Origin of the sequence: Pinirhizobacter soli (genome assembly GCF_015905305.1) — a bacterium.
GTDB lineage: Bacteria > Pseudomonadota > Gammaproteobacteria > Xanthomonadales > Rhodanobacteraceae > Pinirhizobacter > Pinirhizobacter soli.
This window is the reverse complement of sequence record NZ_JADZLQ010000001.1, coordinates 1,500,564-1,614,532: the sequence shown is the minus strand read 5'-3', so window position 1 is coordinate 1,614,532 and position 113,969 is coordinate 1,500,564. Positions and strand designations below refer to the sequence as shown.

Genomic DNA, 113,969 nt, shown 5'->3' with positions numbered 1-113,969 from the left:
GGTTGGCCGGCAGGACCAGGTTGTAATCGTTGGCCTTGCCGCCGGTAAGCGAGAAACCATTGAGCGATACCGCCTGGTTATTGCCGACATTGGCCGAGGCGAAGCTGCCGGTGCCTTGTGTCAGCGTGACGTTGCCGATGTCGCCGGCGATGATGCCGAACAGGTTCTGGTTGCCGGTATCAAGGCCCGCCAGCACGGTTCCGTCATAGACCTTGCTGTCGGCCAGGATACCCGACAGCACCACGTTGGCCTTGTTGATCAAGCCGTTGCCCGTGGCGGCGGTCGGCAAGATGTAGTTGGACAGCAGCGTGCCGATGCCGGCGATGAAGTTGGTGTCCTTGAAACCGGCGTTGACGGTCTCCGCGCCTGCCTCGGCGCTGGCATAGCCGACCGTGTTGGGCTGGTTGACGGTAATCGTCTGCCCGCCGACCAGGCCGCTGATCAGGTAGTTGCCGCTGCCCAGCGTGGCGGTGTTGGTGCCGTCGTAGGTTTTGGTGGGCGTGCCGATGATGCTGGCGGTGAGTTGGGCCGGCGTGATCTGGCCAAGGGCTGCAGTGACCGGTGCGGTGCCCAGCGTATAGCCGAACACGGGAATCGCACCGCTGCTGTCGGTGATGACGAAGTTGCCGATCGCGCCGGGCGAGGTGACCGAAATGCCGTTGGCCACGTTGACCGAAGCGTAGGTGCCGCCCGTGGCCGAGGCGATCTTGTCGCCGTTCAGCAGGCCGCCGGCAACGAAGTTGCCACCTGCAAAACTCGCAGCGTTGGTGTTGTCGTAGACCTTGCTCACCGTGCCGCTGAGGCCGGTGATCTGCAGCGAGGCGGCGGTGCTGTAGACCAGGCCGTTGCCGGTGCCCAGCAGGCTGCCGCCGAGGCTGGTGCCGTACTGGATGAAGTTGGGAGTGATGCCGCCGAGCACGTTGCCGGATGGATTGGCGGTGTACAGTTTCCACTTCGCGCCCAACGCGTTGACGCCGGCGTTGTTGGTGAACCTGTTGGCGTTGAGCGTGGCGCCGGTGCCGGCCGACAGGCCGCCGGTATTGCCGATGGTCAGCGTGCCGCCGGTGGCATTCATCGCCACGCCGCCGGTGCCATTGATGATGGCATTGACGTTGATATCGTGGAACGCGTCCAGCTCAAGCGTGGCGGCGGCATTGTTCCAGCTGATCGCCGCGTTGACATTGATGTCGCCATTGCCGGCCGACTGCGTGCCGACGCCGCTGGCGCCGCCTGAGGTGGTTTGCTCCACGACATTGGTGCCGCCGTTGAGCGTGGTGGAAATCGTGGTGGCCGCGGCGACGTCGATGGTGAGGTCCGTCGGGTCGACGAGCCAGGTACCGGCCTTGCCCGCCGGTGCCGCCGCCGTGATCTTCGCGTCCGTCGCCAGCTTGAAGTTGGCCGCCGAGGTTTCGATCTTGCCGCCGTTGCCGCCGTTCGGGGCGCTCGCATCGAGCGTGCCGCCGACATTCACGGTACCGGCTTCCATGCCGCCGAGCAGGGTGATCACCCCGTCGTGATCGACGACGCTGCGCGCCTGCACGGTGCCTGTGTTGTTGACGGCGCTTGCCAGCAGCGAATCGCGCGCGCCGGCGGTCATCAGCACCTGGCCCCCGTCGGCCACGATCAGCTGGCGGTTTTCAGCCAGGTTGTTCAGCGTGCTTTTGTCCACCTCGAGGTGCAGCAGGTGGTTGTCGCTGAAGGTCAGGGTGACGGCGCTTCCACCGCCGAGCGCCACCGTACCCAGCTGGGCGCGGATAGTGCCCTGGTTGGATACCTGGTTGCCGATCAGCGCCACATAGCCGCCGCTGGCGGCGTTGATGCTGCCCTGGTTGACCACCTTGCCCTTGCCGTCGCCAGCAAGGCGTACGGTGCCGGAGCCGGCCGTGCCCTGGTCGATGTCCAGGGTGGAGGCGACGATGCCGCCGACATTCACCTGCGAGCCCTGGCCGAACAGCACGCCGTTCGGGTTGATCAGCCACACCTGGCCGTTGGCATTGAGGTGGCCGAAGATTTCGCTGGCCGTGTTGCCCAGCACACGGTTGACCGCCACGGAACTCGCGCCCGGCTGCACGAAGTTGACTGTCTGGTCAACGCCGATATCGAAGCTCTGCCAGTTCAGCGACAACGACTGGCTGTTCTGCCGGATGGTCGTGGTATTGGTCGATTGCTGGATCTGTCCCGAACCGCCGACGATCTGGCCGCCAGTCGGCGCGTTGCCCGCATGCGCCAGGCCCGTCATGCCAAGGGATGCCGACAGCAGCGAAAGCATCATCACCCGCTGGCCAATGACATGCCGGCGCGTCATGCCGCCGCGGTTGCTATGGGCCAGCTCCGATGCGGGAACCCACTGTGAAAGAGCGCGGTTCCAGCACAAGCGATAGATGTGGTTCATGGCTCAACCTGTCCGTAAATTTTAAAAGTCGACTTCGGCGCACACGGGCGCACCGCTCGTTCCGTTCGACATGAGCAGATGGGTTGCTTCGGAGGGCTGAACAGCGCGCGTGCGTCGCGGGCAAAAACACCGTGTACCTACTCGTTTCTCCAGACCGCACTCAAGCCCACGCATTGCGCGTATGCATGCCTGTCCGGTGATCGCCTGTTCCTATGCGCGGATGCGCATCCCCTTCAAAGCCCCCTGTCAACAGCCCTGCCGCTGTGATTCAGTACTAGTGATGCGTTTACCTCGTTACGTGAGGCACATCGAGGTCACTAGAAATGATAGCTGGATATCACCCCTGAAATCGTTTTCATAAAAAAAAATTCATTCAGGGCGTGATGCAAATCACTGACAATGTTCAGGCAATTTGCTTGCCAACAGGGTGCGAGGCAGCCGTTCACGCCGATAAAAACGACGTAACCTACTGATTGACGAATCACTACGTCGTGGTTCGTGGAAAAAAAGGAAGCATCGAACGCGCAAGGTGTCAAAATATTGACGCATCGCCTTCGTCTGCCTTCGCTTGCACGGCCAAATAAAGTTGACGGTAGGCGTCGACGAGCTGGTCGAGCGTAAATGCGCGATTGCGTCCGCTCGGATTGGGCAGTAGCCAAATGGCGGAGCCCTCGAGGGTGGCCGTTTGCAAGCCCCAGGGCACATCCCGCTGACCCGATAGCGCGGTGTAGGCCGCCTTGCCGAGGAAAGCGACGAAACGCGGCGAATAGTGCCCAATCTTTTGCTTGAAGCGGGCAGCGGCGGATGTGAAATCCTCGATCGTTAGCTCGTCTGCCCGGGCGGTGGAGCGTTCAACGACTGTCGTCAGGCCGCAATGGTAGGCAAGGATCTGCCGGTCGTTTTCAGGCCGGATTTCATCCGGGGTGAAGCCTGCCAGATGAATCACGCGCCAGAAGCGATTGCTTCGTCCGGCAAAATGATGCCCCGTGGCTGCTGCCAGCATCCCGGGGTTGATGCCGCAGAACAGCACCGCAAGACGCGGGGCAATGATGTCCGGCAGCGAGTGGGTCATCCGCAGATCACGCTTACCGCCTTTTGTGCGAGCTTCCGCAGGTCCTTCCGGGGTGCGCCCGCCCGGGCACGCATGGCGATGGTGTGCAAGGTGGCCGAGGAGAGCAATGCCAGGGCCGCAGGATCGGCGTCCTTCTTCAGTTCGCCGGCGTCGCGCGCCATTCGCAGGCGCGCTTCGAAATCCGCATCCAGGGTACGGAAGCCATCCATGACGGCGCGCTGGATATCAGCATCGTCGATGGCCTCGGTGATGGCCGTGCCTACGACGAAGCATCCACGTGTACTGCCGTGGCCCGAAAAATAGATCGCAAGCGACGCGTCGTAGACGCGCATGAGGGTGTCCTTCAAGGCGCCGCCGCCTTCCAGTGCCTTGCGCATGGCCGAGAACTGGAGGTCCCAATAGCTGGCCAGCGCCTTGAGATAGATCGTGTGCTTGTCGCCGAATGCCGCTCGCAGGCTGGGCCGGTTCATGCCCGTGGCTGCCGTGATGTCGTCAAGCGAAGTCCCGGCATAACCGGTCTTCCAGAAGGCGTCGGCCGCCTGCCGCAGGGCGACTTCCGGCTCGTAGGCGCGCGGGCGCCCGCGCGGCTTTTTTGCTGCCATGTCTGGTTTTGGGCCGTCCCGCATAAATAGTGACCTTTCGTTTTAACCAGAATATTATTCGGATCGGTACAAAATCAAGCGCGGCGAAGAGCTGCCTTCAAACAAGCATCGTCCTTTCGCCCGGAGTACATTTGAAGGGCTGGCTCTGGCAAGACGGAGTACATCAGATGCACACCTCCCGCGCGCTCAGCGACACCACCATTCCGCTTGTTGGAGGAAAGGAAGGTCTTCCGGCGGTCGGCTTCGGGACATTGATTCCCGACCCTGCCGTGGCCAAAAGCGCCATCAAGGTAGCCTTGGAGACCGGGTATCGGCATATCGACGCGGCCGAGGCCTACCGCAACGAAGACGTGGTCGGGGCCGCGATGCAGGAGTCCATTGCCGAAGGCACCGTATGGCGTGACGATCTGTTCGTGACCACGAAACTGTGGAACAACAATCATCGTCCGGAGCGGGTCAAGCCAGCCCTGGAAGCGAGCCTCCGCCGGCTGCAGCTTGATCACGTCGATGGCTATCTGATCCACACACCCTATGCCTTCCAGCCTGGCGACGAGCAGTACCCGACGGGCGAAGACGGAAAACCGATCTACGATCCGGGAGTCACGTTGCTGGAAACGTGGCGGGCGATGGAAAGCCTCGTCGATGAGGGTAAATGCAGGTACATCGGCCTTTCCGATGTCCGCCTGGACAAGGTGAAGGAAATCTTCGCGGCGGCTCGCATCAAGCCCGCCGTGGTGCAGGTGGAATGCCACCCCTACCTGCCCGAGTGGGATCTGGTGGACTACTGCGCCCAGCACGACATCGTATTTCTCGCATTCGCGCCCCTGGGCCATGGCATGCGACCGAGCGTACTGAACGACCCGGTGATCACGGACATCGCCAAGCGCGTGGGTAAAACGCCGGCGCAGGTGGCACTGGCCTGGGCCTTGCAGCGAGGCACGGCATTCCTGACCACATCGACCAACCCGTCGCGCATCAGGGAAAATTTCGATATATCCAATCTCCCCGCAGACGCCTTATGGGAGATACGGCACGCCATCTCCACGAGGGTCCGGTTCAACGACGTGGTGGAGACTGGCCTGCCCGGATTCATCCCGCGCGAGTAGCGTCAGGACGCTTGCGGTTTTCTCCCCAGCCCGCCAATGCAAAGGTACTTGGTGTCGAGATAGTCCTCGATGCCCTGATAGGAACCTTCGCGGCCAAGACCTGATTGCTTCACGCCGCCAAACGGCGCGACTTCGGTAGTGATCAATCCTTCGTTGATGCCGACCATGCCGTATTCGAGCGCGGATGACACGCGGAAGATTCGACCCAGGTCCTGCGTGTAGAAATAGCTGGCAAGGCCGAATTCGGTGTTGTTGGCGATCTGGATGGCCTCGGATTCGTCCTTGAATCGAAAAAGCGGCGCAAGCGGTCCGAATGTCTCCTCGCTCGCCACCGCCATATCCGGGGTCACGTCGGTCAACACCGTGGGTTCGAAGAACGTGCCACCCAATGCATGGCGCTTCCCGCCAGCAATCACCTTCGCGCCCTTGGACGATGCATCACGCAGGTGTTCCTCGACCTTGCTGATGGCGGCGGCATCGATCAGCGGGCCGTTGTCGACGTCCGCCTCGAAACCATCACCCACCTTCAGCTCGCCGACCACTTCGGCCAGCCGCCTGGCGAACGCATCGTAGATGCCGTCCTGTACCAGGAATCGATTGGTGCAGACACAGGTCTGGCCGGAGTTACGGTATTTGGAAGCCACGGCGCCGTGCACCGCGCTTTCCAGGTCCGCATCGTCGAAGACGATGAAGGGCGCGTTGCCGCCCAGTTCCATCGATACTTTCTTGACGGTGCGGGCAGCCTGGGCGAGCAGGAGCTTGCCGACGGCCGTGGAGCCGGTAAAGGTGATCTTCTTGATCTTCGCGTTGCCGGTGAGCTCGCCGCCGATGGCAACGGCATCGCCGGTGATGATATTGACCACGCCGGCAGGGATGCCCGCCTCTTCGCACAGCACGCCCCAGGCAAGCGCCGATAAAGGCGTTTGCGGTGCAGGCTTGATGACCATGGTGCATCCGGCAGCCAGCGCCGGCCCCAGCTTGCGGGCGATCATCGACGAGGGGAAGTTCCACGGCGTGATCGCTGCCACTACGCCCACCGGTTCCCTGGTTACCAGGATCTGATGATCCTTCCACGGCGAGGGAATGATGTCGCCATACGTCCGGCGTCCTTCTTCGGCGAACCACAGGACGTAGGCCGCCGACATGCTGACTTCGCCACGGGCTTCGCGCAGCGACTTGCCCTGTTCGCGGGTGAGAATGCGCGCCAGGTCTTCGGTGTTTTCGGTGATCAGGGAGGCCAGGCGGCGCAAGAGCACGGCGCGTTCGCTCGCCGTTATGCCGCGCCAGGCAGGAAAGGCTTCATGCGCGGCATCGATGGCGGCACGCGCTTCTGTGGCACCGGCGTTGGGTACCTTGCCGATGACTTCGCCCGTGGAGGGATCGGTCACTTCCGTGCCTGTCGGGCCTGCCGCTATCCAGCGACCGCCGATGTAGTTGGCCTGTGCAAGAAGGGCCGGGTTTTGCAGGGAAAGTCGTGAGTTCATGATTCGATGTCACCCGGGAGGTTGCCCAATTCCTCGATGAACACGCGCGTGTTTTCGCGATAGTCCACCGGTACCGTGATCAGGTGCACGCCGCCGGCGTCGAGCGCTGCCTGAAGCGTCGGCAAAAATGCTTCGGTCGACTTGATGCGGTGGCCTTGCGCACCATAAGCCTTGGCATAGAGCTCGAAGTCGGGATTGGAAAAATCCATGCCGAAGTCCGGGAAGCCATCCACGGCCTGCTTCCAGCGGATCATGCCGTAGGCACTGTCCTCGATGATAAGCACCACCAGGTCAAGGCCCAGCCGCACGGCTGTCTCCAGCTCCTGGCTGTTCATCATGAAGCCGCCGTCTCCGCAGACCGCCATCACGCGTCGATGCGGATAAAGCACCTTTGCCGCGATGGCCGAAGGAAGGCCCGCGCCCATGGTGGCCAGCGCATTGTCCAGCAGCAGGGTATTGGCCACGTGCGTGCGGTATCCCCGCGCGAACCAGATCTTGTACATGCCGTTGTCCAGGCAGACGATGCCGTCGTCGGGCATCGCCTTGCGGACATCACGCACGATGCGCTGTGGCAACACCGGGAACGCAGGGTTTTCACCCCCTTCATTGAGGTGCTCCAGGATGCTCTTGCGCAGATCGAGCATCTTGGGATCGACCTTCACCTGCCCTGCAAGACGGTCGGCCAGCGCGGTGACATTGGCACCGATGTCACCAATGAGTTCGGCGTCGGGGTAGAACACCTGCTCTACTTGGGCGGGCTGGTAGCCGATGTGGATGACCTTGGGGCCACCGGTGATGCCGCCCATCAGGAACGGCGGTTTCTCCACCGTATCGTGGCCGATTGCGATCACCAGGTCCGCGCGCTTGATCGCAGCATGGATGTAGTCGCGCTCGGAAAGTGCAGCGGTACCCAGGTACAGGTTCGATCCGCCGGTGACGGCGCCCTTGCCCATCTGCGTGTTGAAGAACGGCACCTGCAACCGACGCACGAAATCCGAGAGCGGTTCCACGAGCCGTGGTCGGTTGCCAGCAGCTCCCACCATGATGATGGGGCAGGTGGCCTTCGCGATCATCTCGGCCGCGCGTTCCAGCGCCAGCGGTCCTGCCACGGGGTTGTCGACGGGGTGTACGGGTACCAGTGGCGCGTCGGCTTCTTCCACCGCGATGTCTTCAGGCAGTTCCAGATGCACGGGCCCCGGTCGTTCCTCGGTGGCGATGCGAAATGCATCACGCACCAGGGTAGGGATCGACGCCGCCGAGACAATCTGGCGCGTCATCTTCGTCAACGGGCGCATCGCCGCCACGACATCGACGATCTGGAACCGGGCTTGCCGCGCGCTCTTGATCGCCTTTTGCCCGGTGATGATCAGCATCGGCATGGCGCCCAGGTGCGCATAGGCGGCGCCGGTGGTGAAGTTCAGCGCACCGGGCCCAAGAGTGGACAGGCACACGCCTGGATGTCCAGTAAGCCGGCCTTCGGTGGCGGCCATGAACGCCGCGGCCTGTTCATGGCGGGTGAGCACCAGCTCGATCTTCGACGAGCGCAACGACTCGACGAAGTCCAGGTTCTCTTCACCGGGAATGCCGTAGATCCGCTTGACGCCCTCGTTCTCGAGCGCCGCAACCAGTAAGTCTGAGCCTTTTGCCATGGCGGCTACCTTCAATGGACGTGATCGGTTCGCTGCACTCAGTAGTGCAGGTTCAACTCGGGAACCGTGGGCTTGTTGGCCTCGTACAGATGCTGGAATTCCTCTTCGGACAGCTCATCCGGGGCGTACACCGCGATGCAATCCCAAACGCGGTCGGTGGGCCTGGGTTGCCGGGGGCCGCCGCGAAGGGAAAAGGTGACGCCTTCGCGGTCGAGGAATTCCGGCGCTTCTTCCACGCGCTCGATCGCCACGACATGGGGTGCGACGAGGAAAACGGCTGAGATCATGGCTGACTCCTTATCCGGCGCATCGGGCCCACCGGAACCGTGGACACTACTCTTCGGTGGTGTCCGTGACTGCCCTGGCGAGACAGATATTTTGTACCGGTCCGTACAATATTCTCGGAGAAGAAAGGTGTCAAGATTTTTATTCGATTTTGAACAAAAATACGGCACTCGTTGTCTCAGGACCGATCCACGTCCATCACCGCCTTGGCAAACGCCTCCGGCGCCTCCTGAGGCAGGTTGTGGCCGATGCCGCCGGTGATCAGTCGATGCTCGTACCTGCCGGTGAAACGCTTGGCGTAGCTGGCGGGTTCCGGATGCGGTGCGCCGTTGGCGTCGCCTTCCATGGTGATGGTCGGCACGCCGATGGAGGGAAGGGCGGCCAGCTTTTTTTCCAGCTCGTCGAACTTCGGCTCGCCCTTGGCCAGGCCCAGCCGCCACCGATAGTTGTGGATCGACACGGCCACGTGGTCGGGGTTGTCCAGGGAGGCCGCGGAGCGGTTGAAGGTGGCGTCGTCAAACGTCCACTTGGGCGATGCCAGCTGCCAGATCAGCCGGGCGAAGTCGTGCGTGTACTTCGCGTAGCCCGCTTCGCCGCGATCGGTGGCAAAGTAGAACTGGTACCACCACTGCAGCTCGGCCTTCGGTGGCAGCGGTGCCTTGTTGAGTTCCTGGCTGCCGATCAGGTAGCCGCTTACCGAAACCAGTGCCTTGCATCGCTCCGGCCAGAGCGCGGCCATGATGTCGGCGGTGCGGGCGCCCCAGTCGTAGCCGGCGATCACGGCTTTTTTGATTTTCAGGGCATCCAGCAGGGCCAGTCCATCGGTGGCAAGCGCTGCCTGCTGGCCGTTGCGTAGCGTGTCCGGTGAAAGAAAGCGGGTCTGGCCGTAGCCTCGCAGCGAAGGAACGATCACCCGATACCCGGCTTTCGCCAGGATGGGAGCGACGTCGACGTAGCTGTGGATGTCGTAGGGCCAGCCGTGCAGCAGCAGTACCGGCGTGCCGTCCATGGGGCCTTCTTCGGCGTAGGACACGTCAAGGACGCCCGCCTGGACATGTTTCAGTCTGTCAAAAGATGTGTGGGCGCCGGCCAACTTTTTTTCCGGGCCGGCTGACGCATTGCCCGGTTGCCCCCGGGCGATGGATGTCCAGCCGAGGTTTGCCGCCGCCATCCCCAGGGCTGCCGCCCCGAGGACCGTTCGCCGCTGGTGATCGACGTGATCGGGCATGACTGTTCTCCGTAAGGCCCTGCCGCACAGGGAACAGTACACCTTCGGATCGGCCGGAAAATCTGAGGATGGCCCGGCGTTTAGATCGATGCATGAATCCGGGGTGAAATGACCGTGTCCCGGCCATTCGCAAAAGCAGTCGGTCGGTGAAGGGGCGGTGTAATCCTGGCCGAATTTCGGTCGATTCCATGATTAATCGATGTTGCATCGCAGCAATGCATAAGTTGCCAGATTCGAAAGAATTTGCTTAACAAATCAATACATTTGCCGCGTTGCAACGCCAAAAATGATCGGTAATTTGGCCGTCCAGACATCCACCGACTCAGCCATGCAGCACTCTGGACACGAGCTTGTAACTTGTGTAAACCTCTGCTGAGCACGATTTAGATCGAAATAAATCGGCTAATCTTTTTTCTTGGCAGCCGCACGGGGCGAAGGGACGACCGCGTGCAAGGGCTTGCCGTTCTGGGGCGCTCACGATGATGGGGATGGCACAGGCATGAACACAAAGATCCACACGCGCAGGAAAGTACTTGCGCTGGCACTGCTCGCGGGCATGGGAGCCACGTCCGGGGTATTCGCTCAGTCCACCGTAGGCACGATCTACGGTTCAGTACCCGTCGGCGGCACCGAATCGGTACTGCTGGAAAGCAACAGCGGCGTGCGCCGCGAGATCTCCGTCGATGCCAAGGGGCGCTACACCGCCTCGCAGCTCCCGGTGGGCTCCTATACGGTGACCCTGCGCCGCGATGGCGCAACGGTTGACTCGCGCAAGAACGTCCAGCTCACGGTGGGCGGTTCGGCGGAAGTGTCCTTCAACGCCCCGGCTGCGGCCTCGGCGGAGAACGCCCAGAACCTCGGTGCCGTGACGGTAAGCGCCGCATCGCTTCCGGCGATCGACGTCACCACGGTCGACTCGCGCACGGTGATCACTTCCGAGCAGCTGGCCAAGCTGCCGCTGGGTCGCAATGCTGAGGCGATCGCCAAGCTCGCGCCGGGTGTCGCCACCAACACGGGTAACTTCACCGGTCCGACCGGCAAGCAGTTGGTTTCCTTTGGTGGTTCGTCCGCCACGGAAAACGCTTACTACATCAACGGATTCAACACCACCGATCCGCTGTTCGGCGCGGGTGGCCTCACACTGCCGTACGGCGCCATCGACCAGCAGGAAGTCTATACGGGCGGCTACAGCGCCCAGTACGGCCGTTCGGACGGCGGCGTGATCAACCAGGTGGGCAAGCGCGGTACCAATGAATGGCATTTCGGTGCCCAGGTGCTTTGGGAGCCTGAGTTCGCCCGCTCGAATGCGAGCAACGTCTATTACAACAATGGTTGGCCGGGCCTCTACGCGCCCAACCCGGCAGCGGAACCTCCGTCAGGCACCATATATATTCCGCGCGCGGAGAACAATTCCTGGGTCGAGACGGTCAGCGCCTACGCAGGCGGCCCCTTGATCAAGGACAAGCTGTATCTGTTCATCGCCGGTGAGTACGAGCGGGACCAGACGCGCCAGGTCAATTCGCTCGGGTCGACCAATCCCGCGCAGACCCAGCAGTACAACAACCCGCGCTGGTACGCCAAGGTCGACTGGAACATCACCGACAGCAACATCATTGAACTGACCGGTGCCTCCGACAAGCGCGAGGGTTCGGGCACGTACTATGCCTACGATTACACGGCGCGTCAGCGCGGTGCGGCCACGGGACCGGTCGACACCACCAAGACCGGCGGCAACCTCGGCATCATCAAGTACACCGGCTATATCACCGACGACCTGACCATCGATGCCTTGTATGGCAAGTACAAGACACACGATTACGATGTCCCGGGCGCCTACAACGAAAACCTCACCTATATCGGTAATTCCCAGAATCAAAACCCGGCGCTCAACGGAGGCGTCCCGCGCCTGAACAACCAGCTCCTGAACCTCGCCAATCCCGGGCGCGGCAACGAGATGAACAACCTGCGCGTCAACGTCACCTACCACTGGGGCGATCACACGATCGTCGCGGGTATCGATAACCAGAACTCGCGCGCAAACGACATCGGTACCGTCGATACGGGGCCGGGGTACACGTGGAACTACGGCGTCCAGTCCGACCCGTCGGCACCGCCCGCTGGCAATCTGCCCCCGCTCAACAGCTTCCCCAATGGCCAGTCGGGCTACTACGTCTCGCGCAATGTCGCCAATAACGCGGTGAGCGTTCGCTCAACGCAGCGCGCGCAGTACCTGGAAGACAGCTGGCAGGTCAGCGACCGCTGGCTGGTCAAGGCGGGTATCCGTAACGACCAGTTCACCATCTTCAATCCCTCGGGCGATGCGTTCATCACCGAAACCAAGCCGCAGTGGTCGCCACGCCTGGGCTTCAGCTGGGATGTGAACGGCGATTCGAGCTTCAAGGTGTTCGGCAACGCCGGCCGCTATTACCTGTCCCTGCCGCTCAACCCGGCAACGGGCGCTGCGGCCGGCTATGTCGCCACCCAGACCTACTTCACCTATAGCGGCATCGACCCCACCGGCGTGCCCACAGGCCTTACCCAGATCGGCCCGCCCCAGTCGGCCAACAACAGCTTTGGCCAGCAGCCCGATCCGCGCACGGTCACGGGCAAGGGCATTGGCGCTGAGAACCAGGATGAATACATCCTGGGCTTCACCAAAGAGCTGAGCGACAAGTACGTCTGGGGCCTGAAGGGCACCTACCGCAAGCTCAACAACGCCATCGACGACTTCTGCGACGTGAACCTTGTAACCACCAAGGCAACTGCGCAGGGTATCGACGTCGGCTCGACCAACAGCTGCTACCTGATCAACCCGGGTCGCGCCAATACGTTCGTGCTGATCGACACTGCAGGCAATCCGCAGCAGGTGACTCTCAATAACAGGGAGATGGGATTCCAGGCCCTCAAGCGCCGCTACTACGGCCTGGACGCCTTCATGGAGCATCCGTTCGACGGCACCTGGTACGGCAAGGTCAGCTATACCTTCTCGCGCAGCTACGGTAATACCGAGGGCCAGGTGCGTTCGGACCTCCTGCAGCTGGGTGGCTCGGCATCGGAAGACTGGGACAACGGCACGATCATGCAGTATGCCAACGGTCGCCAGAACAACGATCACACACACGTGCTGAAGTTCTACGGCTTCTACCAGATCGCGCCCGAATGGCAGGTGTCGGCGAACCTGGTGGTGCAGACTGGCCAGCCGAAGAACTGCCTGGGTGCCTATGGTCCGAACTACACCGACCCCGTGGGCTACGGCAATGCCTACCACTGGTGTGATGGCCAGCCGTCGCCCCCCGGTAGCCATGGCAGCTTGCCGACCATCCACCCGCTGGATCTGGGCGTGACCTATCGTCCGGCGTGGGGTGACAACAAGCTCGCCTTTGCAGCCAACGTGTTCAACGTGTTCAACGAGCAGAAGCCGATCTTCGAGAATCCCAACAAGACGGCCGGCGGCAACCAAACGCCGAACTACCTCTACGGCACCTGGACCTACAGCGAACAAGCACGCTACGCGCGCTTCAGCGTTAGCTACGACTTCTGATCCCCTCCAGATAAGTCTAGCGGCCGAAGGGCCTGCCTCCCCTGGCAGGCCCTTCTTTTTTGCCCGGAAGAAATATCCCGGAAGAATTCTTGCGGCAGCCTGTCGATTTCCGCTAGCGTCCTTCGACGCAAGGAAGAAGACGGCGCATAACGCGCCTTCACGGAGAGCGACATGCGTTTCATGATCCTTGTAAAGGCCACCGCGGAAACCGAGGCGGGGGTGCTGCCCAGCCATGAGCTGCTCGAGGCGATGGGCAAGTTCAACGATGAAATGATCAAGGCCGGGGTGATGCTGGCCGGCGATGGCCTGCACCCGAGTTCCCGCGGTGCGCGGGTGCGGTTCAACGGTTCCAGGCGTCAGGTGATCGACGGGCCCTTCGCCGAGACCAAGGAACTGCTGGCCGGCTTCTGGCTGATCCAGGCGCGCTCGCTCGACGAAGCCATCGAGTGGGTGAAGCGCGCGCCGATGGACGGGGGCACCGAGCTCGAGATCCGCCAGATATTCGAGATGGAGGACTTCGCCGAGGTGCTGACCGACGACCTGCGCAACCAGGAAGAGCGCCAGCGCGCCGAACTGATCTCCCGCCACTGATCGCCCCGACCTACATTCATCTCAAGGAAAAGACAATGAAGCTCAGTCCTTACGTGTTCTACAGCGGCACCTGCGAAGAGGCGATCAACCACTACCAGCGCATCCTGGGCGGCGACATCGTGATGATGTCGCGCTACGGTGATGGTCCCGGGGGCGAAGAACTGGCGCCGGAAGCGAAGAACCTGGTGATGCATGGGCGGCTGGTATTCGAAGGCCAGACCCTGATGGCTTCCGACGCGCATCCGTCGATGCCGAACAATGGCAGCCACGGCTTTTCGCTCGCGCTCAACTTCACCGACCTTGAGAAGGCCGAGCGGGTCTTCAATGGATTGGCCGAGGGGGGCAGCGTTACCATGCCCCTTCAAAAAACCTTCTGGGCCGAGCGGTTCGGTATGCTGACCGACCGCTATGGCATCGAATGGATGATCAACGCCGGCGAGTCGATCTAACCCATGAAGATCGTTCTATTCCGGCGTGGCGACGCCGATTCCGAAGCCGGGGTGAAACCATGGCCTGAGCTGGTGCAGGCCATGGGTGACTACTTCAGTTCGCTTGAGGCGGAGGGAAGGGTCTATGCAGGCGAGGGCCTGAAGCCCAGCAGCCAGGCGGTGCGCGTTACTTTCAAGGACGGCAAGGCGGTAGTCACCGACGGGCCTTTTGCCGAGGCACGCGAAGTGATCGCAGGCATCAGCCTGATCGATGTGCCCGACATGGAAGCCGCCGCCGAATGGCTCAAACAGTGGCCCACCGAAGACGCCCACGGCAACGCCGAGATCGAGATACGTGACCTGGGCTGTCCGGGTGGCCTGCCTGGTTTCGGCGATCCGGCCACGGCTGGGGAAGGGCGCCGCTACGCGGTGTTGCTGCTTTCCACCGACGCCGCCGAGGCCGACTTCATACCGCCAAACGAGGTGCTGGCGAAAATGGCCGACGCCAACCGCCGTGGCCAGGAAGCCGGGCACCTGATCGCGGGTGAGGGCCTGAAGTCCAGCCGCAGCGGCAAGCGCGTGAAGTTCACCGGCGGCAAGCCGCAGGTGATCGACGGGCCGTTCGCCGAGGTGAAGGAGCTGGTGGCCGGTTTCTGGATCGTCCGTGCGGCATCCATCGCCGGTGCGATCACCTGGGCCGAAAGCTATCCATTCCCGGGCAAGGAATGGGCCACCGTGGAAATCCGCCAGCTTTACGAGCAGGAAGAACTTTTTGGCCCGTGATGTCCACGCGACGATCGATGCTGTGTGGCGCATGGAAGCGCCACGCATCATCGCCGCCCTGGTCCGCGTGTTGCGCGATGTCGGCACCGCCGAGGAACTGGCCCAGGATGCACTGGTAGCGGCGCTGGAACAGTGGCCGCGTGATGGCGTGCCGGATAAACCCGGTGCCTGGCTGATGACCACTGCCCGGAACCGCGCCATCGACCGCATCCGCCACCGCGTGCTGGCGGAGAAAAAACACCAGACCATCATCCACGACCTCGACGACGCCTACGACCTGCAAGAGGCGCGCATGTTCGCCGCGCTCGACGACGACATCGGCGACGACCTGCTGCGGCTGGTCTTTACCGCCTGCCATCCGGTGCTCTCGCCCGAAGCCCAGGTCGCGCTGACCTTGCGCCTGCTTGGCGGCCTTTCCACCGATGAGATTGCCCGGGCCTTCCTGGTGCCCGAGGCCACCATCGCCCAGCGCATCGTGCGCGCCAAGCGCGCGCTGGCCGATCCCGCGGTCGTTTATGAAGTACCCCGCGGCGAAGCCTTGCAGGCGCGGCTGGCCGCGGTACTGCGCGTGGTGTACCTGGTATTCAACGAGGGCTATGCCGCCACCGCCGGTGGTGACTGGATGCGGCCGGCACTGTGCGACGAAGCCTTGCGACTGGGCCGCGTGCTGGCCGGCCTGATGCCGCTGGAAAGCGAAGTCCACGGCCTGGTCGCCCTGATGGAATTGCAGGCATCGCGCGCATCGGCGCGCACGGCGGCCGACGGCACGCCGATTTTGCTGCTCGACCAGGATCGCTCGCGCTGGGACCGCCTGTTGATCCAGCGTGGCCTTGCTGCCCTGGCCACCGCCGAGCGCCTGGGTGGCGCTGCCGGACCCTACGCCCTGCAGGCCGCACTCGCTGCCTGCCATGCCCGCGCCGTGCGTCCGGAAGACACCGACTGGAACCGCATCCACGCGCTCTACCAGGTGCTGCTGCGGCAGACGCCTTCACCGGTGATCGAATTGAACCGCGCCGTGGCGCTGTCGATGGCGCAAGGGCCGGCGGCAGCGCTGGAGATCGTCGACCGTCTGAAGGACGACCCTGCGCTGAGCGGTTACCACTTGCTCCCCAGTGTCCGAGGTGACCTGCTGTCGAAGCTGGGTCGCCACGAGGAGGCCGCCGCCGAGTTCCATCGCGCCGCGGCGATGACTCGCAACGATCGAGAGCGGAACCTGTTGAACGAGCGCGCCGCGGCTTCGGAAAAATTGGTGCATTCCTAGCCAAGGTCACTCGTTCTTCGATGGTGGCGCTTTGAGCCAACGGACCGGACGAATGAACCACCCAGGCATTCTCTGCCTGTCGACCCCAGTCACGTCATGGTGTTCATGACCGGTTAGCCAGCCGTGGATCACTTCCACGTCAACTTTGTTGGCGTGTACCGTGAGACGTGACGGCCTGGAAGGCTAGTACCCCGAGTTGCTAGTCGGCAGCGCGGACTTCGTTTGCTGCTGCTGTTGCTGCTGTTGCTGCGAGGTGTTCTGACGCATCTGCTGCTGTTGCAGCTGCAGATCCTGCGCGGTTTGAGATTTCTGCTGCTGCTGGCGGAGGATCTGCTGGTTCTCCAGCTGGGCGCGCTGCTGCATCTGCTGTTGCTGGGCGATGGACGCTGCCTGCGGGTTCACTGTGCGCACCACCGCCGGGGCCGGGTGCGGAGCGGTTGCCGGCGCCGATTTCGCCGTGGTCTGGGCGAGGGCGCCGAAACTTAGGCCAACCAACGCCAGGCCGGCAGCGAGGGGAATGATCTTGATCATGGGGTTTCTCCTTCTTCGATGGGCCTAGATTCGCGCTTCGATGGCGCTCAAAGAGTGAAATTCCCGCTAAGCGGGAACTTGCGTTCAGTCACATGCACAACCTCCACGCGCCACGGGGCAGGCTGCAAGTTCCTACAGCCGAAGCGAGTGCAGCGCCATGGCCCGTCCCATCTGGAGTGGCACCCTGTCTTTCGGCCTTTTGAACGTGCCGATCCGCCTGATGTCCGGCGAGCGGCATAACGACCTGCATTTCCGTCTCCTGGACCAGCGCGACAACAAGCCCGTGCGCTACGAGCGGGTGAACGCCGAATCCGGTGAGGAAGTGCCCTGGAAGGACATCGTCAAGGCGTTCGAGTACCGCAAGGGAAGCTACGTGGTGCTTGAGGAATCCGATATCCGCGGCGCCGCCAGCGAGGCCCATGAAGTGGTGGAAATCGATACCTTCATCGACGCTGGCGAGATCGGGCCCTCGTACTTCGAGAAGCCCTACATCCTGGTGCCGGCGAAGAAGGCCGAGAAGGGCTACGTGCTGCTGCGCGAGACGCTGAAGAAAACCAACCGGGTGGGCATCGCCCGCGTGGTGATCCGCACCCGGGAATACCTGGCCGCCGTGATGGCCCAGGACAATGCCCTGGTGATGAACCTGCTGCGCTATCCGGCCGACATCATCGATCCGGAGGACTACGGTCTGCCCGAAAAGGACACGAAGGCCTACCGCATCACCCCCAAGGAAATGGAGATGGCCAAGTCGCTGATCGAATCGATGGCGGGCACATGGAAACCATCCGACTATCGCGACGAGTTCCGCGAAAAACTGCGCAAGGTGATCGAAAAGCGCCTGGCGAAAAAGGGCGTCACCGCGGACATCGAGGAAGAACACGAGGCGCCGGAGGACGCCACCACCAACGTGGTGGACTTCATGGCGCTGCTCAAGCAAAGCATCGCCGGCAAAAAGCGCACGCCGGCGGCGAAGCGTGCTGGCGCGAAAGCGTCGAAGCCCGCTGCCAAGACTGCGAAGTCCGCGGGCAAGAAAGCCACGGCGAAAAAAGTGATGGGGAAGGTGGCAGCGAAGAAGACTGCCAAGAAGGCGCCCGCGAAGCGGGCCAGGGCCTGACGTGGAGAAATGGGGTCAGAGTAAATACTCTGACCCCATTGCGCGAAGCGAAGCGGAGCGCTACTTCCAGCCGCGGCGCATCGCCGCGATCACTTCGTAGGCCGCGCCCATGGTGTGGTAGTCGGTCTTGCCGGCGGGGCTCTTCTCGTCGTCGTACTTGCGGTTGTCGCGGGTAAGGATACGGAACCACGCGCCGTATTCGTGATCCACCAGATGCTCCCACGAGTACGCCCAGATCTTGTCGTACCAGGCGCTGTAGGAAGGATCGCCGCTGCGTTCGGACAACAGCGCCGCAGCCGCGAGCGATTCGGCCTGCACCCAGAAATATTTGTCGTCGTCACACACCGAGCCATCGGGTGCGAAGCCGTAGGCGATGCCACCGAATTCATCGTCCCAGGCGTGCTTCAAGGCCTCGTCGAACAGATGGCGTGCCGTCGGCAGCAACCACGCCGGGGCCTTGCCTTCGCCGCCCAGGAAGCGATCCAGGATCATCAGCAGCTTCGCCCACTCGGTCTGGTGGCCGGGCTGGAAACCCCAGGGACGGAACAGGTGCTTGGGGTTGTCCTTGTTGTAATCCCAGTCGACATTCCAGTGGATGTCGTAGTGCTCCCACACCAGGCCTTGGGCCTTCGCCGCCTGGCGGCGCGTCATGTTATCGGCCAAGAGCAGCGCGCGGTCGAGGTAGCGGCGGTCCTGGCTGGCCTCGTAGGCGGCAAGCATCGCCTCGCACATGTGCATGTTGGCGTTCTGGCCGCGGTAACTGGAGAAGTTCCAGTTCGCATCGGCTTCGTCGCGGTACAGGCCCGGGCCTGCCTCGAAGAAGTGTTTCTCCAGGAGGTCCCAGGTTTCGTCCATCCACGGCAGTGCTTCGAGCACGCCGGCCTTGACCGCCGTGGAATACGCCAGCAGCACGAAGGCCACGCCGTAGCAGTGGTTGGTGGTGTCTTCGGCCTTGCCATCGCGCAGAGTCCAGGCGTAACCGCCGGTGTGCGGGTTACGGTGCACGTCGCGCAAGTAGGCCAGGCCATGGCGCGCGGCCTCGATGTACTGCGGATCGTCGAACTCGATGGACGCCATCGCGTTGTTGAAGACGAAGCGCGTGCTGCTTACCAGGTGGCGGTGACTGCGGTCGTAAACCGTGCCGTCATCTTTGTAGTAGTGGTAGAAGCCCCCGGTGGGATCGAGCGAACGCGGATCGTAGAATGCCATCGTGGTGGCGATGTGCTCGCGCAACACGCTTTCGTCGTGGAAGTCGGGCAGGGTGGTCATGCGTTGTTCTCCAGGAAGGCATCGACTTCGCCGGCGTCGGGGATCGCGGTGAAGGAGCCCTTGCGGGTCACGGTGATGGCGCCGCACGCGGCCGCGTAACGCAGCAGCCCGTGCAGGCGGGGAATATCGGCCACCAGCGAGGGCAGGGTGGCGGCGGTGATGCCTTCAACGCTGAGTTTCGACAGCAGGCCACCGACGAAGGCATCGCCCGCGGCAGTGGTATCCACCGCGCGCACGGCGAAACCGGCGAACACGCCTTGCTGGCGCTTGGTGAACCACCGCATGGGTGCATCGCCGTCGGTCACCACCACCAGTTGCGCGGTGCCGGTCCAGATGCGTGCCAGCACGGATTCTTCGCTATCTTCCTGGCACAGGAAGGTGAGTTCCTCGGCGCTCAGTTTCACCACATCGGCCACCAGCAGGGCATCCCACATGCGTGGTCGCGGGTCGAAACCACGCGGCCACAGCGCCGGCCGCAGGTTCATGTCGAAGCTGACCAGTGCGCCCTCGTCGCGCGCGCGGCGCATGCCGGCCACGGTGGTGGCGGCTATCGCACCCTCGGTCATCGAATTGGAGCACACGTGGAACACGGCGACGTCCGTGAAGCCGTCGGCGTGGAAGTGCTCAGGCCGGAACAAAAGGTCCGCCGAGGGCGGCCTGTAGAAGCTGAAACTGCGCTCGCCGTTATCGGTCAGCGCCACGAAGGCCAGCGCGGTGTGCGCCTCGTCGGTGCGTACCACGCTACGGGTGTCCACGCCCGCATCGTGCAGGCTCTTGAGCAGGAAGTCGCCGAACATGTCCTTGCCCAGCATGCCGGCGAAACGTGCAGGCTGGCCCAGCCGCGCAACGGCCACGGCGACGTTCGCCGGCGCGCCGCCGGCAAAGGGAATATATGCGTCCGGCGCGCCGGGCGTGGCTTGCGGCTGAGGGTGGAAATCGATCAGCGCTTCGCCGAAACAGAGGATTGCAGGCATGGGGAACCGTGGGAAACCAAAAGGAAAAGCGGTGCGTCAGGTCGAAGGCAGGTTGCGTACCTTCGAGCCGGACACGCCATAGAACACGATGTACGCGTAGCAGATCAGCGGCAAGAAGAAGGCGTGCTGCAAACCGATGTGGTCGGCAATCACGCCCTGCAGCCAGGGAATCAGCGCGCCGCCCACGATCGCCATGATCAGAAGACTCGAAGCCTTGCTGGTCAGCGGGCCAAGGCGCTCGATGCCAAGGGCGAAGATGGTGGGGAACATGATCGAGTTGAACAGGCCGATGGCAACGATGCTGTACACGGCCACGGTGCCCGAGGTGCTCATGGTGGTGACCACCAGCAGCATGTTGACGGCGGCGAAGGCAGCCAGGAGCTTGCGCGGCGACAGGATGGCCAGGAGCGACGAACCGATGAACCGGCCTATCATCGCGCCCAGCCAATAGAACGACACGAAATGGCTGGCGCGCTGCTCGCTCATGTTGCCGATGTCCGGCAGCGACAGGTAGTTGACCATGAAACTGCCGATCGACACTTCGCCGCCGACGTAGAAGAAGATCGCCAGCACACCGAAGAACACATGCGGCGTGCGCAAGGCATCCATCAGGGTGTGGTTCGAGGTATCGGCCTGCTCGGTGGTTTCCTTCAGCGCCGGCAGGTTGAACAGGTAGACGAACACCGCCAGCAGTACCAGGACCACGGCAAGGCCGATGTACGGACCCTGCACGGCATGGGCTTCCTGCGTGCGGTAAGCCAGTTGCTCGGCCGCCGGCATGGCGTTGATGTCAGCCGCCGTGCGCACCTGGTTGGAAAGAATCAAAAAGCCGCCGAACAGCGGGGCCAGCGCCGTGCCGAACGAGTTAAGCGCCTGGGCCAGGGTGAGGCGGCTGGAACTGGTTTTTTCAGGACCCAGCAGCGCCACGTACGGGTTGGCAGCCACTTGCAGCACGGTAATGCCGGTGGCCAGCACGAACAACGCGCCCAGGAATGCCGGATACGAATGCGCCGCCGCAGCCGGCCAGAAGATCGCTGCGCCGATGCCGGCGATCACCAGCCCCGCGACGATGCCGAGCTTGTAGCCCAGGTGCGCCACCAGGCGGCCTGCCGGAAGCGACATGACGAAGTACGCGCCGAAGAAGGTGAACTGGATCAGCAGCGCCTGCGCGTAGCTCAGTTCGAACACGGCCTTCAGGTGCGGGATCAGGATGTCATTCAGGCAGGTAAGAAAACCCCACATGAAGAAAATGGTCGTCATCACCCCGAGCGCGAGGGGAAAATAGGTATACCGGCGGTCATCACCCGATGGGGTGGCGGAGCCTGGGCGCGGGGTTGAGGCAAAGGCCATTGTGTACTCCTTGGCTTGTTGTTCTTAGGGCGATGCGGGACGGCAGGATGAATCGCGTACCACCAGGCGCACGGGCGCGGTGGTATGGGTGGCTTCCATGTCAGGGTGGCCTATGCGGGCCAGCACGAGCTCGGCCGCCTGGCGGCCCCGGTCGCGTGGATCCACCGCAATGGTGGTAAGGGGTGGGACGCTCACGCTCGATTCGGCGATGTCGTCGAAGCCGACGATGGCGAAGTCCTCGCCCGGCCGCCGGCCGCGGGAGGTAAGCCCAAGCATCAGGCCAAGGGCCACCGCGTCGTTGTAGCAAACCGCCGCCGTGGGTGCGGGGTCGCGGTTGAACAGCGCGCCGGCCTGGCGTGCTGCTTCAAGGCGTGTGGGAGCGCTTTCCACCAGCCAGCCCGGTGCCACGGCAAGGCTGGCGGCCTTCATGGCGTCCAGGTAGCCCTGGCGGCGCTGGCGGCAGGAGCTGGAATCGCGGTGACCGCCAAAGAAGGCAATGCGCTTGTGGCCCAGTGCAATCAGGTGCTCGGTGGCAAGGTGCGTGCCGCGCTCGTTGTCCAGCACCAGGGTGTCCCAGGGTGCATCGTCCGCCGAGGCCTCGCCCAGCGAACGGTTGAATACCAGGAGCGGGGTGTGTCGTCCGACGGCGGCGATCACGCGCGCATCGTCGCTGCCTTCGGCCGGCGACAGGATGATGCCCGCCGGACCGTGCTCGATCAGCGAGGACAGCACCGCCTGCTGGCGCTCGGGCGATTCACCGGTGTTGCCCAGCAGGGTGACGTAGCCGGCGGACCCCAAGGCTTCGTCCACGCCGGCTGCAAATTCGGCGAAAAAGGGATTGCCCAGGTCGTTGATCACCAGAGCGACGGAGCTTGACGTGCGGCGGCGCAGGTTCGCCGCGGCGCGGTTGTACACGTAGCCCTGGCGCTTGAGTTCCGCCTCTACCTTGGCCCGGGTACGCTTGTTGACCAGTGGGCTGCCGCGCAGCACAAGCGATACCGTGGCGCGCGATACGTCGCAGCCGGCGGCGATGTCGGCAAGGGTCACCTTGCGCCGTGTTGGCGGCTTGCTATGCATGGGCATCGCGGACGGTCCTTTTCGCAGCGGTGTCGGGCATGCCTAGGGTCCCCTGGCGGAAGTGAACAGTCGGGCGGCCAAAAAAATCGCGGCAGCCGTGGCTGGATCATACTTGTAACGATCTAAACAAGGCCATCATCGCCTGTGAAGGACGCTAATTGCATCACGCGGCGCAGCATGCACGAAAGTTCCGAAAGTGATAGTTTTTTCAAGTTTAGAACGATCCAAGCCGGTTTTTCCCCTGCCACCCCGCCTTCTGGCGGCCCCGGAGCCCGCATGACCGCACGATCCCCGATTCCCCTCGTTGCCTCCCTGGCCATGGCCTTGGGGCTGGCCTCGCCCCTGGTCCATGCCGCCGATCCCGCCAGCCATTCAGCCTGGGCAGCGGTCGACCCGATGATCGGTACCGGGGGCGATGGGCATACCTTTCCCGGTGCCACCGTACCCTTCGGCATGGTCCAGCTAAGCCCGGATACGGCCATGCCGGACTTCAAGCATTCCTACAAATATGCCGCCGGTTACCAGTTTGCCGATACTAGCCTGCTGGGTTTTTCGCATACGCACTTCTCCGGCAGCGGCCACTCGGACCTGGGCGACTTCCTGGTGATGCCGATCGCCGGCGAGGTGAAGCTTGATCCAGGCACGCCCGATAAGCCGGGTTCCGGCTATCGCTCGCGTTTCTCGCACGATACCGAGAAGGCCGAGGCAGGTTACTACGCGGTCACGCTCAGCGACTACGGCGTACGTGCGGAGCTCACCGCCAACCAGCGCGTAGGGTTCCACCGCTACACCTTCCCCAAGGGCAAGCCGGCGCATGTGCTGCTTGACCTTCGCCCGAGCATCTACGACTACGACGGCAAGGTGCTGTGGGCGTCCTTGCGTGTGCGGCCCGATGGCACCGTCACCGGTGGCCGCACCACCCGCGGCTGGGCACCGGGGCGCCAGCTGTTCTTCGCCATGCGCTTCTCGCAGCCGATGGCCTCGCGCGAGCTGTACAACAAGGAGTCGGACTACCCCTACAAGGGCTTCGCCGGTCCCGGCGAGAAGGGCTACAACACCGATGCCGAAACCGGCCGCGGCCTGTTGGGCGTCTTCGACTTCGGCGACCTGAAAGCGCCGCTCACGGTCAAGGTGGCGATCTCCTCGGTAAGCGAGGACAACGCGGTAGCCAACCTCGATGCCGACGGCAAGAACATCGACTTCGACGCCGCCCGCGCCGCCGCTCGGCAATCCTGGGAAAAGGCCCTGTCCACCGTGGACGTGACCGCGCCTGCCGCCGCCCGGCGCATGTTCTATACCGCGCTCTACCACGCGATGATCGCGCCGAGCCTGGCCCAGGACGTCAACGGCGAGTACCGCGGCCCGGACAACCAGGTGCACAAGGCCGACAAGTTCACCTTCTACTCCACGTGGTCGCTGTGGGATGTCTATCGCGCGCAGCAGCCGCTGATGACGCTGCTTGAACCCGACCGCAGCAACGATTTCGTCAGCTCCCTGATCGCAGCCCAGCAGTCCAGCCCCTTCGGTATCCTGCCCGTGTGGGCGTACCAGGGTCTGGAAACCTGGTGCATGATCGGCTACCACGCGGTGCCGGTGATCGCCGATGCCTACGTCAAGGGCATCCGCGGCTACGACGCCGATGCTGCCCTGAAGGCGATGGTGGCCAGCGCTACCTATGGCCCCTACGGCGGCCTGGACGGCTATATGAAGAACGGCTACGTGGCCATCGACAAGAGCCCGGAGGCTGCCTCCAAGACCGTCGAATACGCCTTCGACGACTGGACACTCGCCCAGGCCGCCAAGGCCATGGGCAAGGACGATGTCGCCGCGACCTTCTACAAGCGCGCGGCCAATTGGCGTAACACCTACGACGAGAAAACCGGCTTCGCCCGTGCGCGCAAGGCCGACGGCAGCTTCCGGGAGCCGTTCGACCCGGCGTCCGCAGGCTATGGCAGCGATTACACCGAAGGCAACGCGTTCCAGTATTCCTGGTACGTGCCGCAGGACGTGGCGGGCCTGATCACCCTGCTGGGTGGCGATGCAAAGTTTATAGATCGCCTTGACCAGGTATTCGAAGCGAAGGTGGATCCGAAATCCTTCGCCCATGTCGAGGACATCACCGGCCTGATCGGCTGGTACGCCCACGGCAACGAGCCCAGCCATCACCTGGCCTACCTGTACGACTTCGCAGGCGCCCCCTGGAAGACGCAAGGCAGGCTGAAGCAGATCATGGACACCCAGTACAAGCCCACGCCCGAAGGCCTGGTGGGCAACGACGACCTGGGCCAGATGTCGGCCTGGTATGTGTTCACCTCGCTGGGCTTCTACCCGGTGGCCCCGGCCAGCAACCAGTACGCGATCGGCCGGCCGTTCGTGCCCAAGGCCACGGTGAACCTACCTTCGGGCAAGCACTTCACCGTGACTGCCGAGCACCTGGACGACGCCCACCCGTACGTGGCAAGTGTCACCCTGGACGGCAAGCCGCTGGAGCGTACCTGGATCAGCCACGGGGAAATTCTTGCAGGTGGGGAACTGCATTTCGTGATGTCGGCCACCCCGCAGAAGGCGTGGGGCAGTTCCACGTCCTCCCGGCCGCAGGCGATGAGTCCATACGGCGGTGCCCCCTAAAGGGGTGCCATCACGCCCGGTTCACGGGCCGATCGGCATTTAGAGCAACCAAAAACGCGCGCCCCGATGCCCCGGCACCGGGGCGTCGGCGTGTAACAATGCAAGAATAAGCAAGCTTCGGCGCGACATCGACGATAAGAAAGCGGGGGGAAATGAAAGAACGTACGGTCTTGCGCTGGCGACTAGCGGGACTTCTGATCGCCGTGCTGATCATTGTCGCGCTGCCGTATGTCGTCACCCGCGACAGTGCCGCAGATGCCGTGCGGGCTCGCGACTGGGTCACGCATACGGCCGAGGTGCGCGCGCGCGCGTTCGGCCTGGAAGCCACGCTCCGCGACAGCGAGGCGGCGATCTACGCCATGCTGGCAGGCGCCAGCAGTCCGACGCTCGACGAGCGCGCCCAAAGCGCCCATAGCGAGGCCGTCGAACTGGTGCGCGAGCTGCGGACGCTTACCAGCGACAACAACAATCAGCAGGTGCGCGTGGGCTCGCTCGAATCCACCACCATCGGCCGCATCACGCTGATGGACCAGGCCCTGGCGCGCATGGCCGCCGGCGACAAGGCTGGCGCCTATGCCTCGATGACCGACGCCGGCCGGCTGTTTGCCTTCCGCAACACCCTGAACGCGATCATTGCCGACGAAGACAAGCTGCTCGCCCAACGCCGGATCGAGGCACAACGCCTGGACCGCAACAACCAGCTGATCCTCTTCGGTACCTCGGCGGCGCAGATCATCCTGCTGGTGACCCTGGTGGTGCTGTCCGAGCGGCAGATCGCCCAGCGCCTGCAGGCTGAAGCCGTGGCGCGGTCCGCGGTACAACGGTCCGGGCTGATCGTCCAGGCCGTGCGCGAGCCCATCGCCATGCTGGACGCCAAACTCAATACCCTGCTGGTGAACGAGGCTTTCGGCGAGCTTTACGGGGTGGAAGACCTCTCCGCGTCGGCATCGCTCTCTTCGCTGGGCAATGGCGCATGGAGTGCCCCGGCATTGCTCCAGCGCTTGTCCGACGTGCTGGCCCGCGACCGCGAGTTATGGGATTTCGAAATGAACCAGCGCACCGTCGACGGCGTCGACCGCACGGTGGTGATCAACGCCCGCCGGCTGGAGGAGCCGGGCACCACGCATCCGGCGGTGCTGGTGACGGTCAGCGACATCACCGCGCGCGCCCTGGTGGAGCAGCGCGTGAATGAACTGAACCGGCAGCTCGAGGGCAAAGTGGAACAGGTGTCCGACGTCAACCGTGAACTGGAAGCCTTCAGTTATTCGGTGTCGCACGACCTGCGCGCACCCTTGCGCCATATCGCCGGCTTCTCCGGCAAGCTGGAGACCCACCTGGCCGAGCTCGCCGACGAACGCGCGCGGCACTATATCGATGTCATCGGTACTTCGGCCCGGCGCATGGCGCAGCTGATCGACGACCTCCTGGTATTCTCGCGCCTGGGGCGCGGCGCGCTTCGGCTGCAGGCAGTGGACACGCAATCGCTGGTCGAGCAGGCCCGGGCGCTGGTTGAAACCGAGGCGGCCGACCGCAAGGTCGAGTGGGTCATCGAGTCGCTGCCGATCGTGGTGGGCGACGAGAACATGCTGCGCACGGTATGGCAGAACCTGCTCGGCAATGCGATCAAGTACACCGCGCACCGTGAGCACGCGCGCATCGAGGTGAAGAGCGAGCGCGGCCGTTCGGGTGACTGGGAATTTTCCGTGACCGACAATGGCGCTGGGTTCGACATGCAATATGCTGCGAAATTGTTCGGCGTATTCCAGCGGTTGCACCGTGCATCGGAGTTTCCCGGCAACGGTATCGGGCTTGCCAACGTTCGGCGCATCATCGCGCGGCACGGCGGGCGTACCTGGGCCGAGGGCGAAGTCGACCACGGCGCCTCTTTCCATTTTTCCCTGCCCGACAGCGACTTGGGCAAGACTTCCAGCACAGGTGAGGCAGCATGAACCAGCGTGATCTTCGTACCATCCTCCTCGTCGAGGACAGCGCAGCGGATGCCGAGATGGCCATCGACGCGCTGCGGGAGGCGAAGCTTGCCAACCCCATCGTCCACGTCGAGGACGGGGTGGAATGCATGGATTTCCTGCATTCACGCGGTCGTTTTGCCAACCGCCCGCCGGAGGTGCCGGCGGTGGTGCTGCTGGACATCAAGATGCCGCGGATGGACGGCCTGGAAGCCCTCACCCAGATGCGCGCGGACAACGCCTTCAAGCGCATCCCGGTGGTGATACTGTCCTCCTCGCGGGAGGAAAGCGACCTTGCGCGCAGCTGGGACCTGGGCGTCAATGCCTATGTCCTGAAGCCTGTGGACGTGCAGCAGTTCTTTACCGCCGTGCAGACCCTTGGCCACTTCTGGGCGGTGCTGAACCAACGCCCGGAAGGCGAATAGGCCAGGGGCGTCGATGGACTGGAGGGGCGATCCAATGGCACCGCTGCGCGAAGCCGCCCACGGCACCGTGCGCATCCTGCAAGTGGAGGACAATGCGCTCGACGCCGAGCTCATCCTGGGTGAGCTCGAGGCCGACGGCATGGCCTACGAAGCGCGTCTGGTGGAAGACGAAGGCAGCTTCATCGCTGCACTGGACGAATTCCATCCGGACATCGTGCTGTCGGACTTAAGCCTGCCCGGCTTCAGTGGCCAGCGCGCGCTGGAGATCCTTCGCGCGCGCAGTTCGGACATACCTTTCATCTTCATCTCCGCCACCCTGGGCGAGGAAATGGCCATCGAGGCGCTGCGCAACGGCGCCACCGATTACATTCTTAAACAGCACCAGGCACGCCTGGCCAGTGCCGTGCGCCGTGCGCTGCGCGAAGCCGACGAGCAGCGCGCCCGCGCCCGCGCGGAAATGGAGCTGATCCGCGCGCAGCGCTTCGAGAGCCTGGCGCTTTTGGCCGGGGGCTTGAGCCACGACCTGCGCAATCTTCTGCAACCGCTGCTTCTGGCCGGCGACACGCTGGAAGACTACGCAGACGATCCGCGGCTTGCCCGCCTGGGTGCGCTGGTGCGCGATTGCGGCCGGCGCGGCCTGGAAATGGTGTCCTCGATGCTTTCCTTCGCGCGTGGTGCGCGGCGCGCCGAGCAGGTGCGCTTAGGCGCGCTGCTCGATGCGCTGGGCCTGCTGCTGCAAGGCAGCGTGCCGCGCGGCATCGACATGAGCGTGGAGGTCTTCGATGCGGACGTCACCTTCGAGGGCAACCACACCGAGTTGCAGCAGTGCCTGCTGAACCTTTGCCTGAACGCCATGCAGGCCATGCCCGATGGCGGCACGCTGAAGGTGGAGACGGCCGGTGAAATGCTCGATGCCGATTTCCTTGAGGCGGGAGAATCCGTGGCCGCCGGCCGTTACCTGCGCCTGTCGGTGATCGACAACGGCCAGGGCATGTCGCCGGAGGTGCTGCGCCGGCTGTTCGAGCCGTTCTTCACCACCAAGGAAACCGGCACCGGCCTGGGCCTGCTTTCGTGCAAGCGCATCGTGGCAAGCCACGGCGGCCTGATGCGCGTGCACAGCGTGGCCGGCGAAGGCACCGCCTTCCATCTGTACCTGCCGCTCACCGAGCATGAGGACATCGAGGACGCTGCGCACGAGGAAACCCTGCAGGGTGAAGCCGAGCGCGTGCTGGTGGTGGTGGAGGAAGCCATGCAGCTGTCGCTGCTTACCGACACGCTCAATGCCTACGGTTACCAGGCTGGCGCAAGCCAAAGCGGCACGGCCGCGCTGCAATGGATCGAGGCCCACGGCATCCCGGACCTCGTCGTGCTCGATGCCGACATGAACCTCTTCACCGGCGTGCGCACCCTGGCTGCCCTGCTCGAGCACGGCTACGACGGCGCGGTGTTGCTGCTGTCGCGGCCAGGCTCGCCGCCCGACCTTGAAGGCCTGCCGCCGCTCGATCGCCTTTACGTGCTGGAAAAGCCGATCGAGGTGAGGGCGTTGCTGCGGGTGGTGCGCGGGGCCCTCACCAAAGCCTGACTCAAATCCTCGGCATCAGTCGATGCCGAGCTTCTTGAGCTTGTAGCGCAGGGCGCGGAAGGTGATGCCGAGCTTCTTCGCCGCGGCTGTCTTGTTGTAGCGGGATTCTTCCAGCGCCTTGACGATGGCATCGCGCTCGATGTTCGAGATGTAATCTTCCAGCCCGCCGGGATTCTGCGCGGCGGCCACGGGCGCAGCTTCGGCCACGGGCGCCGGTGCAGTGCCGTTGGGCGTGGTACGCGGGAGCCGCTGCGGCAGCATCAGGTCGGCCGCCTCGATGGTCTCGCCATCGCTCATGGCCATGGCGCGCTCAAGGATGTTCTCAAGCTCGCGCACGTTGCCGGGGAATTCGTATTCCTCCAGCGCCGCGAGAGCCGCCGGCTGCAGGCGCCCGACCGTGCCGCCACTTTCGGTCGCCAGCTGGGCCAGGATGAACTGAGCCAGGGCCGGCACGTCGCCGCGACGCTCGCGGAGCGGCGGTACGCGTAGCTCAATCACGTTGATGCGGTAGAACAGATCCTGGCGGAACTGGCCCTCGTCCACGAGCGCGGCCAGGTTCTTGTGCGTGGCCGAGAGCAAACGCACATCGACGGGAATTTCATCGCGGCCGCCGATCGGGCGGACGGCTTTTTCCTGGATGGCGCGCAGCAGCTTCACCTGCATATGCAAGGGCAGCTCCGCCACTTCGTCCAGGAACAGCGTGCCGCCCTGGGCGGCCTGGAACAGGCCTTCCTTGTCGGCGTGGGCACCGGTGAAGCTGCCTTTTCGGTGGCCGAAGAATTCACTTTCCATCAGTTCGGACGGAATCGCACCGCAATTGACCGGCACGAATGGACCGCTGGCACGGGGACCCAGATCGTGGATCAGGCGGGCTACCAGCTCCTTGCCCACGCCCGACTCGCCACCGATGTACACCGGCGCCTGGTTGCGGGCGAGCTTGGCGATGGTGGCGCGCACCTGCTGCATGGCGGGCGAGGCACCGATCAGCCGGTTCGACGGATCGCCCGCGGCGGCGCTGGCGCTGGCGCCTGCCTTGCGCTCTTCGGACAGCTTCAGCGCCGTGCGCACCAGGCGCCGCAGCAGCTGGATGTCGACCGGTTTGGAGACGAAGTCGAAGGCGCCGGCCTTGAGGGCGTTGACCGCAGCGTCCACGTTGCCGTAGGCGGTGATCATGGCCACCGGCGTTTCCGGGAAACGCTCGGCGATCAGCTCGATCAATTCCTGGCCGCTGCCGTCGGGCAGGCGCATGTCGGTGAAGCAGAGGTCGTAGCGGCGCCCGTCAAGGGCGGCGCGGGCTTCGCCGACGCTGCCCACGGAGTCCACCTCGAGCTCCATGCGCCCCAGGGTGATCGTCAACAGTTCGCGGATGTCCCGTTCGTCGTCGACGACCAGTACGGTCTGTTTGCTCATGAGTACGTCAGCATGCCGGTAGTGTTCCCCCCGGGCAAAGATACCCGTGCCGGGCGATAACGCAAGGCTCCGCTCACGTCCGGGCGGCCGCCGCGGCCGGTACCGGGTGCCGCGCGGGCGGGGTCAGGGTGATGCGGAAACAGCTGCCGCCGCCGGCCACGCGCACGTATTCCAGCGCCGCCTGGTTCGCTTCGCTCATCTGCCGGGCCAGGTACAGGCCCAGTCCCGTGCCGTATTCGTGCGTGGTAAAAAAAGGTTCGAAGATTTGCGCGGCCACCTTCGGCGGGATGCCCGGCCCCCGGTCGATCACCTCGATGATGGGCAACCCGTGTTCGGCGTTGCGCGCCACCAGCATCACCCGCGCCGGCTCGTTGGGCATGCGGCCATAGCGCAGGGCGTTCTGCACCAGGTTCCAGATCACCTGCTGCAGGTGCTGCGGGTCGGCCACGGCGGTGACGGCGTCGGCGGAGGTGACCGCACGCAGCACGTCGTTGCCCAGGTCGTTGCCCTGGCGATATTCCACCACGAAATTCTGCGCCCACTGTCCCAGGTCCAGGGTCTCCGGCCGCGAGCGCTCGCGGCGGGACAGCTGCAGGATGTTCTCGATGATCTCGTTCAACCGCACGCAGTGGTTGTTGATGATCTCCACCATGCGCAGGTCCGTGTCGTTCAAATCCGTCGACTCGGCCAACAGCTGCGCCGAATAGCGGATGGCTGCCAGCGGGTTGCGGATCTCGTGCGCGATGGAGGCGGACAACCTGCCCAGCGAGGAGAGCGTGAGCTCCTCGGCGCGGCGGGAAAGCAGCGAGGTATCGTCCAGGAAGATCAGCACGTGCGAATCGTCGTGCGGGGCCAGCCGGGTGAAGCGCGGTATGACCTCCGGCACGCCGTCGGCCAGCGCGGTGGCCGATTCATCGAGCTTGCCCGAGGTGCGCCAGTGGTACAGGCGCCGCGACAGTTCCGGCGCCACCGTGCCCAGGTCGCGTTGTTCGGCCGTGGGATTGCCCATCAGCATCCAGGCCGACTCGTTCAGCTGGTGGATGCGGTTGGCCTCGTCCACCACCAGCACGCCGGTCTTCATGCGGCGGATGATCAGCTCGTTTACCTGGGAAAGGTTGGCCAGGTCCAGGCCGCGCTGTTCGGCCAGGGCTTCGGAGGCCCGCATTTGCCGGCCAAGCACGTAACACAGGGAGGCCGTGGCGAAGTAAGCCAGGCCGAACAGGCCCGATTCGAGCAGCTCCCGGTCCGATTCCACCGTCGTCGATAGCGCCACGAAGGTCTGGCCCAGCATGCCGATGGTGGCCATGGCGGCGAAGAACATCGACAACCGCAGGGGCAGCATCAGGGCGCTGACGGCGATATTGACCACCAGCATCATGGCAATGCCGATGCGTACGTCGTGCATGGCGGCCACCTGCACCACGGCCGCCAGGATGTCCACGGTGACGGCCAGCGCCACGTTCAGGGTCAGCCGGTGCATCCAGGCCCGTGTCCGCCACAGGGCGAACAGGGCGAATGTCAGGAAGGCCAGAGCAACGAAGCGGCTGAGCGTGGGTTGGGGCAGGGCCGGCCAGTCCATCGATCCCGGGCGGAACGCCAGCCCGGTGTAGACCAGAGCCTGGGCTACGCGGAAAACATGGGCAAACCACAGCTCGTGGCGGGTGCTGTCCGGGCGATGGCTCGGCCCGGCCGCGGGGTGGGCTGCAGTGCTGGACACAGGCGTTAGGCTTCCGGCGGCATGCCCCCCCAATGGGGCGCGGCCAGTATAGGCATGAAGCGGCGAAAAACGGCGCCCGGAGCCCCCGGCCCTTTCCATTGGGGGCCCATTGAAGGAAAATACCTGGCCGTATGGCGTGGATCGCGTTCGATTCGTCGTTGCGGGCCATCGTTTGGCATGTGGGCGGCTCCTTTGCCGTCCTACGCTCCCCCCGTCTTGGCGCCGGGCCAGCCCCCCAGGGCCCGTCGCACCTGCACGCTTCCTTATTGTTCGCTCGAGGTATCGAATGAATTTCCACGAGTACCAGGCCAAAGAACTCTTTGCCAAGTACGGTATCGCCGTGCCCCCGGGCAAGGTCGCCAACTCCACTGACGCCGCCGTCGACGCCGCCAAGCACCTTGGTGGGTCACAGTGGATGGTCAAGGCCCAGATCCATGCCGGTGGCCGCGGCAAGGCCGGTGGCGTCAAGTTCTGCAAGAGTCTCGATGACGTCCGCGCCGCCGCCAAGGGCATGCTGGGCACCAACATGGAAACCTACCAGTCCGCCGGCCGCGCGCTGCCGGTGAACCTGGTGCTGGTGACCGATGCCACGGACATCGCCAGGGAACTGTACCTGTCGATCCTCACCGACCGCGATTCGAAGTCCATCAGCTTCATCGCCTCCAAGCATGGCGGCGTGGACATCGAACAGGTGGCCAAGGACACCCCGGAAGACATCCACACCATCGTGGTCGACTTCGTCGAAGGCCTGCAGCCCTACCAGTGCCGCCAGCTCGGCTTCGCGATGGATCTGAACGCCAAGCAGGTGGGCCAGCTCACCAAGATCATGCTGGGCCTGTACAAGCTGTTCAACGAGAAAGACCTCGCCCTGGTGGAACTTAACCCGCTGGCGATCCTGGCCGACGGCAACCTCGCCGCCCTCGACGGCAAGGTCAATTCCGACGACAACGCCGAGTTCCGCCATGCGGACCTGGCCGCCATGCGCGACCTCACGCAGGAAGACGCCGCCGAAGCCGCGGCCATCACGCACAACCTCAACTACGTCACCATGGACGGCACCATCGGCTGCATGGTCAATGGTGCGGGCCTGGCGATGGCCACCATGGACGTGATCCAGCTGGCCGGCGGTGAGCCTGCCAACTTCCTGGACGTCGGCGGCGGCGCCACCAAAGAGCGCGTCACCGAGGCTTTCAAACTCATCCTCTCCTCCGACAAGGTGAAGGCGATCCTGGTGAACATCTTCGGCGGCATCGTCCGCTGCGACCTGATCGCCGAGGGCATCATCGCGGCGGTGAAGGAAGTGGGCCTGAAGATTCCGGTCGTGGTGCGCCTGCAGGGCACCAACGTGGAGAAGGGGCGCGAGCTCCTGGCCAACTCCGGCCTGGCGATCACGCCGGCCGACGATCTCAACGACGCGGCGCAGAAAGCCGTGGCTGCGGCCAAGGGCTAAAGGAACACTATCTATGAGCGTCCTGATCAACAAGAACACCAAGGTCCTCGTGCAGGGCTTCACCGGCCAGCAGGGCACCTTCCACGCCGAGCAGGCGATCGACTACGGCACCAAGGTGGTCGGCGGCGTCACGCCGGGCAAAGGCGGTTCCGAGCACATCGGCCTGCCGGTTTTCAATTCGGTGAAGGAAGCGGTCGATGACACCGGCGCCGACGCCTCGGTGATCTTCGTGCCGCCGCCGTTTGCGGCCGATTCCATCCTCGAAGCCATCGAAGCAGGCATCAAGGTCATCGTCACCATCACCGAAGGCATCCCGGTGCTGGACATGCTGCGCGTGAAGAACGTGCTCAAGTCGCACCCCGATACCGTGCTGATCGGCCCGAACTGCCCCGGCGTGATCACCCCGGGCGAGTGCAAGATCGGCATCATGCCCGGCCACATCCACAAGCCCGGCAAGGTGGGCATCGTGTCCCGTTCAGGCACGCTTACCTATGAAGCTGTGTTCCAGACCACCAACGAAGGCCTGGGCCAGAGCACCTGCATCGGCATCGGTGGCGACCCGATCAACGGCCTGAGCTTCATCGACTGCCTGAAGCTGTTCCAGGACGACCCGCAGACCGAAGGCATCATCATGGTCGGCGAGATCGGCGGTTCCGCCGAGGAAGACGCCGCCGAGTTCATCGGCCAGTATGTGAAGAAGCCGGTGGTGTCCTTCATTGCCGGCGCCTCGGCCCCTCCGGGCAAGCGCATGGGCCATGCCGGCGCCATCATCTCCGGCGGCAAGGGCACGGCGGCGGCGAAGTTCGCCGCGCTGGAAAAGGCCGGCGTCACCACGGTGAAGTCGCCTGCGGACCTGGGCAAGACGCTTGCCGGGCTGATGAAGTAACAACAATTGTCGCTGCACGAAAAAAGGGCCGCATCGCGGCCCTTTTTTTTGTGCAGCTACGCCGCCAATGCGAGCCTGGCAGCATGTTGGCCGGCATGCGAGCGCATGTCGGCCCAGAGTGCCTCGATGTGATGCCATTGGGTGCCAAGCACGCCGATCGATACGCGCGCCATCCACGCGCCGTCCACCTGCGCGGCCGTCAGGTACGCCTTGCCCGATTCGTTGAGCGCCTGCACCCATGCGCGCGTGTGTTCATCGAGGTCGGCGCCGCTGACGCCCGGCGGCTCATGGCGGACGCAAACGGTTTGCAGCGTGATGTTATTCAACACACGCCATTCCGGTTCGGCCTCGACCAGCTGTGCCAGTCGACGTGCGTTGGCCAGGTCGCGGCGTATACGCCTGCTAAGGCCATCCACGCCTTGCTCACGGATCAGGAACCAGAGTTTCAAAGCGCGGAAGCGCCGGCCCGTCGGTATGCTCCAGTCTCTCAGCTGCGTCACTTGTCCATCCGTCGGCGTGCGCAAGTAGCTTGGATTGGTGCCCATGACCTTGATCAGGTGCTGGTGATCGCGCACGAACATCAACGAACTGTCGAACGCTGCGCCCAGCCACTTGTTGGGGCTGACCACGATGGAATCGGCGCGCTCGATGCCTTCCCATCCGGGCCTGTACTCAGGCAGGAGCATCGCGGCGCCTCCCATGGCGGCGTCAACGTGGAGCCATACGCCCCATTCCTGCGCGACCTCGGCCACGGCGTCGATATCGTCCATGGCGGTATCGGCCGTCGCACCCGTGGTTGCGACGATGGCGGCGGGGCGCGCGCCGCGCGCGATGTCCTCTTCGATCATGGCGCGGAGGATCTTTGTATCGAGGCTTCCGCCAGGCTGTGTCGGCACGATGCGGATGTGTTCCACGCCGAAGCCGGCGATCATGGCGGTCTTGTTCACCGAGCTATGGGCCCGGGCAGAGGTATAAACCACCCCGGGTTCTGCCGGCTGCCGGCCACCGCCCAGGGGATATGTGCGGCCGTAATATCGCTCGCGTGCGCAAACGATGGCGATGAGCGTCGAGGCTGAAGCCGATTCCTGGATCGCGCCACGCCATGCAGGCCCAAGTCCCAGCATCTGGCGCATCCAGTCCACGCAAGTCTCTTCAAGCTCCGTCAGGGCAGGGCTTGCCTCCCACGATATGCCGACCATGCCCAGGCCCGTACTCAGCAGATCTCCCAGCACGGATGACAGCTCTACGTTGGAGGGGAAGAAGCCGAAGAAGGAAGGGTGCTGCCAATGCATGACACCTGGCAAAAGAATTGAGTCGAAGTCGGCCATGATGTCGCAGACAGATTCCGCCTGCCGCGGTGGCGCCTTGGGCAGGGCGGCGCGGATGCTGCCGGGCTTGATGCTGCGGGACACCGCACGTTCTTCGATGGTTTCGCGGTACGTCGCGATCCAGTCGATGAGGGCGTGGCCATGTTCACGAAATTCATTCGGGGTCAAAGTTCGATGCTCCGGTGGGTCATTGCTGACGGGCAATGCCATCTTCCGGTTGTGCATCAATCACGGCTGTCGGCTGGACGGCAACGGGCCCCGGCGACACCACTAGCCTTGCCGTGTGTGGTGGATCACAAGCTTGTAGGTGCCGGCAAGAAATATCGGTATCAGGCGCCGGCAAGGCGTCAGTGCACTCGCAGGGATTATCATGGGGGTCTTACCCACGGAGTGCCCCCATGAACGCGTTACGCATCGCCCTGGCCCAGCATGATTTTCCCGTGGGTGCCGTCGAGCCGAATGCGCAGCGGGTGCGGGATCTCACGGCCTCCGCCGTCGCAGCCGGCGCACAGCTGGTTGCCTTCCCCGAGCTCACCCTTTCCGGCTACCCGCCCGAAGACCTGCTGCTTCGTCCCAGCTTCCTGGAAGCCTGCGACAAGGCGCTCGATGCTCTCGCGCGTGAAAGCGCCGACGTCACCACCATCGTCGGGCATCCGCTGTTGATGGGCGAGGTGTTCAACGCTGCCAGCGTGCTGCGCCAGGGAGCGATCGAGACCACCTACCGCAAGCAGGCGCTACCGAACTACACCGTGTTCGACGAGAAGCGCTATTTCCGCTCGGGCAGCGCGCCATGCGTGATCGAAGTGGAAGGAGTGCGGGTGGGTCTGTTGATCTGCGAAGACATCTGGGAGCCCGAGCCCGCGGCGCACGTGGCGACGGCGGGAGCCGAGATAATCGTGGTGATCAACGCCTCGCCGTACGATATCCATCAGGCCGCCACCCGCGAGGCGCTGCTGGCCCAGCGCGCGAAGGACAACGATCTTCCCATTGCCTACGTCAACCAGATCGGCGGCCAGGACGACCTGCTGTTCGACGGTGCCTCCCTGCTGGTCAACCGCGACGGCAGTATCGCTGCGCGCGCACCGTCGTTCGTCGAGGCATTGCTGATGGTCGACTTCGACCGGGCAACGCGCACACTCAAGGCCGTTCACTGGCCTGCCTACGAAGCCCCTCCCGAGGAGGCCATCGTGTACGCGGGCCTGGTACGCGGCATCCGCGATTACATCGGCAAGAACCGCTTTCCGGGCGTGTTGCTCGGCCTTTCTGGTGGCATCGATTCGGCGCTCACCCTCGCCCTGGCGGTGGATGCGCTCGGCGCCGACAAGGTGACGGCGGTGATGATGCCCACCCGCTATACCTCCGACCTGTCCCTGCGCGAGGCCAAGGCCCAGGCCGACCACCTGGGCGTCGAATACCACGTGCTTCCCATTGGCGGGGTCTTCGACAGTTTCATCGGCACGCTCGATCCTGTCTTCGCCGGCCGCGCGCCCGACACCACCGAGGAAAACCTGCAGTCGCGCACGCGCGGCGTGTTGCTGATGGCGATGTCCAACAAGACCGGCAAGCTGTTGTTGTCCACGGGCAACAAAAGCGAAATGGCCGTGGGCTATGCCACGCTGTACGGCGATATGTGCGGCGCCTATGCACCTTTAAAGGATGTCTACAAAACCCTGGTGTTCCGCCTTTCCCGCTGGCGTACGGCGATCGACGGCGCGATCCCGATGGCTGTGATCGAGCGCCCACCGTCGGCGGAATTGCGCGAAGACCAGAAAGACGAAGACTCCCTGCCGCCGTACGACGATCTCGATGCCATCCTGGAACTGTTCATCGAGGGCGAGAAATCCGCCGACGACATCGCGGCCATCGGCTTCGACCGCGATGTGGTGGCAAGGGTGATCCGCCTGGTGTACGTCAACGAGTTCAAGCGCCGGCAGGCCGCGCCAGGTCCGCGCGTGACGGAGAAAGCCTTCGGCCGCGAGCGGCGTTATCCGATCACGTCCGGCTGGCGTTGAGCTTGTCGGTACGCTGCAAAGCATAAAAAAAGGCCCGGTGATCGCTCACCGGGCCTTTTTCCTGATGCGGGATATCAGTGGTGGCCGGAGAACGGAATCGTGCGGCGCCACACCGACGGGTGATGCGGCCAGTTTGGATCCGTCAGGTACGGGTGGTTCGGGTAGTTCAGCGCCAGCACCTTTTTTGTCTGGTCGGCGAGATCCGGCTGCTCGAGCGCAATGTAGCTGCGGGTAAGGATGGCCAGGGCATCGCCCGTCTGCGGGGACTGCTGGTAGTGCTCGATCACGTACTGTGAGCGATTGGCCGAGGCCACGTATGCCTTGTTGCGCAGGTAGAACTCCGCCACGTTGATCTCGAACTGGGCCAGCTCGTTGCGCAGGAAGATCATGCGCTGGCGGGCGTCAGCCGTGTAGTCGGAGTTCGGATAGCGGCGGGAGAGCTCGCTGAAGTCGTCGAAGGCCTGCAGGTTGAAGCCCTGGTCGCGGCGCGTCTGGGCGCCGTCGCGCTGGACGAAGCGCTCGATCAGGCCACCGGTGCGGTCGAAATTGATCAGGCCGCGCAGGTAGTAGGCATAGTCGGCGTGGTTATGCGTGGGGTAGGTCTTCAGGAACCGGTTGATCGTGGAATACGCATCGTCCGGCTTGTTGTCCTTGTATTGTGAATAGGCCAGGTCCAGCTGGGCCTGCTCGTTGTATTCCCCCGAAGGGAACCGGGCAATCAGGCGCTGATAGGCCTTTTCCGCGGCCGAATAGTCGGAATTCTCCATCGAATCGTGAGCGGTGGAGTACAGCTTTTCCACCGGCATCGTGTCGATGGTGTCGCCCTTGTGGCGGAACATCGAGCAGCCGCCCGCCAGGAGGGCGAGGCAGAGCATAATAAGCAGCTTGGTTGCACGCATTTAAAGGGTTCGGATGCTGGATCGAATGAACATGATAGCCGAAACCGGCCAAAAGCCGGGGAGCGGCCGATGAGTACCATACGGCATGAGGCCCGGGTGCCGATGGCAGCCGCGGGACGCCGTTTCGACCAGACTTTGGCCGAGATGTTCCCGCAGTATTCCCGCTCCCGGCTGACCGCCTGGGTCAAGGCGGGCTCCGTCCTGCTGGACGGCCGGGCCGCGGCGCCCCGGCAGCTGCTGGTGGGTGGCGAGGCGGTGCTGATCGAGGCTGAGGTGGCGGTGGAAACCCACGCCGAGCCCGAGGCGATGGACCTGGATATCCGCCACGAGGACGATCACCTGCTGGTGCTGAACAAGCCGGCGGGCCTGGTGGTCCATCCTGGCGCCGGCAATCCGGCCGGTACCCTCTTGAATGCCCTGTTGCACCACGCGCCAGCGCTGAACGAACTGGCCCGGGCTGGCATCGTGCACCGGCTCGACAAGGAAACCTCGGGCCTGATGGTGGTGGCCAAAACGGTGCCTGCACAGACCGGGCTGGTCGCCATGCTGTCCCGGCACGAGGTGGTCCGCCAGTACGAGGCAGTGGTACTGGGCACCATGGTGGCCGGCGGCACGGTGGATGAACCCATCGGGCGTCATCACCACGACCGCCTGCGCCAGGCCGTGCGCGACGAGGAAGACGGCAAGCACGCCGTCACCCACTACCGCCTGCGGGAGCGCTTCCGCGCCCACACGGTGCTGCAGTGCAATCTTGAAACCGGCCGCACCCATCAGATCCGCGTGCACATGGCGCATATCGGCCATCCGCTGGTAGGCGATCCCCTCTACGGCACGGGCCTGCGCCTGCCCAAGGGGGCCACACAAGAACTCATCGCAGCCCTGCGCGGCTTCCGCCGCCAGGCCCTGCATGCCGAGCGGTTGGCCTTCGTCCATCCGGTGACCGGCGAAGACCTCGCTTTCGAGGCCGCGCGCCCGGCGGATATGGAAGACCTCCAAACGATGCTGCGCGAGGACACAAAGCGGGTCGGTTTTGACGACTGAAGGGTTCCTCCGGCCGGACTGGCCGCTGCCACCGGGCATCCACGCAGCGGTAAGCACGCGGCAGGTGCCCGGCCTGTCGCGGGCGCCCTACGACGCCTTCAACGTGGGCATCCGTTGCGGCGACGCCGTGGCCGACGCCGAGGCCAACCGTGGCTCGCTGCGCTGGCGCCTGGGCCTGCCTGCCGAGCCCCTGTGGCTGCGGCAGGTGCATGGCGTGCACGTCGCACGGCCAGCACCCAGCCGGGGTCAGAGTCATGACTCTGATCCCCAGCCCCTGGCGCCCGAGCCCGAGGCCGATGCGGCCGTCGCCGAGCGCGGTGTGCTTGCCATTCAGACCGCCGACTGCCTGCCGGTACTGTTCTGCCTGCCCGATGGCAGCCGGATTGGCGCCGCGCACGCCGGATGGCGGGGCCTGGCTGCCGGCGTACTGGAGGCTACGGTCCTTGCCATGGGCGGTGCGCCGCTGGCGTGGATGGGCCCGTGCATCGGTGGGAAGTCGTACGAAGTGGGCGAGGAGGTGCGTGCGGCCTTCGTCGATGGCGACGCACGCGCTGCTGGCGCATTCACGGCGACGCGTCCTGGGCATTGGCAGTGCGACCTTTACGCCCTGGCACGTCTTCGGCTGACCGATGCCGGGGTGGCGAGCATCCACGGCGGGGGCTTCGACACGTTCGCCGACCGCCGGTTTTATTCCTATCGCCGGGACGCGGGCGCCAGCGGTCGCTTCGTCTCGCTGGTCTGGCGCTAGGGCGCCGACCCTCTTTCAGGAAATCGTTTCGGCGGGCGCCGTCGTCGCCAGATCGCTGGCGTTGCGCGCCGGATGCATCAACGCCTCCAGGAAGGCGTTGCGCCAGCGCGTGATGTCGTTGTTTTCGAGTACTTCCATCGATGCGTCCCAGCGCTGGCGGCGTTCCTTGAGGGACATGTCCAGGGCGCGCTTGAGCGCCTCGGCCACGTCGTCCAGGTCGTTGGGATTCACCAGCAGCGCCGCGCCCAGTTCCTGCGCCGCGCCGGCGAACCGCGAGAGCACCAGCACGCCGGGGTCCTTCGGGTCCTGGCAGGCGATGTATTCCTTCGCGACCAGGTTCATGCCGTCGCGCAAGGGCGTGACCAGGCCCACCCGCGCAACGCGGAAATAGCCGGCCAGCATCTTCTGTGGGTAGGACTTGTTCACGTAGCGGATCGGTACCCAATCGGGCTCGGCAAACTGGCCATTGATGTGGCCGGCGCTGCGCTCCAGGTCACGGCGGATCTGCCGGTACTCAGGCACTTCCGAGCGCGAGGGCGGGGCGATCTGCAGGAAAGAGACGCGCCGGCGCATCTCCTCGTTGTCGCGGAGCAGTCGGGCGAACGCCTCGAAGCGTTGCGGCAGGCCCTTGGAATAATCCAGACGGTCCACGCCGATGATCAGCTCGCGGCCGTCCAGGCTGTGGCGCAGGCGTGCGACATCGCCGGTGTCTTCGGTGCGATGGGCCAGTTCCACCACTTCGGCGGTATCAATGCTGATGGGAAACACACCGGCGCGGAACAGGCGGCCATTGGCCGCGCGGATCCGGCCGCCGGTGCGCATGGCCGCGCCCAGTTCGTGCAGGAAGTAATCTTCCAGCGCACGCAGGTCACGGTGCGTGTGCAGGCCCACCAGGTCGTACGACGCGAGCGATTCGAACAGTTCGCGGTGGCGCGGCAGGGTGATCATCAGGCCCGCCGCCGGCAGCGGCGTATGCAGGAAGAAGCCGATGCGGTTGCGCACGCCTCGGTCGCGCAGCAACTGTGCCAGCGGGATCAGGTGATAATCCTGCACCCAGATGGTGTCGTTGGGCTGGATCAGTCGGGCCACGTTATCGGCGAACACCGCATTGACGCGGAAATAGCCTTCCATATGGTCGCGGCGGTAGTCGACCAGGTCGCCGCGATAGTGGAACAACGGCCACAGGGCGCGGTTGGCGAAGCCGGCGTAGTACTCATCGTGGTCTTTGCGGGAAAGGTCGATGGTGGCGTAGCTGATGTTGCGTTCGGTGACCTCGTGCAGTTCCGTGCCGCTTTCCTTGCCGATGTTGCCGCTCCAGCCGAACCACAGGCCGCCGCGTTCCTGCAGGGCGGCGTTCATCGCCGAGGCCAGGCCGCCGGTCTGCGTCTGCTTGGGCAGGGCCACCCGGTTGGAGATGACCACCAGCCGGCTCATGCAGCCAGCTCCTTAAGCCATGCATGTACCGAGGCGACGTTGGCCAGCGTGCTGGTGGCCTGGCTGGGCTCACGGTCGCCCACGCGTATGGAGAACCCGCCATGGGCGTTGGCCGCCAGGAAGCCGTGTTCGTCGGTTAGATCATCGCCGACGTATACAGGCAGGCGGCCCTTGAACGGAGGTGTCTGCAGCAGGGCCGACACGGCCATGCCCTTGTCCATGCCGCGCGGCTTGAACTCCACCACATGGTTGCCCGGCTGCAGTTCGTAACCAGGCAGTTCTTCGGCCAGTGCGGTGGCGGCGAGCTTCAGCGCGTCGCCTTGTTGCGGCGCCTCGCGATAGTGCAGGGCCACCGCCACGCCCTTGTCCTCGACACGGATACCGGGCAACTGCATGGCGAGCGCCGCGGCGTTACGTCGTAATTCCTCGACCTGGGAGGGATTCACCTGCAATCGTTCGACGGCGCCCTGGCTGTTCCGCTGCTCGAACCCGTGCAGTCCCGCTGCGGCCCACGTGGCACGCCCGAACAGGCGGTCAAGGTCGGCGATGCTGCGTCCGCTGATCAGGGCCAGGGCGCCGCCAAGGCGTTCGTGCAGGATATCGAGTGAGCGTGCCAAAGCCTGCGGCACCCGCACGGCGGCAGGGTCGTCGACGAAGTCGAGCAAGGTGCCGTCGACGTCGAGGAAGAGGGCCCAGGGGTGGCCGCGGTCGGGTTTGGGCGGGGGCGGCAATCCAGCGCGGCGGGCGTTCACCTTGCATCGATCTCCATCTGCGGATAACGGAAGTGTGAAGCCGGCGATGTGAACGGCGCGCGGAGGGGGCACGATGTAGGCACGAATGCTGCTTGAAGCGGCGGCCGCCGGGCCTCATTTGTGGACCATCGACGGCGGCGCCTCACATTCGAGGCAGCGCTCGTGCAAACCATTAAGAATGGGGTTCTAACCGTTATGCGCATGGACAAACTTACCTCGCGCTTCCAGCAGGCGCTGGCCGACGCCCAGTCGCTGGCCGTTGGCCGCGACCACAACATGCTGGAGCCTGCGCACGTATTGGCGGCGTTGATCGACCAGCAGGGAGGGTCCACCGGGCCCCTGCTGACCCAGGCCCACGTGAATGTGCCGGCCCTGCGCGAGCGGATCGGCGAGATCCTGAATCGTCTGCCGAAGGTGAGCGGTCAGGAAGGATCCTTGAGCATCGGCAACGAGCTCACGCGCCTTTTGAACCTTACCGACAAGCTGGCCCAACAGCGCGGCGACCAGTTCATCGCCAGTGAACTGTTCGTGCTGGCGGCCCTGGAGGACCGTGGTGAACTCGGCGCGGCCCTGAAGGCGGCCGGCGCCACCAAAGTCCTGCTCGAGGCTGCGATCGACAAGCTCCGAGGCGGTGAGAAAGTGCAGTCAGAGAACGCCGAGGAGCAGCGCCAGGCGCTTGAGAAATACACCATCGATCTCACCGAGCGTGCTGAAAACGGCAAGCTCGACCCCGTCATCGGCCGCGACGAGGAGATCCGCCGCACCATCCAGGTGCTGCAGCGGCGCACCAAGAACAACCCGGTACTGATCGGCGAGCCCGGCGTGGGCAAGACAGCCATTGTCGAAGGGCTGGCCCAGCGCATCGTCAATGACGAGGTGCCCGAAGGGCTGCGCGACCGCCGCGTACTGTCGCTGGACATGGGGGCACTGATCGCCGGCGCGAAGTTCCGCGGCGAGTTCGAGGAGCGCCTGAAGGCCGTGTTGAACGACCTGGCCAAGCAGGAAGGCCGGGTGATCCTGTTCATCGACGAATTGCACACCATGGTCGGCGCCGGCAAGGCCGATGGCGCCATGGATGCGGGCAATATGTTGAAGCCCGCGCTGGCGCGTGGCGAGCTGCACTGCATCGGCGCCACCACACTCGACGAATACCGCAAATATGTCGAGAAGGACGCAGCACTGGAGCGCCGCTTCCAGAAGGTGTTCGTCGGCGAGCCCACGGTGGAAGACACCATCGCCATCCTGCGCGGCCTGAAGGAGCGCTACGCCGTTCATCACGGCGTGGAGATCACCGACCCTGCCATCGTCGCCGCGGCGACACTCTCCCATCGTTACATCGCCGACCGCCAGTTGCCCGACAAGGCGATCGACCTGATGGACGAAGCGGCATCGCGCATCCGCATGGAGATCGATTCCAAGCCCGAGGAACTGGACCGCCTGGAACGCCGCTTGATCCAGCTGAAGATCCAGCGCGAAATGCTGCGCAAGGAAAAGGATGAAGAGTCCCGCCAGCGCCTGGCGGACCTTGAAGCCGACATCGATACCCTGGAGCGGGAATTTTCCGACCTCAACGAGATATGGAAGTCGGAGAAGGCGGCGCTGCAGGGCGCCACTCGCATCAAGGAACAGATCGAAGAAGCCCGGCTGGAACTGGAAGCGGCGCAGCGCCGGCAGGATTACGCCCGCATGAGCGAGATCCAGTATGGCCGGCTGCCCGAGCTTGAAAAACAGCTGGAGGCCGCGCAGCAGGCAGAGCAGCAGAACTTCAAGCTGGTGCAGGATCGAGTGACCGCCGAGGAAATCGCCGAGGTGGTCAGTCGCTGGACGGGTATTCCCGTATCCAAGATGCTCGAGGGCGAGCGCGAGAAACTCCTGGCGATGGAAACCGTGCTGCACGAGCGCGTGGTGGGCCAGGACGAAGCCGTGCGCGCAGTGGCCGATGCCATCCGCCGCGCGCGCGCCGGGTTGTCCGATCCTAACCGGCCCTATGGTTCATTCCTGTTCCTGGGTCCCACGGGGGTGGGCAAGACGGAACTGTGCAAGGCGCTGGCCAATTTCCTCTTCGACGCGCCCGACGCCATGGTGCGCATCGACATGAGCGAGTTCATGGAAAAACACTCCGTGAGCCGCCTGGTCGGTGCGCCCCCCGGTTACGTCGGCTACGAAGAGGGAGGCTACCTCACCGAGGCCGTGCGCCGCCGGCCCTATAGCGTGATCCTGCTCGACGAGGTGGAAAAAGCCCATCCGGATGTCTTCAACATCCTGTTGCAGGTGCTCGACGATGGCCGCCTTACGGACGGCCAGGGCCGCACGGTGGACTTCCGCAACACGGTGATCGTGATGACCTCGAACCTGGGCTCGAACCTGATCCAGGAACAGGCCGGTGACAGCGAGGCCGACTACATGCAGATGAAGGCCTCGGTGCTGGCCGTGGTGCAGGCGCACTTCCGTCCGGAGTTCATCAACCGCCTGGACGAGCTGGTGGTATTCCGGCCGCTGGGCAAGGCGCAGATCCGCGCCATCGCCCGCATCCAGCTCGACTACCTGGGCAAGCGCCTGGCCGATCGCCAGCTGAAGATCGACATTTCCGATGCAGCCCTCGACATCCTGGCCAACATCGGCTTCGACCCGGTCTACGGCGCCCGGCCGCTCAAGCGCGCCGTGCAGCAGCAACTGGAAAACCCGCTGGCGCAGCAGTTGCTGTCGGGCGTGTACACCAGCGGCGACACCATCACCGTCGGCGCCGAGGGCGGACATCTGGTGTTTGGCAAGGGCGGGGCGTCCTGACAGGACACCCCGCTATAATCAGCGGTCGCGACCAGGTAACCAAGCCCCATGCCCATCTACGAATTCCAGTGCCAGGCCTGCGGCCACCGCTTCGAGCGCCTGCAGAAGCTCTCCGACGCCGACCCCACCGTTTGCCCCACATGCGGCGAGCCGCGGGTGGGAAGAATGCTCAGCGCCCCGGGTTTCCGCCTGGCCGGCAGCGGCTGGTATGAGACCGACTTCAAGAAGGACGGCGACAAGAAGCGAAATCTGGCCGGCGACGGCAAGGTCGACGCGCCCAAAGCCGATACCCCCAAGGTGGATGCCCCCAAGGTGAACGCCCCCAAGGCAGACGTGCCAAAGCCTGCCGCGGCACCCTCCAGCGCCGATTGACCCGCTGGCGGCTGAATCGACCTGGCGCCTCCCGACGCCCGCGTATTCCTTCGTTCATACGGAAAGTGCAAGATCTTGCTCCATGGCGCAGCCGCGCCGGCATGGAAGGAGTTGGGACGATGAAAGCGCGTGCATGGGGCCTCGCGGCCACGTTGGGCTTGGTGGTGGGACTTTCGTTCGTGGCGGTGCCGGCACAGGCGCAACGCTGGGGCAACGGCCAGGTGGTGACCTGCGGCAGCGTCGACGGCAAATACACCCGCTGCAGCGTGCCCTGGCGCGATGCCCAACTGGTGAAACAGGATTCCGATACCCGCTGCGACAGGGGCCGCAACTGGGGCTTCGAACGCGGGGCCATCTGGGTCGACCGCGGTTGCCGTGGCCAGTTTGCCGAGGCCGGCGGCCGGCCGGGCGGTCCGGGTGGTCCGGGTGGTCCGGGGTGGGGTGGTGGTCATCCGCCTGGCGGGCGCGACCAGGTCGTGGTCTGCGGCAGCGAGAACAATCGCTACAAGGTCTGCCCGATCGATCTTCGTGGTGCACGGGTCGCCATCGTCAACAACGATTCGGACACCCGCTGCATCGAAGGTCGCAACTGGGGCACCAACCGCGACGGCATCTGGGTCAATGGCGGCTGCCGGGGACGTTTCGCTGTCCAGCGCCGCTGGTAATCGCGGCCGGCTCCGGGCCGCATGCTAGAATTCGGGGTCTTTTCCACCCGAATAATGGCCGTCGGCGGCCCGGAGCCAGCAGCGCATGCGAACGCACTTTTGTGGTCTCATCGACGAGACCCTCGTAGGCCAGGAAGTCACCCTGTGTGGCTGGGTCAACACGCTTCGCCTGCAAAGCCACGTGGCCTTCGTCGACCTTCGCGACCACGAGGGCATTGCCCAGGTCGTGATCGACCGCGACAACGAAGCCGCTTTCAAGGTGGCCGGCGAGATCGGCTACGAATATTGCATCCGCGTCACCGGCACGGTGCGCAAGCGCATCGCCGCCAACGACAAGCTGCGCACCGGTACGGTCGAACTGGTGGCCGCCACCGTCGAGGTACTCAATGCGGCGAAGGATCTTCCCTTCGCGCTGCACGAGAACCCCAACGAGGACATGCGCATGACCTACCGCTACCTCGACCTTCGCCGGCCCGAGATGCAGAAGATCATGCGCACGCGTATCGCCCTGGTGCGTTCGCTGCGCCGTTATCTCGACGACGCAGGCTTCCAGGACATCGAAACGCCGATCCTTACCAAAGCCACGCCCGAGGGCGCGCGCGACTACCTGGTGCCCAGCCGCGTGCATCCGGGCCAGTTCTACGCGCTGCCGCAGTCGCCACAGTTGTTCAAGCAGATCCTGATGATGGCGGGCTTCGATCGCTACTACCAGATCGCCCGCTGCTTCCGCGATGAAGACCTCCGCGCCGACCGCCAGCCGGAATTCACCCAGCTCGACCTTGAATTCGCCTTCGTCGAAGAACGCGACGTGCAGGATTTCGTCGAGGAGCTGATCCGCCACGTGTTCAAGGATGTGATCGACGTCCAGCTTGATGCGTCCTTCCCGCGCATGACCTGGGCCGAGGCCATGCAGCGCTTCGGCTCGGACAAGCCGGATTTGCGCAACCCGCTGGAACTCATCGACGTCGCCAGCGCCGTGAAACATGTGGAATTCCAGGTGTTCGCGGGTCCCGCCAACGATCCGGAAGGCCGCGTGGCTGCGCTGCGCGTGCCCGGCGGCGCCACCCTGTCCCGCAAGGACATCGACCAGCTCACCGAGCACGCCGCCAAGTACGGTGCCAAGGGGCTGGCGTGGCTGCGCGTGGAAGACAAATCCAAGGGGCGCGAAGGCATCGCCTCGCCCGTGGCCAAGTTCCTCGACGATGCGGCCCTGGCCTCGCTATTCGACCTCACCGGCGCCGATACCGGCGACATGCTGCTCTTCGGCGCAGGTTCCTGGAAGACGGTCACCGACTTCATGGGCCAGGTGCGCCTGAAGGTCGGCCGTGATCGTGGCTTCGTGGCCGAAGGCTGGAAGCCGCTTTGGGTCACCGATTTCCCGATGTTCGAATACGATGCCGAGGAACAGCGCTTCGTGGCGCTGCATCATCCGTTCACCGCGCCAAAGGTCGACGACATCGGCGATCTTCGCGCCAATGCCGCCACGGCGGTCAGCCGCGGCTACGACATGGTGCTCAACGGCAACGAGATCGGCGGCGGTTCGATCCGTATCCATCGCCCGGACATGCAAAGCGCCGTGTTCGGCCTGCTGGGCATCGGTGAGGAAGAAGCCGAGGCCAAGTTCGGCTTCCTGCTCAAGGCACTGAAGTTCGGCGCGCCGCCCCATGGTGGCCTGGCCTTCGGCATCGACCGCATCGCCGCTCTGATGGGCGGCACCGAATCGATCCGCGACGTCATCGCCTTCCCCAAGACCACCAGCGCCCAGGACCTCATGACAGACGCGCCGTCGGCGGTGGCCCTGGCCCAGCTGAAGGAACTGCACGTGCGCGTGGCTGACGCACTGGGCAAGGGATAACGGCCGGTGGCGACCGAGCACGTCATCCTGCTGCATGGTCTGTGGATGCGTGCCTTCGCCATGGGTTTGTTGCGCCGCCGGCTGATCGAGCAGGGTTTCGAAGTCCACCGCTTCGAGTACATGAGCGTGGCCGGCACGCCCGAGCGTGCGATCGTCCGCCTGCAGCGGAAGATGCGCGAGCTGGCGCCGGGGCGGGTACACCTGGTTGGGCACAGCCTGGGCGGCATGCTGGCGCTGCTGGCCTGCGTGGATGACGACCTGCCCGACGGTCGGATTGTCTGCCTTGGCTCGCCGCTGGCCGGCAGCGCCGCTGCGCGTGGCCTGATCGGCCACTGGGGCGGTGACCGCCTGCTGGGCAATGCCCGGGAGCTCCTCGAGCACGGCTTCGAAAGCTGGGATGGCCCGCGCGAGGTCGGCATGGTGGCCGGCTACCTGCCCGTGGGCCTGGGTTCGGTGGTGGGGGCGCTCGCCGACGAACATGACGGCTCCGTATCGGTGGCCGAAACACGCCTGCCGGGCCTGGCCGACCACTGCATGGTGGAAACCACCCATACGGGCCTGCTGATGTCCGCCGAGGTGGCACAGCAGGCGGCCTGTTTCCTGCGTGACGGCCGGTTTGCGGCCGCAAGCGCCGCGGCAGGGTAGGCGCGGGGCGCCAGACGCGGTTTTTGGAGTAAAATCCCCGGCTTCGCCACCTTGCAGCACGCAGGAACATCCCATGGGTAGAGGCCCGTCCATCGAAGGTCGCAAGAACGCCGAAGACGCCAAGCGCGCCAAGGTGTTCACCAAGCTGATCCGCGAAATCACCGTCGCGGCGCGCTCGGGCGTGGTTGACCCTGCCGGTAACCCGCGCCTGCGTTCGGCCGTGGACAAGGCCCTGTCGGCCAACATGACCAAGGACACCATCGAGCGCGCGATCAAGCGGGGCTCGGGTGCCGACGGCGGCGCCGACATGCAGGAAGTTCGCTACGAGGGCTACGGCCCGGGTGGCGTGGCCATCATCATCGACTGCGTCACCGACAACACCACGCGCGCTGTGGCCGATGTACGCCACGCGCTCACCAAGCACGGCGGCAACCTGGGCACCAACGGCTCGGTCTCGTTCCAGTTCGCCCGTACCGGCGAAATCGTCTTCGCCACGGGCGGCGATGCCGCTCAGGAAGAAAAAATCCTTGAGGCGGCGCTTGAAGCCGGCGCGGACGACGTGGTGAACGAAGGCGGCATGAGCACCGTGCTGTGCGCCGGCGAGCACTACCACGCGGTCGAGGAAGCGCTTAAAAGCGCTGGCCTGAAGGCGGAAAGCTCCGATCTGGTCATGCGTCCAGCCAACCGCGTGGCGGTGCCTGCGGAGGTGGAAGACACCTTGCGCGATCTCATCGAGTGGCTCGAAGAACTCGACGATGTCCACGAGATTTATCACAACGCCGCGCTCACCGCGCCGGTCGAAGGCTGAAGCGTCGCGGGTGGCCCATCCACCCGCAGCGACCACCCACACCATGACGCGCATCATCGGCATCGACCCGGGCAGCCAACGCACGGGCGTGGGGATTATCGACGTCGCCGACGACGGCAGCCTCCGCCATGTGTTCCACGGCGCACTGGCCGTGGCCGGCGAGGCCACCTTCCCGCTGCGGCTGAAACGAATTTTCGACGAATTGCAGGTTATCGTTGGCACGCACCTGCCCACCGAGGCCTCGATCGAGCGTGTCTTCATGGCCCGCAATCCCGATTCGGCACTTAAACTGGGCCAGGCGCGCGGCGCTGCCATTTGCGCGCTGGTCAACCAGGGGATCGTGGTGCACGAATATGCGGCCAGTGAAGTGAAGCAGGCAGTCGTCGGCGGTGGACGCGCCGACAAAACGCAGGTGCAACACATGATCGGCATCCTGTTGTCGATCAAGGGGCCCATCCAGGCCGATGCCGCAGACGCCCTGGCGATCGCCGTGACCCACGCCCATACCCGCTCGAGCACCGAACGCTTGGGCATTCCCCGCACCGCATGGAGGCGGCGCCGATGATCGGACGTTTACGCGGCATCCTGGTGACCAAACAGCCGCCCAGCCTGTTGATCGACGTCGGTGGCGTGGGCTACGAGGTGGACGCCCCGATGTCCACCATCTACGAGCTTCCGGCCACGGGCAAGGAAGTCACCCTCCTTACCCACCATGCGGTGAAGGAAGACTCCGTCGCGCTGTATGGCTTCATGCACGAACACGAGCGCGCGCTGTTCCGGAACCTGCTCAAGGTGTCCGGGATCGGCGCCAAGATCGCCCTGGCGGTGCTCTCGGGCGTATCCACCGACCAGTTCTCACGCCTGGTGCTTGCCGGCGACGTGGTGGCGCTGACCAAGATCCCCGGCATCGGCAAGAAGACCGCCGAACGCATCGTGGTGGAACTGCGCGACCGCGTGGATGCCAACGGCGTGGCTATGCCAGCCAACGGCTCGATGCCGTCGGGTGCGCCACTGGACGCCGCCGGCGAAGCCACCGTCGCGCTGCTGCAACTAGGCTACAAGCCAGTGGAAGTGTCGCGCCTGGTACAGAAAACCGCAGCCGACGGCGATGACGCCGAGGCCATCATCCGCAAGGCGCTGCGCGCCGCGCTGGGGAATTGATCGTGCAAACCAATGAAACCCGACGCCATTCGCTGGCCGCACTCGCGGCCGGCGCCGTTGGCGTCGTCTTCGGCGATATCGGCACCAGCCCGCTATACGCCATGAAGGAAACCCTCGGCACGCACGGCATGCAGCCGGAAGCGGACGCCGTGCTGGGTGTGCTGTCGCTGATCTTCTGGGCGCTGATCATGGTGGTGTCACTGAAGTACGTGACCTTCGTGATGCGCGCGGACAACAAGGGCGAGGGCGGCATCATGGCGCTGATGGCGCTGGCTCAGCGCAGCATGGTGGGCAGCCCGCGGGCGCGCTGGGTGCTGGCGGCCATCGGCATTTTCGGTGCGTCGCTGTTTTACGGCGACGGCGTGATCACCCCGGCCATGTCGGTACTCTCGGCGGTGGAAGGCCTGGAGATCGCAGCGCCCGGCCTTGATGCCTACATCATTCCGATTTGCGTGGTGATCATCCTGGTGCTATTCGGCATCCAGCGCCATGGCACGCACCTGGTGGGCCGGGCTTTTGCGCCGGTGATGATTATCTGGTTTATCGTGCTGGCGGTGCTGGGTGGGCGGCAGATCATGGCCCACCCCCAGGTGCTGTATGCGCTGAACCCGATGTATGCGGTGGAGTTCTTCCAAACGCATGGCCGCGGCGCGTTCATTGCCCTTGGCGGCGTGGTGCTGGCGCTCACCGGCGCCGAGGCGCTGTACGCGGACATGGGTCATTTCGGCAAGCGTTCGATTCGCCTGTCGTGGTTCTTCTTCGTGCTGCCGGCGCTCCTGATCAACTACTTCGGCCAGGGCGCCTTGTTGCTGCACGACCAGACGGCGATTGAGAATCCGTTCTACCGGCTGGTGCCGGAAAGCCTGCTGTATCCGATGGTGGTGTTGTCCTCGATGGCGGCGCTGATCGCCTCGCAGGCGGTGATTTCCGGGGCGTTCTCGATGACCCGCGAAGCCATGCAGCTGGGTTATTCCCCACGCATGGCGGTCAAGCACACCTCGCACCAGATGTCCGGGCAGATATTCCTGCCGTGGATCAACCGGCTGTTGCTGGTACTGGTACTGCTGGCGGTGGTAGGTTTCCGCTCATCGAACAACCTGGGTGCGGCTTACGGCATTGCGGTGACCGGTACCATGACCATGACCACCATGCTGGCCCTGGTGGTGGCGCGCAAGCGCTGGAACTGGAGCTGGCCGGCGGTGATCGCCACGGGCGTTATTTTCCTCATCGTCGACTTCGCCTTCTTCGGCGCCAACGCACTGAAGATCGCCCACGGCGGCTGGTTCCCGCTGGTGCTGGGCGTGGTGATCTTCACCATGATGACCACCTGGCGCCGCGGCCGCGACCTCGTCGTACGCGAGATCAAGCAGTCAGGCCTGGCCCTGGCTCCCTTCATCGAGAATATTGGCGAGCACCCGCCGCTGCGCGTGCCGGGCACGGCGGTATTCCTTACCGCCAACCAGAACTCCGTGCCGCACGCCATGTTGCATAACCTCAAGCACAACAAGGTGCTGCATGAGCGCAATGTGATGCTCACCGTCGATGTGCTGGAAACCCCGGTCGCCGATAACGACGAGCGCCTGGACATCATCGACATGGGCGGCGGCTTCTACGGCCTGCAGGTGCGCTTCGGATTCGCCGAGGACCCCAACATCCCGCTTGCCCTGCAGCGGTGCTCGGCCAAGGGCTTAGGCTTCGACCTGATGGACACCACGTTCTTCCTGTCCCGCGAAACCATCGTCGCCGACGTTCGCCGGCCGGGCATGGCCCTGTGGCGCGACAAGCTGTTTGCCTTCATGGCGCGCAACGCGCTGCCGGCGACGGCGTTCTTCCAGATTCCGGGCAACCGGTTGATCGAGCTCGGTGCGCAGGTGGAGATCTAGCGAGCCGCCAAGCGAACGCTTGCAGTTTCAAGCCCAGAGCAGGGCAGGACAGTTTGCGCGATTTGAGCCGAAGTCTAAAATTCCCGGCGTGTTGCATGGCATAGGATGCCGAACCACCCCATAAGGACATGCCCGTGGACCGAATCGAAGCCTTTCTTCGCCAGCATGACGACGCGCGCCACTGGTTGGGGCCGGTGGCGAAGATTTTTGCCGTGCTGCAAGCCTGGATCGCGATCAGCCTGGTAGTGGATCGGAACCCGTACTTCAATGCTTCCGGTGTCGGCATCGGGACGATGCTAGCCGGCGCATGGGTCATGCTGCTGCTGTGCGTGGCGCAGTCACGCGGGCCACGCCTGCGCGGGTTGGCGGCATTGGCCATTGCGCTAGGCTACGCCACGACCCTGGCGGGATTGTTCCTCCCGGTCGCCTGGAAGCAGGATTTTGGCGGATTCCCGGCCATCGGCGATGGGCAATCCATCATCAAGCACGCGGCGATCGCTGCGTTGGCGGCCTGGATCGGACTGGAAGCGCTGGGACGTGAACGAGCCGCGCGCCTGGCGCTGGCCGCGGCGCGATACGGCGTGATCATGGTGCTCCTGTGGATTGGCGGCGCGAAATTCACCAGCTATGAAGCCGAGGGCATCGACAGGCTGCTGCTCGACAGCCCGGTACTCGGCTGGATGCGGCAGGTATGGGACGTACGCGGCGTGTCCGACATCATCGGCGTGGTGGAAATCCTCACCGGCCTGGTATTGCTGGGCTGGCCGCATCGCCGCCGCTCCGGTGGATCCGCCCTGATGATGTGCGGGGCCACTTTCCTCACCACGCTCACGTTCTTGTTCTCCCTGCCGGGATGGTCCGTGCATGTCGGCGCGCCATGGCTGGGCAGCAGCGGGGTCTTTTTCATCGAGGACCAGTTTCTGCTGCTGGTTTGCGTGCTTTGCGTCTTCCTCGAGCGGGGCGGGGTGGGGCGCTTGGCCGCACGCTGATACTGGCGGAAAAGTTCCCAATATGAGCCGATATTGAAAGTCTTCGCTGGAGGGCGTGACTAGGATGGCAGGGTTCCCTGGTTTGCTGGGGGCAACCGAATTGCCATTGGATAGGAAACAACCATGAAGTTGGGAAACTTGCCACAGAATGTCGCCCTCCAATTGAATCAGTTTCACCATCAGCGCCAAATAGAAACTTTTGAGGGCAAACTGGGTCTGCAAAAAACTACCAGCCAAGGTTTTTTTGGCAATCTTTTCTCGGTGTCCCAGCATGCAGCGGCCAGTATGGCTAGCGCCGCCGTCAAGCATCCAGCTTCGACGCTTGTCTATGGCCTCCTGGCAAGCTCATTTCCCGGGGCCACTGCCAAAGCTCTTTCCCCAAACACGATGCCCATCGCAAGGGCGATTGATAATTGTCTGGATGCGCATCGTCACGACGGCTTCTCCATTGCATATTCGGAAGTCAGGTGCTTGGCAGATGTAGCAAACGAGATTTGCTCGGATAGGGAGCTTGGTAGTTCAAGCAGGCATAGTTTCGATTTATATCAGCCCGACCCATCCGACGCCAGAAAGAATATATGTTTAAGCCTGCTGGATAGAGGGGTTGGACGCAATGCAATTATTTCTTCCGCGTCAAAGACGACCGACGATATCATTAGAGATGTCATAAACGATGTCGTAGGCCATCCGGAATACAAGGAAGACATTGACTACTTTGATGCCCAAAATATTATCGAAGACTATGGACTTATTGGTATGGTGGACGACCGTTTCTTGGACACGCGAGATCTCGCGGACTGGATTTACCAGCGTCAATTTGAGTTGGAGCGCAAGGACGATGCGGGCAAGAGCCACGTCCACCCGCCAACAATCGATGAATTCATCCGCGCCGCGGACAACAGATACAAGGAAAGCGGCGATATAAAGGACTACGATACCTATATGGACGTACTCAGGGGCATCCGTGAGTTGAATCTGCATCAATACGTAAATAATTATTACGGCCACCTCATAGAATCTATCGCGAAGCGACTGCACCTTTAAAGTGCCCGGCGGACCGCATCGACGTCGCCCAGGCGGATTCGCCCGCTGATGTGAGGGGCCACCTTCCTCACGCTCTCTTGTTCTCCCTGCCAGGATGGTCTGTGCAGGTCGGCGTGCCGTGGCTGGGCAGAGCGGGGTCTTTCTCATCGAAGACCAGTTCCTGCTGCCGATTCGCATGCATTGCGTCTTTCTGGAGCGGGGCAGCCCCTGATGGCCGGGGGTAAACCCCGTTAATGCCATAATGTGGCAATGACCGACCGCATCGTCACCGCCGTTGCCGCCATGGACGACGAGGCCCTCGAGGCTTCGATCCGCCCGAAGCGACTGTCCGAGTATCTCGGGCAGCAGGCGGTGCGCGAGCAAATGGCCATCTATATCGAGGCGGCGCGGCGGCGGGGCGGCGCGCTTGACCACACACTGATCTTCGGACCGCCCGGCCTGGGCAAGACCACCCTCTCCCACGTGATTGCCCACGAGCTGGGGGTGAAGCTGCGCACCACTTCAGGCCCGGTGCTGGAGCGGGCAGGGGATCTGGCAGCCCTGCTGACCAACCTCGAGCCCAACGACGTCCTGTTCGTGGATGAAATCCATCGGCTTTCCCCCGTGGTGGAGGAAGTGCTTTATCCGGCGATGGAAGATTTCCAGATCGACATCATGATCGGCGAGGGGCCTGCAGCCCGGTCGATCAAGCTCGACCTGCCGCCCTTCACCCTGATCGGCGCCACCACCCGCGCGGGCCTGCTCACCGGCCCCCTGCGCGACCGTTTCGGCATCATCCAACGCCTGCAGTTCTACGATGTGGACGAGCTCACCGCGATCGTCCGCCGTGCCGCGCGCATCCTCAACATCGAGTGCGCGTTGGAAGGGGCGGTCGAGATCGCCCGTCGTTCACGCGGCACGCCGCGCATCGCCAACCGGCTGCTGCGCCGTGTGCGCGACTTCGCCGAAGTGCGTGGCGACGGCACCATCACCCACCTGGCCGCCCGTGCGGCCATGGACATGCTGAAGGTGGACCAGGAAGGCTTCGACGACCTCGACCGACGCCTGCTTCACATCATCATCAATAACTTCGAGGGTGGTCCGGTGGGCGTGGAGTCGCTGGCGGCTGCGCTTTCTGAAGACCGCGGCACGCTCGAGGACGTGGTTGAGCCGTATCTGATCCAGCAGGGCTTCCTGATCCGAAGCGCCCGGGGCCGCATGGCCAGCGCCAAGGCTTGGCGGCACCTGGGCCTGTCGCCGCCGCCACGGCAGCCGCAGGCGCCGGACCTTTTCGGCAGCGACGAGGCATGAACGCCGAGTTTTCCTGGCCGGTCCGCATCTACTGGGAAGATACGGACGCTGGTGGCGTGGTCTACCACGCCAGCTACGTGCGCTTCCTGGAACGGGGCCGTACCGAGTTCCTCCGCTCAGGCGGCATGGACCAGGTGCGCCTGAGCCAGAACACGGGTTTGGCCTTCGTGGTGAGGGAAATGACCCTGGATTTCCTCCGCCCGGCCCGACTGGATGATGAACTGCTGGTCACGGTGACGGTCAAACAGCGTCGTTCAGCAAGTATTCTTTTCGCCCAGGAGATTCACCGGATCGACGGGACGCCGCTATTGCGCGCCACGGTCCGGGTCGCCTGCGTGGAGCTTGCCTCCATGCGGCCGGTAGCGATTCCCCCCGATCTATTCCCCCATTCCCTTGTCGTTGCACCCGCTGGAGAGCCCTGATCCGATGAACGGTGGACTGAACGTATTCAAGCTGGTTACCGATGCCAGCATTCCCGTCCAGCTGGTGATGCTGCTCTTGCTGGTGTTCTCGTTCCTGTCCTGGGTGATCATCATCCGCAAGTACTCGCAGATGAAAATCGCCCACGACAACGCCGAAAGCTTCGAGGAGCGCTTCTGGTCGGGCGCCGATCTTGCGGGCCTCTATCGCGAGGTCAGCGCGCGCGGCGACCACGCCCACGGCCTGGACAACGTCTTCGAAGCCGGTTTCCGCGAGTTCGCCCGCCAGCGCAAGAGCCGCGGCAGTGATCCGGCCCGCGTGGTCGAGGGCGCCGAGCGCGCCATGCGCGTGGCCGGCACCCGCGAGATCGGCAAGTTGGAACAAAACCTCGAATTTCTCGCCAACGTTGGTTCCATCAGCCCATACGTGGGTCTGTTCGGCACCGTGTGGGGCATCATGGGCGCCTTCCAGGGCTTGGGCGAAATGAAGGACGTCACCATTTCGGTGGTGGCCCCGCATATCTCCGAGGCGCTGATCGCCACGGCCATGGGCCTGTTCGCCGCCATCCCGGCGGTGTGGGCCTATAACCGCTACGCCAACAAGGTCGAGCGGATCGCCTCGCGCTACGAGGTCTTCCAGGAAGAGTTCTCCTCGGTGCTGCAGAGGCAGATCCAGTCTTCCGACGACCTGGCCTGAGCCGGCGGGAGCCGATAACCCTATGCGCCACGCAACCAAGCGGGTCAAACGGAAGCTGAAGTCCGAGATCAACGTCGTGCCTTATATCGACGTCATGCTCGTGCTGCTGATCATCTTCATGGTCACCACCCCGATGATGAACCTCGGGGTGGACATCCAGCTGCCGCAGACCGAAGCGAAATCGCTCAAAGACAAGAAAGACCCTGTCGTCATTTCGGTCGACGAGGCGGGTCAGCTGTATCTCACCTTCGAAGGCACCAAGCGCCAGCCCACGGACATCGACGGCCTGCGCACCAAGATCACCGCGTTCCACGACGCCAACCCGGAACTGCAGGTATTGATCGCCGGTGACGAGCGCGTGCCGTACGGCAAGTTCTACGAGATCCTGCCGATCCTGCAGACCGCGGGTGTCTCCAACATTGGACTGATGAGCCAGCCGCAGTCGGGCGGGAAGAATGGAAAACCCTAAGGGCACGCCCAAGGCGGTCGTCCTTGCCGCCATCCTGCACCTTGGCATCGTCGCCTTCCTGTTCCTGGCGATCCTGCCGTGCTCGGACTACGCCGGCTTCTTCGACAAGCTGGGGTTGCCTGCGTCCTGGAACCCGATCACCTGCGAACGGCCGATCGAGCTGCCGGGCCAGATCATCAATGCCACCCTGATCGGCCCTACCGGATCGCCGCCGCCGAAGGTTGCCAAGACAAAACCTGTCAAGGATGCAACCCCGCCGCCTCCCACGCCGCCACCGCCGACACCGCCACCCCCGGTCAAGCCGCCCGATCGCGATCTCCCGCCACCGCCCAAGCAGCCGGACCTGAAAGACCAGGAAAAGGTGGTCGAGGACGCATTGCAGAAGGCCGACGACGCGAAAAAGCTTCAGGAAGAGAAGCAGAAGCAGCAGCAGGCCGAGCTCGACGCGCAGGCCGCCAAGGCCAAGAAACAGAAGGAAATCGACGAGCTCTTCAACAAGCTGGACGCGGCGCAGGCCGCGACCAAGAAGGCCGACGCGTCCAAGAAACAGGCCCAGGACAAAGCCCAGGAGCTCAAGAACGCCTCCAATGACGCCCTGCCGGACCTGCCCAACGCCGACCAGAAGCAGACCGGCACCAATGGCGCCGATACGGGCCTCGTGGGCCGTTACCAGGCCGCCATCCAGAATTCGGTGACCCAGCACTGGATCCAGCCCGATACCGTCCAGTCCGGGACAAGCTGCAAGGTGCATGTCACCCAGATTCCGGGCGGCGATGTCCTCAGCGTCAGCGTGGATTCCAGTTGTCCGTACGATGCTGCCGGTCGCCAGTCGGTCGAAAACGCCGTCCTGGCCGCCAAGCCCTTGCCCTACCAGGGCTTCGAGTCCGTCTTCCAGCGTGACATAACCATCACCTTCAGGCCGCAATGATCCCGCCCATGCGAAAACTGACCCATCTCCTTGCCTTCGCCCTTGCCGCCGCGGCCGCCTTCGTGGCCGGCCCCGTGGCCGCCCAGTCGCTCAACGTCGATATTACCCAGGGCTTGAAGTCCGCCACGCCGATCGCCGTGGTGCCCTTTGCCCAGGCCGAAGGCACCCCGCTGCCCACTGACGTCGCCGACGTCATGCGGGCCGACTTCAACCGTTCGGGCAAATTCCGCGCCCTGGACAAGAAGGACATCGTCGAGATGCCTTCGAAGGGGGCGGACATCCAGTTCGCCACCTGGCGCCTGCTCAAGCAGAACTACATCACCGTCGGCCGCATCGTCGATGCCGGTGGCGGCATGCTGCGGGTGGAATACGAGTTGTGGGACGTCAACCGCCAGCAGAGCATGCTGTCCCAGGCGTTTACCGCCCCGGCAGGCGACCTGCGCGGCGTGGCCCACCAGATCGCCGACCAGATCTATGAAAAGATCACCGGCGTCCGTGGCGCCTTCTGGACCCGCATCGCCTATGTCACGGCGGTGGGCCTGAACCGCAACGCCAACTACTCCCTGATCGTGGCCGATTCCGATGGCTACAACCCCCAGGTCGTGGCCCGTTCGAAGGAATCCCTGCTGTCGCCGGCATGGTCGCCGGACGGCCGCAAGATCGCCTATGTGTCGTTCGAAAGCGGCAATTCGGCCGTCTATGTGCAGGATATCGGCACTGGTTCCCGTACCCTGCTGGCCTCGCACCCCCGCGGCATCAACAGCGCTCCGGCGTGGTCCCCGGACGGCAGCAAGCTGGCGGTATCCCTGTCCTATGTAGGGAACCCGGAGATCTTCGTCATCGACGTCGCCTCCCGCCAGGAACGCCGGATCACCAACAACGTATCGATCGATACGGAACCGGTGTTTACCCCGGATGGCCAGTCGATCATCTTCACCTCCGACCGCTCCGGTAAGCCGCAGCTGTACCAGACCTCGGTGGGCGGGGGGGATGCCCAGCGCATCACCTTCAGTGGCGGTTTCAACGCCAGCGCCTCGGTCAGCTACGACGGCAAGCAAATTGCCATGGTGCAGGGCAACGGGAACGTGTATCGTATCGCCATCATGGACCGTAGTCTTGGCGGCCAGGTGCGCTACGTTTCGCCGGGTAACGTCGACGATTCGCCCAGCTTTGCGCCGAACGCCGGGATGCTTCTTTATGCTGCATCGCAGGGAACCCGCGGTGTGCTGTATGCGGTATCGGCCGATGGCCTGGTGCGCCAGCGCCTGGTTCTGTCGGACGGCGATGTCCGCGAACCGTCTTGGGGACCCTACCGGCAGCGTTAAGCCCCAGGCGCGCACGGCGCGACGGGGAAATACGGCAGGCGCGGAATTCCGCGCCTTTGCCATGAGAGAATTTGGCGGTTGGCTTTAGAAGGTCATCTGCGAAAGCGTGGGCACGGGTGCGGGACAGCGCCCAGCCGGCGCCAGCTTTAAAAACAACAGCCGGACCACCGGCGAGCCTGTCCCAAAAAGAAAACCGACTGTCGGATCCCAAACTGTTGAAGGAACGTCCCATGAATAAGACCGTTCGCGTCACCCTCGCCGCCCTGTTCTGCGTTGGCGCGGTGGCCGCTTGCTCGAAGAAGGCTGTCAAGACCCCGCCTCCGCCGCCGCCGGAGCCGATGGCCCAGACCCAGGCCCCGACCAACGACGGCGCCTACACGCCCGAGTCGCTCGACACCGTCGACTGCCTGCGTCAGCGCACTGTGTACTTTGACTTCGACAGCAACGAAGTGAAGCCGGAATACCAGGCTTTCCTCGCCTGCCACGCCAAGTACCTGCGTGATCGTCCGTCGGCTCAGATCCGTCTGACCGGCAACACCGACGAGCGCGGCACCCGCGAGTACAACCTGGGCCTCGGCGAGCGCCGTGGCAATGCTGTCCAGGGCGTGCTGGCTGGCCAGTCGGGCCAGGTCACCGTCGTCTCGAAGGGCAAGGAAGATCCGACCTGCCGCGAGCACAACGAAGACTGCTGGTCGAAGAACCGTCGCGTTGAGATCGAATACACCGCGAAGTAATGATGGTGTTGTCCAGGAACCACCTGGCCACTTGCAGCGTGGCGGCCTTCATGGCCGCCACGTTGTTTGGCTTTGCTTTCCCCGTGCAGGCGCAAGATACGCGTCTATCCCTGGCCGATCGCGTCAGTCGTCTGGAACAACAGGCGCAGGCCAACCAGGCCAATGCAAGCACGGTCAACCAGATTTCCGAACTGCAGCAGCAGAACGCCCAGCTGCAGGGCAAGATAGAAGAACTGCAGCATCAGCTGCAGACCATGCAGGATTCCGGCAAGAGCCAGTACGTGGACCTCGACACCCGCCTGGGGCGTCTTGAGGGCAACCGTACAGGCGCCGCACCCGCGGGCGCACCCGGCGCAGGCCCTGCAGCGGCATCGGCCGCCACCACGCCCACGCCAGCTTCCGCCGACAGCACCACCGACGACATGATGGCGCCGCCTCCGCAGGCAGCTTCGATCACCCCCGTGGGTGGCCGTGGCGCAGCACCGGCCGCCGCTGCCAAGGCGCCCGCCCCGCAGGCGGTCGACCCGGCCCAGCAAACGGCCTACAACACGGCTTTCACCGCCTTGCGCGGCGGCGATTTCGCTACATCCGCCAAGGGCTTCAAGGATTTTCTCACCAAGTACCCGGACAGCCCGCTGGCGCCCAACGCCTATTACTGGCTGGGTGAGTCGTACTACGGCGCCACCAACTATTCCGTGGCGCTGGAAGCCTTCAAGCGCCTGGTCGGCCATTGGCCCACCAGCGAGAAAGCGCCCGACGCGCTGCTGAAGATGGGCTACTGCCAGCAGTTGCTCAAGCAGCAGAACGAAGCAGTGGCCACGCTCAAATCGGTGTCGGTGAAGTATCCCGGCTCCAAGGCCGCCAGCCTTGCCGCCGAGCGCCTGCGCCGCATGCAGCAGCCGGCGAACTGACGGGCCATAGCGATGAACGCCGAGGCCCCCGTGGCGAACGCGGCGGCCCCCCGGGCCGAACGCCTGCGCATCACCGAGATCTTCCACTCCATCCAGGGTGAGGCCGATGCCATCGGCTGGCCCACGGTATTCGTGCGCCTCACCGGATGCCCCCTGCGCTGCGTGTGGTGCGATACCGAATATTCCTTCCACGGCGGCCAGTGGCACGACATCGAAGCCATCGAAGCCGAGGTGGCCCGCCATGGCGCGCGGCACGTCTGCGTGACGGGCGGTGAGCCGCTGGCACAGAAGCGCTGCCTGGTGCTGCTGGAGAAGCTTTGCAATGCCGGCTACGAGGTATCGCTGGAGACCTCCGGCGCCCTGGATGTCTCGGCGGTCGATCCACGCGTGCGCAAGGTGATGGATCTGAAGCCGCCGGACTCCGGCGAGAGCGCGCGCAACCTGTGGTCGAACCTTGAACACTTGTTGCCCCACGACCAGGTCAAGTTCGTCATCGCCAGCCGTGGCGATTTCGAATGGTCGCGCGATGCGGTCGTCCAGCATGCGATCGACCGCACCTGCATGGTGCTTTTCTCCCCCGTCCACGGCAAGGTGGATCCGCGCGAGCTTGCCGAGTGGATCCTGGCCGAACGCCTGCCGGTGCGTTTCCAGATGCAGCTGCACAAGCTGTTGTGGAACGACGCCGCGGGCCACTGATCGAGTCGAGCGATGAACGAAGTGAAACAACCCCGCGCCGTGGTGCTGGTATCCGGCGGCATGGATTCAGCCGTCACCATTTCCCTGGCCCGGGATATGGGTTTCGAAGTGTTCGCGCTGAGCGTGGCCTATGGCCAGCGCCACAACTCCGAACTCGCCGCTGCCGCACGTGTGGCCAGCATGCTTGGCGCCGCCGCGCACAAAACCGTAACCGTGGACTTGCGCAGTATCGGCGGCTCGGCGCTCACCGCCGATATCGATGTGCCGGAAGAGGGCGGTGAGGGCATCCCGGTGACCTACGTGCCGGCCCGCAACACCATCATGCTTTCCATCGCGCTGGGTTGGGCCGAAGTGCTTGGCTCCATCGACATCTTCTGCGGCGTCAATGCGGTGGACTATTCCGGCTACCCCGACTGTCGCCCGGCCTTCATCGACTCATTCCAGGCCCTGGCGAACGTCGCCACCAAGGCCGGGGTGGAAGGCCACCGGATGACCATTCACGCCCCGCTGATGGCCATGAGCAAGGCCGATATCGCCCGCGAGGGCGCGCGCCTGGGTATCGATTTCAGCCAGACGGTCAGTTGCTACCAGGCCGATGCGGAAGGCCGCGCCTGCGGTCACTGCGACGCCTGCCGCCTGCGCCGGCAAGGCTTCGAGGCCGCCGGCCTGCCCGATCCCACCCGCTACGTGTTGTGACAGGCCAACCCAACCGGTTAAACTATCAGGCTATCGCTCCGGGCCGTTAGCTCAGTTGGTAGAGCAGCGGACTTTTAATCCGTTGGTCGATGGTTCGAATCCATCACGGCCCACCATGCGTAGCAGCGGTTTGAAGCCTGCTACCGCAACGATCTGAACCCGACGCGAACTTCTTCCGACAACAGCGCCGGCTGCTCCCACGCGGCGAAGTGCCCGCCCTTGGGCAACCGGTTGTAGTGCACGAGCTTGGGAAAGGCCGCCTTGGCCCAACTCTGCGGCGCCTGGTAGAGCTCATCGGGAAAGGCGCTGACAGCCACAGGCACCGTAACGCCCTGCGGGACGAAGAACGCAAGCTTGTTTTCCCAATACAGGCGAGCGGAAGAGATCGCCGTGCTGGTCACCCAATAGAGCGTGATGTTATCCAGGATGTCGTCCCGCGTAAGGCCTTCGGGCTTGCCGTCGAATACGCGTGCGATCAACTCGTAACTGCGCGCGTCGTGATCGAGTATCCACGCCGCAAGACCAACCGGTGAATCCTCGATGGCGTACAGGCTCTGTGGCCTGAGCCTCATCTCGTTGGCGTAGCCCAGACCCGTCTTGTAGAAGAAATCCAGCTGTTCATAAGCATGGCGTTCGTCGGGTGAGAGACCCGGCGGAGGCGGGCCGCCCGCGCTGAGCGCTTTGACAATCTCCGGCGGCAAGGTGGAGGGCATGTTCAAGTGAATACCCATGACGTCCGAAGGCGCCAGTACGGCCATCTGCTCGGTTACCGGATCACCCCAGTCGCCTCCTTGCGCCACGAAGCGTTTGTATCCAAGGCGGTGCATCAGCGTGATCCAGGCGCGGGCGATACGAGGCGGATCCCAGCCAGGAGCGGTGGGCTTGCCTGAGAACCCATAGCCCGGAAGCGAGGGAATCACGATGTCGAATGCATCCGACGCGATTGCGCCATGTGCGGTGGGATTGGTCAGCGGATCGATAATCTTCAGCTGCTCGATGATCGATCCAGGCCATCCGTGCGTAACGATAAGCGGCAGCGCGTTCTTTTCCTTCGAACGGACATGGATGAAATGGATGTCCAGCCCGTCGATCTGGGTGATGAACTGCGGCAAGGCATCGAGCCTCGCTTCGACCTTGCGCCAGTCATATTCCTTCACCCAATAGCTCGCCAGCGCCTTCATCGTCGCCAGCTGAACGCCTTGGGAGGTATCGGGCACCGTTTCACGGCTGGGCCATCGTGTTGCTTCCACGCGCTTGCGTAGATCGACAAGGTCAGCATCCGGAACATGGATCTGAAACGGCGTGATGGCAGCCCCATGGCTGCTTGTCTGTTTTGCAGTGCTGCCCATGGCGATGGTCCTCTCGGAAAACCCGAGCATGCCCAACGGGGCCGCCGCGAATGTAGCTGCCGCGGCACCTAATAGTTTGCGTCGCCCGGGTGACGGCGGCTTGGCGTCGTATGACATGAGATCTCCTTGACGGATGAAATCAGTCAGCCTGCCGCTAACATGGACTTCCAGTAGGTCACACACGATCAAAGCAGACTCGACGGAATGCGTCGATAGGACTTTGGTATTAGGTTCGCGTTGGGGCGCTAGTGAATTAGCGCGTCAACGACGCCAGGATGGCCGCATCCGTCGCGTCCAGGACATCGCCTTCGCTCGCGCGGAAGTGCCGGTGGAAGGCGACCACCGCCGCGCGCGGATCACGCGTGTCGTAGCCGACCAGGCGCAGGGCGTTCATCGCATCGAAGCCGGGCGGTGCCGGCGCCAGTGGGAGCGCGTACCAGCGCCCGAATCCATAGCGCGCCAATTCCGCCCACGGGAAATAAACGCTCGGATCATCCTTGCGCCCCGGCGCGATGTCGGCATGGCCGACCACGGCGGTTTTGGCGATGCCCAGCCGTTGCGTCACATCGTTGAGCAGCGCGACCAGTGCCTGGATCTGCGCGGGCGGGAAGGGTGAGTGGCCGTCGTTGACGATCTCGATGCCGATCGAGGCTGAGTTGACGTCGGTGATGGTGCCCCAGCGCGATGCCCCCGCGTGCCAGGCACGGCGTCCGTCGTCCACCAGCTGGCGGATTTCACCGTCGGGGCCTACCAGATAATGGGCGCTTACCGGGTCGTCGCCACCTGGCTGGCGCAGCACCTGCAGCGAGGTCGCCATGTCAGGAATCGCCGTATGGTGCAGCACAATAATTTCAGGGCGACGGGCGCTTTCGTTGGGCGAGGGCGTCCAGCGGGCAAGCGGGCTGCGTTGTGGCGCCGGGCCGCTGGCACAGGCGGAAAGGAGCAGGCAGGCGGCGAGGGCAAGGGCGCGCAAGGGCATCGGACCATCATAACTTGCGAAGCGCCGCCCGGCAGTGCAGGATGCACCCGGGGAGAGGGACAACATGACTCGTTCAGAAACGATCCAGGGGCGGATCGCGCGCGTGCGCGGATTCGAAGTGGAGTTGTTCGAAGACGGATTTTCACTCATTGACCAGGGCGACGTGGTGCTCAACCGTCGCTATGTCGGCTTGTCGATGTCCACGCAAGCTGAAGCCCTGCATTTTCTCATCGCCGAGGCTCGTGCCTGGGCGAATGAGTGCCGCTCGCAGATGTAGTGGCCGTCGAGAAAACAGCGGCCCGGGTGTGAGCCCGGGCCGTCGTTGTATCTGCTACCCGGACGGTTAGAACAGCGCCGCCGCCTTGGCCAGCGCGATGTACACCCCGATCAGGAACGGGATGCCCACGGCCAGCCATGCCAGCACGCCGATCACGCCGAACGGGCCGCGTGCCGCTGCCGCCCGCTGCGCTACATCAGTAGACGCCTCGTGCTGCAGCGAGCGTTCGTGGGCGAGCTCGGCCTCGGTCATGTGGTACTTCGCGTTCACCGGCCGCACCATCGCATTGGCGATCAGCCCAATCAGCAGCAGTCCGGCCAGGATATACAGCGTGCGGTCGTATACCAGCGTGTTGGCCACACCGGCGTCCAGCTGCTTCTGCCGCAGCGAGGCGATCAGCATGGGACCGGCCACGCCCGCCACCGACCAGGCCGTAAGCAACCGTCCATGGATGGCGCCGACCATCTGGGTGCCGAAGAGATCGGCCAGGTACGCCGGCACCGTGGCAAAGCCGCCGCCGTACATCGACATCACCACGCACACCGCGATCACGAACAAGGCGGCCAGGCCCATGTGCCCGAGCGTGGGCAGCGTGCAGTACAGGATGATGCCGAGCACGAAGAACACGACATACGTCGCCTTGCGCCCGAGGTAGTCCGAGGCCGAGGCCCATGCCAGGCGGCCGACGCTATTGAACAGGCTGATCAATCCCACCAGGCCCGCAGCCGCGGCAGCGATGGCTGCCTTCTGTTCGACGGAGAGGCCGGCGGTGCCGGAACCTTTCAGGCCCAGCAGTTCGCCGCCGAAGACATCCTGGAACATCGGGCTTGCCATCGACAGCACGCCGATGCCGGCGGTGACATTCATGCACAGCACGATCCAGACCATCCAGAACTGCGGCGTGCGCCAGGCACGCGACAGATGCACGTGGTGATTTGAAATCAATCCCGTGGATTTTTCAGGCTTGGGTACCCAGCCGGCCGGCTTCCAGCCGTTGGGCGGCACGCGGAAGCCGAAGGCGCCCAGCGACATCGCCACCAGGTAGATCGCGCCCATCACCATCAGCGTGGCGGGGACGCCTGACACGCTGCCTACGCTGAAGACGGACATCAGCTTCACCGCGATCGGAGCGCCGATCATGGCGCCACCGCCGAAGCCCATGATGGCAAAACCGGTGGCAAGGCCGCGCCGGTCGGGGAACCATTTGATCAAGGTGGAAACGGGAGTGATGTAGCCCAAACCCTGTCCGATGCCGCCGAGCAAACCGCAGCCCAGGTACACCAGCCACAACTGGTGGATGGAAACGCCAATGCCTCCCAGCACCAGCCCGCCGCCCCAGCACAGTGCGGCGTAGAAGCCCGCCTTGCGCGGCCCGGCATGTTCAAGCCAGCCACCCCAGATGAAGGCGGAAATGCCCAGGACGGCGATGAAGGTTTCGAATATGTGATTGACCGCCGGAACCGTCCAGTTGCACGTGCTGGTGAACATCTGGGCGAAGAAGCCCAGGTTTGCACAGGCAGCGGCATCGGTGCCCGTCAGCAGCTTGGTCATCGGCAGCCAGAACACCGAGAACCCGTAGGCCATGCCGATGGAAAGGTGGATGGCCAGCGCCGCGGGGGGCACCAGCCAGCGGTTGAATTTCGGTCCGGCGATGATGCGTTCCCGTGCCAGTATTCCGGCATCGGCCGTGGTGTCCGACATGGTCTTCCCCCTGGTGGTGCGCGGACCTGGCTGGCCCGCGAATCGGCCCATGGTAAATGGACGAGGGCCTGTTGCCACCCGACCAAGGTCGAACCCCGCAGGCGACGGCAGCGCGCGCCTATACTCGTCTTCCCCCTAAGAAGGAGACACACCGATGAAGCGACTGATCATGAGCCTTGCGCTTGCCTCGCTGGCCACGGCCACGGCCATGGCTGCCGACACCCCGGCGCTGCCGGTCACCAAGGCCCCGGCCGGCGCCGAGGTCTATATTGTTTCGCCCAAGGATGGCGCCACCGTCGGTCCCGAGGTCACCGTGGTCTTCGGCCTGAAGGGCATGGGCGTGGCTCCCGCTGGTGTCAAGAAGGAAGGGACCGGTCACCATCACCTGCTGGTGGATGTAGACACCCTGCCGTCCGCAGGCGCGCCCATCCCCAACGACGCCACCCATATCCACTTCGGCAAGGGCCAGACCGAAACCTCGCTGAAGCTGGCCCCGGGCAAGCACACCTTGCAGCTGGAACTGGGTGACGAAAACCATATTCCCTTCGACCCGGCGATCGTGTCGAAGAAAATTACCGTCACCGTTAAGTAAGCGGCGTCTCCAACGAAGCTGTCAGCATCGCCACCGCCATTTCCACTTCGAAGGGAGTGGCGCGTGGATGCATCATCACGCAGCGATGGTCCTCGCCGTTACTGACGCAGGAAATCGGCTTGAGCGGGCGACCGTCGCTGGAATCGAACGACGGCGGCATCGAATCAGTGAAGTCACACCACTGTGGTACCAGCGCGCCGTGGTCGGGGCCGCCGGCGATAATGCAGATCCATTTGCGCAAGTCGCTCGATCCTAAGTCAAATGCTTCACCCAGCCCGGTAACTTGACCAACGCTGGAAGGAATAATTCGCTGACGGTGAAGGAATGCCGGAAACGCACACCAGTTGTGGTCAGCCTGCAGCCTTGCCAAGGTTCTTGCTGATCACTTTCAGCTTTTTGCCCAGCTCTTCTACTTCATCGCGGCGCTGGGCCGTGCGGCGGTTCTCAGCTTCCCGCACCGTCATGTAAGCGCGGTTGGTGTCGCGGACCGCTGCGATCACGGCAGAGCAGGTTTCCTCGGCGGTCGATGCGCGCGTGTAGAAGCGCAGGCGATCGGCCAACAGCTCCAGCCGCATGCCCGGGCGTGCCTGCTCGACCTGGCGCGCGGATTCGAGGAAGTATTGATGCCATTCGCGGTCGGGCGCGCCGGAAAGCACGGCGCACGCCTGGGGAAGGTGATGAGGTTCGATCTGGGTGCTGTCGTCCACCGCTTCGAAGTGGTCGATGGTGTAGGTCTCGGGGCGCTTTCGATGGTCCACGTCAGGTTCCTTGCCTCGGCTAGGGGCATGGTCGCCGCTGCCGCGTGGTGATGGCGTGCAGCGTTCACCCGTCTTGCACGGCGGTCAGGACACGCTCTGCGACAATCCAAGGGGCTTAAGACCGTGACCTATCTCTCGCGCATGTTCTTTCGCCTGTATGCCCCTGCCACCTGCGTGGCCGCGTCGGGCGCAGCCCTGGCAAGCGTGGGCCGCAGCCTGGGTGCCGACGCCGCCGATGCCGCCGAATCGACTCTGACGCTCACTTCGGTGGCCGGTTATGCCTTGCTCTTGCTGGCCGCCGCCCTGGTGGGGCTGGCCAGCTTGCGGCTACTGCGCTGGAAATCAGGGGCGGTGGCAAGTTGTTTTGTCTGCGGCTGCCTGCTCCAGGCCGAACGCGAGAGTCGTCACGGCATCTCCAGGCGTTGCACCGGCTGCGGCAAGATCCATGCGCGCAGTGGCCTGATCCGCGCGATGCGCTAGGGCTTCATGGCCGGCCGCGTAGCCGGCCCACCAGCAGCGGAAGCAGGGCCAGCAGGGCCAACGCCCCCATCGGGATCAAGACGTGATGATTGAGCAGCAGGCTGGCGTCCAGCGGCTGGCCTTGTGCCATGGCCACGTCCAGCCCCGCGCCGATGGATGTTTCAAATACCGTGGTGACGGCACCACCCGCGGCCGTGGCGCCCAGGAACAGCCACAGCGGGCAGCGCAGCCAGGCCAAGGCCACGGTCATGCCGCCGAAGGGCAAGATGGGGACCAGGCGCAGGAACAAGGTGTAGCTCACCGGATGGCTGCCAAAGCCGTGGCGAAGCCGTTCCACCAGCACCGGTGGATGTTTGGAGCCTGCACCGAAGGCGTACCGGCTGGCCAGGAACAGCAATAGCGACCCCAGCACCAGGCCGATGGTGGAACAGATCGCGCCATCGACCAGGCCGAACATCAGCCCGCCGGCAAAGATGATCACCACGGTGCCGGGGATACCCGTGGACACCGCCAGCGTCAACAGGCCGATGAAGGTCAGTCGCGTGGATAGCGGGCTTGCCGCCACCATCGCATGCAGCATGTCCTGGTCGGCGACCAGGTTCGTGGGACTCAGGCGGTCAAAGGCGCCGGAGCAGAAAAGCACGATGCCGGTGGCGACCAGCAGGAGGAGGGGGAGCGCTGCGCGCCAGCGGCTCAATACGCCGGGCCTTCCTGCCCGTATGCAGCCAATACCTTTCGCGCGTCGTCGCGCAGGATATCCGTGCGTACCGCGATGCCTCGCCGTTCCAGTTCGCCCACCCAGTCGGCCGGAAGCGGGCCTTCGTCGAATTCGGTGAGCTCTTCCACATCCGTCGAGCGCGCGCCGATCAGGAGCTCGTCCACGCCCGCCCATACAGTGGCGCCGTAGCACTGGCAACACGGCTGCGCGCTGGTGGCCAATAGGTAGCGGCCGCCGCCTTCGTTCAGGCGGAAACGCTGCAGGCGTTGCTGTGCGCTCATGTACGCCATGATCTCCGCGTGGGCCACCGAACAGCTGTGCGGCACCACGCGATTGACGCCAGCCGCCACCACGCGCCCTTCACCGTCGAACACCACGGCGCCGAACGGTCCACCGGTACCGTGTGCCACGTTACCCGCCGACAGCGCGATGGCCAGGCCAACCTTGTCTTCGTCCGACGCGTACACGCGGCGCTCATCGACCGCGTCGTTGACCCACACGGGAAGTGTCAGGTGGATCTGCGCCAGCAACATGGTCACTTCCCGGCCTGCTTTGCCCAACTATCGCGCAGGGTAACCACGCGATTGAAGACGATCCGTGAGGGCGCGGCATGATCGTGGGAGTCGGGCACGAAATAACCCATGCGCTCGAATTGCACGCGCTGGTCCACGGCGATGGTGGCCGCGGCCGGCTCCACGTAGCCATGCACCACGCGCGCCGAGTCGGGGTTGATGTGGTCTTCGTAGGTTTTGCCGTCGCTGTCGTCGTCGGGGTCGGCCACGTTGAAGAGGCGGTCGTACAGGCGGATCTCGGCGGGCACGCCGTGGTGGGCGCTCACCCAATGGATGGTGCCCTTGACCTTGCGGTCGGCGCCGGGCATGCCGTGGCGGGTGTCCTTATCGAGCGAACAGCGAAGCTCCACGACGAGGCCTGCGGCATCCTTCACCACTTCATCGCAACGGATGATGCCCACGCCGCGCAGCCGCACTTCGCCCTCGGGCTTCAGGCGATGGAAACCCTTCGGCGGCACTTCTTCAAAATCCTCCCGTTCGATCCACACGCTGGCGGTGAAAGGCACCTGGCGCGTGCCGAAGGATTCATCCTTCGGGTGATTGGGGAAGGTGAGGGTTTCGACGTGGGAGGCATCGAGATTGGTGAGCGTGACCTTCAGCGGATCGACCACGCCCATGCGCCGTTCGGCGCGGGAGTCCAAGTCTTCGCGGACGCAGCCTTCCAGTACGCCAAGGTCGATCACGCTGTTCTGCTTGCTCACGCCGATGCGTTCCCAGAACAGGCGCAGCGCTGCGGCGGTAAAGCCGCGGCGGCGGACGCCGGCGATGGTGGGCATGCGCGGGTCGTCCCAGCCGTCGACGAGGTTTCCCTGCACGAGGTTCAGCAGCTTGCGCTTGCTCATCACCGTGTAGTTGATGTTGCCCCGCGAAAATTCGATCTGCCTGGGCTTGCTGGGAACGGTAGGGATGCCTGCCTCGACCAGGTGCTGCCATAGCGTCGGATGGTTGACCAGGTCGACCTTGTCCACGCACCAGTCGTACAGCGGGCGGTGGTCTTCGAATTCCAGCGTGCACAGCGAATGGGTGATGCCTTCCAGCGCGTCCGACAAGCTATGCGCGAAGTCGTACATCGGGTAGATCGGCCAGGCGTCGCCGGTATTCTGGTGGGCCACCTTGCGAATGCGATAAAGCGCCGGATCGCGCAGGTTGATGTTTCCGGCGGACATGTCGATCTTCGCCCGCAGTGTTTTCGCGCCATCGGCGAATTCGCCCGCGCGCATGCGGCGGAAGAGGGCAAGGTTTTCTTCCACGCCGCGGTCGCGGAAAGGCGAGTTGCGGCCAGCCTCGGTGAGCGTGCCGCGAAACTTGCGCATTTCTTCGGGCGAGAGGTCGTCCACGTAGGCGTCGCCCTGCTCGATCAATTTCTCGGCGGCGAGGTAGAACACGCCGAAGTAATCGGAGGCGTGGCGAAGCTCGGACCAGTCGAAGCCGAGCCAGTGCACGTCGTGCTTGATGGCATCGACGAAGGCCGGGTCTTCCTTGGCAGGGTTGGTGTCGTCCAGGCGCAGGTTGCACGCGCCGCCAAATTCCTGGGCCAGGCCGAAGTTCAGGCAGATCGCCTTGGCGTGGCCGATGTGCAGGAAGCCGTTGGGCTCGGGGGGAAAGCGGGTGTGGATGGACGCGTGTTTGCCCGAGGCCAGGTCCTCGCGAACGATCTGCCGGATGAAGTCACGGATTTCGCCCGTGGCGTCGTCGGTGGGGCCGGTGGGCAGGTGGTCGGTGGACATCGGTTCGTGTTCCAGGAGGGCCTAAGACAAGCCTTCGATTCTACCCGGTCTTGCGCCGCATGGCCGCCGCGCGCTAGCGTGCTGCCATGTACATCGTCTACCGGGCCGTGAATATCTTCGACGCGCATCTGGTCAAGGATGCGCTCGAACGCGCGGAGATCCCGGCCTTCGTCTCCGGTGAGCTCCTTACCGGCGGCATCGGGCAGCTGCCGGTATGCGATTTACTGAACGTGATGGTGCCCGAGCCTTGCGCTGCCGCGGCCGAATCGATCGTCCGCGCCGTGGACGCCGACCTTGCCGAGGCTCGCGCGATTGCCAGTAGCGGCGACCTCGATTTCCCGGGACTGCTTCCCGCCTGAGTGTCACCGTCCTCGGTTATCGTGGGCGGGCCTTTCCCCCCACGATGAAGCCTTGCGATGGATGAGATCGAAGCGCTGGTCCGGCACGTGCCGGACTTCCCCCGCCCTGGTGTCGGATTCAAGGACATCACCCCGTTGCTGGCCAGCCCCGACGGCTTTGCCCGCTGCCTGGATCTGTTGTGCCAGCCCTGGCGCGGCGCCGGTGTGGAGGTGGTCTGTGGCATCGAATCGCGCGGGTTCATCTTCGGCGCGGCGATGGCGGCGCGGCTGGGTGCGGGGTTCGTGCCCCTGCGCAAGGCGGGCAAACTGCCGCCGCTTACGGTGGGCGTGGATTACGTGCTCGAGTACGGCATGGATCGCCTGGAGGCGCGTATCGACGCCCTGCGCCCGGGGCAGCGCGCGATCATCGTCGACGACGTATTGGCCACCGGCGGCACTCTGGAAGCCGGCCGCCGCCTGGTGGAGCACTTAGGTGCCACGGTGGTAGGCGGCAGTGTGGTGATCGAGCTGACCACGCTCAACGGGCGGTCCCGCTGGTTGGGCGAGACCCCGCTGCACCGGCTTCTTGCCTACTGAACCGAGATCGATTCGACGTAGATGATCTCGCAGGCCCCCGCGCCTGAGTCGGTGCGGGTGAGCGAGGTATGCCACCAGCGGCCATCGCGGCGGTTGATGTCCACCAGGAAGCCTTCTACGTGTACGACCTGTCCAGGACGGACCCGCGCCAGCGCGCGCTTCACCCCGTCGTCGGCGGGGATCATGTGCATGTTCGCGCTCGACGCGACGATTTCTCCCTCGGGAATCGGGAATTGCTCGACATGCCAGTAGTAGAACCGGCCTGATTGCGAGATTTCGATGCTCTTTAGCACCGATGTATCGGACATCCGCCCCCAGCCCATGGCAAGGTCCGTAGGCACGATGGGGGCCAGGTCGTCGAATTCGTAGTCCTCGCGTGCCAGCACGCGGGCCGTCATCGAGAAATGGGCCCGTGTGGTGAGCACGACATCGCCCCGCACGAGCCGAGTGCCCTGGTCCGCGTCGAGGTCGACCTGCACCGGTACATCGGGTGCCAGCACGCCTGGTCCCGGCCGGGCCGGTCGCTGGTGCCACCAGTGGATCGCCCCGAAGACGACCACGATGGCCAGCAGGATCAGTACCAGGCGCCGCAAGGGTCAGACCGCGATGTCGTGATCGTCGAAGAGGTCGGCCGGCAGGCCGCGGATAACATCCGCCACGCCCTGCAGGAACGCTCCGGCCGCCGAGCTCTTGCGCCAGACCATGGCTATCCGGCGGCTCGGTGCGGGCTCTGCGAAGCGCAGCAGGCGCACTTGCCCGGTCTGCGCCACCGGCGGCTTCACCGACAGCGCCGGCAGCAGGGTGATGCCGACGTTGGCGGCGACCATCTGGCGCAGGGTTTCTAAGCTGGTGGCGCGGAAGCCTGTCTTTTCCGTAGCGCCGGCCATGTGGCAAACCTCCAGTGCCTGGTCTCGCATGCAGTGTCCGTCTTCGAGCAGCAGCAGGCTCTGGTCGGCAAGATCGTCCATGGTGAGCTTGCGCGATTGTGTGAGCGCATGCTTCTCGGGCACGGCCAGCACGAAGGATTCCTCGAAGAGGAATTCCGTATGCAGGCTGTCGTCGTGCAGGGGCAGGGCGAGGATGCCGGCATCGAGCGAGCCTTCGCGCAACATGTGCAGGATCTGGTCGGATTTTTCTTCGCGCAGCAGCAATTCCAGGCGCGGGTAACGCTCGCGTACCAGGGGCACGATGTGCGGTAGCAGGTAGGGCCCGAGCGTGGGAAATATGCCCAGCCGCAGGCTGCCTGATTCAGGGTCGCGGGTGCGCTGGGCGATGGACTTGATCTGGTCGACTTCGGCCAGGATGCCCCGTGCGCGACGGGCAATCTCCGCGCCGACCTCGGTCAGCAACACGTTGCGCGGGGCACGTTCCACCAGTGAAACACCCAGTTCGTCTTCCAGCTTCTTGATCTGGGTACTCAAGGTGGGTTGGCTGACGAAACTGGCGTCTGCCGCGCGGCCGAAATGCCGGTGCTCGGCGAGGGCGACAAGATATTGCAGATCTCGAATATTCATAGCCTGAGTCTATCATAACTATGCGAACAATTGATTTGCTGTATGTGAAGCCTCCGGTTATAGTTCTCGTCTGCCTTCGCTTCCCATCGTTCCCCCAACCCTCACGGAGTGCCACCCATGCTTAGCATCGGCGACAAGTTTCCCAAGTTCGACCTGACGGCCACGGTTTCCATCGAGAGCCTCGACAAGGCCTTTGCCCAGATCAACAACGACACCTACAAGGGCAAGTGGACGCTGGTGTTCTTCTACCCGAAGGACTTCACCTTTGTCTGCCCGACCGAGATCAAGGGCTTTGGCGACCTGAACAGCCAGTTCGCCGACCGTGATTGCCAGGTGCTGGCCGCCAGCACGGATTCGGAGTTCGTCCACCTTGCCTGGCGCAAGGACCACAAGGACCTGCGCGACCTGCCGTTCCCCATGCTCGCCGACATCAAGAAGGACCTCACCTCGGCGCTGGGCATCCTGTCCGAGGAAGGCGTTGCCCAGCGCGCGTCGTTCCTGGTGGATCCGGAAGGCATCATCCGCTTCGTCTACGTCACCGATGGCTCGGTGGGCCGCAACCCGGCCGAAGTGCTGCGCGTGCTGGACGCACTGCAGACCGACGAGCTGTGCCCCTGCAACTGGAGCCAGGGCGAAGAGACGCTCAAGGTGGCCTGATGTAACCGTCATGGGTCGCGCGCAATAGCTCCCTCCCCCGCGCGACGCGACCCACCCGAAGGGCGGCAAGGTAATCGCTTTGCCGCCCTTTTTTTGCCCAGAATTTACTTATTTCGAGGAAATGCCATGAGCCTTGCCGACCTCCGGGGCAGCCTGCCCGAGTATGCGAAAGACCTGCGCCTGAACCTGGATTCGGTACTTACCGAAGGCGGTGCGCCGGGCCTCACCCAGAAGCAGATCGCCGTGATCGCGTTGGCCTCGGCCATCGCTTCGCGCTACGAGCCGCTCACCGAAGCCGTGGCCGAAGAAGCGGCCAAGCATGCCAACGCCGAAGAGCTCAATGGTGCGCGTGCCGCCGCCGCGATCATGGGCATGAACAATGTTTACTACCGCTTCCTGCACCTGGTGGGCGACGAGGAATATTCCACGTTGCGCGCGGGCCTGCGGATGAACGTGATGGCCAACCCCGGTGGCGACAAGATCGACTTTGAACTGGCATCGCTGGCGGTGTCGGCGATCAACGGCTGCGGCAAGTGCCTTGAATCGCACGAGAAGACCCTGCGCAAGCATGGCCTGTCGGCGCAGCCGATCCAGAGCGCCGTGCGCATCGCCTCGGTGGTGCACGCGGTGGCGGTAGCGCTGGAGCAGGCGAAGGCCGCGGGTTGATTCACTCCCAAAGAAAAGGCCCGCATGGCGCGGGCCTTGTTCTTTTCACCGTGCGCGGGCCGTGTCCGCCTTGGCGATGAATTTCTTCACGTCGGGATAAACCACTTCGCGCCAGCGTCGGCCGCTGAAGATGCCGAAGTGCCCGGCGCCCTTCACCGTGATGTGTTTTTTGTCTTTCTTGGCGATGCCGGTGCACAGGCCGTGCGCGGCCTTGGTCTGGCCCTGGCCGGAAATGTCGTCCAGTTCGCCTTCGATGGTGAGCAGCTTCGTGCCGCCGATGGCCGAAGGCATCACGCGTTCGCCGGCGACATCCCAAGTGCCGCGGGGCAGCCGGTGTTCCTGGAACACCACCTTGATGGTATCGAGGTAGTACTCGGCCGGCATGTCGAGCACGGCGTTGTATTCGTCGTAGAACTTGCGGTGCGCGTCGGCGTCGTCGAGGTCGCCACGACGCAGGTTTTCGTAGAAGTCCCAGTGCGACATCAAGTGCCGGCTTGGATTCATCGCGATGAACCCGGCGTGCTGCAGGAAGCCCGGATACACCTTGCGGCCCGCGCCTGGGTATTGCCAGGGCACTTCGTGGATCACCTGGTTGCGGAACCACGACAGCGGCCGCGTGGTGGCCAAGTCGTCGACGCGGGTCGGGCTTTCACGCGTATCGATCGGGCCGCCCATCAGGGTGAGCGACAACGGCGTATCTTCGCCGCGCGCAGCCATCAGCGACACCGCGGCCAGCACCGGCACCGTGGGCTGGCATACCGACACCACATGCAGGCGGCGCGCGCCGATGTGCCGGATGAACTCTTCGATGTAGTCGACATAGTCGTCGAGGCTGAAGGCGCCGTCTTCCAACGGCACCATGCGCGCGTCCACCCAGTCGGTGACGTACACCTTGTGGTTCTGCAGCAGCGTCTGTACCGTGTCGCGCAGCAACGTGGCGTGGTGCCCGGAGAGCGGCGCCACCACCAGCACGACGGGGTCGTCCTTGAGCGCGTCGATGACATCGGGCTTGTCGCTGAAGCGCTTGAAGCGAAGGAGCTTGCAGAACGGCAGTGCCAATGCATCCTGCTGCACGATGGCCACTTCCTGGCCATGCGCATGCACGCTATGGATGTTGAACTCGGGCTTTTCGTAATCCTTGCCCAGGCGATACATCAGCTCGCACCCGGCCGCCGCGCGCTGCGCGCCAGGCAGCAACGACAACGCGCTGCCGGCATCGCCGAACATGCGCGCACTCGCTTCCGCCCAGTAATTGAGCGGACTCAACATCGTGCGTTGCCATTCGTGCAGGAGGTAGAGCATCGACGGATTCACGGCCCGTGGGGGTGGCGCATTCTAGCCACAAATGCAGGCCACTGCCCGTAACTGCCGTTCACGCGGAAGTTTTTTTGCAGACCAGGAGAATTTCATCAACGCCCGTGGTATCGATCAACCCGGGTTTTAAGTCGAGCTTGCCGGCAAAACGCAGGCTTAGCGGCATGAATACGCGGTTGTACCACCACATGGCCCGGTCTCGCTGGTGGGTGAGATAGTGCTGTCCCCAGGCCAGCAGGCGCGGCGATGACGGCTGCATGCCGTAGACGGCGCTGCGTTCGACGGTGAAGCCATGGGTGGCAAGCTTGGCCACGATGGCGTCCGGTTCATAGCGCCGGCAATGGCCGACGAACTCATCGAAGGCGTTCCAGGCCGCTTCGTGCAGCGGAACCGATAGCAACAGGTAGCCGCCGGAAGCGGTGACCCGGGCAATTTCCGCGAAGGCCGCGTCGTCGTCCAGCACGTGTTCGACGATATCGAAGGCACAGGTGAAGTCGAACGAGGCATCGGCGAACGGCATGGCGCCGACAAGACCGTGCGCGGTACGCGCCCCATGCTTTTGCAGCTGGGCGAGCGCCGAGTGGCTTAAATCCAGGAATTGCGTGCCGTCCAGCGGCAGGCGCGGCCGCAGGCCCGGTGCCACCTCCAGGCGGCGTGAGCCATGGGCGACAAGCTCCTGCACCAGCGGCCAGGTATTGAAACGCTCCGGAGGCACGAGTTTCGAATCGCGCCACAGCGGTTCGTAGAACTCGCTGTTGCTGCGGATCAGATCCGCTTCGCTCGTCGCGTGGACTGTCATGCCCCCCAGTGTGGGACCGGATCGGATGTGCGTCTACCCGAGCCGGACAAGCCAAGTCCCGGCGGCAAGATCGTGCAGGGCGCGCCGCCGCTGGTCGAAGAAGGCGGGAATCAGCCATATCGCCCAGCCCACCACCGGCGCCCATAGCGCCCAGCGCATCGTGCCCACCCAGAAGATCGCCAGGCCGAACAGGGGCAGGGCGCCCACCGCCAGGCGCAGCAGTGCGCGAGCCAGCGTGACGGGCTGGCCGTCGAGGGTGGTCACGCGAATGCGCCAGGGCCGCATGCCCAAGGTCTGGCCGCCGCGGGTCCACGACACCAGGAAATACGCCGCCACCACCAGCCCCTGCAGCGGCTGATACCACCAGGCGATGCGCGCGCCGTCGGTCACATGCCCGGCGGTGGCCAGTTGGCACAGCAGGCCCACCACCATCACGATCGCCGTCACCGCCAGCGCGTCGTAGACGATGGCGCCGACGCGGCGCGCGAGGGAGGGAGGCAAGGGTTGGGTGGTCAAGGGCAATCCGGATGTGGGGCTTGCCGGGCGGTGTGCGAGGCCACAGCATGCAGGGCATGAAGCAGCCAATCGCCGGCGACGAGCGGGTCGCCATTATCGCCCACGACGATGCGCAGGCAATCGCAGCCTTCGTCGAGCGCGTCTGGTCAGAAGACGGCCTGGCCGACCGCACGCTTGAGGCCTACCGGCAAGACCTGGAAGGCCTTGCCCGCTGGCTCGCCACGCGTGGACGCAACCTGGCCGCCGCCAGCCGCGAGGATCTGTCCTCCTATCACGCAGCGCAGCCGGTATCGGTACGCAGCATGGCGCGCAGGCAGTCTTCCTTCCGCCGTTTCTACGCGCACCTGGCACGCAACGAACCCTCGCGCGAAAACCCCACGTTGCTGATGCAGCGCCCCAAGACCCCGCGCGGCCTGCCCAAGGCCCTTGCCGAGCGTGAAGTGGAGGCCCTGCTGGCCGCGCCCGACGCCGGAACACCGCTGGGGCAACGCGACCGCGCGATGCTTGAGCTGATGTACGCCTCGGGCCTGCGCGTGTCGGAACTGGTGGAACTGTCGCTGGGCAACTACAACCCCAGGCAGGGCGTTTTGCGCGTCACTGGCAAAGGTGGCAAAGATCGCCTGGTGCCGGTGGGACAGGTGGCTCTGGAACATATCGACCGCTACCTGTCGACGGTGCGGCCGCTGCACCTGAAGCCCGGCTCGCGGCCCGATCCGCTGTTCCTGTCGGTGCGCGGGCAGGGCATGACGCGGCAGATGTTCTGGACCATCGTCAAGCGCCATGCGCAATCGGTCGGCATCCTGGCCCGGCGCGTCTCGCCCCACGTGCTGCGGCATTCGTTCGCCACGCATTTGCTCAACCACGGCGCAGACCTGCGCGCGCTGCAGATGTTGCTGGGCCATAGCGCGCTCAGCACCACGCAGATCTACACCCTGGTTGCCCGCGAGGGCCTCAAACGCCTTCACGCTGCGCATCACCCGCGCGGCTGATTGTCACCGAGGGTGTGCGACAATGGTATGTGCTTGGGCCGTGCAGGACGCACGCTGCGCAGGTTCGCGAGGGGTGTCGGCCTCCCGGTTGCGCGGGAAGCCCCGGAAAGTCGGAGTTGTTCGATGTTGAAGAAAACGCTGTTCACCCTCGCCGCCAGCCTGTGCCTGGCAGCAACGGCGTCCGCTGCCGATGGCAACGAGAAAGCCGTCCGCGACGCCGTGCAGTCACTCGGCCGCGATATCCATATCGACAGCGTGGAACCTGCGCCGATGCCGGGCTTCTACCAGGTGATGGCTTCCGGTCGCCTGGTTTATGTCAGCGCAGATGGCAAATACATGATGAACGGCGATGTCATCGACATCGGCGGCAAGCAGAACCTCACTGAAACCGCCTGGGCACGCACGCGCCGCGCGGAACTGGCGAAGGTGGACGACAGCCACAAGCTGGTGTTCGCCCCGGCCAAGCCGAAGTACACCGTCACCGTGTTCACCGATGTCGACTGCGCGTATTGCCGCGAACTGCACAAGCACATCGATGAATTCAACAAGCAGGGCATTGCCGTGCAGTACCTGTTCTGGCCGCGCACGGGTGTCAAGACCACCGCCGGCAACGACACGCCTTCGTACACCCGCGCCGTGTCCGTATGGTGCGCCGCCGATCGCAAGGCCACCTTCAATGCCGCGATGAAGGGCTCGGATGTGGGCAAGGCCAGCTGCACCAACCCCGTGGCCGACGATTTCGCCCTCGGTGAGCGGCTGGGAGTCTCCGGCACCCCCACCATCATGTTCGAAGACGGCACCACCATCCCCAGCTATGTCACGCCCGACCAACTGCTGGCGGCGCTGCGCCAGCGCGAGGCGGGAAAGACGCTGGAACTGGGCCAGGCCGACAGCGAGTGACGTCCCCGGGCGCCGGGTGCGGCATCCCCACCCGGTGTTGCCTTGCAGCATGCTGTAGAATGGCGGTTTTCCCTCTGTCCTTCCCGCTCGCATGATCGCTCTCGACGGGCAAAGCGCCCTTTCGCCGTTTCGCCTGGAACGCCTGAACGCCCGCCTGGACGCCCTGCATCACGGCACCCGCGTCCAGGCCGCCTGGCACGTGTATTTCGTCGACGCTGCCGTCGCACCAGCTGGTGAGATGCGCGCCCGGCTGCTGCAGGTGCTCGAGGCGAAGGACACCACGCCGGAACCCGCCACCTTCTGGGTGGTGCCGCGGCTGGGTACCATCTCGCCGTGGTCCAGCAAGGCCACCGACATCCTCCATGGCGCCGGATTCGACATCCGGCGGGTGGAACGTGGCCTGGGGTGGCTGATCGCCGGCATGCCCGACGCTGGCCGCCCCGACCACGCCCTGGTCATGGCAGCGCTCCACGACGCCATGACCCAATCGGTGCTGCCCTCGATCGATCAGGCCCACAGTCTGTTCCTGGCCGGCTCACCCGGTCCGCTCGGGCGCGTGGAGCTCGGGTCGGATCCGAAAGCCGCGCTGGCCGAGGCCAACCGCAGCCTGGGCCTGGCCCTGGCCGACGACGAGATCGACTACCTGGTGGCCAATTACGCGGAGCTCGGCCGTGCACCGACCGACGCGGAGCTCATGATGTTCGCCCAGGCGAACTCCGAACATTGCCGCCACAAGGTCTTCAACGCCTCGTGGACGGTGGACGGCGAGCCGCAGGAAAAATCCCTGTTCGCCATGATCCGCAACACGCATGCGCACTCGCCCGCGCATACCTTGTCCGCCTACAGCGACAACGCGGCCGTAATTGCCGGCAATAACGGCTTCCGGCTGATCGCCGATCCGAAGGACAACGTCTGGCGTCGTCATGAAGAATCGATGCCCTACGCCATCAAGGTGGAGACGCATAACCATCCCACCGCGATCGCACCGTGGCCGGGCGCGGCCACCGGTGCCGGTGGCGAGATTCGCGACGAGGGTGCCACTGGCCGCGGTGGCAAGCCGAAGGCCGGCCTCACCGGTTTCTCCGTCTCGCATCTGCGCATCCCCGGCCTGCCGCGTCCGTGGGAAGTCGACCGCCCGCTGCCGCCACGCATGGCAACGGCCTTCGAGATCATGCGCGACGGTCCGCTGGGCGCTGCCGCCTTCAACAACGAATTCGGCCGGCCAGCGCTCGGCGGCTATTTCCGCACCTTCGAAATCGAAGGCAGCATGCCCGGTTTCCGGCGAGGCTACGACAAGCCGATCATGATCGCCGGCGGCCTGGCCACGCTGCGCCCGGGGCTGGTGCAAAAGCATGAGTTGCAACCAGGCAACAAGGTGATCGTGCTCGGCGGCCCCGCCATGCTGATCGGCCTGGGCGGTGGTGCGGCCTCGTCGGTGGCATCGGGAAGTTCCAGCGCGGAACTGGATTTCGCTTCCGTGCAGCGCGACAACGCCGAGATGGAGCGGCGCTGCCAGCAGGTGATCGACCAGTGCTGTGCGCTGGACGATGCCAACCCTATCGTGAGCATCCACGACGTAGGCGCCGGTGGCCTGTCAAACGCCATTCCCGAGTTGCTCAACGACTCAAGCGTCGGTGGTGTCATCGACCTTGCCACCATCCCCTGCGACGACCCGCAACTCTCGCCGATGCAGGTGTGGAGCAACGAGTCGCAGGAACGCTATGTCCTTGCCATCGAGCCGAAAGACGTCGAGGCCTTCCTCGCCATGTGCGCGCGCGAGCGCTGCCCGGTGGCGGTGGTAGGCGATGCCACGGCCGAGCGCCGCCTGCTGCTGCGCGATTCGCGCGACGGTACGGTGGCCATCGACCTGCCGATGGAAGTGCTGTTCGGCAAGCCGCCGCGCATGCACCGCGACGCCACGCGCAAGAAGCCACGCATCGACCTGGTGCCCGACCTCTCGGGCGTCGGCATGGACGAAGCCCTGCGCCGCGTGCTGCGGCTTCCTACCGTCGGCAGCAAGAACTTCCTGATCACTATCGGCGACCGCACCGTGGGTGGCCTCAATACCCGCGATCCGATGGTCGGCCCCTGGCAGGTGCCTGTCGCCGACTGCGCCGTCACGCTTTCCGACTTCGACGGCTACACCGGCGAAGCCATGGCCATGGCCGAACGCGCCCCGGTGGCCCTGCTCAACAGCGCCGATGCCGCGCGCCTTGCCGTGGGCGAGGCGATCACCAACCTGGCTGCCGCGCCGATCGACGATCTTGCCCAGGTGCGCCTGTCGGCGAACTGGATGGCCGCGGTGAACCATGCCGGCGACGATGCCGCCTTGTTCGATGCGGTCAAGGCCGTGGGCATGGAGCTTTGCCCGTCACTGGACATCGCCATTCCGGTCGGCAAGGACTCCCTGTCGATGCAGACGGAGTGGACCGAAGACGGCGTTCTCCAGCGCACGGTATCGCCGGTATCGCTGGTCATCACCGGCTTTGCCCGTGTCAGCGATGCACGCCGCGTGCTCACGCCGCAGCTGCGCATGGACCGGGGCGACACCGAACTGTGGTTGATCGACCTTGGCGCCGGTCGCGATCGCCTGGGCGCCTCGGCGCTGAGCCAGGTGTTCAACCGTATGGGCGGCGTGCCGCCCGACCTCGACGATGCCGCCAAGCTTCGTGCGTTCTTCGAATTCATCCAGGAAGCCAACCGTGGCGGCCTGCTGCTGGCCTACCACGACCGTTCCGACGGCGGCGCCATCGTTACCCTGCTGGAGATGGCCTTTGCCGGCCGCTGCGGCCTGGAAATCCGCCTGGACGGTTGGGCCGAAGCCACCTTGCGCGCCCTCTTCAACGAAGAGCTCGGTGCGGTGGTGCAGGTCGCCTCGGCCAACCGCGAAGCCTTCGAAGCGCTGCTGGTGAAGCACGGCCTGGCGGCGATCAGCCATCCGATCGGCCGGCCGAAAGAGAAACTCGGCATCAAGCTGTACCTGGGTGGCGATGCGCTGTTCAAGTGGAACTGGACCGAGCTCTTCTCGCTGTGGAATGAAACCAGCTACGCCATGCAGCGCTTGCGCGACAACCCGCAATGCGCCGATTCGGAAAGCGAGTGGCGCCGCGACGATGCCGATCCTGGCATCTCGCCCAAGCTCACCTTCGATCCGGCGCAGGACACGTCCTCGGCCTACCTGAAGCTGGGCAAGCGTCCGCGCGTGGCGATCTTGCGCGAGCAGGGCGTGAACGGCCAGGTGGAGATGGCCGCAGCGTTCGATCGTGCCGGCTTCGAGGCGGTGGACGTGCACATGTCCGACCTCGCTTCCGGCCGTGTGACCCTGGATGGCTTCCGCGGCATGGCCGCCTGCGGAGGGTTCTCCTACGGCGACGTGCTGGGCGCCGGCCGCGGCTGGGCCACGTCGATCTTGTACAACAATATGCTGCGCGACCAGTTCGAGGCCTTCTTTGCGAATGCTGCGAATTTCTCCCTGGGCGTGTGCAATGGCTGCCAGATGATGTCCCACCTGAAGGACATCATTCCCGGCGCCCAGCACTGGCCGTTCTTCCTGCGAAATGCATCCGAGCAGTACGAAGCGCGCCTGGCTACGCTCGAGGTGCTCGAGTCGGACAGCATCTTCTTCAAGGGCATGGCCGGCTCCAGGATCCCGGTGGCGGTGGCCCATGGCGAAGGCCGCGTGTACTTCCCCAACGTCTGCAGCCCCAGCAAAAGCCATGGTGCGGTGCGTTTCGTGGATAATCGCGGGCGACCGACCGAAACCTACCCGCTGAACCCGAATGGGTCCCCGGGAGGTTTGGCAGGCTTTACCGCAGCCGACGGTCGAGTCACCATTCTGATGCCGCATCCGGAACGGGTGTTCCGCAGCGTGCAGATGAGCTGGCACCCCGAAAAATGGGGCGAAGATTCCCCGTGGATGAGAATGTTCCGAAATGCACGGACCTGGGTGGATTGATTACGACGCGCCGCCGGCGAAGGGTGAATTCGGCGACTGGCGCACTGAAAAACCCACCACTTTCAAGCGCTCGCATTCGAATCGGACGATTCCCACGTGCAGCGTGGTGGTGGTGTCGGCCGACAGCGGGCAGTCGCTGCGCGAATGTGTGCGCCGCGTTCTGGCCAGCAACCTGCAGGTCGAACTGATCCTGATCGACAACGGCTCGGATGATGGCCAGCCTGAAGCGGTGGAACGGGCCTTCCAGAACGAAGAACGCCTGCGCGTGGTCTACAACCGCGCCAACCTTGGCTTTGGCCCCGCCGCCAATCGCGGGGCGGCAATGACCCGTGGCCGCTTCATTGCCATCGTCAATCCCGATTGCCTGCTCGAGCCCGACGACCTGCCCCGCATGGTCGACATCGCCACCAACGACCCCGACACCGGGGTGGTAGGCGCCGTGGTCTGCGACCTGGAGGGCCGGCCCGATCCTGCCTCGCGACGCCGCGATCCCACCGTGGCCCGCGTGATCAATACCATGCTTGGGCGGAAGGGGCTGGGGGTGGCCGTGCCCGGTCCCATGCCCGACAAACCTGCGCCGGAAGAAGCCGTATCCGGTGCCTTGATGTTGTTCCCGCGCGCCGTGTACCAGCGCGTGTCGGGTTTCGACGAAGGTTATTTCCTCCACTTTGAAGACCTCGATCTCTGCCGCCGCCTGCGCGATGTCGGCTACCGGGTGATCCTGGCCGGCGACCTGCGCGTGCAGCACGGCAAGGGCGGCTCCAGCCGCCACCGGCCGGTGTTCGTCAGCCGCTTCAAGCACCGCGGTATGTGGCGCTGGTTCCGCCAGCACGATGCGCTTTCACGCAGCCCGGTCATATCCGGTTTCGTCTGGCTGGCGATCTGGGCGCATTTCCTGCTGATGGCGCCGTGGCTGTGGCTGCGCCGCCGGCGCCGGTGAGCGACAAGCCCGCAGGCACGCTGGCGCCGACGCTGGGGCTGCTGCTGGTTACCGCCGTTTGGGGCACCACCTTCGCACTGATCAAGGGCGTGGTCGGACGCATGAGCGTTCCCGACTTCCTTGCCGTGCGCTTTGTCATTGCCGCCGTGGTGATGGTGGTGATGTTCGCCCGTCCTGTGATGCGCATGGATCGCGGGCAGCTGTGGCGTGCGTTGGCGCTAGGCGTGCTCTATGGCGTGGCTCAGCTGCTGCAGACCTGGGGCCTGGCCAGGATAAGTCCGAGCGTCAGCGGCTTCGCCACCGGGATGTACGTGGTGTTCACCCCGTTATTGGGCTGGGTGTTGCTCAAAGAGCGCACGCCACCGGCGACGTGGATCGCCGTGGCCGTGGCGACGGTTGGCCTGGGCCTGCTGGCGCTGCACGGCTTCGAGCTCGACGTCGGGGTGTTGCTGACGCTTGCCTCAGCGGCCCTCTACGGACTGCACATCCTCGGGCTCGGACGCTGGTCGCGAAAGGGCGAAGCCTTCGGCATGGCCGCCGTGCAGATGGTGGCGATCGCCGTGGTATGCCTGCTGGCCACGTTGCCGCATGGTCCTTCGATGCCGCCCGATGCGTCGGCCTGGGTGTCGGTGCTGTACATGGCGCTGGCCGCCGGCGCCCTGGCCATGCTGGTGCAGACCTGGGCGCAAGCACACATGAGTTCCACGCGCGCGGCGATCGTGATGACGCTCGAGCCGGTGTTCGCCGCGGGCTTCGCCATCTTGTTAGGCGTGGACGCACTCGGCTGGCGCACCGTGGTGGGTGGCGGCCTGATGCTCGGCGCGATGTACATCGTGGAGCTGGGACCGAAGCGCAATACGCATCAGGTGCTTTAAAAAAGCAGGCGAATGAACGCGCCGGTATCGCCACCCTTTGTCCAGGGCTAACCGCTTCCTACACAGTCGGCCCAGGACGCTTCATGCCAGCCGGTCGCGTTCATTCACCACCATGACTCGCAGCCGGGCCCATTTCACTGGAAGAATAGGGTGGCGGGCGAGCCAGGGTAGAAAACCGCGTACTCAACGGCCGGGCTTGCGCCCGCCTGGTCGCCCACCCGAAGGCGGTAAAACCACAGGTTTCCCGCAGGGTTGCTGCGGGGCCTGAAGCACGCGGGTTTCTACACCCAGTTGCCGATGTCCTGGCAACCCGCACATGATCACGGCTTCACCTACATGGTTCCATACGGATTTTCTCAAAGTTTCGTAAGGCGACCTATCGAACGATGCTCAATCCCGTGCTTGCGAGATGGCTGCCGCACCGTGGCGGGATGGAGCGGACCCGGTGACTCGTCAATGGTTGATTTGATACAGCGCGGCCGGCCGGCTGCTGCTACTAGTCGTGTCTGCCGCTGCCCCCTTTTGCAAAGGAACATCAGATGCCCATCGGCAACACCACAGCCCATCAAGCGCGAGCTAGTATTTTCCAGAACGCGATGAATGTCGGTCGACATCCGGGGCCTGACGCGCGGTCATGTCGGGGACTCCTTGGTGTTTCCAATTCTCCGCTCCATCGGGATTCCGATACTCGTGTTCCGGAGCGCAGGGAAATTTACCAGGCACTGAGCATTCCGATGAACCCAGACGATAGGGGCGAGCAAGGTAGCCGCGTCGCTACCGGTAGCATCGGAGCCGCGATGAAGCGACACCCTTGGGCCACGACCATTGTGGCCACCACGGCTGTCTTTGCCATGGTCGGCTTCGTTGCCAGGCAAGCGTCCGATAGTTCGCAGTCAGCGGCGCCATGGCTCGACAGCCTGCCGCAGCCGCAGTCCTTGAATATGCCCGGAAATGTTTCTTCCACCAACAGTCCAACCGTCGTTGGCGTTTGCGAGCAGGCCATCGGAAAGTTCCCGCGAACGAATGGCGCGCAAGTGAATGACCTGTCGATAACGCAACTGCGATCAATCAAAAGTGACGCCGAAAGCATCCTGGGCTTGGCGCGAAGCATGGTGCGGGACAGCGCAGTGGGGTTTGGAGAACTGGGGCGGGCGGCTCGATGTTCGGGGGTGAGCTTGAGAGAACAAAAAGTCGAAGCAATGATTGCTGAACTTCGAGCGAAGAAATCGCATTTGGAACAGCTGCGCGGAGAACTTTCCATTGATATGGCGGAAAGGATTCTTGCCTTGCGGATGCGGACCGCCGAGATTGATCGAAAGCTTTCTGTTTTGACGCAGATAAGCCAGCGTCTTTTCGACGCCACCGTGGCCATAAATCGCAGGATGTTGGAAATTGCAGGTTGACCTTCGTCTAGCAGCAACGCCCACCCGTGCCCTTGTACCGCGCCTCCTGCCTTTCCCTGAAAAACTCCCCATATGAAGGAATTACCTTCTCCGGATGGTGTTCCTTCAAATGCGCCACGTATACGTCGTAGTCGGGCACGCCGCAGCAGAGGCGGGCGGTTTGCACCGCCCACCTCCACGTCGACTGCAGGTGTTCCCTCGCGGTGGTCATCACGTCACCTCGTCGCCGCCGGTACCGACGCCAGCGCCACGTAGGGCTCTTCGTGGGTGGTGGGGTGGTTGTTCTTCCATGCCAGCATGATGGCGCGGATGCCGAACAGGGTCATCGTCACCACCAGCAGCATGAAGATGGCGGTGAGCACCATGTCCACGCGGTTGTTGGTGATGATCTGCTGCATGGCCGCGACCGTCTTGGCCGGCGCCAGCATGTTGCCAGCGGCCAGTGCATCGGCGTACTTCTGCGCCGCGGCGGTAAAGCTGATCGGCCCAATCAGTTTCTGGTAACCGGCGGTGAGGGTGCACACGATCAGCCATATCGCGGGGATGCCCGGCACCAGTACATAGCGCTCGCGCTTCAGTTTCACCGTCACCACCGTTGCCAGCAGCAGCGCGATCGCCGCCAGCATCTGGTTGGCGATGCCGAAGAGTGGCCACAAGGTGTTGATGCCGCCCAGCGGATCCACCGCACCCTGGTAGAGGAAATACCCCCACAGGCCCACGCATATCGCCGTGGCGAGCAGGTTGCCCGTCCACGATTCGGTTTTTTTGAGTTCCGGATGCACCAGGCCCGCGATCTCCTGGATCATGAAGCGGCCCACACGCGTGCCGGCATCGACCGTAGTCAGGATGAACAAGGCTTCGAACAGGATCGCGTAGTGATACCAGAAGGCCAGCATGCCTTCGCCGGGGATCACGTTGTGCAGCAGCTGCGCCATGCCCACGGCCAGCGTGGGTGCGCCGCCGGCGCGGCCAAGCACGGTACCTTCGCCGATGTCCTTGGCGATCTGGGTCAGTTCATCCGGGCGCACCACGAAGCCCCATTGGCTGATGGTGGTCGCGGCCTGCTCGACCGTCGTGCCCACCAGCGCCGCGGGTGAGTTCATCGCGAAGTACACGCCCGGGTGCAGCGACGCCGCGGCAATCAACGCCATGATGGCCACGAAGGCCTCCATCAGCATGCCGCCGTAACCCACCATGCGCGCCTCACCCTCATTCGACAGCAGCTTCGGCGTGGTGCCCGAGGCAATGATCGAGTGCCAGCCCGACACCGCGCCACAGGCGATGGTGATGAAGAGGAACGGGAAGAGGTTGCCCTGGAACACGGGGCCCGTGCCATCGATGAACTTGGTCACCGCCGGCATCTGCAGGGTGGGTGCGGCCAGGAAGATCGCCAGCGCCAGCAGCGCGATCGTGCCGATCTTCAGGAAGGTGGAAAGGTAATCGCGCGGCGCCAGCAGTAGCCACACCGGCAGCACCGAAGCACAGAAGCCGTAGGCGATCAGCAGCCACGCAAGGCCCCTGGCGTCGAAGTCGAACACCGGGCCCCAGGTCGGCGAGCCGGCTACGAAGGCGCCCGCCCAGATGGAGGTAAGCAGAAGCACCAGGCCGATGATGGACACTTCCAGGATGCGTCCGGGCCGGATGTAACGGAGGTAAATGCCCATCAACAGGGCAATGGGGATGGTCGCCGCCACCGTGAACGTACCCCAGGGGCTGTGCGTGAGTGCCTTGACCACCACCAGCGCCAGCACCGCCAGCACGATCATCATCAGCACCAGCACCCCGACCATGGCCACCACACCAGCTACCGGGCCCAGTTCCTCGCGCAGCATGTGGCCGAGCGAGCGGCCGTCGCGACGCAGTGAAAGCCCCAGGATCATGAAGTCCTGCACCGCGCCGGCGAAGATCACGCCCACCAGTATCCAGAGTACGCCCGGCAGGTAACCCATCTGGGCGGCGAGCACCGGACCCACCAGGGGTCCTGCGCCGGCGATGGCGGCGAAGTGGTGGCCGAAGACCACCCATTTGTCCGTGGGCACGTAGTCCAGGCCGTCATTGCGAAGCACCGCGGGCGTGGCGCGCGAGGGATCAAGCTGCAATACCTTCGTTGCGATCATCCGGCTGTAGAAGCGGTAGCCGATCATGAACACCGCGATGGACGCAGCCACCACCCAGATCGCGTTGATCGGTTCGCCGCGGCGCAGGGCGACGACGCCCAGGCACCAGGCACCGACAATGGAAATCGCAGCCCAAAGGATCTTTCCTGCCGGACTGCTCTTTTCGGTTGCAATGTTCATGGACCACTCCCCGTGAGACTGGGACAAGGGTCGCCCTGCGCACCCGGGGGGTCAATGCTTAAGCGGGTTCCCGGGCATTAGCCATTGGTCGAATGCGCCAGGGTTTGATCGGCCTGAACAAGGCGTCTTCCTAGGTCTTGCTTCCCGCGCGGGGGGATGCCATACCTGTAGACGTATGCCCCGCCGGGCTTCACGCATCAAGGAGCGAGCCGTGATCCATGAAATCCTGAAGATGGGCGACCCGCGCCTGCTGCGCGTGGCGCCGCCCGTGCCGCCGGCGATGGTCGGCAGCGATGAACTGAAGGCGCTGGTGCAGGACATGTTCGACACCATGTTCCACGCCGGCGGCGTGGGTTTGGCCGCGCCCCAGATCGGCGTGGACCTGCAGCTGGTGATTTTCGGTTTCGACAGTAGCGAACGCTACCCCGATGCGCCGCCCGTACCGCGGACGATCCTGCTCAATCCGGTGATCACACCGATATCGCAGGATATGGAAGAGGGCTGGGAAGGGTGTTTGTCCGTGCCTGGGCTACGTGGGGCAGTGAGCCGCTACACGTTGGTTCGCTACCAGGGGATCGATCCGGATGGCCTGGCCATTGACCGCACGGCGGAAGGCTTCCATGCCCGGGTGGTGCAGCACGAGTGCGACCACCTTATAGGTCGGCTCTATCCGTCAAGGATCACGGATTTCACCAAGTTCGGTTTTACCGAGGTGTTATTCCCCGGTCTGGACGTCGCGGACGATTAGGCCGCCTTGTTAAGACGGGTAGCTACTTCGCGAAGCCAGTCGTAGCCGTCATCCGGACCCACCGTGGGGGCCGTGATGCCCGTGGCCGAGACCATGCCGGCAGGCGTCCAGGTATAGAACGGCGCCTCGTTGGCGGCGGCGTATTCGCTATTGAAATCAAAGGTCATGATGATGTTTCCAAAGTCTAGGTCGGTCGCTCGGGAAGGGATTTCCCCGGCTCGGCGCCCGGTGCATGTCTTTGAACACGCCAGCGCCTTTTAGGTTCCCCTCAAAAGTGGGGACAGCCACGAAAATTTAAAGTCTACGTAACAAATGGTACGCCCGTTCGACAGCCATGGCGAGTACCCAAGGGGGCAATAGAGCGTTCTTGGGGGTGAACGGTTAAGGAAACGTTATGAAAAAGTCTGCCATTTTCGGTATTGTGCCCGGGTTTATTTCTGGATATCGCCATTCTTCGTTCCCGCCGCCTTTCACCTGGCTGGCTAGGGGCCACCCTTCGACCCATGGAGCCGGGGCGCCCATCGCAACCGTCCGGTGATCCAAACACGCGTCGACCCTTGCCGATCATCCGGACGTTCGACGTCGCTTATTCCTTCCTGGCGGCACAAGCCGAAAGGGCTCGCGAAGGCATCCAACTTGTCGAAAATGGGGGCTTGCTTTCTTCCCGGACTTGCGCATCAGGCGCTTTCGATGAAGAAACTCGCAAGAACCCTTAAAAAAGGACTGTTTTTTTCGTATCGCTTGGCATTACAGTCCGTAACGGCGCCGGGGGCGCATCTACAACCGCTGTAATTGACCTATCCCAATGAGGATCCATTAGATGGCTTCGATCAAACCTATCAAGGAAGTTCTGAACAAGACGGCCCTCGTGGCCCACATCGCGTCGCAGAGCGGCGTGGAGCCGAAGGGCGTCAAGGCCGTTCTGGTCGCGCTCGAAGAAGCCATGAGTGCCTCGGTGCACAAGAAGGGTGCCGGCCAGTTCGTGCTGCCGGGCCTGTTCAAGGTCACCTCGCAGGCAGTTGCTGCCAAGCCGAAGCGCAAGGGCAAGAACCCGTTCACCGGTGAAGAGCAGTGGTTTGCTGCCAAGCCGGCCTCGATCAAGCTGAAGATCCGTCCGCTCAAGAAGCTCAAGGACGCTGCAGCCTGATCCAGCCGCAAGGCTAGAAAAGGAAAAACGCCCCGAAAGGGGCGTTTTTTTTGGTCGACGGGGTGTTCCCGATGTCAGATAGCGGCTTGGCGATGATCGTTGATGACATCACGCAATGACTTCGCCGCAACGCCCGCGGCCGCGGCGAAGTCTTCCCCTTCGCTTGCGTAGATGATTCCGCGCGACGAGGAAATCATCAGGCCCGTGCCGTCGGCGGTGGCGCCGTGCGAGAGCACCCCGGCCACGTCGCCGCCTTGCGCGCCGATGCCAGGCACCAGCAAGGGCATGTCGCCGACCAGGGCGCGTACCTGGCCCAGTTCCGCAGGCCACGTGGCGCCGGTCACCAGGGCGCAGTTGCCATGGTGATTCCACTGGCGGGCGATGGTTTCGGCCACGCGCAGGTAGAGGGGCTCGCCGGCGCAATCGAGCGCCTGGAAATCCCCGCCGCCAGGATTTGACGTGCGGCAGAGCAGGATCACGCCCTTGTCGGCGCGCTCCAGGAAGGGGTCGATTGAATCGCGGCCAAGATAAGGATTCAGCGTAACGGCATCGGCTCCGTAGCGATCGAAGGCTTCGCTGGCATAGTGCTTGGCGGTGGACCCGATGTCGCCGCGCTTGGCGTCAAGGATGACCGGTACGCTGGGATGTTCCTTGTGGATGTAGGCGATGAGTTCCTCGAGCTCGCCTTCCAGCCGCTGTGCAGCGAAGTGTGCGATCTGCGGCTTGAAGACACATGCATACGGTGCGGTGGCGTCGACGATGGCTTTGCAGAAGTCCAGCACGTTGGCTACGCCTGAGGGCAGGCGGCCGGGCTCGGGATCCAGGCCCACGCAGACCAGGGTGTTGCGCTCGCGCCAGGCGTCGCGCAGTTGTGTCATGAACGACATGGTTCGATCTCCTCATGCAAAACGGCCGCCCCGTGGGGCGGCCGTTGGGTCAGGCCAGTTTCTTGTACTTCACCCGCTTCGGGCCGGCATCGTCGCCCATGCGGCGCTTCTTGTCAGCTTCGTACTCGTTGTAGTTGCCAGGGAAGAATTCCACGTGGGAATCGCCCTCGAAGGCCAGGATGTGCGTGGCGATGCGATCAAGGAACCAGCGGTCATGGGAAATGACCATCGCGCAGCCGGGGAATTCCAGCATGGCGTCTTCGAGTGCGCGCAGGGTTTCCACGTCAAGGTCGTTGGACGGTTCGTCCAGCAGCAGCACGTTGCCGCCCTGCAACAGGGTCTTGGCCATGTGCAGGCGGCCGCGCTCACCACCCGACAGCGAGCCGACGATCTTCTGCTGGTCGGTGCCCTTGAAGTTGAAGCGGCCGATGTAGGCGCGCGACTGCAGCTCGTAGCGGCCGATGGTGATGATGTCGGCGCCGCCGGAGACTTCTTGCCACACGTTTTTCTTCGGGTCCAGCGCATCGCGCGATTGGTCGACATAGGCCAGCTGCACCGTATGGCCGAGCTTCACTTCGCCGGAGTCAGGCGTTTCCTTGCCGGTGATCAGCTTGAACAGCGTGGACTTGCCCGCGCCGTTGGGGCCGATCACGCCGACAATGGCGCCCGGCGGTACCTTGAAGCTGAGGTCGTCGATGAGGACGCGGTCGCCGAAGCTCTTGGTGACGTTCTTGAACTCGATCACTTCCTGGCCAAGGCGCTCGCCCGGCGGGATGTAGAGTTCGTTGGTTTCGTTGCGCTTCTGGTACTCGACGGAATTGAGTTCCTCGAAGCGGTTGATGCGCGCCTTGCCCTTCGACTGGCGGCCCTTGGCCGCCGAACGCACCCACTCAAGCTCGCGGGCCAGCGCCTTCTGGCGGCCCTTTTCCGAGGCTTCCTCGCGGGCCAGCCGCTCGCCCTTCTGTTCGAGCCACTCGGTGTAGTTGCCCTTCCAGGGGATACCGCGGCCGCGGTCGAGTTCCAGGATCCACTCAGCGGCGTTGTCCAGGAAGTAGCGGTCATGGGTGACTGCCACCACCGTGCCGGGATAGTCGTGCAGGAATTGTTCGAGCCAGTCGACGGATTCGGCATCCAGATGGTTGGTGGGTTCGTCCAGCAGCAGCATGTCGGGCTTGGACAGCAGCAAGCGGCACAGCGCCACGCGGCGCTTCTCGCCACCGGACAGCGGCCCGATCTTGGCGTCCCAGGGCGGCAGGCGCAGCGCATCGGCGGCTACTTCCAGCTGGCGTTCGAGCGCATGGGCGTCGTTGGCGGCCAGTAGGTTCTCAAGCTTTTGCTGCTCTTCGGCGAGCTTGTCGAAGTCCGCGCCTTCCTCGGCATAGGCGGCGTAGATCTCATCCAGGCGCTTCTGCGCGTCGAGGATTTCCGAGACGCCTTCCTCCACGGCCTCGCGGACGGTCTTTTCGGGATCCAGCTGCGGTTCCTGGGCCAGGTAGCCGACCTTGGTGCCGGGCTGGGCACGCGCCTCGCCCTGGAAGTCGGTATCGACGCCCGCCATGATCCTGAGCACCGTGGACTTGCCCGCACCGTTCACGCCCAGCAGGCCGATCTTGGCGCCGGGGAAGAAGGAGAGCGAGATGTCCTTGATGATCTGGCGTTTCGGGGGAACGATCTTGCTCACCCCGTTCATCGTGTAGATGTACTGCATGCTGGCTCCGTGGGGGATTTCGGGCGGGCCGCCGCCAGGGCGGCTCACGCAAGGAAAAGGCGGGAAATTCCCCCATTATCGCCGATCGGGCCGCGGCTTGCCACGGAGCGAGGGGTTTGGCCCAAGTCCTGGCCGGTGACAGGGACTTTCCCAAGCAGTGGCTGCAAAACCCTGTCAGCGCTACACTTTCCCGGATTCGTTCTTTACCTTGCCGAGGTCACAATGTTCCCGAAGGACAGCTCCATTGCCGGTTACGACGACGAACTGGCCCAGGCCATCGCCCATGAGGCGCGCCGCCAGGAAGACCACGTCGAGCTGATCGCCTCGGAGAACTACGCCAGCCCCCGCGTGATGGAAGCTCAAGGGTCGGTGCTGACCAACAAATACGCCGAAGGCTACCCGGGCAAGCGCTACTACGGCGGTTGCGAGTACGTGGACATCGCCGAGAAGCTTGCGATCGAGCGTCTGAAGCAGTTGTTCGACTGCGACTACGCCAACGTGCAGCCGCATTCGGGCTCACAGGCCAACCAGGCGGTGTACTTCGCCCTGTTGCAGCCGGGCGACACCATCCTGGGCATGAGCCTGGCCCATGGCGGCCACCTGACCCACGGTGCGAAGGTGAACCTGTCGGGCAAGATCTTCAACGCCGTGCAGTACGGCATTACGCCCGATACGGGCCTGGTCGACTACGAAGAAATCGAAAAACTCGCGCTCGAACACAAGCCGAAGATGATCGTGGCCGGGTTCTCGGCCTATTCGCAGATCATGGACTGGGCGCGTTTCCGCGCCATTGCCGACAAGGTCGGTGCCTACCTTTTCGTGGACATGGCGCACATCGCGGGCCTGGTTGCCGCGGGCGTGTATCCCAGCCCGCTGCCGCATGCGCACGTGGTCACCTCCACCACGCACAAGACCTTGCGCGGTCCGCGCGGCGGCATCATCGTGGCGCAGGGCGCCGGCGAAGAGATCGAAAAGAAACTTCAGTCGGTGGTGTTCCCCGGTATCCAGGGCGGCCCGCTGATGCACGTCATCGCCGCCAAGGCGGTGGCGTTCAAGGAAGCGCTCGAACCTGGGTTCCGCACTTATCAGGAACAGGTGGTGAAGAATGCCCAGGCCATGGCGGGCGCCTTTATTAAACGCGGCTACAAGATCGTTTCCGGCGGCACCGAGAACCATCTGATGCTGATCGACCTGATCGGCCGCGAGCTCACCGGCAAGGATGCGGAAGCTGCGCTCGGCAAGGCGCATATCACGGTGAACAAGAACGCCGTGCCCAACGACCCGCGCTCGCCCTTCGTTACCTCGGGCCTGCGCGTGGGTACGCCAGCCATCACCACGCGCGGCTACGGCGAAGCGGACACGGTTGAGCTTACCGGCTGGATCTGCGATGTACTCGATGCGCCGGCTGATGCGGAGGTGATTGCACGCGTTCGCCAGGCCGTCACCGCGCAGTGCAAGCGCTTCCCCGTCTACGGCTAAGGATACTCAGCACCCGCCATGCACTGTCCGTTCTGCCAGCACGAAGACACGCGCGTGATCGACTCGCGCTTGACCGACGATGGCGGCTCGGTGCGGCGCCGGCGCGAGTGCCCGCAGTGCGGCGAACGCTTCAATACCTATGAAACGGCCGAGCTGAAACTGCCGGCCGTGGTCAAGAGCGGCCATCGCCGCGAATCCTTCGACGAGCGCAAGCTACGCGTAAGTTTCGAGCGGGCGCTGCAGAAACGACCGGTGGCCAGCAACGATGTCGATGCCGCGGTACGCGCCATCGTCGACGACCTTCGGCGCACCGGTGAGCGGGAAGTGCCCTCGCGGCAGATCGGTGAACTGGTGATGCGTGAACTGAAGAAGCTTGACCAGGTGGCTTACGTCCGGTTTGCCTCGGTGTATCGCAAGTTCGAGGACGTCCACGCTTTCCGCGAGGAGATCGAGAAGCTCGAGCGCGATCTTCCGGCGATGGAAGCCCTGCCGCTGCCGCTGGTCGGCGGCGGCAAGCGCAAGTAGATGTTTCAGCCACACGATCATGCCTATATGGCGCGCGCGCTTGAAATCGCCGCGCGTGGCATCTACACCACCCAACCCAATCCGCGCGTGGGCTGTGTGATCGAGCGCAACGGTGTGGTGGTGGGCGAAGGCTTCCACCGAAAGGCCGGTGGCCCCCATGCCGAAGTCCTCGCCCTGGCCGCCGCCGGCGAGCGCGCGAGCGGCGCCACCGTCTACGTCACGCTCGAGCCCTGTGCGCACCACGGCCGTACGCCGCCCTGCGCCGATGCGCTGATTGCCGCGGGTGTGGCGCGCGTGGTGGTGGCAGCCGAGGATCCCTTCGATCAGGTCAATGGCCGCGGCATGGCCAGGCTGCGCGACGCCGGCATTGAAGTGGCATGCGGCCTGATGCGCGCGGAGGCCAGGGAACTGAACGCCGGATTCTTCAGCCGCATCGAGCGGGGCAGGTCGTTCGTGCGGGTGAAACTGGCCATGAGCATCGATGGCCGCACCGCGCTGGCCAGCGGCGAATCCAAATGGATTACCAGCGAAGCGGCGCGCGAGGACGTCCAGCGCTGGCGCGCGCGCAGTTCCGCCATCCTCACCGGCAGCGGCACGGTGCTCGCCGACAATCCACGCCTGACGGCGCGCCTGCCTGGCGACCGCGAGGGCGTGCCGCCCACGCGCGTCGTGCTGGACGCAAGCCTGCGTACACAAGCCGATGCCCATGTACTGGATGGCCAGGCGCCCACGATCGTGATGCACGCGGTCGATGCCGATGCCGGCGATTCACGCTTCGCGCGCGTTGAATGCATCCCGGTGCCGGCATCCAACGGGAATCTGGACCTTGCCTGGGTGCTGGAACTGCTTGCTGAGCGCGACTGCAACGAATTGCACGTGGAAGCCGGCGCCACGCTATGCGGGGCACTGTTTGCGCAAGGGCTCGTCGACGAACTTCTGCTCTACATCGCCCCGGTACTGCTGGGCGACGGCGCGCGGCCGCTGATGGCGCTGCCCGCATTGGACACCATGGCCGGGCGCTGGCAACTGGGCATCGTCGACCATGCCATGGTCGGCAGCGATATCCGCCTGCGGCTCCGGCCCGCCCGGTAACGCGCCAACCCGGCCCCGGTGGTATCATCGCCAGCGATGTCTTCAGGGCGGGGCGAAACTCCCCACCGGCGGTATGTCCCTTCCAGGGGCGAGCCCGCGAGCGCCCGCCGCAAGGCGGGGTCAGCAGACCTGGTGCGAAGCCAGGGCCGACGGTCACAGTCCGGATGAAAGAAGACGACGCCATGGCTCCCTAAGCGGGAGGCATGCGTCCTGCCTTGCCGACGTTCATCAACCTCGTGCCGCAGGACGTAAGCCATGTTTACCGGAATCATCCAGACCGTCGGCCGCATCGCACGCATCGAGCGTCGCGGCGGGGACGTCCGATTGACCGTCGACACCGCCACTTTGGATATGAGCGATGTTGCCCTCGGTGACAGCATCGCCGTGGGCGGTGTCTGCCTGACGGCGGTTGAGCTGGGCGCCCAATCGTTCGCCGCCGACGTTTCCAACGAAACGCTCTCGCTCACCAGCTTCGGCCAGCTTGGCCCGGGCAGCCGGGTCAATCTGGAAAAAGCCCTGCGCATGGCCGATCGGCTCGGCGGCCATATGGTGTCAGGGCATGTCGACGGCCTGGGCAAGGTCGTTTCCGTCACCAACGACGGCCGTTCGCAACGCTGGACCTTCGAGGTTCCGCCGAATCTCACCCGCTATATCGCAGCGAAGGGCTCGATCTGCATCGACGGCACCAGCCTCACGGTGAATGAAGTGTCGGGAAACCGCTTCGGAGTGAACCTTATTCCCCATACGGTGGAACACACTACTTTCGCCGATCGAAAGGCCGGCGATGCGGTGAACCTCGAGGTCGATGTGGTGGCGCGCTATGTCGAGCGGTTGCTCGGCGCCGGCGGCGGCAGCGGTATTGACGAAGATTTCCTGCGCGAACACGGTTTCGCGCGCTAACAGGCAAAGCATCCAATGGCATTCGACAGCATCCCCGACATCCTCGACGAACTGCGCGCGGGGCGCATGGTGGTGATCCTCGACGACGAGGACCGCGAGAACGAGGGCGACATCATCATGGCCGCGGAGAAGGTCACCGCGCAGCACATCAACTTCATGGTGCGCGAGGCGCGCGGGCTGGTGTGCCTTACCCTGACCGAACAGCGCACGCGCCAGCTCGGCCTGCGCCCGATGGTCAGCGACAACACCTCGGCCTACCACACCAACTTCACCGTTTCGATCGAGGCGGCCGAAGGCGTCACCACCGGCATCTCGGCCTACGATCGCGCCCATACCATTCTTGCGGCGGTGAAGAAGGACGCCCGTCCGGAAGACCTCAGCCAGCCCGGGCATATTTTTCCGTTGACGGCCCGCCCCGGTGGCGTGCTTACCCGCGCTGGACACACCGAGGCCGGTTGCGACCTTGCCGCGCTTGCGGGGCTCGAGCCCTCGGCGGTGTTGATCGAGATCTTGAAGGACGACGGCGAGATGGCGCGGCGTCCGGAATTGGAGGCCTTCGCCGCCAAGCATGGCCTGAAGATCGGCAGCATCGCCGACCTCATCCGCTATCGGCTGGAGACCGAACGCACGATCGAGCGTGTACACGAGGCGGACGTGGATACCGAGTTCGGCACGTTCCGCCTGGTGGCTTTCCGCGATGCGATTGCCCACGGCCTGCACTTTGCCCTGGTCCGCGGCGATGTCGCCCATGGCGAGCCGGTGCTTACCCGCGTGCACGTGCGCAACACCCTGTCCGACGTGCTGCATCTGAAGCGCGAGGATCTGGGCCATACCGTTACCGCCGCCTTGCGCCGCATCGATAGCGAAGGGCGCGGCGTCCTGGTGGTGTTGTCCGGTGAAGATTCCGCCGAGGCCCTGCTGGCCCGCCTGGCCGGTAGCGAAGCGCCTAACGAAGACCCGCAGGCGTGGCGCCAGCTTGGATTGGGGGCGCAGATCCTTACGGACCTCGGCGTTCGCTCATTGCGCGTGCTTGGTACGCCACGCCGCCTGGTGGGACTGCAAGGCTTCGGCCTGCAGGTCGACGGCTACGTCGGTTAGGCTTAGGTTTCTTCCAAGGGCTGCGTTACTGGCCCGTCCACAGACATTGGCATGCATCGGAACCTCAAGATCCAGCTCATCGCCCCTTCGGGCTATCCCCATGACCAGACTGCGGTCCGCCGTGGCGTTGAGCGCCTGGAAGCGGCCGGACACGCCGTTGTCGGCAAGGACGCCCTGCAGCGCATCGACCAGCGATTCGCCGGCAGCGTCGCCGAGCGCCTTGCCGAGCTCAACGCGCTGGGCACGGATGCTTCGGTGGATATCGCCCTGGCCGTTCGCGGGGGCTATGGCGCGCACCAACTGCTCGAGCACCTGGACTACGACGGGCTTGGCGAGCGGCTGGGCTCTCGTCCCCTGGCCTTGGTCGGCCACAGCGACTTCACCGCCATCCAGTTGGCTTTGCTTGCCCGATCGAACCTCGTGACCTTCGGCGGGCCGATGCTCAGCGCGGATTTCGGCGCCGAAGCCCTGCGGGACTTCACCTGGCGCCATTTCTGGAAGGCCCTGTGCTCGCCCGCGATGGATGCTGCCTGGAGCGCCGCCCCGGACTCACCCGATGTCGATGTCGAAGGCACGCTGTGGGGCGGCAACTTGGCCGTGATCTGCGCCCTGGTGGGCACGCCTTATATGCCCAAGATCGATGGAGGCATCCTCTTCATCGAGGATGTTTCCGAACCGCCATTCCGGGTGGAACGGATGCTCTACCACCTGTATCTGGCGGGCATCCTTGGCCGGCAGAAAGCGCTGGTGCTTGGAGATTTCTCCTCCTATCGCAGCAGTGAATACGACAACGGATACGACCTTCCGGACGCGATCGAGCGTATCGGCGCCGTGGCCGGCATCCCGGTGGTCACGGAATTGCCGTTCGGCCACTGCCCGGACAAGCTCACCTTGCCGGTCGGTGCCCATGCCCGGCTTCGCGTGGCCGGGGGCGAGGCCAGCCTTGCCATCGAAGGGTATCCATCCATCCCCTGACACTGACCTAAGAAAAAGCCGTAAAATGGCGGGTCCTTGCGGGGTTTTGCCCCATCACCGAAGGCTTGAACCAATGAAGATCATCGAGGGCGATTTCGCCACGCCCAAGGGCCGTTTCGCCATCGTCGCCGGCCGCTTCAACAGCTTCGTCGTGGAGTCGCTGGTCCAGGGCGCGCGCGACACCCTGGTCCGCCACGGCGTGAAAGACGACGCCATCGACCTTATCCGCGTGCCCGGCGCCTGGGAAATCGCGCTGGCGGCCTACAAGGTGGCCAACAACGGCAAGCATGTGGCGGTGATCGGCGTGGGCGCGGTGATCCGCGGCGGTACCCCGCATTTTGAATACGTGGCCGGCGAAGTGAGCAAGGGATTGGCGCAGGCCGCCTTCAATTCGGGCGTGCCTGTCGCCTTCGGCGTGCTCACCGTGGAAAACATCGAGCAGGCCATCGAGCGTTCCGGTACCAAGGCCGGCAACAAGGGCAGCGATGCCGCCATGGCCGCGATTGAGATGGTCAACCTGTACGCCAAGCTATGAATCGCCGTCCGGAAGGCGTCGACCTTGCCGCGCGCTCGCGCGCACGGCGCCGCGCATTGCAGGCCATCTACGCGTGGCAGGTGGGTGGTGCCAGCATGGCCAAGGTCATCGACCAGTTTCGCCACGAACAAGATATGGAAGTGGCGGATCTCGAATACTTCGAAGACCTCCTGCTTGGCGTCGAGAAACACCAGGCCGAGCTCGACGAGGGCCTGAAGCCCTTCGTCGACCGCGAGGTCAACCAGATCGATCCCATCGAGCGCGCCGCCTTGCGCCTGGCCGCGTACGAATTGAAGTATCGCCCCGACGTCCCCTATAGGGTGATCCTGAACGAGGCGATCGAAGTCACCAAGCGCTTCGGCGCCGACCACGGCCACAGCTACGTCAACGGTGTGCTCGACAAACTGGCCACGCACTGGCGTACGGCCGAAAAACGACATTGATGTTCCCGCGGCCGGCTCGTCCGGCCGTTGTTCGGTGAAGGACATTCCATGCACGACCCATCGGCCTTTCCTGGCCAGATCCCGGTGATCGATACACCGCGCTTGCGACTGCGGGCGCACAGGCTGGACGACTACGCCGCCTGTACCGCCATGTGGGCGGATCCTGCCGTGGTCCGCCACATCGGTGGCAAGCCCTCGTCGGCCGAAGATGTCTGGGCACGCATGTTGCGCTATGCCGGTCACTGGGCGCTGCAGGGCTTCGGCTTCTGGGCGATCGAGGAAAAATCAACGAGCCGATTCATTGGTGAAGTGGGCTTCGCCTACTTCAAGCGGGACATATGCCCGTCGAACGACGGCGTGCCCGAGATGGGCTGGGCGTTGGTCAGCGACGTGCACGGCCAGGGTTTTGGCCGCGAGGCGACCGGAGCGGCCTTGGCATGGGGCGACGGCCATTTCGCTGGCCGCAGCACCTGTTGCCTGATCGATCCGGGCAACGAGCCGTCGATCCGCGTGGCCACAGGCTTGGGTTATGTGCCCAGTCACCGCGCGGCCTACAAGGGTCAGGTCACGATGGTATTCACACGCCCGGGACCGGGCGTCGCTTAAGGTCCATTGCGCATGGAATTCGACCTCATCGAACGCGTGCGCGACCTCACCGCCCAGGCTCGCGACGACGTCCTCACGGGCATCGGCGACGACGCCGCGGTACTCACCGTGCCCGCTGGGCGCGAGCTGGCGGTGGCCATGGATACCCTGGTCGCGGGCGTGCATTTTCCGCCGGGTACCCGTGCCTTCGACATTGGCTGGAAGGCATTGGCAGTGAACCTGTCCGACCTTGCCGCCATGGGTGCGGTGCCGGCCTGGGCGCTGCTGTCGATGACCTTGCCCGATGCCGACTGTGCCTTCGTCGAAGGCCTGGCCGAAGGCTTCGCGGCCCTCGCCGCGCCACATCGCGTGGCGCTGGTGGGCGGCGATACCACACGCGGGCCTTTGTCGATCACGGTGGCTGTGCATGGCTTCCTGCCTTCGGGGCAGGGTCTGTTGCGTTCCGGTGCGAACGTCGGTGACGTGGTGATGGTGACCGGCACGCTCGGCGACGCCGCGGCGGGGTTGCGCTGCATCGGCACTGGCCGTGGCGACGATCTCGTTGCGCGCCTGGATCGTCCCACGCCGCGGGTCGCCGCCGGTGGCGCCCTGCGGGGCGTTGCCACCGCATGCATCGACGTCAGCGATGGCCTGGTCGCCGACCTCGGCCATATCTGCCGGGCCAGCGGTGTTGCCGCGGAACTGGATCCGGCTTTGTTGCCGCGCTCGGAGGCCTTGCGCGCGATGTTTGCCGATAACGACACCACGGCTTTCGCGCTCACCGGCGGCGACGACTACGAACTGTGCTTCACCCTGCCGTCGCAGCACGTAGCCGACGTCAGCGCGGAAATGGCGCGCCTGGGCTGTGGTGCCACGCGTATCGGCCGCATCGTGGCCGGGCAGGGCGTTCGCCTTGCCGATACCGCCGGCCAATGGCATGCGGCGGCTGTCGGCGGCTGGGACCACTTCGCGCCATGAGCGACAAATACGTGCTGGATGCCGATGCGCGGCGCGCTTTGCTCGCCACGCCAGGTGGCTGGATCGCCTGCGGATTCGGCTCGGGGCTGGTGCCGAAGGCGCAAGGCACGATGGGTTCGCTTGTGGCGATCCTGCCGTGGCTGCTGCTGCGACAGCTGTCCGTGCCGGTTTACCTGTTGGTGATCGTTGTCGGCTTCGCCATCGGCGTGTGGGCCTGCAACGTCGCTGGCCGGGCCATCGGCGTGGCCGACCACCGCAGCGTGGTCTGGGACGAATTCATAGGCCAATGGCTGGCGCTGCTGCCCGCGCTGCTCGCGCCGTGGTGGGCTGTCATCCTGGGTTTCGTGCTGTTCCGACTCTTCGATGTCACCAAGCCCTGGCCCATCAGCTGGCTCGACCGCCGCGTCAAGGGCGGTCTTGGCGTGATGCTCGACGATGTCGTCGCCGGCATCTTCGCCGCCATCGTCCTGGCCTTCGTACTGCATTTCTCCTGAAGGAGTACGCCATGCAATACCGTCGCCTCGGTACTTCCGGCTTGCAACTGTCAGCCTTGTCGTTCGGCGCCTGGGTCACCTTCGGTGCGCAGGTCGGCCGGTCGCTGGCGCGGCAACTTATCGCCTATTCGCACGAGCGTGGCGTGAACTTCTTCGACAACGCCGAGACGTACAACAACGGCGAAGCCGAGCGGCTGATGGGCGACGTGCTGGCGGATCTGCGTCTGCCGCGTGATTCGTACTGCGTATCGAGCAAGGTCATGTTCGGCGCGGTGGAACACCCGTTGCCCACGCAACGCGGGTTGTCGCGCAAGCATGTGATGGAAGCCTGCCACCAGGCACTCGAGCGCCTGCGCGTGGATTACCTTGATCTTTACTTCTGCCATCGCCCGGATCCGGACACGCCGATCGTGGAGACGGTGGCGGCGATGGACATGCTGGTGCGCCAGGGCAAGGTGCTTTACTGGGGAACCAGCGAATGGTCGGCGGCGCAGATCCGCCAGGCACACCAGGCGGCGCGCCAGAACCACCTGACCGCGCCGACCATGGAACAGCCGCAGTACAACCTGCTCCATCGCGAAAGGGTCGAGCAGGAATACGCATCCCTCTACGAGGAATTCGGCATGGGCACCACGATCTGGTCGCCGCTCGCCTCGGGGTTGCTGTCGGGCAAGTACCTCGATGGCGTGCCGCACGGCTCGCGGCTGGCCCAGAGCAACTACGCGTGGCTGCGCGACAGCCTGCTCGGACAGGGCGACCCGATGGTGAAGGTGCGTGCGCTGGTACCCATCGCCGAACGGCTCGGGGTGAGCCTGGCGCAGCTGTCGCTCGCGTGGTGCCTGAAGAATCCGCGTGTTTCCACGGTGATCCTGGGTGCCAGCAAACGCGAGCAACTGGAAGAGAACTTCAAGGCGCTGGAGGTGGCTGACAAGCTCGATCCTGGCCTGATGGAGGCAATCTCCGCCGCCGTGGGGTAGGGCGCTTGACAGTTAAATGAGAATCGTTATCATTAACTCCGCACCCCTTCTCATGCGGAGCCAAGCGATGTTGACCCAACCCCTGTCGCTGAACGAAGACGCCCTGCGCCACCGCCGGGTGGTTTCCCTCAAGGTGGCCGCCCCGTCGGTCCGACGCACTTCCAGCCAGAGTCTTTTGGAAGGCTCACGGGAACTGGTGATCGAACACGAGGGCAATGAGTACCACCTGCGCCTTACCCGCAACGACAAGCTCATCCTTACCAAGTAATCCCCTTTTTTTAGTCTTCCCCCAGGCCCAGCCCGCCGTCCGGAACGGATCTTCCGGTTAGCCAGCCACGGTCGCCTTCCTTCGAGGTGACACATGTTCGGTTGGCTTGCCACCTTCGGCGCCCCGAGGCGCGAGCATCCTTCCGCGGTCCAGACACGCTGGCTCCGCCTCGGCCCACAGGCGCTGGCCCGCACCTTGCCCACGCTGGGCAGCGTGTTGCACCTGCCACGGTTGCGTTGCGCGCCTTGCCTTACGCACTTGCCGCGTGGTGTGATCGCCGGCGACGCACTGGTGGCGCCATTGCTCGCCACGCGGCTGGTGGGTGCCGGCAGCGCCGTCACGGCAGACGGCCCGCGCGAATGGCTTGAATACGTCGATGCCAGCGGCATTTGCCTGGCCCGCACCTATCTGTTGCCCGATACCGATTACCTGGGCTGGGACGCGCTGCTGGCCGAGGGCGAACCGATCGGCGCCGATGAATGGACGCCTGTCGAGCAGGGTTTCACCGCGGCCCAGGCCCGGGTGATCCGCTTCGATACGAACATAGTGGGCGGCCTGCGCCTGCTGCGAAGCACGGGCGCTTGCGCGGTATCGCCGATGGGCCGTTCGCTCGCAGGCTCCATCGCCCAGGCCCAGTCGGTGGCCTATCTTTAACCCCTCCCACGGCGAGGCCCGCAGCTGTCCGCTTCGGCGACCGCTTGCATCGCCTGTCCGCTGTCCGTTGTCCGCGGACACCGGAAGGCCGTTTCCGCTGTAGTTCAACCTATTGATATAAATAAATAAAAATCGCGATCGCGGCTTGGCACGTGGCTTGCTCCTTCTCTGGGTGACAGCCCTTTCAGGAACCGCACATGATTCGCGATACCTCCGCCACCGACCGCATCGTCGAGGTCAAGCCCCAGCGCAAGCGCATGCGCACGATCGGCCTCGTTGCCGGAGCCGTGGTGGCGGTGGGGCTGCTGGTGATGGTGGCGCCCCGCGTCGGCCGCATGTTCTCCGCTGGCTCCTCGGTGAGCGCCTCGCGCCTTTCCTTCGCCAATGTGCAACGCGGCCTGTTCGTGCGTGACATCGCCGCCGAGGGCAAGGTGGTTGCCGCCGTCAGCCCAACGCTCTACGCCGTATACGGCGGCGCTGTGACCTTGCAGGTGCACGCGGGCGACTCGGTGAAGAAAGGCCAGGTGCTGGCGGTCATCGACAGCCCTGACCTCACCAACAAGCTCGCCCAGGAGCAATCCAACGCCGACAACAGCCAGGTGGACTTCCTGCGCGCCGAAGTGGATGCGAAGAAGAAGGCCAGCGAACTGCAGAAGGCCTACGACAACGCCGTGATCGACCGCAAGGCCGCCGAGCGCGACGTGGAACGCAACACCACCGCCTTCAGCAAGGGCGCCGTGCCCAAGGCCGATGTCGACAAGGCGGAAGTGTCGCTGGAGAAAGCCAAGGTTACCGAGCAGCACGCACAAAGCGACCTAAGCCTCAACACCAACAGCTCCACCTTCGATGTCCGTTCCAAGAAACTGGCCCACGACCGCCAGGACCTGCTGGTGGAGGACTTGAAGCGCCAGGTGGACAACCTGCAGGTGCGCTCGCCCGTCGACGGCCAGGTCGGCCAGCTGTTCGTGGCCGAACGCGCCACCGTGGCCAAGGACGCGCAGCTGATGAGCGTGATCGATCTTTCCGCGCTGGAAGTGGAGATGAAGGTGCCTGAGAGTTTCGCCCGCGACCTTGCCATCGGCATGCCCGGCGAGATCACCGGCAACGGTTCCACCTGGAACGGCAAGATCAGCGCGGTATCCCCGGAAGTCGTCAACGGTGAAGTGGCAGCGCGCCTGCGGTTCGATGGCAAGACCCCGCTGCAGCTGCGCCAGAGCCAGCGCATGAGCGTGCGCGTGCTGATGGATCGCCGCGACAACGTGCTCACCGTGGCCCGCGGTTCCTTCGTCGATGAAAGTGGTGGCCGCTACGCCTACGTGGTGCACGAGGGCATCGCCGAGAAGCGCGAGATCCGCGTGGGCACCAGCAGCATCGACAAGGTCGAGATCCTCGATGGCCTCAAGGAAGGCGATCGCATCGTGATCTCCGGCACCGATTCCTTCAACGGCGCGGCCCGCGTCGTCATCAGCAGCTGACGTAAAAAAACCGCAACCCGCCGAACCCAAATCCGCAGCCAAAGGAAATCCACGATGCTCAAGATGACCCACCTGTCCAAGGTCTACCGTACCGAAGTGGTCGAGACCTACGCCCTCCGCGATTTCAACATCGACGTCAACGAGGGTGAGTTCGTCGCCGTGACCGGTCCTTCAGGCTCCGGCAAGACGACCTTCCTGACCATTGCGGGCCTCCTGGAGACCTTCACCGGCGGCACCTACCACCTGGACGGCGTCGAGGTGTCGAAGCTGGACGACAACGCCCGGTCGCGCATCCGCAACGAGAAGATCGGCTTCATCTTCCAGGCCTTCAACCTGATCCCTGACCTCAATGTCTTCGACAACGTCGAAGTGCCGCTGCGCTATCGCGGCATGAAGGCGGCCGAACGCAAGCAGCGCATCATGGAATCGCTCGAGCGCGTGGGCCTGGCTTCCCGCGCCAAGCATTACCCGGCGGAACTGTCCGGCGGCCAGCAGCAGCGCGTGGCGATCGCCCGTGCACTGGCCGGTTCCCCGCGCCTGTTGCTGGCGGACGAACCCACCGGCAACCTCGATACGCAGATGGCCCGCGGCGTGATGGAACTGCTCGAGGAGATCCACCGCGAGGGCGCCACCATCGTCATGGTCACCCATGATCCGGAACTGGCCGCCCGCGCCCAGCGCAACGTGCACGTGATCGACGGCCAGGTGGTGGACCTTGCCGAGGACCCGCGTTTCCACGCGCAGGTGCAAGCGGGCAGGGTGAACATCTAAGGCGCTGGCATGTTCGGCTATTACCTTGACCTCGCCCTGCGCAGCCTGCGCCGCAATCCCGCCTTGACGGGATTGATGGTGCTGGCGATCGCTTTCGGGGTTGGGGCGTCGATGACCACGTATTCGGTGTTCCGGGCGGTATCGGGTGATCCGATACCGTGGAAATCATCGCGTCTGTTCGTGCCGCAGATCGACCTGTTCGGGCCGACGGCTGCGGCCAAGACAAGCAACGAACCGCAGGACCTGGTCAGTTACAAGGATGCGCTGGCGATCACCCGCGCCCATCGGGCGCATTTCCAGTCGGCGATGTACAACATCGCGCCTTCCATCGACCCGGCGTCGCCTGGATCCCGGCCGCGCGAAGTGATGGGCCACGCCGTGCAGTGGGAATTCTTCCCGATGGTGGACGCGCCTTTCGTCTATGGCCATGCGTGGTCGGCCGATGAAGACGCAGCGCATGCCAAGGTGGCCGTGATCAGCTCGCGCCTGAACGATCGTCAGTTCAAGGGCGAGGACAGCACGGGGCGGGAAATCATCCTCGATGGCAAGCCCTACCGCATTGTCGGCGTGCTGGACCATTTCACCCCCGAACCGCTGTTCTACGATGTGGCCAACCGGAATTTCGGCGAGCCGGACGACGTTTTCCTGCCGTTTGCCACCGCCATCGACGCACAGTCGACGAACACCGGTAATTACAACTGCGCCCGTTCCCCGCTCGAAGAAGGTTTTTCCGGGACGCTGACCGCCGAATGTGCATGGATTGCGGTGATGGTGCAGCTGGACTCCACGGCGGATGCCACGGCGTACCGCCAATGGCTCGACGGCTACACCGACGGCCAGCGGCAGGCGGGCCGGTTCTCCTGGGCATCGAACAATCGCCTGCGCAACCTGCCTGCATGGCTGGATTTCAAGCAGGTCGCGCCGCCCGATACCAAGGTGTCGCTGCTGGTGGCACTGGGACTGCTGGTGGTGTGCATGGTCAATACCATCGGGTTGATGCTGGCAAAGTTCATGCGCCGCTCCGGAGAGATCGGTGTTCGCCGCGCGCTCGGGGCATCGAGGCTGCAGATCGCCGTGCAATTCACCGTGGAAGCTGCCGTGCTGGGATTCACCGGCGGCCTGCTTGGCGTGGCCATGACCTGGATCGGCATGACCGCCATGCGGGCGGTGCTTCCCGAAGACATCGCAGCGCTCGCACGGATGGACGGCAGCCTGCTTTCGCTGACACTTTGCATGGCCGTGCTCGCCACGGTCGTTGCCGGCCTTTATCCCACCCTGCGGGCAACCTGGGTGCGCCCGGCCTTGCAGTTGAAGTCGAACTGACCATGGCCATCACACCCATCATCGTCGCGTTGCGCCGCCACAAGGCCGGTGCCCTCCTGATCGGCCTGCAGATCGCGCTGACCCTGGCGATCGTCTGCAATGCACTGTTCATCATCACCACGCGGATCGAGCGAATCGGCCGGCCCACGGGCATCGATGAAGCAAACCTGTTCAAGGTAAGCGTGCAGCGCGGGGGACTGCCCAGCGATGGCGAGGCGGCCAAGGCGCGGCTCGATGCCGACGTGCGCACGGACCTGGCAGCCATTCGTGCGCTTCCGGATGTCGCCGATGCCTACGTCACCAACACATTGCCCCTTGCCAACAGCAACTGGACCGGCTGGCTGGGGCAGACGCCCGACGGCGACAAGGTTGGCCCGTCCACGGCTTTCTTTCTGGGCGATGAGCACACCCTGGCAACCCTGGGGCTGCACCTGGTGGAAGGGCGGAATTTCCGGCCCGAAGAGGTTCTTCCGCACAGCCTGCGCGATCGCGTCGCACCGGCGCAGCTGATCATTTCCAAAGCGCTGGCACAGAAGCTTTACCCTGATGGCGACGCCATCGGCAAGACGGTGTACGTGGGGCCTTCGGCGCCGCCCACCCGGATCATCGGCGTGGTCGATCGCCTGCAAAGTTCCACCGTGCAGGCCTGGGCGGAGAGCTTTGCCTGGCAGACATCGATTGTGCCGGCACGGTTTTCCTTCACCTACCGTACCTACGCCATCCGTGCCCGTCCCGGCAGGCTGGATGCGGCCATGAAAGCCGTGCCTGATGCGCTGTATGCCGTGGACCCTCAGCGGGTGATCCCGGAAGACGATGGCGTCTTGAGTTTCGCCGGCATTCGCGCGCGCGCCTATCGTGCCGACCGCGGCATGGCCATCCTGATGGGCGCGGTATGCGTGATCCTGCTCACCGTGACCGCGGCGGGCGTGGTGGGGTTGTCGAGCTTCTGGGTGGGGCAGCGCCGTCGGCAGATCGGTATCCGCCGCGCACTGGGTGCCACGCGCCGGAACATCCTTAATTATTTCCTCGCCGAAAATGCCCTGATCACGGTCGGCGGCGTGCTGGTCGGCGCGTTGATGGCCTTCGCCATCAATGCCTGGCTGATGGTCCAGTTCGAGTTGGCGAGGTTGTCCGTCAATTACGTGCTGGCGGGCATCGTCGCGCTCATCGTGCTGGGCCAGGCCTCGGCCTTCGCGCCGGCGCTGCGCGCTTCGCATATTCCCCCCGTCGAAGCGACCAGGAGCTGACGTGCTGGGTTATTACTTCTTCCTTGCCCTTCGCAGCCTGCGCCGCACGCGCATGCTCACGGCATTGATGGTGCTGGCGATCGCCGTGGGCATCGGCGCCAGCATGACCACGCTGTCGGTGATGTTCCTGTTGTCGGGAGACCCGCTGCCGGCCAAGAGCGGGAAGTTGTTCTTCCCGCAACTGGATCCGAGCACCGGGGCCACCTTGCGTCACACCCCGATGGACCTGCTCGATTACACCAGCGCGCACGACTTGTGGCAGGCCCACCGGGCGTCGCGCCAGGCGATGCTTGCCAACGCGGCCACGCGCGTGCAGCCCACCGTCAGCGGCCAGGCGCCCTTCATCGTCCAGACGCTGGCCACGACTTCGGATTTCTTCCCGATGTTCAACGTGCCGTTCCGCTATGGCGGTGCGTGGAGCGCGCAGGACGAGCAGCGCGCCGCGCGGGAGGTGGTGATTTCATCGACGTTGAACCAGCGGCTTTTCGGCGGCGCCAACAGCGTGGGCCGCGATGTGGTGATCAACGGCGCGCAACTGCGCGTGGTGGGCGTGCTAGACGACTGGCGTCCGCGCCCGCGCTTCTACATGGTGGTCGGCGCCCGCTTCAGCGGCGGCGACACGGCGGACCTCTACGGACCGCCGCACGATGTTTACCTGCCGATGCCTACTGGCATCGACATCGCCCAGGCCGATATGCAGCCGTTTACCTGCTGGTCCGACGGCATGGTCGATCCCCACCATATGACGACCGCAGCGTGTGCCTGGGTGGGGCTATGGGTTGAGTTGCCTGATGTCGCCGCACGCGACGCCTACCGGCGTTTCCTCGAAGACTACGACGACCAGCAGCGATCCATTGGCCGCCTGACGCATCCCAAGCTCACGCGCATGATGAGCCTGCACGAATGGCTGGACTTCCAGCAGGTGGTTCCGGCGGACGTGAAACTGCAGACGTGGCTGGCCTTTGCCTTCCTGCTGATCTGCCTGTTCAACACCGTGGGCTTGCTGCTGGCCAAGTTCATTGGTCGAAGCAATGAGATCGGCGTGCGCCGGGCGCTGGGTGCCTCGCGTAAGGCGATCTTCGGCCAATGCCTGGTGGAGGCCGGCTTGATCGGCCTGATTGGCGGCCTCTTCGGCTTGTTCATGACGGTGGCCGGTATCTACGCCATTCGCCAGCAACCGGTGGCCTATGCCGACCTCGTTGCCGTGGATATGCCGGTGTTCGTGCTGGCCCTGGCGTTGTCGCTGGGAGCGAGCCTGCTTGCCGGTGTGTTTCCTGCCTTCCGCGCCAGCCGTGTGGCGCCGGCCCTGCAACTGAAGGTGCAATGATGCAGATCGCGCCCATCCTCGCCGCGCTTAAAAAGCATCGCATGGCGACGTTCCTGATCGCCATGGAGATTGCACTGGCCTGTGCCGTGTTGTGCAACGCGTTGTACCTGGTAGTTGAGCGCGTGCGCCTGTCGCATGTGGAAACCGGCGTGGACGACGACCGCCTGGTGGCGATCAGCCTGGCGGGCGTGGACGATGCCCAGGCGGTGGACCTGGGGCCGCGGTTGCGCCAGAAACTTAGCTCGATCCCTAACGTGGAATCGGTGGCCGTGGCCAATGCGACGCCATTTGGCCCGCAGGCCGGCGAAGCCGGGTTCCGCATCGATCCGAACGATCCGGTTTACCGGATACAGGCGCACTTCTACCTGGGTGATGCAGGTTTCGCCAAGACACTGGGCCTGCGCCTGGTATCGGGCCGGTGGTTCACGGCCGATGAGTACGCACCGGTGGACGGCTTCCTGCCCAAGGCTTCCTCGCTGCTGGTAGACGCCGATTACGCGTCCAAGTTGTGGCCTGGGCAGAACCCCCTGGGTAAGCCGGTGCTGGTGACCAACCTGACCTTCCGCGTGGTAGGCGTGGTGGCCAGGATGGTGCGGCCTAATCCAAGTCCCTTTGCGGCAACCAATTCGTTCATTACCCCGGCGTTGGCGGGCAAGGGCATGGCAAGCGTCTATCTGCTCCGCGTGGCGCCTGAAAAAGCTCAAGATGTGTTTGCGCGCGCCACGGCCATGATTACCCGCGACGAGCCGAGCGTGATCCTCGATGCCACGGCGTCGGGTCCACTCACCCAACTGCGTGATGCGTATTTCGCCAACACCCGTTCCATGGCGATCATGATGGTTGGCGTGATCGCGGCGCTGTTGCTGGTGTCGGCGCTGGGCATCGTGGGCCTTGCCAGCTTCTGGGTGCAGCAACGGCGCCAGCAGATCGGCATCCGCCGCGCCATCGGCGCCACGCGGCGGGACATCCTGCACTATTTCCAGATAGAGAATTTCCTCATCGTCGGTGGCGGCATCGTGGTCGGCATGGTGCTGGCCTACGTGTTGAGCGCCGTGCTGATGAAGCTGTACGAGCTGCCGCTGCTTCCTGCGTATTACCTGCCTTACGGTGCGCTGATCCTCTGGCTTCTGGGACAGCTTGCCGTGCTCGGCCCCGCGCGGCGCGCCGCCGCGGTGCCCCCTGTTGTCGCCACCCGAAACGCCTGACCCATCGAAGGAGCCATCCATGTTCGGCTACTACTTCCAACTCGGCCTGCGCAGCTTGAGGCGCAACCCCATCCTCACCGCCTTGATGGTGATGGCGATCGGCTTTGGCGTCGCGGCGTCGATGACCACCTACTCGGTGTTCCGCGCTACCTCGCGCAATCCCATACCGCAGAAATCCGCCCAGCTGTTCCACCCGGCGATCGACAACTGGGGGCCGGAGGACACCGAAAAGGGTGAGCCACCCGATTCCATGACCTACAAGGACGTGGTCGCGCTGATGCGCGCGCACAAGGCGCCACGCCAGACGGCGCTCTATCCGATCGCATCGGCGCTTATCCCCGACGATCCGTCCTCGCTGCCCCAGCGCCAAGGCGCCTATGCGGTGTACACCGACTTCTTCCCGATGTTCGACGTGCCCTTCATCTTCGGCAAGCCCTGGTCAGCGGAGGAAGACGAGGGCCACGCCGCGGTGGTAGTCATCTCCAAGAAGCTCAACGACAAGGTGTTCGGCGGCGCCAACAGCGTGGGCAAGCAGCTCAACCTCGACGGCCGGCTATACGTGGTGTCGGGCGTGATCGAAGACTGGGACGCCTCGCCGCGGTTCTTCGACCTGGTGAATACGGGCGGTTTCGACAAGGGTGCACAGTTGTACATGCCCTTCACCCGCGCCATAGAACTGCAAAAGCAAAGCAACGGCAACAACAACTGCAACAGCGACCCGGGCGATGGCTGGGACAACTACCTGCGCTCCGAATGCATATGGCTTGCGATGTGGGTGGAACTGCCCGATGCCGCGGCCGCTGCCAGCTACAAGCAGTTCCTTAC

The 113,969-nt window shown here is 64.3% G+C and carries 109 protein-coding genes, 1 tRNA gene and 1 riboswitch (2 of these 111 cut by a window edge); of the genes, 74 read left to right on the top strand and 36 right to left on the bottom strand.

Annotated features, from left to right (window positions below; genetic code table 11):
* From NDK18_RS07060 to NDK18_RS07050, 3 genes are all read right to left on the bottom strand, one after another.
* Positions 1–2,392 carry the beginning of a YDG domain-containing protein gene (locus NDK18_RS07060; protein WP_250627398.1) on the bottom strand. The gene continues 6,575 nt to the left of window position 1, outside the view, so 2,392 of the gene's 8,967 nt are visible here — the first part of the coding sequence; its start codon is at positions 2,390–2,392; the stop codon falls past the left edge of the window.
* 532 nt (positions 2,393–2,924) lie between these two features.
* Positions 2,925–3,464 carry a G/U mismatch-specific DNA glycosylase gene (gene mug, locus NDK18_RS07055; RefSeq protein WP_250627397.1) on the bottom strand — a complete coding sequence of 180 codons (540 nt, stop codon included), beginning with the start codon at positions 3,462–3,464 and terminating at the stop codon, positions 2,925–2,927.
* Positions 3,461–4,066 (bottom strand): TetR/AcrR family transcriptional regulator, encoded by a 606-nt coding sequence (locus tag NDK18_RS07050; protein ID WP_250627396.1) that lies wholly within the window; start codon positions 4,064–4,066, stop codon positions 3,461–3,463. Before NDK18_RS07050 ends, mug begins: the two co-directional genes overlap by 4 nt.
* 167 nt (positions 4,067–4,233) lie before the next feature.
* Here NDK18_RS07050 and NDK18_RS07045 point away from each other — a divergent pair, with 167 nt between their 5' ends.
* Positions 4,234–5,172, top strand: a complete 939-nt coding sequence (locus NDK18_RS07045; RefSeq protein WP_250625001.1) for an aldo/keto reductase — start codon at positions 4,234–4,236, stop codon at positions 5,170–5,172.
* Between the two features lie 2 nt (positions 5,173–5,174).
* Here the strand turns inward: NDK18_RS07045 and NDK18_RS07040 are convergent, their stop codons facing one another.
* From NDK18_RS07040 to NDK18_RS07025, 4 genes are all read right to left on the bottom strand, one after another.
* Positions 5,175–6,656 carry an NAD-dependent succinate-semialdehyde dehydrogenase gene (locus tag NDK18_RS07040; RefSeq protein WP_250627395.1) on the bottom strand — a complete coding sequence of 494 codons (1,482 nt, stop codon included), beginning with the start codon at positions 6,654–6,656 and terminating at the stop codon, positions 5,175–5,177.
* Entirely contained in the window at positions 6,653–8,305 is a 1,653-nt protein-coding gene (locus tag NDK18_RS07035) for an acetolactate synthase large subunit (protein WP_250627394.1), read from the bottom strand. Before NDK18_RS07035 ends, NDK18_RS07040 begins: the two co-directional genes overlap by 4 nt.
* 38 nt (positions 8,306–8,343) lie before the next feature.
* Entirely contained in the window at positions 8,344–8,592 is a 249-nt protein-coding gene (locus tag NDK18_RS07030; RefSeq protein ID WP_250627393.1) for a hypothetical protein, read from the bottom strand.
* 176 nt (positions 8,593–8,768) lie between these two features.
* A complete protein-coding gene (locus NDK18_RS07025) occupies positions 8,769–9,818 on the bottom strand; it encodes an alpha/beta fold hydrolase (protein WP_250627392.1) in 1,050 nt (349 codons plus the stop codon).
* Positions 9,819–10,317: 499 nt separating this feature from the next.
* Between NDK18_RS07025 and NDK18_RS07020 the strand changes: the two genes are divergently transcribed.
* The 5 genes from NDK18_RS07020 to NDK18_RS07000 all read left to right on the top strand — a co-directional run bounded on the left by NDK18_RS07020 (position 10,318) and on the right by NDK18_RS07000 (position 16,422).
* On the top strand, positions 10,318–13,359 hold the full coding sequence (locus NDK18_RS07020; protein ID WP_250625010.1) for a TonB-dependent receptor: 3,042 nt from the start codon (positions 10,318–10,320) through the stop codon (positions 13,357–13,359).
* A gap of 171 nt (positions 13,360–13,530) precedes the next feature.
* Positions 13,531–13,950, top strand: coding sequence for a YciI family protein (locus tag NDK18_RS07015; protein WP_250625012.1), 420 nt, complete (start codon positions 13,531–13,533; stop codon positions 13,948–13,950).
* A 35-nt stretch (positions 13,951–13,985) separates the two neighbouring features.
* Positions 13,986–14,399, top strand: a complete 414-nt coding sequence (locus NDK18_RS07010; protein ID WP_250625014.1) for a VOC family protein — start codon at positions 13,986–13,988, stop codon at positions 14,397–14,399.
* Between the two features lie 3 nt (positions 14,400–14,402).
* Positions 14,403–15,161: a YciI family protein gene (locus NDK18_RS07005; protein WP_250627391.1), complete on the top strand. Its 759-nt coding sequence runs from the start codon at positions 14,403–14,405 to the stop codon at positions 15,159–15,161.
* 31 nt (positions 15,162–15,192) lie between these two features.
* On the top strand, positions 15,193–16,422 hold the full coding sequence (locus tag NDK18_RS07000) for an RNA polymerase sigma factor (protein ID WP_250627659.1): 1,230 nt from the start codon (positions 15,193–15,195) through the stop codon (positions 16,420–16,422).
* Between the two features lie 183 nt (positions 16,423–16,605).
* Here NDK18_RS07000 and NDK18_RS06995 read toward each other — a convergent pair whose 3' ends face one another.
* Positions 16,606–16,953 carry a hypothetical protein gene (locus NDK18_RS06995; RefSeq protein WP_250625018.1) on the bottom strand — a complete coding sequence of 116 codons (348 nt, stop codon included), beginning with the start codon at positions 16,951–16,953 and terminating at the stop codon, positions 16,606–16,608.
* Positions 16,954–17,110: 157 nt separating this feature from the next.
* Between NDK18_RS06995 and ku the strand changes: the two genes are divergently transcribed.
* Positions 17,111–18,067, top strand: coding sequence for a non-homologous end joining protein Ku (gene ku / locus NDK18_RS06990; protein WP_250625020.1), 957 nt, complete (start codon positions 17,111–17,113; stop codon positions 18,065–18,067).
* Positions 18,068–18,127: 60 nt separating this feature from the next.
* Here ku and NDK18_RS06985 read toward each other — a convergent pair whose 3' ends face one another.
* The 4 genes from NDK18_RS06985 to NDK18_RS06970 all read right to left on the bottom strand — a co-directional run bounded on the left by NDK18_RS06985 (position 18,128) and on the right by NDK18_RS06970 (position 22,737).
* Positions 18,128–19,336 carry an AGE family epimerase/isomerase gene (locus NDK18_RS06985; RefSeq protein ID WP_250625022.1) on the bottom strand — a complete coding sequence of 403 codons (1,209 nt, stop codon included), beginning with the start codon at positions 19,334–19,336 and terminating at the stop codon, positions 18,128–18,130.
* Positions 19,333–20,310 carry a carbohydrate kinase family protein gene (locus NDK18_RS06980; protein WP_250627390.1) on the bottom strand — a complete coding sequence of 326 codons (978 nt, stop codon included), beginning with the start codon at positions 20,308–20,310 and terminating at the stop codon, positions 19,333–19,335. The genes NDK18_RS06985 and NDK18_RS06980 overlap by 4 nt, the downstream gene beginning before the upstream one ends.
* A 36-nt stretch (positions 20,311–20,346) precedes the next feature.
* Positions 20,347–21,570 (bottom strand): L-fucose:H+ symporter permease, encoded by a 1,224-nt coding sequence (fucP, locus tag NDK18_RS06975; RefSeq protein ID WP_250627658.1) that lies wholly within the window; start codon positions 21,568–21,570, stop codon positions 20,347–20,349.
* A gap of 114 nt (positions 21,571–21,684) precedes the next feature.
* Entirely contained in the window at positions 21,685–22,737 is a 1,053-nt protein-coding gene (locus NDK18_RS06970) for a LacI family DNA-binding transcriptional regulator (protein ID WP_250625884.1), read from the bottom strand.
* A 276-nt stretch (positions 22,738–23,013) separates the two neighbouring features.
* Between NDK18_RS06970 and NDK18_RS06965 the strand changes: the two genes are divergently transcribed.
* From NDK18_RS06965 to NDK18_RS06950, 4 genes are all read left to right on the top strand, one after another.
* A complete protein-coding gene (locus NDK18_RS06965; RefSeq protein WP_250627389.1) occupies positions 23,014–25,365 on the top strand; it encodes a GH92 family glycosyl hydrolase in 2,352 nt (783 codons plus the stop codon).
* 152 nt (positions 25,366–25,517) lie between these two features.
* Positions 25,518–27,314, top strand: coding sequence for a sensor histidine kinase (locus NDK18_RS06960; protein WP_250627388.1), 1,797 nt, complete (start codon positions 25,518–25,520; stop codon positions 27,312–27,314).
* The gene (locus tag NDK18_RS06955; protein ID WP_250625030.1) at positions 27,311–27,757 is read left to right on the top strand and encodes a response regulator; all 447 of its coding nucleotides are present in this window, start codon (positions 27,311–27,313) and stop codon (positions 27,755–27,757) included. Before NDK18_RS06960 ends, NDK18_RS06955 begins: the two co-directional genes overlap by 4 nt.
* A 34-nt stretch (positions 27,758–27,791) precedes the next feature.
* Positions 27,792–29,339: a response regulator gene (locus tag NDK18_RS06950; protein ID WP_250625032.1), complete on the top strand. Its 1,548-nt coding sequence runs from the start codon at positions 27,792–27,794 to the stop codon at positions 29,337–29,339.
* A gap of 15 nt (positions 29,340–29,354) precedes the next feature.
* Here NDK18_RS06950 and NDK18_RS06945 read toward each other — a convergent pair whose 3' ends face one another.
* Positions 29,355–30,749, bottom strand: coding sequence for a sigma-54-dependent transcriptional regulator (locus NDK18_RS06945; protein WP_250625034.1), 1,395 nt, complete (start codon positions 30,747–30,749; stop codon positions 29,355–29,357).
* Between the two features lie 73 nt (positions 30,750–30,822).
* The gene (locus tag NDK18_RS06940; protein WP_250625036.1) at positions 30,823–32,466 is read right to left on the bottom strand and encodes a sensor histidine kinase; all 1,644 of its coding nucleotides are present in this window, start codon (positions 32,464–32,466) and stop codon (positions 30,823–30,825) included.
* Positions 32,467–32,752: 286 nt separating this feature from the next.
* Between NDK18_RS06940 and sucC the strand changes: the two genes are divergently transcribed.
* Together sucC and sucD are read left to right on the top strand one after the other, a co-directional pair.
* The gene (gene sucC, locus NDK18_RS06935; protein ID WP_250625037.1) at positions 32,753–33,916 is read left to right on the top strand and encodes an ADP-forming succinate--CoA ligase subunit beta; all 1,164 of its coding nucleotides are present in this window, start codon (positions 32,753–32,755) and stop codon (positions 33,914–33,916) included.
* A 13-nt stretch (positions 33,917–33,929) separates the two neighbouring features.
* Positions 33,930–34,802, top strand: a complete 873-nt coding sequence (sucD, locus tag NDK18_RS06930; protein WP_250625039.1) for a succinate--CoA ligase subunit alpha — start codon at positions 33,930–33,932, stop codon at positions 34,800–34,802.
* A 56-nt stretch (positions 34,803–34,858) separates the two neighbouring features.
* Here sucD and NDK18_RS06925 read toward each other — a convergent pair whose 3' ends face one another.
* A complete protein-coding gene (locus tag NDK18_RS06925; protein ID WP_250625041.1) occupies positions 34,859–36,298 on the bottom strand; it encodes a pyridoxal phosphate-dependent decarboxylase family protein in 1,440 nt (479 codons plus the stop codon).
* 230 nt (positions 36,299–36,528) lie between these two features.
* Here NDK18_RS06925 and NDK18_RS06920 point away from each other — a divergent pair, with 230 nt between their 5' ends.
* Entirely contained in the window at positions 36,529–38,142 is a 1,614-nt protein-coding gene (locus NDK18_RS06920) for an NAD+ synthase (protein ID WP_250627387.1), read from the top strand.
* Positions 38,143–38,216: 74 nt separating this feature from the next.
* On the opposite strand, the gene NDK18_RS06915 is transcribed toward NDK18_RS06920, so the two are convergent.
* Positions 38,217–39,017 carry an outer membrane protein assembly factor BamD gene (locus tag NDK18_RS06915; RefSeq protein ID WP_250625045.1) on the bottom strand — a complete coding sequence of 267 codons (801 nt, stop codon included), beginning with the start codon at positions 39,015–39,017 and terminating at the stop codon, positions 38,217–38,219.
* Positions 39,018–39,110: 93 nt separating this feature from the next.
* Between NDK18_RS06915 and rluD the strand changes: the two genes are divergently transcribed.
* Together rluD and pgeF are read left to right on the top strand one after the other, a co-directional pair.
* Entirely contained in the window at positions 39,111–40,082 is a 972-nt protein-coding gene (gene rluD / locus NDK18_RS06910; RefSeq protein WP_250627386.1) for a 23S rRNA pseudouridine(1911/1915/1917) synthase RluD, read from the top strand.
* A complete protein-coding gene (pgeF, locus tag NDK18_RS06905; RefSeq protein WP_250627385.1) occupies positions 40,072–40,830 on the top strand; it encodes a peptidoglycan editing factor PgeF in 759 nt (252 codons plus the stop codon). The genes rluD and pgeF overlap by 11 nt, the downstream gene beginning before the upstream one ends.
* Before the next feature lie 15 nt (positions 40,831–40,845).
* Here pgeF and otsA read toward each other — a convergent pair whose 3' ends face one another.
* Both otsA and otsB read right to left on the bottom strand, forming a co-directional pair.
* Entirely contained in the window at positions 40,846–42,264 is a 1,419-nt protein-coding gene (gene otsA / locus NDK18_RS06900) for an alpha,alpha-trehalose-phosphate synthase (UDP-forming) (RefSeq protein WP_250625049.1), read from the bottom strand.
* A complete protein-coding gene (otsB, locus tag NDK18_RS06895; RefSeq protein WP_250627384.1) occupies positions 42,261–43,016 on the bottom strand; it encodes a trehalose-phosphatase in 756 nt (251 codons plus the stop codon). Before otsB ends, otsA begins: the two co-directional genes overlap by 4 nt.
* Before the next feature lie 195 nt (positions 43,017–43,211).
* Here otsB and clpB point away from each other — a divergent pair, with 195 nt between their 5' ends.
* From clpB to NDK18_RS06785, 22 genes are all read left to right on the top strand, one after another.
* Positions 43,212–45,803: an ATP-dependent chaperone ClpB gene (clpB, locus tag NDK18_RS06890; protein ID WP_250625051.1), complete on the top strand. Its 2,592-nt coding sequence runs from the start codon at positions 43,212–43,214 to the stop codon at positions 45,801–45,803.
* A 48-nt stretch (positions 45,804–45,851) separates the two neighbouring features.
* Complete coding sequence (locus NDK18_RS06885) at positions 45,852–46,175, top strand: FmdB family zinc ribbon protein (RefSeq protein ID WP_250625052.1); 324 nt, start codon at positions 45,852–45,854, stop codon at positions 46,173–46,175.
* 119 nt (positions 46,176–46,294) lie between these two features.
* Entirely contained in the window at positions 46,295–46,840 is a 546-nt protein-coding gene (locus NDK18_RS06880; protein WP_250625053.1) for a DUF3011 domain-containing protein, read from the top strand.
* 85 nt (positions 46,841–46,925) lie between these two features.
* Complete coding sequence (aspS, locus tag NDK18_RS06875) at positions 46,926–48,695, top strand: aspartate--tRNA ligase (protein ID WP_250627383.1); 1,770 nt, start codon at positions 46,926–46,928, stop codon at positions 48,693–48,695.
* Positions 48,696–48,701: 6 nt separating this feature from the next.
* Complete coding sequence (locus NDK18_RS06870; RefSeq protein WP_343219684.1) at positions 48,702–49,340, top strand: esterase/lipase family protein; 639 nt, start codon at positions 48,702–48,704, stop codon at positions 49,338–49,340.
* Positions 49,341–49,413: 73 nt separating this feature from the next.
* Positions 49,414–50,148: a YebC/PmpR family DNA-binding transcriptional regulator gene (locus NDK18_RS06865; RefSeq protein ID WP_250625055.1), complete on the top strand. Its 735-nt coding sequence runs from the start codon at positions 49,414–49,416 to the stop codon at positions 50,146–50,148.
* Between the two features lie 43 nt (positions 50,149–50,191).
* On the top strand, positions 50,192–50,713 hold the full coding sequence (gene ruvC, locus NDK18_RS06860; protein ID WP_250625056.1) for a crossover junction endodeoxyribonuclease RuvC: 522 nt from the start codon (positions 50,192–50,194) through the stop codon (positions 50,711–50,713).
* On the top strand, positions 50,710–51,309 hold the full coding sequence (gene ruvA / locus NDK18_RS06855) for a Holliday junction branch migration protein RuvA (protein WP_250625057.1): 600 nt from the start codon (positions 50,710–50,712) through the stop codon (positions 51,307–51,309). The genes ruvC and ruvA overlap by 4 nt, the downstream gene beginning before the upstream one ends.
* Before the next feature lie 2 nt (positions 51,310–51,311).
* The gene (locus NDK18_RS06850) at positions 51,312–53,192 is read left to right on the top strand and encodes a potassium transporter Kup (protein ID WP_250625058.1); all 1,881 of its coding nucleotides are present in this window, start codon (positions 51,312–51,314) and stop codon (positions 53,190–53,192) included.
* A 134-nt stretch (positions 53,193–53,326) separates the two neighbouring features.
* Positions 53,327–54,181, top strand: a complete 855-nt coding sequence (locus NDK18_RS06845; RefSeq protein WP_250627382.1) for a DUF417 family protein — start codon at positions 53,327–53,329, stop codon at positions 54,179–54,181.
* 123 nt (positions 54,182–54,304) lie between these two features.
* A complete protein-coding gene (locus tag NDK18_RS06840; RefSeq protein ID WP_250627381.1) occupies positions 54,305–55,225 on the top strand; it encodes a hypothetical protein in 921 nt (306 codons plus the stop codon).
* Positions 55,226–55,474: 249 nt separating this feature from the next.
* A complete protein-coding gene (gene ruvB, locus NDK18_RS06835) occupies positions 55,475–56,515 on the top strand; it encodes a Holliday junction branch migration DNA helicase RuvB (protein ID WP_250625061.1) in 1,041 nt (346 codons plus the stop codon).
* Entirely contained in the window at positions 56,512–56,937 is a 426-nt protein-coding gene (gene ybgC, locus NDK18_RS06830) for a tol-pal system-associated acyl-CoA thioesterase (RefSeq protein ID WP_250627380.1), read from the top strand. Before ruvB ends, ybgC begins: the two co-directional genes overlap by 4 nt.
* 4 nt (positions 56,938–56,941) lie before the next feature.
* Positions 56,942–57,631, top strand: coding sequence for a protein TolQ (gene tolQ / locus NDK18_RS06825; protein ID WP_250625063.1), 690 nt, complete (start codon positions 56,942–56,944; stop codon positions 57,629–57,631).
* 22 nt (positions 57,632–57,653) lie between these two features.
* The gene (gene tolR, locus NDK18_RS06820) at positions 57,654–58,100 is read left to right on the top strand and encodes a protein TolR (protein ID WP_250625064.1); all 447 of its coding nucleotides are present in this window, start codon (positions 57,654–57,656) and stop codon (positions 58,098–58,100) included.
* A complete protein-coding gene (gene tolA, locus NDK18_RS06815; protein WP_250627379.1) occupies positions 58,087–59,028 on the top strand; it encodes a cell envelope integrity protein TolA in 942 nt (313 codons plus the stop codon). Before tolR ends, tolA begins: the two co-directional genes overlap by 14 nt.
* Positions 59,025–60,353, top strand: coding sequence for a Tol-Pal system beta propeller repeat protein TolB (gene tolB / locus NDK18_RS06810; protein WP_425502735.1), 1,329 nt, complete (start codon positions 59,025–59,027; stop codon positions 60,351–60,353). Before tolA ends, tolB begins: the two co-directional genes overlap by 4 nt.
* 230 nt (positions 60,354–60,583) lie before the next feature.
* Positions 60,584–61,087 carry an OmpA family protein gene (locus tag NDK18_RS06805; RefSeq protein WP_250625067.1) on the top strand — a complete coding sequence of 168 codons (504 nt, stop codon included), beginning with the start codon at positions 60,584–60,586 and terminating at the stop codon, positions 61,085–61,087.
* Positions 61,088–61,137: 50 nt separating this feature from the next.
* Positions 61,138–61,998, top strand: coding sequence for a tol-pal system protein YbgF (ybgF, locus tag NDK18_RS06800; protein ID WP_250627377.1), 861 nt, complete (start codon positions 61,138–61,140; stop codon positions 61,996–61,998).
* A gap of 12 nt (positions 61,999–62,010) precedes the next feature.
* On the top strand, positions 62,011–62,694 hold the full coding sequence (queE, locus tag NDK18_RS06795) for a 7-carboxy-7-deazaguanine synthase QueE (protein ID WP_250625069.1): 684 nt from the start codon (positions 62,011–62,013) through the stop codon (positions 62,692–62,694).
* A gap of 12 nt (positions 62,695–62,706) precedes the next feature.
* Positions 62,707–63,390, top strand: a complete 684-nt coding sequence (gene queC, locus NDK18_RS06790; protein WP_250625070.1) for a 7-cyano-7-deazaguanine synthase QueC — start codon at positions 62,707–62,709, stop codon at positions 63,388–63,390.
* Positions 63,391–63,430: 40 nt separating this feature from the next.
* Positions 63,431–63,506 (top strand) — tRNA-Lys (locus tag NDK18_RS06785).
* 24 nt (positions 63,507–63,530) lie between these two features.
* Here NDK18_RS06785 and NDK18_RS06780 read toward each other — a convergent pair.
* Both NDK18_RS06780 and NDK18_RS06775 read right to left on the bottom strand, forming a co-directional pair.
* Positions 63,531–64,739 (bottom strand): epoxide hydrolase family protein, encoded by a 1,209-nt coding sequence (locus NDK18_RS06780; protein ID WP_250627376.1) that lies wholly within the window; start codon positions 64,737–64,739, stop codon positions 63,531–63,533.
* A 253-nt stretch (positions 64,740–64,992) separates the two neighbouring features.
* Positions 64,993–65,718, bottom strand: a complete 726-nt coding sequence (locus NDK18_RS06775) for an N-acetylmuramoyl-L-alanine amidase (protein WP_250625072.1) — start codon at positions 65,716–65,718, stop codon at positions 64,993–64,995.
* A gap of 64 nt (positions 65,719–65,782) precedes the next feature.
* On the opposite strand from NDK18_RS06775, the gene NDK18_RS06770 reads away from it, so the two are divergent.
* Positions 65,783–65,995, top strand: coding sequence for a hypothetical protein (locus NDK18_RS06770; RefSeq protein ID WP_250625073.1), 213 nt, complete (start codon positions 65,783–65,785; stop codon positions 65,993–65,995).
* Positions 65,996–66,061: 66 nt separating this feature from the next.
* Here the strand turns inward: NDK18_RS06770 and NDK18_RS06765 are convergent, their stop codons facing one another.
* Positions 66,062–67,696 carry an OFA family MFS transporter gene (locus tag NDK18_RS06765; RefSeq protein WP_250627375.1) on the bottom strand — a complete coding sequence of 545 codons (1,635 nt, stop codon included), beginning with the start codon at positions 67,694–67,696 and terminating at the stop codon, positions 66,062–66,064.
* Positions 67,697–67,850: 154 nt separating this feature from the next.
* Between NDK18_RS06765 and NDK18_RS06760 the strand changes: the two genes are divergently transcribed.
* Positions 67,851–68,288, top strand: a complete 438-nt coding sequence (locus NDK18_RS06760) for a DUF4399 domain-containing protein (RefSeq protein ID WP_250625075.1) — start codon at positions 67,851–67,853, stop codon at positions 68,286–68,288.
* Here the strand turns inward: NDK18_RS06760 and NDK18_RS06755 are convergent.
* A complete protein-coding gene (locus NDK18_RS06755; protein ID WP_250625076.1) occupies positions 68,281–68,529 on the bottom strand; it encodes a hypothetical protein in 249 nt (82 codons plus the stop codon). The genes NDK18_RS06760 and NDK18_RS06755 overlap by 8 nt on opposite strands.
* A 109-nt stretch (positions 68,530–68,638) precedes the next feature.
* Positions 68,639–69,046: a hypothetical protein gene (locus NDK18_RS06750; RefSeq protein ID WP_250625077.1), complete on the bottom strand. Its 408-nt coding sequence runs from the start codon at positions 69,044–69,046 to the stop codon at positions 68,639–68,641.
* 123 nt (positions 69,047–69,169) lie between these two features.
* Here NDK18_RS06750 and NDK18_RS06745 point away from each other — a divergent pair, with 123 nt between their 5' ends.
* The gene (locus NDK18_RS06745; RefSeq protein WP_250627374.1) at positions 69,170–69,526 is read left to right on the top strand and encodes a hypothetical protein; all 357 of its coding nucleotides are present in this window, start codon (positions 69,170–69,172) and stop codon (positions 69,524–69,526) included.
* Positions 69,527–69,530: 4 nt separating this feature from the next.
* Here NDK18_RS06745 and NDK18_RS06740 read toward each other — a convergent pair whose 3' ends face one another.
* Genes NDK18_RS06740 through NDK18_RS06730 form a run of 3 tightly spaced genes read right to left on the bottom strand, consistent with a single transcriptional unit; the run spans position 69,531 to position 72,543 of the window.
* A complete protein-coding gene (locus NDK18_RS06740) occupies positions 69,531–70,223 on the bottom strand; it encodes a TVP38/TMEM64 family protein (protein WP_250627373.1) in 693 nt (230 codons plus the stop codon).
* The gene (locus NDK18_RS06735) at positions 70,220–70,777 is read right to left on the bottom strand and encodes a nucleoside deaminase (RefSeq protein WP_250625080.1); all 558 of its coding nucleotides are present in this window, start codon (positions 70,775–70,777) and stop codon (positions 70,220–70,222) included. Before NDK18_RS06735 ends, NDK18_RS06740 begins: the two co-directional genes overlap by 4 nt.
* A 2-nt stretch (positions 70,778–70,779) precedes the next feature.
* The gene (locus tag NDK18_RS06730; RefSeq protein WP_250627372.1) at positions 70,780–72,543 is read right to left on the bottom strand and encodes a glutamine--tRNA ligase/YqeY domain fusion protein; all 1,764 of its coding nucleotides are present in this window, start codon (positions 72,541–72,543) and stop codon (positions 70,780–70,782) included.
* A gap of 86 nt (positions 72,544–72,629) precedes the next feature.
* On the opposite strand from NDK18_RS06730, the gene NDK18_RS06725 reads away from it, so the two are divergent.
* Both NDK18_RS06725 and NDK18_RS06720 read left to right on the top strand, forming a co-directional pair.
* On the top strand, positions 72,630–72,902 hold the full coding sequence (locus NDK18_RS06725; RefSeq protein ID WP_250625082.1) for a putative signal transducing protein: 273 nt from the start codon (positions 72,630–72,632) through the stop codon (positions 72,900–72,902).
* A gap of 57 nt (positions 72,903–72,959) precedes the next feature.
* The gene (locus NDK18_RS06720) at positions 72,960–73,478 is read left to right on the top strand and encodes an adenine phosphoribosyltransferase (RefSeq protein WP_250625083.1); all 519 of its coding nucleotides are present in this window, start codon (positions 72,960–72,962) and stop codon (positions 73,476–73,478) included.
* Here NDK18_RS06720 and NDK18_RS06715 read toward each other — a convergent pair.
* A complete protein-coding gene (locus NDK18_RS06715; RefSeq protein WP_250625084.1) occupies positions 73,472–74,071 on the bottom strand; it encodes a hypothetical protein in 600 nt (199 codons plus the stop codon). The two genes, NDK18_RS06720 and NDK18_RS06715, sit on opposite strands and share 7 nt — an antisense overlap.
* Positions 74,072–74,074: 3 nt before the next feature.
* Positions 74,075–74,992, bottom strand: a complete 918-nt coding sequence (gene oxyR, locus NDK18_RS06710; protein WP_250627371.1) for a DNA-binding transcriptional regulator OxyR — start codon at positions 74,990–74,992, stop codon at positions 74,075–74,077.
* Between the two features lie 117 nt (positions 74,993–75,109).
* Here oxyR and NDK18_RS06705 point away from each other — a divergent pair, with 117 nt between their 5' ends.
* Together NDK18_RS06705 and ahpD are read left to right on the top strand one after the other, a co-directional pair.
* Entirely contained in the window at positions 75,110–75,649 is a 540-nt protein-coding gene (locus NDK18_RS06705; protein WP_250625086.1) for a peroxiredoxin, read from the top strand.
* Positions 75,650–75,775: 126 nt separating this feature from the next.
* Entirely contained in the window at positions 75,776–76,315 is a 540-nt protein-coding gene (ahpD, locus tag NDK18_RS06700; RefSeq protein ID WP_250625087.1) for an alkylhydroperoxidase, AhpD family, read from the top strand.
* Positions 76,316–76,360: 45 nt separating this feature from the next.
* Here the strand turns inward: ahpD and NDK18_RS06695 are convergent, their stop codons facing one another.
* From NDK18_RS06695 to NDK18_RS06685, 3 genes are all read right to left on the bottom strand, one after another.
* Positions 76,361–77,617: a polyhydroxyalkanoate depolymerase gene (locus NDK18_RS06695; RefSeq protein WP_250627370.1), complete on the bottom strand. Its 1,257-nt coding sequence runs from the start codon at positions 77,615–77,617 to the stop codon at positions 76,361–76,363.
* A gap of 70 nt (positions 77,618–77,687) precedes the next feature.
* Positions 77,688–78,428, bottom strand: a complete 741-nt coding sequence (locus NDK18_RS06690; RefSeq protein ID WP_250625089.1) for a class I SAM-dependent methyltransferase — start codon at positions 78,426–78,428, stop codon at positions 77,688–77,690.
* 33 nt (positions 78,429–78,461) lie between these two features.
* Positions 78,462–78,944 carry an RDD family protein gene (locus tag NDK18_RS06685; protein ID WP_250627369.1) on the bottom strand — a complete coding sequence of 161 codons (483 nt, stop codon included), beginning with the start codon at positions 78,942–78,944 and terminating at the stop codon, positions 78,462–78,464.
* Positions 78,945–79,000: 56 nt separating this feature from the next.
* Here NDK18_RS06685 and xerD point away from each other — a divergent pair, with 56 nt between their 5' ends.
* The 6 genes from xerD to NDK18_RS06655 all read left to right on the top strand — a co-directional run bounded on the left by xerD (position 79,001) and on the right by NDK18_RS06655 (position 88,006).
* Positions 79,001–79,933, top strand: a complete 933-nt coding sequence (gene xerD / locus NDK18_RS06680) for a site-specific tyrosine recombinase XerD (RefSeq protein WP_250625091.1) — start codon at positions 79,001–79,003, stop codon at positions 79,931–79,933.
* Between the two features lie 123 nt (positions 79,934–80,056).
* The gene (locus NDK18_RS06675; RefSeq protein ID WP_250625092.1) at positions 80,057–80,833 is read left to right on the top strand and encodes a disulfide isomerase DsbC N-terminal domain-containing protein; all 777 of its coding nucleotides are present in this window, start codon (positions 80,057–80,059) and stop codon (positions 80,831–80,833) included.
* A gap of 91 nt (positions 80,834–80,924) precedes the next feature.
* Positions 80,925–84,788: a phosphoribosylformylglycinamidine synthase gene (purL, locus tag NDK18_RS06670; RefSeq protein WP_250627368.1), complete on the top strand. Its 3,864-nt coding sequence runs from the start codon at positions 80,925–80,927 to the stop codon at positions 84,786–84,788.
* Positions 84,766–85,728, top strand: coding sequence for a glycosyltransferase family 2 protein (locus tag NDK18_RS06665; protein WP_250625094.1), 963 nt, complete (start codon positions 84,766–84,768; stop codon positions 85,726–85,728). The genes purL and NDK18_RS06665 overlap by 23 nt, the downstream gene beginning before the upstream one ends.
* Complete coding sequence (locus NDK18_RS06660) at positions 85,698–86,603, top strand: DMT family transporter (protein WP_250627367.1); 906 nt, start codon at positions 85,698–85,700, stop codon at positions 86,601–86,603. The genes NDK18_RS06665 and NDK18_RS06660 overlap by 31 nt, the downstream gene beginning before the upstream one ends.
* A 539-nt stretch (positions 86,604–87,142) precedes the next feature.
* Positions 87,143–88,006 carry a hypothetical protein gene (locus tag NDK18_RS06655; RefSeq protein WP_250627366.1) on the top strand — a complete coding sequence of 288 codons (864 nt, stop codon included), beginning with the start codon at positions 87,143–87,145 and terminating at the stop codon, positions 88,004–88,006.
* A 7-nt stretch (positions 88,007–88,013) separates the two neighbouring features.
* On the opposite strand, the gene NDK18_RS06650 is transcribed toward NDK18_RS06655, so the two are convergent.
* Entirely contained in the window at positions 88,014–88,217 is a 204-nt protein-coding gene (locus NDK18_RS06650; RefSeq protein WP_250625887.1) for a YbdD/YjiX family protein, read from the bottom strand.
* A gap of 4 nt (positions 88,218–88,221) precedes the next feature.
* Positions 88,222–90,303, bottom strand: coding sequence for a carbon starvation CstA family protein (locus NDK18_RS06645; RefSeq protein WP_250625098.1), 2,082 nt, complete (start codon positions 90,301–90,303; stop codon positions 88,222–88,224).
* A gap of 211 nt (positions 90,304–90,514) precedes the next feature.
* Here NDK18_RS06645 and def point away from each other — a divergent pair, with 211 nt between their 5' ends.
* Positions 90,515–91,051: a peptide deformylase gene (gene def, locus NDK18_RS06640; protein WP_250625099.1), complete on the top strand. Its 537-nt coding sequence runs from the start codon at positions 90,515–90,517 to the stop codon at positions 91,049–91,051.
* On the opposite strand, the gene NDK18_RS06635 is transcribed toward def, so the two are convergent.
* Positions 91,048–91,218 carry a hypothetical protein gene (locus NDK18_RS06635; protein ID WP_250625100.1) on the bottom strand — a complete coding sequence of 57 codons (171 nt, stop codon included), beginning with the start codon at positions 91,216–91,218 and terminating at the stop codon, positions 91,048–91,050. The two genes, def and NDK18_RS06635, sit on opposite strands and share 4 nt — an antisense overlap.
* 653 nt (positions 91,219–91,871) lie before the next feature.
* Here NDK18_RS06635 and NDK18_RS06630 point away from each other — a divergent pair.
* A complete protein-coding gene (locus tag NDK18_RS06630) occupies positions 91,872–92,198 on the top strand; it encodes an HU family DNA-binding protein (protein WP_250625101.1) in 327 nt (108 codons plus the stop codon).
* A gap of 74 nt (positions 92,199–92,272) precedes the next feature.
* Here the strand turns inward: NDK18_RS06630 and pyrF are convergent, their stop codons facing one another.
* Together pyrF and ettA are read right to left on the bottom strand one after the other, a co-directional pair.
* Positions 92,273–93,085, bottom strand: coding sequence for an orotidine-5'-phosphate decarboxylase (pyrF, locus tag NDK18_RS06625; protein WP_250625102.1), 813 nt, complete (start codon positions 93,083–93,085; stop codon positions 92,273–92,275).
* A 49-nt stretch (positions 93,086–93,134) separates the two neighbouring features.
* Positions 93,135–94,793, bottom strand: a complete 1,659-nt coding sequence (ettA, locus tag NDK18_RS06620; RefSeq protein WP_250625103.1) for an energy-dependent translational throttle protein EttA — start codon at positions 94,791–94,793, stop codon at positions 93,135–93,137.
* A gap of 222 nt (positions 94,794–95,015) precedes the next feature.
* On the opposite strand from ettA, the gene glyA reads away from it, so the two are divergent.
* The 21 genes from glyA to NDK18_RS06515 all read left to right on the top strand — a co-directional run.
* The gene (gene glyA, locus NDK18_RS06615) at positions 95,016–96,272 is read left to right on the top strand and encodes a serine hydroxymethyltransferase (protein WP_250625104.1); all 1,257 of its coding nucleotides are present in this window, start codon (positions 95,016–95,018) and stop codon (positions 96,270–96,272) included.
* An 18-nt stretch (positions 96,273–96,290) separates the two neighbouring features.
* Positions 96,291–96,797: a transcriptional regulator NrdR gene (gene nrdR / locus NDK18_RS06610; protein ID WP_250625105.1), complete on the top strand. Its 507-nt coding sequence runs from the start codon at positions 96,291–96,293 to the stop codon at positions 96,795–96,797.
* Positions 96,798–97,889: a bifunctional diaminohydroxyphosphoribosylaminopyrimidine deaminase/5-amino-6-(5-phosphoribosylamino)uracil reductase RibD gene (gene ribD, locus NDK18_RS06605; protein WP_250627365.1), complete on the top strand. Its 1,092-nt coding sequence runs from the start codon at positions 96,798–96,800 to the stop codon at positions 97,887–97,889.
* 34 nt (positions 97,890–97,923) lie between these two features.
* Positions 97,924–98,069, top strand: a riboswitch (FMN riboswitch).
* A 75-nt stretch (positions 98,070–98,144) separates the two neighbouring features.
* A complete protein-coding gene (locus NDK18_RS06600) occupies positions 98,145–98,789 on the top strand; it encodes a riboflavin synthase (RefSeq protein WP_250627364.1) in 645 nt (214 codons plus the stop codon).
* Between the two features lie 15 nt (positions 98,790–98,804).
* On the top strand, positions 98,805–99,887 hold the full coding sequence (gene ribB, locus NDK18_RS06595; RefSeq protein WP_250625108.1) for a 3,4-dihydroxy-2-butanone-4-phosphate synthase: 1,083 nt from the start codon (positions 98,805–98,807) through the stop codon (positions 99,885–99,887).
* A 51-nt stretch (positions 99,888–99,938) separates the two neighbouring features.
* A complete protein-coding gene (gene ldcA / locus NDK18_RS06590; RefSeq protein ID WP_250627363.1) occupies positions 99,939–100,862 on the top strand; it encodes a muramoyltetrapeptide carboxypeptidase in 924 nt (307 codons plus the stop codon).
* Positions 100,863–100,935: 73 nt separating this feature from the next.
* On the top strand, positions 100,936–101,397 hold the full coding sequence (gene ribH, locus NDK18_RS06585; protein ID WP_250625110.1) for a 6,7-dimethyl-8-ribityllumazine synthase: 462 nt from the start codon (positions 100,936–100,938) through the stop codon (positions 101,395–101,397).
* Entirely contained in the window at positions 101,394–101,840 is a 447-nt protein-coding gene (gene nusB, locus NDK18_RS06580) for a transcription antitermination factor NusB (protein WP_250625111.1), read from the top strand. The genes ribH and nusB overlap by 4 nt, the downstream gene beginning before the upstream one ends.
* 48 nt (positions 101,841–101,888) lie before the next feature.
* The gene (locus tag NDK18_RS06575; protein ID WP_250627362.1) at positions 101,889–102,446 is read left to right on the top strand and encodes a GNAT family N-acetyltransferase; all 558 of its coding nucleotides are present in this window, start codon (positions 101,889–101,891) and stop codon (positions 102,444–102,446) included.
* Positions 102,447–102,458: 12 nt separating this feature from the next.
* A complete protein-coding gene (gene thiL / locus NDK18_RS06570; RefSeq protein ID WP_250627361.1) occupies positions 102,459–103,403 on the top strand; it encodes a thiamine-phosphate kinase in 945 nt (314 codons plus the stop codon).
* Positions 103,400–103,897, top strand: coding sequence for a phosphatidylglycerophosphatase A family protein (locus NDK18_RS06565; RefSeq protein ID WP_250627360.1), 498 nt, complete (start codon positions 103,400–103,402; stop codon positions 103,895–103,897). Before thiL ends, NDK18_RS06565 begins: the two co-directional genes overlap by 4 nt.
* A gap of 11 nt (positions 103,898–103,908) precedes the next feature.
* Positions 103,909–104,874 carry a potassium channel beta subunit family protein gene (locus NDK18_RS06560; RefSeq protein ID WP_250627359.1) on the top strand — a complete coding sequence of 322 codons (966 nt, stop codon included), beginning with the start codon at positions 103,909–103,911 and terminating at the stop codon, positions 104,872–104,874.
* 67 nt (positions 104,875–104,941) lie between these two features.
* Positions 104,942–105,142, top strand: coding sequence for a hemin uptake protein HemP (gene hemP, locus NDK18_RS06555; protein WP_250625116.1), 201 nt, complete (start codon positions 104,942–104,944; stop codon positions 105,140–105,142).
* 93 nt (positions 105,143–105,235) lie between these two features.
* Positions 105,236–105,796, top strand: a complete 561-nt coding sequence (locus NDK18_RS06550; protein ID WP_250627358.1) for a hypothetical protein — start codon at positions 105,236–105,238, stop codon at positions 105,794–105,796.
* Positions 105,797–105,993: 197 nt separating this feature from the next.
* Positions 105,994–107,271, top strand: a complete 1,278-nt coding sequence (locus tag NDK18_RS06545) for an efflux RND transporter periplasmic adaptor subunit (RefSeq protein ID WP_250625118.1) — start codon at positions 105,994–105,996, stop codon at positions 107,269–107,271.
* Between the two features lie 54 nt (positions 107,272–107,325).
* Positions 107,326–108,042: an ABC transporter ATP-binding protein gene (locus NDK18_RS06540; RefSeq protein WP_250625119.1), complete on the top strand. Its 717-nt coding sequence runs from the start codon at positions 107,326–107,328 to the stop codon at positions 108,040–108,042.
* A 9-nt stretch (positions 108,043–108,051) separates the two neighbouring features.
* Entirely contained in the window at positions 108,052–109,365 is a 1,314-nt protein-coding gene (locus NDK18_RS06535) for an ABC transporter permease (RefSeq protein WP_250627357.1), read from the top strand.
* A gap of 2 nt (positions 109,366–109,367) precedes the next feature.
* The gene (locus tag NDK18_RS06530; RefSeq protein WP_250625121.1) at positions 109,368–110,612 is read left to right on the top strand and encodes an ABC transporter permease; all 1,245 of its coding nucleotides are present in this window, start codon (positions 109,368–109,370) and stop codon (positions 110,610–110,612) included.
* A 1-nt stretch (position 110,613) separates the two neighbouring features.
* The gene (locus tag NDK18_RS06525; RefSeq protein WP_250625122.1) at positions 110,614–111,939 is read left to right on the top strand and encodes an ABC transporter permease; all 1,326 of its coding nucleotides are present in this window, start codon (positions 110,614–110,616) and stop codon (positions 111,937–111,939) included.
* Positions 111,939–113,144 carry an ABC transporter permease gene (locus NDK18_RS06520; protein WP_250627356.1) on the top strand — a complete coding sequence of 402 codons (1,206 nt, stop codon included), beginning with the start codon at positions 111,939–111,941 and terminating at the stop codon, positions 113,142–113,144. Before NDK18_RS06525 ends, NDK18_RS06520 begins: the two co-directional genes overlap by 1 nt.
* A gap of 19 nt (positions 113,145–113,163) precedes the next feature.
* Positions 113,164–113,969: the 5' portion of an ABC transporter permease gene (locus NDK18_RS06515; protein ID WP_250625124.1), read on the top strand. It continues 502 nt past the right edge of the window; 806 of the gene's 1,308 nt are visible here — the first part of the coding sequence; the start codon lies at positions 113,164–113,166; its stop codon lies off the right edge, out of view.

Bases quoted from the DNA above. Each gene is read 5' to 3' on its own strand.
- ybgC (WP_250627380.1), top strand. From the start codon at position 56,512: ATGAACGCCGAGTTTTCCTGGCCGGTCCGCATCTACTGGGAAGATACG.
- NDK18_RS06540 (WP_250625119.1), top strand. From the start codon at position 107,326: ATGCTCAAGATGACCCACCTGTCCAAGGTCTACCGTACCGAAGTGGTC.
- NDK18_RS07010 (WP_250625014.1), top strand. From the start codon at position 13,986: ATGAAGCTCAGTCCTTACGTGTTCTACAGCGGCACCTGCGAAGAGGCG.
- queE (WP_250625069.1), top strand. From the start codon at position 62,011: ATGAACGCCGAGGCCCCCGTGGCGAACGCGGCGGCCCCCCGGGCCGAA.
- fucP (WP_250627658.1), bottom strand. From the start codon at position 21,570: ATGACGACCATTTTCTTCATGTGGGGTTTTCTTACCTGCCTGAATGAC.
- NDK18_RS06695 (WP_250627370.1), bottom strand. From the start codon at position 77,617: ATGCTCTACCTCCTGCACGAATGGCAACGCACGATGTTGAGTCCGCTC.
- NDK18_RS06915 (WP_250625045.1), bottom strand. From the start codon at position 39,017: ATGCTCTGCCTCGCCCTCCTGGCGGGCGGCTGCTCGATGTTCCGCCAC.
- NDK18_RS06955 (WP_250625030.1), top strand. From the start codon at position 27,311: ATGAACCAGCGTGATCTTCGTACCATCCTCCTCGTCGAGGACAGCGCA.
- NDK18_RS07035 (WP_250627394.1), bottom strand. From the start codon at position 8,305: ATGGCAAAAGGCTCAGACTTACTGGTTGCGGCGCTCGAGAACGAGGGC.
- ku (WP_250625020.1), top strand. From the start codon at position 17,111: ATGGCCCGTCCCATCTGGAGTGGCACCCTGTCTTTCGGCCTTTTGAAC.
- NDK18_RS07050 (WP_250627396.1), bottom strand. From the start codon at position 4,066: ATGGCAGCAAAAAAGCCGCGCGGGCGCCCGCGCGCCTACGAGCCGGAA.
- nusB (WP_250625111.1), top strand. From the start codon at position 101,394: ATGAATCGCCGTCCGGAAGGCGTCGACCTTGCCGCGCGCTCGCGCGCA.
- sucC (WP_250625037.1), top strand. From the start codon at position 32,753: ATGAATTTCCACGAGTACCAGGCCAAAGAACTCTTTGCCAAGTACGGT.
- NDK18_RS06995 (WP_250625018.1), bottom strand. From the start codon at position 16,953: ATGATCAAGATCATTCCCCTCGCTGCCGGCCTGGCGTTGGTTGGCCTA.
- nrdR (WP_250625105.1), top strand. From the start codon at position 96,291: ATGCACTGTCCGTTCTGCCAGCACGAAGACACGCGCGTGATCGACTCG.
- NDK18_RS06675 (WP_250625092.1), top strand. From the start codon at position 80,057: ATGTTGAAGAAAACGCTGTTCACCCTCGCCGCCAGCCTGTGCCTGGCA.
- sucD (WP_250625039.1), top strand. From the start codon at position 33,930: ATGAGCGTCCTGATCAACAAGAACACCAAGGTCCTCGTGCAGGGCTTC.
- NDK18_RS06960 (WP_250627388.1), top strand. From the start codon at position 25,518: ATGAAAGAACGTACGGTCTTGCGCTGGCGACTAGCGGGACTTCTGATC.
- NDK18_RS06775 (WP_250625072.1), bottom strand. From the start codon at position 65,718: ATGCCCTTGCGCGCCCTTGCCCTCGCCGCCTGCCTGCTCCTTTCCGCC.
- NDK18_RS06945 (WP_250625034.1), bottom strand. From the start codon at position 30,749: ATGAGCAAACAGACCGTACTGGTCGTCGACGACGAACGGGACATCCGC.
- NDK18_RS06635 (WP_250625100.1), bottom strand. From the start codon at position 91,218: ATGACCTTTGATTTCAATAGCGAATACGCCGCCGCCAACGAGGCGCCG.
- NDK18_RS06730 (WP_250627372.1), bottom strand. From the start codon at position 72,543: ATGTCCACCGACCACCTGCCCACCGGCCCCACCGACGACGCCACGGGC.
- NDK18_RS07000 (WP_250627659.1), top strand. From the start codon at position 15,193: ATGGAAGCGCCACGCATCATCGCCGCCCTGGTCCGCGTGTTGCGCGAT.
- NDK18_RS07015 (WP_250625012.1), top strand. From the start codon at position 13,531: ATGCGTTTCATGATCCTTGTAAAGGCCACCGCGGAAACCGAGGCGGGG.
- NDK18_RS06760 (WP_250625075.1), top strand. From the start codon at position 67,851: ATGAAGCGACTGATCATGAGCCTTGCGCTTGCCTCGCTGGCCACGGCC.
- NDK18_RS06920 (WP_250627387.1), top strand. From the start codon at position 36,529: ATGAACGCGTTACGCATCGCCCTGGCCCAGCATGATTTTCCCGTGGGT.
- aspS (WP_250627383.1), top strand. From the start codon at position 46,926: ATGCGAACGCACTTTTGTGGTCTCATCGACGAGACCCTCGTAGGCCAG.
- NDK18_RS07020 (WP_250625010.1), top strand. From the start codon at position 10,318: ATGAACACAAAGATCCACACGCGCAGGAAAGTACTTGCGCTGGCACTG.
- tolQ (WP_250625063.1), top strand. From the start codon at position 56,942: ATGAACGGTGGACTGAACGTATTCAAGCTGGTTACCGATGCCAGCATT.
- ruvB (WP_250625061.1), top strand. From the start codon at position 55,475: ATGACCGACCGCATCGTCACCGCCGTTGCCGCCATGGACGACGAGGCC.
- NDK18_RS06655 (WP_250627366.1), top strand. From the start codon at position 87,143: ATGCCCATCGGCAACACCACAGCCCATCAAGCGCGAGCTAGTATTTTC.
- tolR (WP_250625064.1), top strand. From the start codon at position 57,654: ATGCGCCACGCAACCAAGCGGGTCAAACGGAAGCTGAAGTCCGAGATC.
- ribB (WP_250625108.1), top strand. From the start codon at position 98,805: ATGGCATTCGACAGCATCCCCGACATCCTCGACGAACTGCGCGCGGGG.
- xerD (WP_250625091.1), top strand. From the start codon at position 79,001: ATGAAGCAGCCAATCGCCGGCGACGAGCGGGTCGCCATTATCGCCCAC.
- glyA (WP_250625104.1), top strand. From the start codon at position 95,016: ATGTTCCCGAAGGACAGCTCCATTGCCGGTTACGACGACGAACTGGCC.
- NDK18_RS06545 (WP_250625118.1), top strand. From the start codon at position 105,994: ATGATTCGCGATACCTCCGCCACCGACCGCATCGTCGAGGTCAAGCCC.
- NDK18_RS06565 (WP_250627360.1), top strand. From the start codon at position 103,400: ATGAGCGACAAATACGTGCTGGATGCCGATGCGCGGCGCGCTTTGCTC.
- NDK18_RS06690 (WP_250625089.1), bottom strand. From the start codon at position 78,428: ATGACAGTCCACGCGACGAGCGAAGCGGATCTGATCCGCAGCAACAGC.
- NDK18_RS06650 (WP_250625887.1), bottom strand. From the start codon at position 88,217: ATGACCACCGCGAGGGAACACCTGCAGTCGACGTGGAGGTGGGCGGTG.
- NDK18_RS06950 (WP_250625032.1), top strand. From the start codon at position 27,792: ATGGCACCGCTGCGCGAAGCCGCCCACGGCACCGTGCGCATCCTGCAA.
- ribD (WP_250627365.1), top strand. From the start codon at position 96,798: ATGTTTCAGCCACACGATCATGCCTATATGGCGCGCGCGCTTGAAATC.
- NDK18_RS06550 (WP_250627358.1), top strand. From the start codon at position 105,236: ATGTTCGGTTGGCTTGCCACCTTCGGCGCCCCGAGGCGCGAGCATCCT.
- NDK18_RS07040 (WP_250627395.1), bottom strand. From the start codon at position 6,656: ATGAACTCACGACTTTCCCTGCAAAACCCGGCCCTTCTTGCACAGGCC.
- NDK18_RS06965 (WP_250627389.1), top strand. From the start codon at position 23,014: ATGACCGCACGATCCCCGATTCCCCTCGTTGCCTCCCTGGCCATGGCC.
- NDK18_RS06705 (WP_250625086.1), top strand. From the start codon at position 75,110: ATGCTTAGCATCGGCGACAAGTTTCCCAAGTTCGACCTGACGGCCACG.
- NDK18_RS06520 (WP_250627356.1), top strand. From the start codon at position 111,939: ATGCAGATCGCGCCCATCCTCGCCGCGCTTAAAAAGCATCGCATGGCG.
- NDK18_RS06980 (WP_250627390.1), bottom strand. From the start codon at position 20,310: ATGCCTGCAATCCTCTGTTTCGGCGAAGCGCTGATCGATTTCCACCCT.
- tolB (WP_425502735.1), top strand. From the start codon at position 59,025: ATGATCCCGCCCATGCGAAAACTGACCCATCTCCTTGCCTTCGCCCTT.
- ribH (WP_250625110.1), top strand. From the start codon at position 100,936: ATGAAGATCATCGAGGGCGATTTCGCCACGCCCAAGGGCCGTTTCGCC.
- NDK18_RS07005 (WP_250627391.1), top strand. From the start codon at position 14,403: ATGAAGATCGTTCTATTCCGGCGTGGCGACGCCGATTCCGAAGCCGGG.
- NDK18_RS07030 (WP_250627393.1), bottom strand. From the start codon at position 8,592: ATGATCTCAGCCGTTTTCCTCGTCGCACCCCATGTCGTGGCGATCGAG.
- purL (WP_250627368.1), top strand. From the start codon at position 80,925: ATGATCGCTCTCGACGGGCAAAGCGCCCTTTCGCCGTTTCGCCTGGAA.
- NDK18_RS06575 (WP_250627362.1), top strand. From the start codon at position 101,889: ATGCACGACCCATCGGCCTTTCCTGGCCAGATCCCGGTGATCGATACA.
- NDK18_RS06765 (WP_250627375.1), bottom strand. From the start codon at position 67,696: ATGTCGGACACCACGGCCGATGCCGGAATACTGGCACGGGAACGCATC.
- NDK18_RS06770 (WP_250625073.1), top strand. From the start codon at position 65,783: ATGACTCGTTCAGAAACGATCCAGGGGCGGATCGCGCGCGTGCGCGGA.
- NDK18_RS06720 (WP_250625083.1), top strand. From the start codon at position 72,960: ATGGATGAGATCGAAGCGCTGGTCCGGCACGTGCCGGACTTCCCCCGC.
- NDK18_RS06880 (WP_250625053.1), top strand. From the start codon at position 46,295: ATGAAAGCGCGTGCATGGGGCCTCGCGGCCACGTTGGGCTTGGTGGTG.
- NDK18_RS06530 (WP_250625121.1), top strand. From the start codon at position 109,368: ATGGCCATCACACCCATCATCGTCGCGTTGCGCCGCCACAAGGCCGGT.
- NDK18_RS06885 (WP_250625052.1), top strand. From the start codon at position 45,852: ATGCCCATCTACGAATTCCAGTGCCAGGCCTGCGGCCACCGCTTCGAG.
- thiL (WP_250627361.1), top strand. From the start codon at position 102,459: ATGGAATTCGACCTCATCGAACGCGTGCGCGACCTCACCGCCCAGGCT.
- NDK18_RS06840 (WP_250627381.1), top strand. From the start codon at position 54,305: ATGAAGTTGGGAAACTTGCCACAGAATGTCGCCCTCCAATTGAATCAG.
- tolA (WP_250627379.1), top strand. From the start codon at position 58,087: ATGGAAAACCCTAAGGGCACGCCCAAGGCGGTCGTCCTTGCCGCCATC.
- NDK18_RS06780 (WP_250627376.1), bottom strand. From the start codon at position 64,739: ATGGGCAGCACTGCAAAACAGACAAGCAGCCATGGGGCTGCCATCACG.
- oxyR (WP_250627371.1), bottom strand. From the start codon at position 74,992: ATGAATATTCGAGATCTGCAATATCTTGTCGCCCTCGCCGAGCACCGG.
- hemP (WP_250625116.1), top strand. From the start codon at position 104,942: ATGTTGACCCAACCCCTGTCGCTGAACGAAGACGCCCTGCGCCACCGC.
- NDK18_RS06725 (WP_250625082.1), top strand. From the start codon at position 72,630: ATGTACATCGTCTACCGGGCCGTGAATATCTTCGACGCGCATCTGGTC.
- NDK18_RS06805 (WP_250625067.1), top strand. From the start codon at position 60,584: ATGAATAAGACCGTTCGCGTCACCCTCGCCGCCCTGTTCTGCGTTGGC.
- ruvC (WP_250625056.1), top strand. From the start codon at position 50,192: ATGACGCGCATCATCGGCATCGACCCGGGCAGCCAACGCACGGGCGTG.
- NDK18_RS07045 (WP_250625001.1), top strand. From the start codon at position 4,234: ATGCACACCTCCCGCGCGCTCAGCGACACCACCATTCCGCTTGTTGGA.
- NDK18_RS06865 (WP_250625055.1), top strand. From the start codon at position 49,414: ATGGGTAGAGGCCCGTCCATCGAAGGTCGCAAGAACGCCGAAGACGCC.
- NDK18_RS06970 (WP_250625884.1), bottom strand. From the start codon at position 22,737: ATGCATAGCAAGCCGCCAACACGGCGCAAGGTGACCCTTGCCGACATC.
- NDK18_RS06535 (WP_250627357.1), top strand. From the start codon at position 108,052: ATGTTCGGCTATTACCTTGACCTCGCCCTGCGCAGCCTGCGCCGCAAT.
- ettA (WP_250625103.1), bottom strand. From the start codon at position 94,793: ATGCAGTACATCTACACGATGAACGGGGTGAGCAAGATCGTTCCCCCG.
- rluD (WP_250627386.1), top strand. From the start codon at position 39,111: ATGAGTACCATACGGCATGAGGCCCGGGTGCCGATGGCAGCCGCGGGA.
- NDK18_RS06985 (WP_250625022.1), bottom strand. From the start codon at position 19,336: ATGACCACCCTGCCCGACTTCCACGACGAAAGCGTGTTGCGCGAGCAC.
- NDK18_RS07025 (WP_250627392.1), bottom strand. From the start codon at position 9,818: ATGCCCGATCACGTCGATCACCAGCGGCGAACGGTCCTCGGGGCGGCA.
- pyrF (WP_250625102.1), bottom strand. From the start codon at position 93,085: ATGTCGTTCATGACACAACTGCGCGACGCCTGGCGCGAGCGCAACACC.
- queC (WP_250625070.1), top strand. From the start codon at position 62,707: ATGAACGAAGTGAAACAACCCCGCGCCGTGGTGCTGGTATCCGGCGGC.
- clpB (WP_250625051.1), top strand. From the start codon at position 43,212: ATGCGCATGGACAAACTTACCTCGCGCTTCCAGCAGGCGCTGGCCGAC.
- ahpD (WP_250625087.1), top strand. From the start codon at position 75,776: ATGAGCCTTGCCGACCTCCGGGGCAGCCTGCCCGAGTATGCGAAAGAC.
- ruvA (WP_250625057.1), top strand. From the start codon at position 50,710: ATGATCGGACGTTTACGCGGCATCCTGGTGACCAAACAGCCGCCCAGC.
- ybgF (WP_250627377.1), top strand. From the start codon at position 61,138: ATGGCCGCCACGTTGTTTGGCTTTGCTTTCCCCGTGCAGGCGCAAGAT.
- NDK18_RS06560 (WP_250627359.1), top strand. From the start codon at position 103,909: ATGCAATACCGTCGCCTCGGTACTTCCGGCTTGCAACTGTCAGCCTTG.
- ldcA (WP_250627363.1), top strand. From the start codon at position 99,939: ATGCATCGGAACCTCAAGATCCAGCTCATCGCCCCTTCGGGCTATCCC.
- NDK18_RS06600 (WP_250627364.1), top strand. From the start codon at position 98,145: ATGTTTACCGGAATCATCCAGACCGTCGGCCGCATCGCACGCATCGAG.
- NDK18_RS06645 (WP_250625098.1), bottom strand. From the start codon at position 90,303: ATGAACATTGCAACCGAAAAGAGCAGTCCGGCAGGAAAGATCCTTTGG.
- NDK18_RS06665 (WP_250625094.1), top strand. From the start codon at position 84,766: ATGCACGGACCTGGGTGGATTGATTACGACGCGCCGCCGGCGAAGGGT.
- otsA (WP_250625049.1), bottom strand. From the start codon at position 42,264: ATGAGCCGGCTGGTGGTCATCTCCAACCGGGTGGCCCTGCCCAAGCAG.
- NDK18_RS06735 (WP_250625080.1), bottom strand. From the start codon at position 70,777: ATGTTGCTGGCGCAGATCCACCTGACACTTCCCGTGTGGGTCAACGAC.
- NDK18_RS06630 (WP_250625101.1), top strand. From the start codon at position 91,872: ATGGCTTCGATCAAACCTATCAAGGAAGTTCTGAACAAGACGGCCCTC.
- mug (WP_250627397.1), bottom strand. From the start codon at position 3,464: ATGACCCACTCGCTGCCGGACATCATTGCCCCGCGTCTTGCGGTGCTG.